Consider the following 107,984-nt stretch of genomic DNA (forward strand, 5'->3'; position numbering starts at 1 on the left):
CGGTCATGGGCTCTCCAGATTTTTGGTTTAATCGCTCCCTAGCCGAAGAAAGGTCTCAACTGATACCAATTATCGCGATCTGCCGGCCGTAATCGGGTTCGCCGCGATGGGTGGCGCGACGGAAGCTGTAGAAACGGCTCTCGTCCGAATAAGTGTCGAGCCCCAGCGTCTCGATCGTCCGCACGCCCGCGGCGGCGAGCCGGTGCGCGACATAGGCTTCGAGGTCGAACTGGTGATGCCCGGGCTTGCCGTCGGCGAAGAAGCGCTCGTTCGCCGGATCGACTTCGACGAAGCCGCGGAAGAAGCCGTCATCGACTTCGTAGCTGGCGCGGGCGATGCAGGGGCCGACCGCGGCGACGATGCGCGCGCGCTGCGCGCCGAGGCTCTCCATCAGCGCGATCGTCGAATCGGTGACTCCGGCCACCGCGCCCTTCCACCCGGCATGCGCTGCGCCGACCACGCCCGCCGCGCGATCGGCGAGCAGCACCGGCGCGCAATCGGCGGTGAGAATGCCCAGCGCGAGTCCGGGCCGATCGGTGACCAGCGCGTCGGCGCGCGGGCGGAGCCGCTCCTCGAACGGCGCGATCACCGCCACCGCATCGGGCGAATGGACCTGATAGGGCGTGACCAGCCGTGCGCCCGGGATCACCGCTTCGCCGGCGCGGCGGCGATTCTCGGCGATCGCCTCGGGATCGTCGGCCGAGCCGGTGCCGACATTGAGCCCCGCGACCATGCCGGTCGATACGCCGCCGCGGCGCCCGAGAAAGCCGTGCGCCACGCCGTCGAGCGCACGGGCGCGGATCACTTCGACTTCACTCACAGGTCGAGGCTCATCAAGCGGTCTTCATCCTCATGCTCGCCGACCATGAACGCATAGCGGCCGCGATCGACGAAGCCGTAGCGCTCGTAGAAGCGCCGGGCGCGGTGGTTGTCGATATAGACCGAGAGCCAAAGCGTCGCGGCGCCGCGGCTGCGCGCCGTGTCGAGCGCCCAGTCCATCAGCGCCTGCGCCGCGCCGCTGCCCTTGCCGCGTTCGCGCAGATAGAGCTGGCGCAGCTCGATCGGCGCGGGCCTTGGCGCGACGGGAAGAGTGACCGGGCCGAGCTTGCAATAGCCCACCGGCCCCGCGTCGTCCTCGGCGAGACGAAGCGCGACGCCGGGTGTCGCCAGTTCCTCCGCCCATGCTTCGGGCGTGAATTTGGCGAGGAAGATCGCGAGGTTCTCCGGGCTGTAGAGATGACCGAAGGTCGCGATGAAGCTCTCGCGGAACAGCGCGTCGATCGCGGGCAGATCGGCGGACGCGGCGTCGCGATAGCGGATCATGCGAAACCCGCCGGCACCGGCCAGCCCGGCGCGGTGAGCGCGATCACCTTGAACAGCTCGCCCATCTGCTCGGGATCGATCAGCCGGTCGCGGTCGCCGGCAAGCGCTTCGGCGCGATCGGGCGCAGCCTTGGCCAGCGCCTCGGTCCGCGCGCCGATCCCCAGCGCCGCGAGGAACGCGCCCTGCGTCACCGGGCCGTGGACGACCAGCCCCTCGGCCTCGGCGGCTTCCTTGAGCGTGGCGAAGTCGACATGCGCAGTGAGATCGGCCTCGCCCGGATCCTCGAACGGATTGGCGAAGGCGTGCCCGCGCACCGCCTGCAGCGTGTCGCCCACCGCCGGGCCCTCATAGCCATAGTCGATGATCAGCGCCGCGCCGCCCTGTTCGAGCAGCCGTCCGGCGAGCCCGCGCAGCACCGCGACGCTTGCGGGCGAGGTCTCGAGGATCGATCCGGGCGTCGCGCCGCGCAGATCGCGCGGGATGATCATGTCGAAGCTGCGATCGCCGGCGATCGGCAGGAACAGCGTGTCCTGACAGGCGACCAGTCTTTCGCGCCAGCCTTCGCCGGTCGCGACCAGCTGGCGGATCGGCAGCGCGTCGAAGAACTCGTTGGCGACGATCAGCAGCGGGTGGTCATCCTCGACGCTGGTCAGCTCGAGATGCCATTCGGCACCCGGCACGCGCTCGGCCTGCGCGGCGCGCAAGGTCGGGCTGTTCTCGACGAAATGAACCGGCGGGGCGAGCCCGGCCTTGCCCATCGCGCGCAGCGCATCGGCGGCCAGCGTGCCGCGCCCCGGCCCGAGCTCGACATAGCGCGCCTCGGGCCGCCCGGCGCGATCCCAGAGGTCGGCGAGCCACAGCCCGATCAGCTCGCCGAACATCTGGCTGATCTCGGGCGCGGTGGTGAAGTCGCCGCGCGCGCCGAGCGGGTCGCGCGTGCCGTAATAATGCGCGTTGGCGGCCGCCATGAATTGCGACAGCGGAATCGGCCCGGCGAGCGTGATCGCGCGCGAGAGGCGCTCGGCGAGCGCCGGCGCGGCGGCGTTCTCGCTGCGCTGCCCGGGCGTGGCGGCAAGGGGATTGTCGGGATCGGTCACGCCGCGTCCCTAACGTCTTCGGCCCCTGCCGTCATCCCGGCAGGGATCAGGCGACGCTTTCCGATCCCGCGATCGGCTCGACGCGTTGGCGACGGCGCTTCGCCGTGGCGACCAGCCAGCCGCCGCCGATGATCATCGGGATGCACAGCCACTGGCCCATGTGCAGGCCGGTCGCATCGACCAGCCAGACCAGCTGGGCATCGGGCTCGCGGAAGAACTCGACGAAGAAGCGGCACAGACCGTAGCCGAGCACGAAGATGCCGACGAGCTTGCCGGGCTGGTAGCGCGAATCGGTGCGCCAGAAGAAGAACCACAGCACGACGAAGAGCAGGATACCCTCAAGCCCCGCCTCGTAGAGCTGGCTCGGATGGCGCGCGGGCTCCGGCAGCCCGGTCTGAACCGTGTTGCGGAAGACGATCGCCCAGGGGACGTTCGCCGGCTTTCCCCACAGCTCGCCGTTCACGAAATTGGCGAGGCGCCCGAAGAAAAGCCCGAACGGCGCGACGCAGGCGACATAATCATGGATGCGCAGCCAATCGAGCTTGTGCCGGCGCGCGAGCAGGATGATCGCGATCGTCGTGCCGATCACGCCGCCATGGAACGACATGCCGCCGTCCCACAGCCGCACGATCTGCAGCGGCGATTCCCAGATCATGTTGGGCGCGTAGAACAGCACATAGCCGAGCCGCCCGCCGAGGATGATGCCGAGCGTGGCGTAGAAGACGAGGTCGTCGGCATGGCGCCGCGCCATCGGCGCGCCGGGCTGGGCGAGCAGCTTGAGCAGATACCACCAGCCGATCAGGATGCCGGCGATATAGGCCAGCGAATACCATTTGATCTGGAAGAAGCCGAGGTTGATCGCCACCGGATCGAGCCCGAGATCGGCGAAATGGAGATGGTCGCCGGCGGCGGCGAGCAGTTGGAGCAGCACGGTCTTGTCGTTCCCCGGCAATCGTTCGTGGCCCCGCGATAGAACAGCCGCGTTGCAAACCCAAGGCCGCAATGGCTGGCGCTGCGCGAAGTGGCGCGATAGAGCGATGCGATGGCGGTGAAACTCGGCGCACGCACCCAGATCGATCGGCGGACGCTGCTGATCGGCGGCGGCGTCGGCGTGGGGCTGATCGTCGCCTGGGCCGCTTGGCCGCGAACCTATCTTCCCAATCTCACCCCGGCTCCCGGCGAGCAGCTGTTCGGGGCGTGGCTCAAGATCGGCAGCGACGGCCATGTCACCGTCGCGGTGCCGCAATGCGAGGAAGGGCAGGGCGTCTACACCGCGATGCCGCAGATCGTCGCCGACGAGCTCGGCGCCGACTGGAAGATGGTCGGCGTCGAGCCCGCACCGCTCAATCCGCTCTATGCCAACCAGCTCGCCGCCGAGGAGCTGTTCGAGGCCGCGCTCGGCCCGGTACCGGCGACGCTGCGCCGCAGCTTCGTCCGGCGCGGCGGGCTTATGCTCACCGGCGGCTCGACCTCGATCCGCAATTTCGAGGACGAACTGCGCCATGCCGGCGGCGCGGCGCGGGTGCTGCTGCAAAAGGCGGCGGCGCGGCGCTGGGGCGTGAACTGGCAGGATTGCGGCACCTTCAACGGCATCGTCTATCAGGGCAGCAACAAGCTCGGCTTCGGCGCGCTAGCCGAGGACGCCGCGGGCCAGTCGCTGCCCGATGCGGTGCCGCCGCGCGTCAGCGATGCGCCGCGCTTGCATGGCCAACCGCTGCCGCGGCTCGACGCGCCGTCGAAGGTCGATGGCAGCGCCAATTTCGCCGCCGACATTCGCCTGCCCAATATGGTTTATGCGTCGATCCGGCAGGGGCCGATCGGCGAGACCAGCCTTGTCCGCGTCGATCGCGCCGCGGCGGATCGCATCCCGGGCATGCTCGCGGTGGTCACCACCGAGGATTGGGTCGCCGCGGTCGCGAACAACTGGTGGGCCGCCGATCGCGCGATCGACGCAATGCGGCCGCGCTTCAAGACGCCCGAGGCGGTCGTCAACAGCGATACGATCGATGACGCGCTGAACGCCGCGTTCGGCGGCTCGGGCACGCGCATGGCGTCGGCGGGCGATCTTTCGGCGCAGTTCCGCGGCGCCGAAGTCGTCGCGGCCGAATATCGCGTCGGGCTCGCGCTCCATGCCGCGCTCGAGCCGATGACCGCAACCGCGGTCCACCGCGATGGCCGGCTGACTCTGTGGCTGCCCACCCAGGCGCCGGGGCTGGCACGCGCCGCCGCCGCGCGCGCCGCGGGGCTCGCCGAAAGCGACGTGATCCTCCATCCGACGATGGCCGGCGGGTCGTTCGGCGCGAAGCTCGAGAGCGACGTCGCGGCGCAGGCGGCCTTGCTCGCGATGCGGATCGGGCGGCCGGTGCAGCTCAGCTGGCCGCGCGGCGAGGATTTCCGGCGCGATCGATTCCGCCCCGCCGCCGCAGGGCGGATGACCGCGCGGCTTGACGCACAGCATCGGCTCACCGGTTGGCTCGCCAAGATCGCCGCGCCCGAAAGCGGCCGCGAGCTCGCGGCCCGGCTGCTCCCCGGCGCGATGCTGCCGGCGGCGGGGCGCGCGCTGGGCCGCGGCGATCCCGGCGCGGTGGCGGGCGCGGTGCCGCCCTATGCCATCCCCAATTTCGCAGTCGATCACCACCCCGCCGAGATCGGCGTGCCGAGCGGCTATTGGCGCTCGGGCGCGCACAGCTACACTTGCTTCTTCACCGAGAGCTTTCTCGACGAACTTGCGCATGTCGCCGGGCAGGATGCGCTGTCGTTCCGCATGGCAATGCTCGGTGCGCAGCCGCGGCTGGCGCGCTGCCTGCAGACCGCGGCGCAATTGGGCGGCTGGCAGGGAGGCCAGCCCGGAAGCGGGCAGGGCATCGCGTGCCACAGCTTCCGCGGCGCGCATATCGCGGTGCTCGCCGAGGCGCAGCTCACCAGCGATCGCCGGGTCAAGGTCGAGCGATTGGTGGCGGCGGTCGATTGCGGGCGCGTGGTGAACCCCGATCTGGTGATGCAGCAGATCGAGGGCGGGCTGATCTTCGGGCTCGCCGGCGCGGTGGGCAGCGCGACCGGAATCACCGAGAATGTCGCCGATGTGCGCGCCATTTCGGAGCTTCGCCTGCCTACTCTCGCCGACTCTCCTGACATCACCGTCGAGCTGATCCGCAACGATCTCGAGCCCGGCGGCGCCAGCGAGCTCGCCGTGCCGCCGGTCGCGCCGGCGATCGCCAATGCGCTGCAGGCCGCCACCGGCGTGCGCTTCCGCCGCCTGCCGCTGCTTTCGGATATCGAATGACCCCAGCCGATCACCCTGCGATCCCGCCTGCCAAGGTGGGGGTGCTGCTCGTCAATCTCGGCACGCCCGACGCGCCCGATGCCGCCGCGGTGCGCCGTTACCTCGCCGAGTTCCTGTCGGATCCGCGCGTGGTCGAGATCCCGCGGCTGGTGTGGAAACCGATCCTGCACGGCATCATCCTGCGCACCCGGCCGGCCAAATCGGCGCACGCCTATCACCAGGTCTGGCGCGAGGACGGGTCACCGCTCGCCGCGATCACCCGCGAACAGGCCGCGGCGCTGCAGGGCGCATTCGGGCCGGACGTCGTTATCGATTATGCGATGCGCTATGGCCGGCCGGCGCTCGGCGAGCGGCTGCGTGCGCTCAAGGACGGCGGCTGCGAGCGTATCCTCGTCGCGCCGCTTTATCCGCAATATTGCGCAGCGACGACTGCGACCGCCAACGACGTCGCCTTTGCCGAACTGGCGCGGATGCGCTGGCAGCCGGCGCTGCGGACGCTGCCGCCTTATTTCGACGACCCCGCCTATATCGCGGCGCTCGCGACCTCGGTCGAGGCGTCGCTCGCCGCGCTCGATTTCGCGCCGCAGGCGGTGCTCGCCAGCTTTCACGGCATGCCCGAGCGCACGCTGCAGCTCGGCGATCCCTATCACTGCCATTGCCAAAAGACCGCGCGGCTGCTCGGCGAGGCGCTGGGGCGTGAACTGACGGTGACCTTCCAGTCGCGCTTCGGCCGCGCAAAATGGCTCGAGCCGGCGACCGACACCGTGCTCGCGGGACTTCCCGCCAAGGGAATCACCCGCATCGCGATCGTCGCGCCGGGCTTTTCCGCCGATTGCCTCGAAACGCTCGAGGAACTGGCGATCCGCGGCCGCGACGCCTTTATCGCCGCTGGCGGCACCCATTTCGCCTATCTGCCCTGCCTCAATGCGAGCGATGCGGGGATCGCGATGCTTCGTAAGATATTGTGGCGGGAACTTGCGGGCTGGGCAGACGCTCCCTAGCCTTACGTAACGACAACGGAGAGGATGGCGACAAATGGCACGCGTAGCGATCGTGACGGGTGGAACGCGCGGTATCGGCGAGGCGATCAGTCTCGCGCTCAAGGACGCGGGCATGACGGTCGCCGCCAATTATGCCGGCAACGAAGAGAAGGCGAAGGCCTTCACCGAACGGACCGGCATCAAGGCCTATAAATGGGACGTCGGCGATTTCGATGCCTGCGCCGCCGGCGTCGCGCAAGTCGAGGCCGAGCTCGGGCCGGTCGATGTGGTGGTCAACAATGCCGGCGTCACCCGTGACGGGACGATCCTCAAGATGAGCCGGGAGATGTGGGAGGACGTGATCCGCATCAATCTCGGCGGCTGCTTCAACATGGCGCACGCCACCTTCCCCGGCATGCGCAGCCGCAAATGGGGCCGCATCGTCAATATCGGCTCGATCAACGGCCAGGCCGGTCAGTACGGCCAGGTCAACTACGCCGCGGCCAAATCGGGCATCCACGGCTTCACCAAGGCGCTGGCGCAGGAAGGCGCGCGCGCCGGGGTGACGGTCAATGCGATCGCGCCGGGCTATATCGACACCGACATGGTCGCCGCGGTGCCGGCGGACGTGCTCGAGAAGATCGTCGCGAAGATCCCGGTCGGCCGCCTCGGCCAGGCGAGCGAGATCGCGCGCGGCGTGGCGTTCCTGTGCTCGGATGAAGCGGGCTTCGTCACCGGGTCGACGCTGTCGATCAACGGCGGGCAGCACATGTACTGAACGAAAACGGGCCGGCCCCTTTCGGAGCCGGCCCTGGTCCTCAGATACGCAACGCGAGGACGTCGATACGCAAACTGTGAGCGCCGTTGTAGCGGCGTTGCCTTTGCGCTTCCTGAACGCGTCGGTTATCTGAGGTTCATCTTCGCGAACGAGCCGCTATGACCGCGGCGATGCGTTTCGCGATGCCGTTTTCCGTCCTGCTGATGTTGACCCCCACCGCCTCGGGAATCGAGCCGCGGGGCGTGCTCGGCGAGCGCGCGGAGATGCGGGCCACGCCGGTGACGCTCGACGCCACCGATCCCGCGCGGCGCCAGGTTGGCGCGCTCACCTGGCTCGGCGGAGTCGCGCTGACGAGCAGCGACCCCGCCTTCGGTGGCTTCTCGGCGATGCGCGTGATCGGCGATCGCTTCACGCTGCTCAGCGATGGCGGCAACATCGTCGAGTTCCGCATGGGCGCGGACCTGCGCCCGCACGATCTGCGCTTCGCCGATCTTCCGGGCCCGGGCACCGGCGCGATCAAGCGCCACCGCGATTCGGAATCGCTGGCCTGGGATCCCGTCACCGGGCGCGCCTGGGTGGGCTTCGAGAACCGCAATGCGATCTGGCGCTATGATGCCGGCCTCGCCCGCGCCGAGCGCCGCATTCAGCCCGCAGCGATGGCCGATTGGTCGATCGCCGGCGGTGCCGAGGCGATGGTGCGGCTGCGCGACGGCCAGTTCATCGTGTTCAGCGAGACCGCGCGCCCCAAGGGGCAGCCAGCGGCGCGGATCGTGCTGCGCTTCGCCGGCGATCCGACCGAGACCAGGCTAGCGCCCGCCGCTTTCGCCTATGTGCCGCCTGCCGGCTACGACCCGACCGATGCCGCCGAGCTTCCCGACGGCCGGCTGCTGGTGCTCAATCGCCGGCTGTCGCTGCCGGGGCTGTTCACCGCGAGGCTCTGCGTGATCGACGTGCGCGGGATCCCGGACGGCGGGAGCGTGCGCTGCGCCGAGCTCGCCAGCTTCGAGCGCCCGCTGCTGCACGATAATTTCGAGGCGCTGGCGGTCACCCGCGAAGGCGCGGACACGATCGTGTGGATCGCGTCGGACGACAATGGCGAGTTCTGGGAGCAGTCGCTGCTGCTCAAATTCCGGCTGGACGCCGGGCAAGCGAAAAGCCCGCCCCCCGCGAAGGGAACGGGCTGACGCTGGTCTGCCGGCGGGCTGTTAGGCCGCGGTCTTCTCGGCAGAGGCCTTGCGCACTTCGCGCTTCAGGCGCCGGGCGCGCAGCGACAGATCGTCGTCGCTGGCCTTGAGCAGCCAATTGTCGAGGCCGCCATTGTGCTCGACCGAACGCAGGCCGTGCGTCGAGACGCGCAGGCGCACGCTGCGGCCCAGCGAGTCCGAGATCAGCGTGACGTTCTGCAGGTTCGGCAGGAACGTGCGCTTGGTCTTGTTGTTGGCGTGGGAAACATTGTGACCCACCTGCCGGCCCTTGCCGGTCAGCTCGCAAATGCGCGACATCGCTTTAATCCTGGTTTCTTGGCATAAGCCGGAAAGGCCGCGCCGATAGCGGGAATGGCGGGGTGCGTCAACCGATTCGCCGATCAATCACCCGCGGCACGCAACCCGGATGACGGTTTCTGCGTTATTACGCAAACGATTCGACTCCGGAGACAAAGGCAATGCGTGCAATCCTCGTGCTGATCGGAATCATTGCGTTGGGCGTCGTCGCGGCGATGGCGACGGGGATGCTGCGGATCAACCAGCAACAGGGCGCGAGCCTGCCGACGGTCACCTTGCAGAGCGAAGGCGGCCAGCTCCCCAAATACAGCGCCGAGACGGGCAGCGTCGGGATCGGCAACACCGCCAAGTCGGTCGAGGTGCCGACGGTGGAGATGAAGAACGCCACCGTGGTCTTGCCGACGATCGAGGTGAAGCAGGCTCCGGGCGCGTCGCCCACGCCTGCCGCCAAATAATGCACGCCGGGCGCATCGTCGCCGCGGTGCTGCTGCCGCCGCTCGGCGTCTATCTGGCGCGCGGCGCGGGCCGCGACTTCCTGATCGCGTGCGGGCTGACGCTGCTGTGCTTTCTGCCCGGCGTGGCGTTCGCGCTGTGGACCGTGCTGCAGCGCGAATCGCCGCCGGCCGCCGCACCCGCCTGACGGGTGACGCCGCCGGGGCGAGCCGCTAAGCGGTTCGCGATGTTTCCCCTTCCGCCTCCGATGCGCGCGGCGCTCGATGCGGCCGGCGCCGCCGCCGCTGTGGGCGAGGTGCCGGTCGGCGCCGCTGTCGTGCGCGATGGCGCGATCGTCGCGGTCGCCGCCAATGCGCCGCGCACGCTCCACGATCCCACCGCGCATGCCGAGATGCTCGCGATCCGCGAGGCCGCCCGGATCCTCGGCCGCGAACGCCTCGAGGATTGCGATCTCTGGGTGACGCTCGAGCCCTGCGCGATGTGCGCCGGCGCGATCGCCCATGCCCGCATCGCGCGGCTCTATTACGGCGCCGGCGATCCCAAGGGCGGGGCGGTCGAGCACGGCCCGCGCTTCTTCGCCCAGCCGACCTGCCATCATCGCCCGGAGATCTATGCCGGCATCGGTGAAGCCGAGGCAGGAACGCTGCTCCGCGACTTTTTCCGCGAGCGGCGCGGCTGAGACGGTTGCCACGGCCGTGATTGCGGCGGGTTTTCCTGTCTGTTGAGGCGTTTGCGAACAGGCGGTTGTGAAGCGCCGCTGAGTGCGGATATGGAGGGGGCGCATCATGCCCGCACCCTTTCCCTGGATCGACGTCGCGATCATCCTCGTGCTGATCGCCGTGAATGGCCTCTTCTCGATGTCCGAGCTGGCGATCGTATCGGCGCGCACGGCGCGGCTCGAGGCGATGGCGCGGACCAATCGCGGCGCCGCGACGGCGATTCGGCTCGCTGCCGATCCCGGCAAGTTCCTCTCGACCGTGCAGATCGGCATCACGCTGATCGGCATCGTCGCCGGCGCCTATTCGGGCGCCAGCCTCGGCACCCCTGTGGCCGAGCGGCTGCAGGGGCTCGGGCTCGCCGCGGAGACGGCGCACACCGCCGGCATCGCGCTGGTGATCGCGCTCACCACCTATGCCTCGTTGGTCGTCGGCGAGCTGGTCCCCAAGCAGTTCGCGCTGCGCTCGCCCGAGCCGATCGCCGCGGCGATGGCGATCCCGATGTTCTGGCTCAGCAAGGCGACCGCGCCGGTGGTGTGGTTGCTCGACAAATCGAGCGCGCTGATCTTCCGGCTGATCGGGCTCAACCGCGAATCGGAGAATCGCGTCACCGCCGAGGAGCTGCACCTGATCGTCGCCGAGGCTTCCAAATCGGGAGTGATCGAGGAGCATGAGCGCTCGATCATCTCGGGCGTGGTCCGGCTCGCCGATCGGCCGGTGCGCGAAGTCATGACGCCACGCACCGATGTCGACTGGCTCGATGTCGATCTCGACGCTGCCGGCATCCGCGAGGCGCTGCTCGCGACGCCGCACACCCGCCTGCCGGTGGCCGAGGGATCGGTCGATTCGGTGATCGGCGTCGTCCAGGCGCGCGATATCGCCGCGGCCTTGTTCCGCGGCGAGCCGCTCGAGCTGCGCCGGCTGATGCGTTCCGCCCCCGTGCTGCCCGATCAGGTCGATGCGATGGACGCGCTCGGGGCGCTCCGCCGTGCCGAAGTGCCGATGGGGCTGGTCCATGACGAATATGGCCATTTCGAAGGGATCGTGACCCCGGCCAATCTGCTCGCCGCGATCGCCGGCGATTTCGCTTCGGACGCCGAGCCAGGCGATTCGCCCAGCCTCGTGTTGCGCGAGGACGGCTCGCTGCTCGTCTCGGGCCAGATGCCCGCCGACGCGCTCGCCGAGCGGCTCGGCATCGATCTGCCCGAGGACCGCGACTATGCGACCGTCGCGGGGCTCGCGCTCGCGGTGCTCAAGCATCTTCCCGAGGAAGGCGAGATCTTCACCGAACAGGGCTGGCGCTTCGAGATCGTCGACATGGACGGCCGCAAGATCGACAAGCTGCTGGTGCGGCAGGAGGCCTGAGGCTCCGCCAAATCCTCCCGCTGCGCGCGGGAGGATTTGGAGGCTAGAGTTTCCCGAACACCGCCTCGTAACCCGCCTGATCGCCGCGGGCGAGGAAACCCGCCTGCTCGATCCAGCGGTCGCGCTGCATCCGCCCCTGGAACGTGCCGAGCTGGGCGTCGAGCGCCTCCGCCTCGGCGGGCGAGAGCGCGGCGATCTGGGCGAAGCTGGTGACGCCGAGCGCGTTGAGCTTTTCGGCGAGCTTGGGGCCGACCCCCTTCATCCTGGTGAGTTGGTCCTCGCCTGCGGCTGCGGGCGCGGGCCCGGATGCGGCGAGCGAGGCCGGCGCGGCATCGAGCGGCGCTGCGGCGGCGATCGGCTCGTCGGCCAGCGGCGCAGGCTCCGCTTCGGGTTCGGGCTCGGGTGCGGCGGGCGGCGCCATCACCGGGACATCGGCGATCGGCGGCGGCGCGACGGGCGGAGCCGGGGCGACTGGCGGCGGGGTGGGCGCGACCGGCGGCGGTGCGCTCTCGACGACGCGCTGCTCGGGCGCGGTGCCATGGGCGAGCTCGCCGCGCTCGTCGAGCGCCTCGCGGGCCTGCTGGCGGCGCTTCGCCAGCCGGGTGCCCCAGGCGAGGATGAACAGCGCGAACAGGATGCCGAGGCCGATCAGCACGAAGGAGGCCGTCAGCCATACCGGGCCGCCATCGATGATCGGCCCTCCGGTTTGCCAAGCCGTGTCGTTCATATCGCTACCCTCCGACGCCATGCAGTCACGCGCATGGGATATTGCATAGCGCCGGATTCGGCACCGTCCAGCGCGGTCAGTCGCTCGACGGCCGGCTTGCCCGCCCCGCGTCGGCGAGCCGCACCAGCTTGGCGAACTCGCTCCGCCAGTAATTGTCGGAGCTCCCCGCCAGCGCGGCGATTTCGGAATAGCCGAAGCCGTTCAGATATTTGTCGCCGCGCAGCCGCTGGCCGAACGCCGCCACCGCGGTGACGAACGCCATGTCGCCGCGCGGCAGTTCTGCGCTGCGGACGAGCGCGGCGGGAACGGCGCGCTCGATCAGCTTCGATCCGTCCTGACCCGGCAGCTTGTAGCGCAGCTTGACAAAGGCGAGCTCGTTGCCGGTCGCGGGCGCCCCGGCCGGCCGGTTGCCTTCGTAGCGCCGCTCGGGCAGCCAGCCGCGCGCCCCGGCGGGGACCAGCTCGTAGAGCGCGGTCACCTGATGCCCCGCGCCGATATCGCCGGCATCGACGGCGTCATTGGCGAAATCCTCCTCGGCGAGCGCGCGGTTCTCATAGCCGATCAGGCGATATTCGCTGACCTGTGCCGGATTGAACTCGACCTGGACCTTGACGTCCTTCGCGATCGTGAACAGCGTCGCGCCGAGCTCGTCGTCGAGCACTTTCTGCGCTTCCATCGCGCTGTCGATATAGGCGTAGTTGCCGTTGCCGACATCGGCGATGCGCTCCATCATCGCTTCGTTGTAATTGCCCGTGCCGAAGCCGAGCGTGGTCAGTGTGATGCCGTCGTCGCGGTTCTTTTTGACGAGATCCTCGAGCACCTTGTTGTCGCTGATTCCGACGTTGAAGTCGCCGTCGGTGGCGAGGAAGATGCGGTTGATCCCGTCCTTCAGATAATGGGCGCGCGCCACCGAATAAGCGAGCTTGATGCCGTCGCCGCCAGCGGTCGAGCCGCCCGCGTTGAGGCATTCGAGCGCCGCCTTCACATATTCCTTCCTGTGCGTCGGCTCGAGCACCACGCCGGCCGCGCCGGCATAGACCACGATCGAAACGCGATCCTTCGCGGTCAGCCGCTCGGCGAGCATCGTCAGCGCGCGCTTGACCAGCGGCAGCTTGTCCTCGCTCGACATCGATCCCGAGACGTCGACGAGGAAGACGAGGTTGGCGGGCGGTCGCCCCTTCGCCGCCACGTCATAGCCGCGCAGGCCGATGCGGAGCAGGCGCGTATCGGGATTCCACGGCGTCTTCGCCACGTCGGTGGTGACGCTGAACGGCGCCTCGCGCGAGTCCGGGCGCGGGTAATCATAGCGGAAATAGTTGATCATCTCCTCGGTGCGGACCGCTGCGGTCGGCACGTCCTGCCCCTGCGTCAGGAAGCGGCGGACATTGGCATAGGCGCCGGTGTCGACATCGACCGAGAAGGTCGAGACCGGGTTGGCCAGCACCTGCTGGATCGCGGCGACTTCCCTGCCTTCGTAGCGTTCGGTGTTGCCGGGCGTGCCAAAGGGAGCAGCGGTCACCGATACGCCGGGGATGCGCTGCAGTGACTCGGCCACGGCCTTCATCTCCGTCGATCGTGGTGGAGCGCTCGGCGCCGGCACAGGCTCGGGCGGGGGCGGTGGCGCCATCACCGGCGGTGGCGGCGCGGGCGGCGGCATGGGGGCGGGGGGCGGTGCATAGGCCATATGGCCGTTGCGGTAGCCGGCGGGCCCCGTCTCGCCGCGCACGCAGCGCACCGGCGAGTGTCTGTCTTGCGCTGCACCGATGACAGGGTGCGCGGGCAGCGGTTGCGGGGCGGCGGAGGTGAGCAGGACGGCGGAACAACCGAGCAGCAACGCGAAACGCGACATGTGATTCTCCCCCTATGGTTGTCGGCCGCTGGCGGGCCGTTCGACGCTTGTCGTTCCCGCGCGATGACCCGCGGATGAATGATATTCTATAACATGACCCCGTCGGCGGAGGCGGGCAAGCAAAAGGCCGGAGGATCGCTCCCCCGGCCCCTGCCATTGTCTGTAGCCGCTGGCCTCAGTGCGTCGCGGGCACGTCCGGCTTGAGCTCCTCATAGGCTTCATGCTCGGGCACATCGATGATGCCGCGCCCGACATGGCTCTTGCGATAGCCATAGGCGAAATAGATCACGAGGCCGAGGCCGCCCCAGATCGGCAGCACCATCTTCGCGTCGAAGGGCAGCAGGAAATAGAGGCCGACGCAGCCGACGATCGAGAGCGGCGCGACGATCCACACCAGCGGAGTCCGGAACGGACGGCGGCGGCCGGGATCGGTCCGGCGCAGGATCAGGACGGCGAGCGAGACCATGAAGAAGGCGAAGAGCGTGCCCGAATTGGACACGTCGGCGAGCTTGCCGACCGGCAGGAACGCGGCGGCGATCGCCACGAACACGCCGGTGATGAAGGTCACGATGTGCGGCGTCTTCCACTTCGGATGGATCGTCGCGAGCTTCTCGGGAAGCAGCCCGTCGCGCGCCATGACGAAGAAGATGCGGGTCTGGCCGAACAGCATCATCAGGATGACCGACGGCAGCGCGAGGCCGGCGGCGAGGCCCATGAAATAGCCGGCCCAGTCATAGCCGCCGATCTTGAGCACGTGCGCCAGCGCTTCCTTCGAGCAGGCGAGCGGCAGGGTCGCGCCCGAGCTGACGATCTCGGCGCAGCGTGCGGCGAGTTCGGACGAGCCCGGCGAGAGCACCTCGCCGTTGAGCCCGGTGACCGGCTGGGCGCCGATCATGCCGATCGCGCCTCCGGCGACGAGCAGGTAGAAGATGGTGCAGATCAGCAGCGATCCGATCAGCCCGATCGGCACGTTGCGCTGCGGGTTCTTGGTTTCCTCGGCAGCGGTCGAGACCGCGTCGAAGCCGACATAGGCGAAGAAGATCGACGCCGCGGCGCCGCCGACGCCGATGATGCCCCAGCCGTTCGGCGTGAAGGGCGTGAACTGGTCGCCCTTGATGAGCGGAAGCGTGATGATGCAGAACAGGCTCAGCGCCGCGACCTTGACCGCGACGAGCACGGCATTGACGCGAGCGCTCTCGGTGGTGCCGATCATCAGCAGCCAGGTCACCAGCATCGCGATGATCATCGCGGGCAGATTGACGATGCCGCCGGCATAGGGCCCGTTCGCGAGCGCCACGGGGACGTTGACGTGCACCGTGTCTCTGAGCAGCCCGACGATATAGCCGGACCAGCCGACCGACACCGCCGAGGCGGCGACGGCATATTCGAGGACCAGCGCCCAGCCGACCATCCAGGCGAGCAGCTCGCCCATCACGGCATAGGTGTAGGTGTAGGCCGAGCCCGAGACCGGAACCATCGATGCGAGCTCGGAATAGCAGAGCGCCGCGACGGCGCAGACGAAGCCGGCGATGATGAAGCTGATCATCATGCCCGGCCCGGCCTTTTGTGCGGCCTCGGCGGTCAGCACGAAGATGCCGGTGCCGATGATCGCGCCGACGCCGAGCAGGGTCAGCTGGACCGGACCTAGCGATCGATGGAGCGATTTTTTCTCGGCGGTTGCGAGAATGGCGTCGAGTGGTTTTACGCGCCCGAATATCATTGAGTGGTCCCCTTCGCGGCGCCCGTTCGCGCCGCCCCTATTTCGAAAGGCGCGAGCCTAGCCGCAAAAGCAGCGCGCGCAATCCCTTAGTGCAGCGGCTCAGCGCGCCAGCATCGGCCCGAGTGGCCGCCCGGCGAAGATATGAACATGAAGATGCGGCACCTCCTGGTGCGCATCCTGGCCGATATTGGCGAGCAGCCGATAGCCGGTTGCGACCATCCCCGCCGCACGCGCGACATGGCCGACCGCGCGGACGAATCCGGCGATCTCGGCATCGCCGGCCCGGGCCGCGAAATCGTCCCACGAGACATAGGGGCCCTTGGGAATCACGAGGATGTGCTGCGGCGCCTGCGGATTGATGTCGTGGAAAGCGAGGGCGTGATCGTCCTCGTAGACCTTGTTCGCCGGGATCTCGCCGCGCAGGATCTTCGCGAAGATGTTCTGGTCGTCATAGGGCAGGGTGGCGTCAATCGGCATGGCGGCTGGCCTTCTCGTCGATGCCCGACACGCCTTCGCGCCGGGCGAGTTCGGCGCGCACGTCGTCGAGGCCGAGCCCCGCATCGGCGAGCAGCACCGCAAGGTGGAAGAGCAGATCGGCCGCCTCGCTGACGATCCCGGCCCTGTCGTCCTGGATCGCGGCGATCACCGTCTCGGTGGCCTCCTCGCCGAGCTTCTGCGCGATCTTGGCGCGGCCCTTCGCGGTCAGCTTTGCGACATAGGAGCTTGCCGGATCGCCGGTGCGGCGTTCGCGGATCACGGCTTCGAGCGCGTCGAGGGTATCTGCCATGCCGCCCCGGCTGCGGGAGCGACGCGCGGCTGTCAATCCTTGGGCGTGTCGCGGCGGAACCGCGCGCGCAGCCGGCTGCGCACGAACCAGATGGCGAAGGCGGCGCAGGCGAAGAGCGCAAGATCGGACAATTCGGGCATGGCGCGCGCGCCGGCGACGCCGCTGTGCGGCGCGGCGGCGAGCGCGGGGCTGGCGATCAGCAGGGCGAGTGCGATGCGGAGCATGGGTTGGATGTAGCTTCAGCGGGTTTGAGAAGCGTTAAGTGCTCCTGCGAAAGCAGGAGCCCCGGGGCCCCATGCGATACCCTTCGAGTCTCTGGGCTCCTGCTTTCGCAGGAGCACGAGTCAGGACCGCACCGGAATCCCCGCCGCCGCCAGCGCGGCATGCGCGTCGGCGATGCTCGCCTCGCCGAAATGGAAGATCGACGCGGCCAGCACCGCGCTGGCATGGCCGTCGCGGATGCCAGCGACGAGGTCGTCGAGCTTGCCGACGCCGCCCGACGCCACCACCGGCACGGTCACCCGGTCGGCGATCGTGCGGATCAGGTCGAGGTCGTAGCCGTCGCGGGTGCCGTCGCGGTCCATCGAGGTGACGAGCAGCTCGCCCGCGCCGAGCGCGGCGAGCCGCAGCGCATGTTCCACCGCGTCGATCCCGGTCTCGCGGCGTCCGCCATGGGTGAAGACTTCCCAGCGCCCCTCGGCCACCCGGCGCGCGTCGACCGAGGCGACGACGCACTGGCTACCCATCCGCTCGGCGATCTCGCTGACGACCTCGGGCCGCGACACCGCGGCGGAATTGACCGCGACCTTGTCCGCCCCGGCGAGCAGCAACGCGCGCGCGTCGTCGACGCCGCGTACCCCGCCGCCGACGGTGAGCGGCATGAAGCACACCTCGGCGGTGCGGCGCACCACGTCGAGGATCGTGCCGCGCGCCTCGTGGCTGGCGGTGATGTCGAGGAAGCAGAGCTCGTCGGCGCCCGCGGCGTCATAGGCGCGTGCCTGCTCGACCGGATCGCCGGCGTCGATAAGATCGACGAAGTTGACGCCCTTGACGACGCGGCCGTTCGCCACGTCGAGACAGGGGATCACGCGTGCGCGAACGCTCATAGATCCTCCCCGGTACGGGGAGGGGGACCAAGACGCGCAGCGGCTTGGTGGAGGGGGCTATACGCGAGCGAGTCCGTCGTGGCGAACCCCCTCCACCATGCCTGCGGCATGGTCCCCCTCCCCGTACCGGGGAGGATCTTCATCGCGCCACCCCGATCGCCTCGGCCAGATCGAGCCGCCCGTCGTATAGCGCGCGGCCGGTGATCACGCCCTCGACGCCATCGGCCACATGGCTCTTCAGTGCATGGATGTCGCCGATATCGGTAACGCCGCCGCTGGCGATCACCGGGATCGACACCGCGCGCGCCAGCGCCACGGTCGCCTCGACGTTGCAGCCCTTGAGCAGCCCGTCGCGGCCGACATCGGTGAACAGCAGCGCCGCGACGCCGGCATCCTCGAACCGCCGCGCGAGATCGACCATCGACACGTCCGAGACATCGGCCCAGCCATGCGTCGCGACCATGCCGTCGCGCGCGTCGACCGCGACGACGATCCGCCCGGGATTGCTGCGCGCCGCCTCGCGGACGAGTTCGGGATTCTCGAGCGCCGCGGTGCCGATCACCACGCGCTCGACGCCGAGATCGAGCCAGCGCTCGACCGACTCGCGCTTGCGAATCCCGCCGCCCAGCTGGACCTTGCCGCCGAACCGCCCGAGGATCCCGGCTACCGCGGCGCCGTTGACCGACTCGCCCGCGAACGCACCGTCGAGATCGACGACGTGGAGCCATTCGGCGCCGGCGTGCGCGAACGTCTCGGCCTGCGCGGCGGGATCGTCGCCATAGACGGTGGCGCGGTCCATGTCGCCCTCGGCAAGCCGCACGACCTGCCCGGCCTTCAAATCGATGGCGGGGAAGACGATCAGGGCCGCCATGTCAAAAACCTCTCCAGCAGCGCGATGCCGTAGCGCTGGCTCTTCTCGGGGTGGAACTGGACGCCGGCCAGATTGTCGCGGCCGATCGCCGCGGTGACCGGGCCGCCATGTTCGGTGGTCGCCAGCAGCGCATCGCCCTCGAAGGCGAAGCTGTGCAGGAAATAAGCCTCGCCGGCTTCGATCAGCGGATGGTCGACCGCGGGAATCACGTCGTTCCAGCCCATGTGCGGCACGCGGACGCCGGGGGAGGGCGGCAGCTGCCGCACCGTGCCCGCAATCCAGCCGAGCCCCGCATGCGTGCCCAGCTCCTCGCCGGCATCGGCCATCAGCTGCATGCCGACGCACACGCCCAGAAACGGCGCGCCGTCTCCGAGCACGCGCTGGCCGAGCGCCTCGACCATCCCGTCGATCGCGCGCAATCCGCTGGCGCAGGCGGCGAAGGCGCCGACGCCGGGCAGCACGATGCGATCGGCTTTGGCGACCGCGTCGGGATCGGCGGTGATCGCAAGGCCCTCGGCGCCCGCCGCCTTGAGCGCGTTATGGACCGAATGGAGATTGCCCGCACCATAATCGATCAGCGCGACGCTCATCCTGCCAGCGCTTCCAGCCCCGGTGCGGTCATCGTCGGAGTGAATTCGGACAGTGCATAATCGGCGACGCCGTGCACTGCGAACGGATCGGCGGCGAGCAGCGCCTCGACCTCGGCGCGCGCGCCGCGCAGCAGCAGCACCCCGCCGGTCGGCGGGGTCTGCCGGCCCGAGGCGAGCATGCTCCCGTCGGCATAGCGTTCGCGCAGCCATTCGATATGCGCCGGGCGGTGGAGGTCCACCGTCTCGAGCGGCGCCTTGTAGGTCAGGATCGCGACGATCATCAGAGCACGCCCTTGGTGCTGGGGATGGCGTCCGCCTTGCGCGGATCGATCTCGATCGCCTCGCGCAGCGCCCGGGCGAGGCCCTTGAACGCGGCTTCGGCGATATGGTGGTTGTTGCCGCCGTACAGCGTCTCGACGTGCAGCGTCACGCCCGCGGTCTGGGCGAAGCTGTGGAACCAGTGCTCGAACATCTCGGTGTCCATCTCGCCGAGCCGCTTCTGGCTGAACTCGGTCTTCCAGACGAGGAAGGGCCGACCCGAAATGTCGATCGCGACGCGCGCCAGTGTCTCGTCCATCGGCGACAGCGCGTCGGCATAACGGCGGATGCCCTTCTTGTCGCCGAGCGCCTTTGCGATCGCCTCGCCGATCGCGAGCCCGGTATCCTCGACAGTGTGGTGCTGGTCGATGTGCAGGTCGCCGACGGTCTTCACCTCCATGTCGATCAGCGAATGCCGGCTCAATTGCTCGAGCATGTGATCGAAGAAGCCGATCCCGGTCGAGACGGTGTAGCTGCCGGTCCCGTCGAGGTTGACGGTGACGTCGACCGAGGTTTCGCTGGTCTTGCGGCTGATCGTGGCGGTGCGCATGCCGCCCCCATAGCGCCCGCGCGCGTTCAGGCAAAATAGGCTTGCTTGGCCCCAAGCAGCATACGCTTGACCCGGCGGCGTGAAGCGCTACCCAAGGCCTATGACCGGTCAAGTGCCCGATAGCCTGATTCCCTATGACGAGATCGTGCAGGAAGCGCTGCGCGCCGTGGTCGGGCGCGTGCTGGGCTCGGTCGCCGCGACTCAGGCGCTGCCCGGCGCGCACCATTTCTACATCACCTTCAAGACGCACGCGCCCGGCGTCGAGATTCCCCAGCGGCTGATCGAGCGTTTCCCGGACGAGATGACGATCGTCCTCCAGCACCGCTTCTGGGATCTGAAGGTCGACGACGAGAAATTCTCGGTCGGCCTCAGCTTCAATCAGGTCCCTGCGATCCTCAACATCCCCTTCTCGGCGATCACCGGCTTCCACGATCCGGCGGTCAATTTCGAGCTGCGCTTCCAGGCGCAGGACGTGCCCGAGGGCCCCGAGCCGCACGAGGAGGCCGAGAATGACGGCCCCACGATCAAGCCGGCCGACGACGGCTCGAACGTCGTCTCGGTGGACTTCAAGCGGAAGAAATAGTCCGCACGCACAGTAAAGCGTCATCCCGGCCGAAGTGCCGGGATCCACTGTGCCGATAACGAAACCCTCGAACCGCTTTCTTCTCGTGAGCCGACCGGTGGACCCCGGCACAAGGCCGGGGTGACGGATGGGGTTGGCGAACTGCCGCACTTCCCTCTAGAGCGCCCGCAAAACGCTCCCCGGAGGATCCCGTGACCAACACCCGCACCGAAACCGATTCGATCGGCGCCATCGAAGTCCCCGCCGATGCCTATTGGGGGGCGCAGACGCAGCGCTCGATCGAGAATTTCCCGTTCGGCGCGATGGAGCGGATGCCGCTCGGCATCGTCCACGCCCAGGCGATCGTGAAGCAGGCCGCGGCGCGGGTGAACCGCAAGCACGGGCTCGACGCCAGGGTGGTCGATGCGATCGAGGCGGCGGCGCAGGAGATCGTCGCGGGCAAGCTCGACGATCAGTTCCCGCTGGTGATCTGGCAGACCGGCAGCGGCACCCAGACCAATATGAACGTCAACGAAGTGATCGCCGGGCGCGCCAACGAAGTGCTGACCGGCAACAAGGGCGGCAAGGCGCCGGTCCACCCCAACGACCATGTCAACATGAGCCAGTCGTCGAACGACAGCTTCCCGACCGCGCTCCACGTCGCCACCGCGATCGCCACCCGTGACGCGCTGATCCCGGCGCTCGAGCAGCTGACCGCCTCGCTCGCCGCCAAGGCCGAAGCCTGGGATCACATCGTCAAGATCGGCCGCACCCATACCCAGGATGCGACGCCGCTGACGCTCGGCCAAGAATTCTCCGGCTATGCCGCGCAGCTCGTCAGCTGCAAGGCGCGGATCGAAGGTGCGCTCGACGGCAATATCCGCAAGCTCGCGATCGGCGGCACTGCCGTCGGCACCGGTCTCAACGCGCCGGCAGGCTGGGCCGAGGACATGACCGCGGCGATCAGCGACATCGCCGGCACCCGGTTCGAGAGCGCGCCGAACAAGTTCGAGCAGCTCGCCGCCAAGGACGGCCTCGTCTTCTTTTCGGGCGCGCTCAACACGCTGGCGGTGGCGCTCAACAAGATCGCCAACGACATCCGCTTCCTCGGCTCGGGCCCGCGCTCGGGTCTCGGCGAGCTGTCGCTGCCGGCCAACGAGCCGGGCAGCTCGATCATGCCGGGCAAGGTCAACCCCACCCAGTGCGAATCGCTGACGATGGTCGCGGCGCAGGTGATCGGCAACCACCAGGCGGTCACCGTCGGCGGCATGCAGGGGCATTTCGAGCTCAACGTGTTCATGCCGCTGATCGGCGCCAACGTGCTGCGCTCGATCAACCTGCTCAGCGTCGGCATGGTGAGCTTCGCCGAGCGCTGCGTCGACGGCACCGAGGCCAACGAGAAGCAGATCGCCGACCTGGTCGGCCGCTCGCTGATGCTGGTGACTGCGCTCGCGCCGGTGATCGGCTATGACAATTCGGCCAAGATCGCCAAATACGCCCATGAGAAGGGGCTGACGCTCAAGCAGGCCGGGCTCGAGCTCGGCCTCGTCGACGAGGCGACCTTCGATCAGTATGTGAAGCCCGAGACGATGATCGGGCGGTAAAAGTTCCTCCCCGGAACGGGGAGGGGGACCATGCGAAGCATGGTGGAGGGGGCTCGCCGCCTGGCGGGCCCTTTTCGTTTGACCGACGCACGCGCGGCCCGCCCCCTCCACCACGCCGCTGCGCGACGCGGTCCCTCTCCCTTGCAGGGAGGGGAACAAGTTTTGGATTCAACCGCTTACCCCCCGAATCACCAACGACGAAGGGACTCCCATGATCGGCGACGCAATCGCAGGCTGGATCGGCAACCGCATCGATCGGCGCGACGGCGAGGGCGGCACGCTCGGCGCGCTCGCCGGGGTGCTGGCGTGGAAGGCGACCAAGCGCGTCGTCCCCACCGCGATCGCGCTCGGCGTCGTCGCTTATGGCGTCCACAAGCTCCAGCAGCGCCGTAGCGCCCCGGCCTGACCCGATCCCTGACTCGACCGCTCTGACTTGACGGGGGGCGGGTCGGCACGCCAGTAGCGCCCATGCCCCATCGTACCGAGAACGACCCGCACAAGTTCCGCCGCCGCGGCGTCCTCTATGTCCTGTCCTCGCCTTCGGGCGCGGGCAAGTCGACGATCGCGCGCAAATTGCTCGCCGCGGATCCGTTCCTCGAGATGTCGGTGTCGTACACGACGCGCCCGATTCGCCCGGGCGAGGTCGACGGCGTCGACTATCATTTCGTCGATCTCGAGAAATTCCGCGAGATGGTGTCGAACAACGAGTTCCTCGAATGGGCGCACGTGTTCGATCATCGCTACGGCACCCCGCGCGAGGGCGTGAACAAGATCCTCGCCTCGGGCCGCGACGTGCTGTTCGACATCGACTGGCAGGGCGCGCAGCAGCTGTTCCAGCTCGCCGGCGGCGACGTCGTCCGCGTCTTCATCCTGCCGCCGTCGTTCAAGGAACTGCACGAGCGCCTGCTCAAGCGCGCCACCGATTCGGTCGAAGTGATCGACGCCCGCATGGCCCGCTCGGCGGCCGAGGTCAGCCACTGGGACGGCTATGACTATGTGCTGGTCAACGACGATGTCGAACGCTGCTTTGAGTCGGTCCACACCGTGCTCAAGGCGGAGCGGTTGCGGCGTTCACGGCAGACGGGGCTGATCGGCTTCATCCGGGGGCTGAACAAGTAGCGCGATCGACGGCGCGGCCGCGCCGAAGATTACTTCAGAAGCGGTAGAATCTCCGCGTCGAGAAACTTCAGCCGACTGTCGAGCAAGGCCGCATTGGCAGGTGTCGCCGGTACGTTGACCGGGATCAGATCGGCAACCGACGCGCCCTCGCGCGCCGCCTGAACCCATTCCTCCATTGCGCCGATATAGCCATCGAGCGCCTCATAGGGATTCCTCGCGTCTTTGCAGGTAATATATGCGGGCAGGATGTCTCCGACGATGTCCCATGCCCAGTGATCGACATCGTCGCGGCCGGGCTCGATTTCGAACAGAAAGATCGAGAATATCCCGTCGAAGTGGGCGCCTAAAACTCCGATCTGATACTCCCCCATTCGGAAGAGCGAATGAAAGACCTCGCTTCGTGTAGCGATTTCTCAAGATGGCTGCTCAAGCCAAGGTCGATTTCACGCACAGAAGTGACTGTGCCTGAATCGGGAAAAATGTGAGCGCGCCCGTCCATGCCGTTCGCTATAGTGCGCTAAATTCAGCACGTTCAAATATCGAAGACATCGTCGTCCTCGTCAGGCGGATATATGATCGGCTTATCGCCGAAATGTTTGACTACGATCCGCCGTCGACGGTCGAGAGGTTCCTCCGTCGGATCAATTTCCTCCGGATAGACGAAAGTCGCGTCGAAGCGGCCGTTGCGGACGATATATTCTATTTCGGCCCAACGATTTGGGCCTTGCTGCGCATCCCACAGGTCCAGCAACGCGTCGCCTAACCGATTGAGATCGGGGTCGCGATAGAGGATGTGATTTCCGCGGTCCTTGAAGATTGACGGGGCGACTGATGCTCGTTCCACTTCGGCATGAAGAAGCGTGTCATCAAGAGGATATTCGGTATCCTCTGCCAGCAATTGCCCAATCAGATTAAGTAATTCGGCTGTTCTATCCTCTTGCATCTTCGGCACCCTCCGACCCGTTAGGGAATTTTCGGCTCTTTCGCTCACCGTTAATCCAGAACCAGATGTTGAGCGCGGATGGCCGGTGCGACGACCCCTCATAGACAGGTACAATCTTGACCCGCACACTCTTGCCGGCGCGTTTTGCCCGTGCCCACTCCTCTTCCAGCCTGGAATAGCCGCTACGATTGAAGTTGCGGTCCTGCGCGAAGTGATTGAAGGCTTCGGTAGGACCGTTGAACCGGCGGGCGATATAGTGCCCACCTTCGTCACTGGCGCGCCTGTCAGCCCCTCCCGCGGCGCGTTGCGCCTTTTTCGACCGGCGCTGATCGAGCTTGAAAGTGATTTCGCCTGATACTCGTCGAGTTCGGCTTTGCTCGTCGATCTCATAGAGATATCCATTGCGTGTAGCCTGCCGCCATCGACCCGGCGACTGCGCGCCGTGCGCTTTAGCCGGTTTCGCCGGCGTCTGGTCGGCTTGCGTTGCCGGCCACACTTCGGAGCTGCTCGCGCCCCCGCCGCCGCCACTGAACCCGCCGTCACCGCCAGAACGGCCATCCTGTCTCTGCGGACGGGTAGCGGCAGGCGGGTTTGCCCAGCTCCCGGTCGCACCACCGCCACCGAAGCCGCCCCCTCCACCGGGAAAGCCGGCTCCTGCTCCTCGGCCGGTATCTTCGGCCGAAGCCGGGGTGGCCAGACGATCGGGCTGGTCTGCGACTTTCGCACTGTCGCGCAGCGGGTTGGCGAGTTCGCGCAGATAACGGCGGTACTGCTCTTCAATGGCGCGCCGATAGCCGGGTTTTCGGCCATGCTTGGCCAGCTCCGCGGCCTTCCAGCGCTCCACATCATCCGGAGTCGATACGGGTGGAAGGCGAGAATCTGGAACATATTCAATTTTGCGGGTGCTTTGCGACGGGGCATTGCGCCGTCCCGTGTCGCCCGGACCATAAGATTGGCCAGCACCGCGGAACGTGAATCGGCCATCCTGCGGATCGTGCCATGGATTGAACTTGACCTCGCGCCCACCGCAACCGTCCGGCGACGGCCATCGTCCCGTGCGCATCCAGACGCTGAAATCGCGCCGACGCTGCCCTGCCGACATGTCCATGAATCACCCCCGCTTCGCCGAGGGTGAGAACATTTGAGCAACATTTTCCGACAAGTCAACGGCCGGCGGGCCGGATTCTCACGAGATCATGGAAGTTGCATCGAGAATGGAGCGGTTTAGTCGACCCTAAACCAACCCCAAAAACCGCACCCCCGCATCGAACTCCGCCCGCCGCGCCTCGCGCGCCTGCGTCGCCAGCGAATCCTCGCCCCACAACTCCGCCTGCCAGTCCTCGTCGACATGCGCGGCCTGCCATACGGCGTCCGCCGTCGCGGCGCCCTCGACCAGCGCCAGCGCGGCGACCAGCGAGCCGCTGATCGTTACCACCGGCGAGAGCCCGGCGAGGCGGAACGCGTCGAGCGCGGCGACCGCTTCGCCCAGCCGCGCGAGCGTCGCCTCGGGCTGGGCGCGGTGCATCACCCCGGTCACCGGCTCGAAATGGACGTCATAGCGCTGGCGGGCCCAATCGAGCAGCGGATCCCAGGAAGCGGCCTGGCGCGCGACCAAAGGCGCGGGATCGTCGGCGCGATAATAGAGCAAGTCGCTCTCGCCATAGGCGGCCAGCCCCGCGGCGAAGCCGGCGGGATCGGGCGCGATCCGGTCGATCGCGGCATTGGCGAGCCCGGTCAGCGGCATCGCGCGCGGATCGAGCGACTCGCCCACCGCGCGCCATTCGTCGGCGACCGCCTCGGCCAGCGCAGCGGTCGGCAGCACCAGCGGCGCGCGGCCGGGGGTGCGCACCGGCTTGCCGTCGAGCGCGATGCCGCCCTCCGGCGTGACCGTCACTTGCTTCCAGAATCGCTTCACGATTGCTTCGGCGTCCGCCAGCGGCGCGCCATCGCGCGCGGCACCACCGCCATGAAATACAGCGCCGAGAGCAGGATTGCGCCGCCCAGCACGCTGCCTTCCCAGCTGTTCGATCGTCCGGCGATGAGCAGCCCGAGCACCGCCCCGGCGGTGGCGAGCATGTTGACTCCGACGATCAGGAAATAGCGCTTCTGCGCAAGGCGATCGGCGTCGGTCATAAGGCCTCCAGCTGCGCGGGCAGCGCAGTGGCATGCGCCACGACATGGTGCGCGCCCGCATCGCGCAATTCATGCATGGTGTGGTAGCCCCATGCAACACCTATGGCGTGTACGCCCGCCGCGCGCGCCATCGCCATGTCGAAGCTGGTGTCGCCGATCATCGCGGTGGTCCCGGGCGCGGCGCCGGCCTCGGCCATCGCGGTCTCGATCATCGAGGGGTGCGGCTTGGAGGGGTGGCGGTCGGCGGTCTGCAGCGTGACGAAGCGGTGCGTCAGCCCGTGATGCGCGAGGATCAGCCCGAGCCCGCGATCGGATTTGCCGGTGGCGACGCCGAGCATCCAGCCATTCGCGGCGAGCGTCTCGATCGCCTCGGCGACGCCGTCGAACAGGGGTTCGGGATCGAGCCCGCCGCTGTGGCGCATCGCATGGAAGGCGCGCTTGTAATCCTCGGCCATCGTCTCGTGCTGGCGCGCCTCGGCCTCGGGCAGCAATTGCGCGATCGCGGGGACGAGGCTCAGCCCGACGATCCGCCGGATCGCCTCGCGCGGCGGCGGATCGAGCTTCGAGATCGCGAAGCATTCCTCCATCGCGCGACAGATATTGGCCTGGCTGTCGACGAGCGTCCCGTCGCAATCGAAGAGCGCGAGGCGGTTCATCGCATCCCGTCCTTCTGCGGGTGGCGGCAATAGGGGGTGCGATTCCCGGCGCTGGGGCGCAGTCGGGACAGCTCCTCATAGAGCGCCTCGATCGCCGCGCGGCTGGCGACCCCGCCATTGGTTTCGATATCGGCGAGGGCGCCATCGCGGAATTTCAGCGTCGAGGGGTCGATCACGCTGCCGTTGGAAGCGATGATCACCAGCGTCTTTTTGTCGGGCGGGCTCCCGCGCAACAGCAGCGCGCGTTCGCCATTGGCGTAGCGGCATTGCACATAGCGGGCATCGGGGTCGAAATGACCGCCATAGACGGCCTGAACCAGCGCGAGGATGGGTAACGGGTTCATTCGGGATTGCGCATCCAGTGCGCGATCGCGCGGCGGCCCTGCGCCTCGAGCGCGTCGGCGGCGGCGAGGCGCGCGGACTCGGGCTTGTTCTGGCCGAGCTTGCGCGTGCCGCGCCATGCCTGCACCTCGAGCCGGAAGCCGATGATCGCGCCGAGCATCTTCTCGACCTTGGCCGGGTCGGTCTTGGCGCGGGTCCATTCGGGCTTGGGCGCGAGCCGGCGCTCCTGCTCGTGGCTGAGCGCGTCGACCTGCGCGACGAGCGCGTCGCGTTCCATCCGCACCATCCGGCCTTCGAGCTCGACCGCGACGTAATTCCACGTCGGCACTTCGTCGGGGCCCATGCCGTACCAGTCGGGGCTGACATAGGCGTCGGGGCCGTGCGCGGTGAACAGCGCGGTCGCCCCGTCGAGATGGCGCGCGATGCCGTTGCCGCGCGCGACGTGCAGCCCGAGCGTCGATTCGTCGAGCCACACCACGGGGATATGCGCGACGCGCGGGCCGTCGGGCGTCGCAGCGAACAGCGCGCCGAAGCCGAGCTGGCCGACAAAGGCGCGCATCGCCTCCCGGTCTTCCCAGCGGAACGTCGGATTGGGATGCATCTCAGTCCCTCTGGCCGCGGCCGCGCCGCTCACCCCGCCGTTCCTTGCGCACGCTCTTGGCGTGCGCGCGCGCCTGCGACTTTTTCTGCTCGCGAGTCATCGGGGGGCGATCGTCGAGTGCGTCGGTGTTGCCGAGCGCCAAGTCGAAGCCGAGCGTGTGCATCGATTCGGAAAAATGCTTCGGCAGCTCGGCGGTGACGTCGATCTTGCCGCCATCGGGATGATCGATGCGGATGCGCCGGGCGTGGAGGTGCATCTTGCGCGAGATCCCGCCGGTCAGGAACGCTTCCTGCAGGCCATATTTGCCGTCGCCGACGATCGGATGGCCGATCGCCGCCATATGGACGCGCAGCTGGTGGGTGCGCCCGGTGAGGGGCTGGAGCTCGACCCAGGCGGTGCGGTTGCCGGCCTGCTCGATCACCCGGTATCGCGTGCGGCTCGGCGAGCCCTCCTTCATGTCGACCTGCATCTTCTCGCCGCCGGTCCCCGGCTGCTTGCCGATCGGCAACTCGATCAGCCCGTCCTCGATCTCGGGCACGCCCATGACGAGCGCCCAATAGAGCTTGCGCGCGCTGCGCCCCGAGAAATGCTTCGCGAAATAGGCCGCGGCACGCGCGGTGCGCGCAAGCAGCAGCGCGCCCGACGTGTCCTTGTCGAGCCGGTGGACCAGCTTGGGGCGCGCTTCGGCCTCGAACTGGAGCGCGTCGAGCAGCCCGTCGACGTGCTCGTGCGTCTTGGTGCCGCCCTGCGTCGCGAGGCCGGGCGGCTTGTTGATCACGATCGCCTGCGCGTCCTTGTGGATCACCAGCTCCTGCGCGAACGCGATCTGGTCCTCGCTCAGCTTCGGCCGGACGATCCTGGGCTTGGCCGCGCCCGGCTTCACCGGCTCGGCCGGGGGCACGCGGATCACCTGGCCCGTAGCGACGCGGTCGCCCGGATCGGCGCGTGCGCCGTCGACGCGCAGCTGGCCGGTGCGCGCCCAGCGCGAGACGATGTTGAAGCTGGTGTCGGGCAGATGCCGCTTGAACCAGCGATCGAGCCGGATGCCGTCGTCATCGGCGCCGACGGTGAACTGACGGACGTCGCTGCCGCTCATGCCACGGCCCTCGCAACGTTCAGCCCCAGCGCCAGCGCGACCACCGCGCCGACCACCGAGGCGAGGACATAGCCGAGCGCGATCGCCCAGTCGCCGCGCTCGAGCATCAGCATGACGTCGAGCGAGAAGGCCGAGAAGGTGGTGAAGCCGCCGAGCACGCCGACGCCGAGCAGCAGCCGCCACGGCTCGCCCTGTTCACCGAAGCGCAGGAGCCCGCCGGCGAGCAGGCCCATCAGCAGTCCGCCGATCAGGTTCACGGCGAGCGTGCCCCAGGGGAAGTTCGGGCCGAGCAGGGCGAGCGTCGCCCTTCCGACGAGATGCCGGCCGCCGGCGCCGAACGCACCGCCGAGCATGACGAGAAGAAGATTGGGCATGGAGCGCCGGTAGCGCGGATTCGGAGCGAGGGGAACCGTGGAGGCGTTCGAGCTCTCAGTGCCAGCCGCTCAAGGACGTCAATGCGCGGTACAACAGGGCGGGGATCGCCGCGAAGGAGATCGCCCACGACCAGGCCGACCAGGCGTCCGCCTTGCCCTGGATCGCGCGCACCGTCCCCGAAACGACATTGTACAACGCCGGCCCCGCGAACAGCGCGATGAACACGAACCCGAAAAGCTCCGCCGGAAAGCGCAGGGCGGCGAGCAGCAACCCGAGCGGCGCGGCGGCGAGCAGCACCAGAACGGTCCCGACGGGGGTTGCCGCGAGCGAGATCGCGCCGATCCAGAACAGGCACAGCAACAGGAAGACGAAGAGGCGCATGATGCGCGTCAGATGCCGTTGTTGGCGATCAGGTCGATATCGGTACCGCCGTCGCGGCGCGCGGTGAGGAACAGCACATAGGCGCCGTCGTCGCGGTTGCGGGTGCCGCCGAGGATGTGCTGCGCGCCGTCGCGCTGATGCTCGGCGCTGTACCCGGCGCGCACCGCCCTGGTGTAATACCAGTCGAGCAGCGCATCGAGCGGCTGCGCGGCCGAGAAGCTCACCACGCGCAGCGCGCATTTGCCGCTCTCTGCGCCTGCCGCCTCGTTGACCCGCGCCTGCGGATAGAGCGGCAGGTCGGCGGGCAGCCGCTGCGCCCAGCGCGCCGAATATTGCAGCGCCCCGGCGCAGCCCTTGATCCGCGCATTGGGCTGGCGCGCGGCGATCCCGCCGAGCGTCACGGCGTCGCGCGCCACCGCGCATTGCGGGCAATCCTTGCCGCTGGTCGGCGCAGGCGCCTTCAACAGGCCCGTGGTGTCGACCTTGGCGCCATTGGTGGCGACGGCGTCATCGGGGATGCCGCCCGAACCCGGCTGGGCGGGCGGGCGGATCGCGTCGCCATTGGCCTGACGGCCGAGCTGCGGATCGACCATGATCTCGTCCTGCAGCGCCCCGGTCACCGCCGGATCGGCGGCGTTGCCGAGCTCGGCGTCGCTCATCACGTTGTTGCCGGTGTCCGCGCCGCCGCAGCCGGCGAGCGCCAGCGGCAGGAAGACGAACAGAATGAAACCGATGGTGCGGACCATTGCCCGAGACGCTCCTATGGACGTTCCGGTCATGCCCGAGCAAGGTTAAGGAAGCCTTGGGAAAGCTGCACCATGCGTTTTAGCTTGCCAACACACCTGGCGACCCCCATCTCTGCGTCATGCTGAACCTGGTCTCGATCCTGATCGGCCTGATCGCGGTGCCTTTCGCGCTGGTCGGCGTGATTCCGTTTCCGTTGGTTCCGATGCTCAACTGGGTGGCGTTTCCGATCGCGCTGTTCGGAGCGGTGATCGGCATGCTGTCGGGCAGCAACACCGGGCGGAACCTCAATTTCCTCGTCCTGCTGGTCAGCGGCGTCAGGCTCTTCCTCACCGGCGGGCTGATCTAGGCCGGCTGCCCGCCGCGCGGGCTGATCGCCCATGCGAAAAGGCCCGACGCCGAAGCGCCGGGCCCCTCTCGCCTGCGTGGCAGAGATCTTAGCGGCAGCGCACGTTGCCGCGATCGACCGACGAACCGATCGCCGCGCCGGCTGCTGCGCCGAGCAGCGTGCCGAGGGTGGCGTTGCGGCCATTCGACAGCGCGTTGCCGAACAGGCCACCGGCGACGCCACCGACGATCAGGCCGGTCGTGCCGTCGTTGCGACGGCAATAATAGCGGCCGTCATTGCCGCGATAGACGCGGTCGTTGCGGCTCAGGCGGCGCTCGCGATAATAGCGGCCGTCGCGATAATATTGATCGGCATAATAGCTGCGCTCGCCCGGGGGCAGGCGGTTATAGTCGTAGTTGCGATAGCGGCGCCAGTCGCGACGCCATTCGCGATTGTCCTGACGCTGGGCGTTGGCGATGTCGCGGCGGCAATCGCGCAGCTCGCGGCGATATTCGCGGCGACTGTCGGAATTGCGCAGGTCGTGTCGGCAATCGGCACGCGCCTCGCGGGTATTGCTATTGTAGCTCTGGGCGGCGGCGGGCATTGCCGAGAAGGCGATGACGGCAGCGGCCGTGGCGAACATGATCCGCATGGGACAGCTCCTGATTGTTGCGGGTGCAGTCAGAACGTCGCACTCCCCTAGGGGTTGCGTGAACCTAAAACTACAAGCCGTTCATCTTGCTGGAAAAGCGCTTTCCCGCTTCAGATCCGTCGATCGCCCGGATAGGCGAAGAGCAAATCGCTGCCCGCCTCGGCATGGAGTTCGCCGGTGCCCTCCAGCGTCACGCATTCGCCGGCATGGAACGCCACGCCGTCGACCACGCCTTCGCCCGCCAGCGGGATCAGCCAGCCGGTCACGCCATCGGGCAGCGTGAAGGCCCGGCGTCCGCCTTCCCAGCGCTCGAGCACGAATTTGGGGCCTTCGACGAGGATCGTGCGGTCGTCGGCCACCTTGCCGGGCATCGGATGCGGCACATAGGGCACCGGGTCGGACACCGCGACGCCGTCGTCGAGATGCAGCTCGCGCGGCCGGCCATAATCATAGAGCCGATAGGTGGTCTCGCTGTTCTGCTGGACCTCGACCAGCGTGATGCCGGCGCCGATCGCGTGCACCGTGCCCGACGCCGAATAATAGAAATCGCCCGCCTTCACCGGCTTCCAGTCGAGCAGTTCCTCGATCGATCCGTCGAGCGCCGCGGCGCGCAGCGTCTCGCGATCCACCGGGCGCCTGGTGCCCAGCGCGATCGTCGAATCGGGCTCGGCGGCAAGGATCACCCAGCATTCGTCCTTGCCGCGCGGCAGGCCCTTGGCCTGGGCCTGGGCGTCGTCGGGATGGACCTGCACCGACAATTTCTCGCTGGTGAACAGATATTTGATCAGCAGGTCGGGCGCGGCGTTGCCCGGCGTCTGAAACCAGATCTCGCCCACCGGCTCCTGATCGGGCGCGGGATCGGCAAAGCCGGGCCACAGGCTGTGGCGTCCCCAGGGTTTTTCGACCCGGTGCGTGGCGAGAAGCGTCGCAGTCACTCAATTCCCTCCCGATGCGGATGCGCGAGACCTGCGCAACGCGCGCGCGTGCACAAAAGGTCCCGTACGGACGCGCCGCTAATGGTCGGGTTCGGCGCCGGACACAATCGCGCCGCGAAAAGGATTGTTTGACGCCACTACGCTCGGCTAAGACCCCCGTCCATGCGTACTCCCTTTGCTCGCGCGCTCGCGCTCGCCCTTGTTCCGGTGCTCGCCTTCTCGGTCGCAGGCTGCGCCAAGCGTGGCGCGAAAACCGACCTGCCTTATGTCGCGCGCGACGTCGGCACGCTCTATTCGGCGGCCCGGCAGCGACTCGACCAGCATCAGTACAAGCTCGCCGCCGCGCTGTTCGACGAGGTCGAGCGCCAGCATCCCTATTCGGTCTGGGCGCGCCGCGCACAGCTGATGGGCGCGTTCAGCTATTATCTGAACCAGGATTATTCGGAGGCAATCGCCTCGGCGCAGCGCTTCCTCGCGGTGCACCCGGGCAATCGCGACGCGCCCTATGCCTATTATCTGATCGGCCTCAGCTATTACGAGCAGATCGCCGACGTCACCCGCGATCAGAAGATCACTCAGCAGGCGCTCGATTCGCTCGGCGAGCTGACCCGCCGCTATCCCAACACCCGCTACGCCGCCGATGCGCGCCTCAAGATCGATCTCGTCCGCGATCACCTCGCCGGCAAGGAGATGGAGATCGGCCGCTTCTACGAAGGGCGCGGCCAGTGGCTCGCGGCGATGAACCGCTTCCGCAACGTCGTCGACAACTATCAGATGACCACGCACGTGCCCGAGGCGCTGCTGCGCCTCACCGAGAGCTATCTCGCGCTCGGCGTTCCCGGCGAGGCGCAGAAGGCCGCGGCGGTGCTCGGCGCCAATTATCCGGGCACCGACTGGTACAAGCGCGCCTATGATCTGATGCAGAAGAATCAGGACAAGCTCGCCAAGGCGCAGACCCCCGCCGCGAGCTGATGCTCGCGCCGGCTTCCGTTCCTCGTCCGTTCCTGCAATAGGGAAGGCGCATGCTGACGGCGCTTTCCATCCGCGATGTGGTGCTGATCGAGGCGCTCGACCTCGAATTCGGCACGGGCCTCGGCGTGCTGACCGGCGAGACCGGGGCGGGCAAGTCGATCCTGCTCGATGCGCTCGGGCTCGCGCTCGGCGCGCGCGGCGAGAGCGGGCTGGTGCGGCAGGGAGCGGCGCAGGCGGTGGTCACCGCCAGCTTCGAGACGCCGTCGCCCGATGGCGCGATCGCCAGCCTGATGGCGCAGAACGGGCTCGACCTTGAGCCCGGCGAGCCCTTGCTCGTCCGCCGCATCGTCAAGTCCGACGGTGGCAGCCGCGCCTTTGTCAACGACCAGCCGGCCTCGGCGGGGCTGCTTCGCGAGCTCGCGCCGCATCTCGTCGAGATCCACGGCCAGCACGATGATCGCGGGCTGCTCAATCCGCGCGGCCACCGCGCGCTGCTCGATAGCTTCGGGCGGCTCGATGCCGGGCCCGTCGCCGTGGCGCACCGCGCGTGGCGTCAGGCCGAGGATGCGCTCGCCGTCGCCCGCGCCGAGCAGGACGTCGCCGAGCGCGATCGCGAATGGCTGGAGCACGCCGTCGCCGAGCTCCGCGCGCTCGCACCCGAAGCCGGGGAGGAGGAGCGCCTCGCCGAACGGCGCGCGACGATGCAGCGTGGCGAGAAGGTCGCCGGCGAGCTCCAGTCGGTGGCGCAGCTGCTCGAAGGCTCGGAAGGCGGGCTCAGCCAGCTGCGCCAGGCCGCGCGCGTGCTCGAACGCATCGCCGACAGCCATGAAGCGCTCGCCGAGGCGCTGGCGGCGATCGATCGCGCGATCACCGAAGGCGCCGAGGCGCAGGACCGGATCGATTCGGCGGCCGACGCGCTCGCCTTCGATCCCGCCGCGCTCGAAGCCGACGAGGCGCGGCTGTTCGAGCTGCGCGGCGTCGCGCGCAAGCACCGCATCCAGCCCGACGAATTGTCCGCGCTGCTCGACGAGCTCGCCGGCCGGCTCGAACGCGTCGAGAGCGGCGGTGCCGGGATCGCCCGGCTCGCGCTCGCGGTCGAGGAGACTCATCGCCACTATCGCGAGGCGGCGCGTGCCCTGTCGGCGGCGCGGACCGAGGCGGCGGCGCGACTCGACGCCGTGGTCGAGACCGAGCTCAAGCCGCTCAAGCTCGACGCCGCGCGCTTCCGCACCGTGGTCGAGCCGCTCGATGCGGGCCAATGGTCGGTCTCAGGGATGGACCGGGTCGAGTTCGCGGTCTCGACCAACCCGGGCGCACCGTTCGCGCCGCTGATCAAGATCGCCAGCGGCGGCGAGCTCTCGCGCTTCATCCTCGCGCTCAAGGTCGCGCTTGCCGAGGAAGGCGGCGCGCGCACATTGATCTTCGACGAGATCGATCGCGGCGTCGGCGGCGCGGTGGCGAGCGCGATCGGTGAGCGGCTCGCCCGCCTGTCGTCAAGCGCGCAGGTGCTCGTCGTCACGCACAGCCCGCAGGTCGCCGCGCGCGGGGCCCAGCATCTGCTCATCGCCAAGAGCCATGACGGCATCGTCACGCGCACCGGCGTCACCCCGCTCGACGCCGGCCAGCGCCGCGAGGAGATCGCGCGGATGCTCTCGGGCGCCGAAATCACCCCCGAGGCACGCGCCCAGGCCGAGCGCCTGCTCGCCGCCTGAACGCCCGTTCAGGATCGTTTCGATCCTGCGACAAATCGCGACACAAAAGGACGAGCCGTGGGACACTCCCGCGACACGGGCGTTTCATAACGCCCTTCGACCGCAGCCGCGGTCCTGTTGCAAAAGGAGAGTAACATGAAGAAGTTCTCGCTCGTTCTTGCCGGCCTCGGCATTGCCGCCGCGGCTGTTCCGGCCAGCGCCTTCGCCGCGCCGGCGCCGCTCGCCGCCAGCTACCAGGCCGGCTGGCAGAACATCAACGCGCGTCAGGCGCGGCTCGAGGCCCGGATCAATCAGGGCATCCGCTCGGGTGCGCTCAGCCGCGCGGAAGCGACCCGGCTGCGGGCGCAGTTCCGCGACCTCAATCGTCTCGAGGCCCGCTATCGCGCCAGCCGTCCGGGTCTGACCCTCGCCGAGCGTCGCGACCTCGATCGCCGCTTCGATGCGCTCTCGGCGCGGATCCAGGTCGAGAAGCATGATCGCAACGGTCGCCGTGGCCGATAAGCGTTCTCAATCCTAAGATGATGACGGGCTCCGCCAGCGATGGCGGGGCCCGTTGCCGGTGCGCCATGCCGCTGCTGCATTTGGCCCCAAAGAAAAATTAGGGCAGCAATTCAGACACATTTCCTGTATCAGGACCTCCATGTACGCTGCATCGCAACCCCAGACCGATTCCGCCACGCTCCTCGTCGTCGACGACGATCGCGATATTCGCCACCTGCTCGCCAACAGCCTCGGCGCGCGCGGGTTCAAGGTCGAGACCGCCGCAGACACGCGCGGCATGGACGAAGTGCTGTCGCGCACCGCGGTCGATTGCGTGATCCTCGACGTGATGATGCCCGGCGAGGACGGTCTTTCCGCCTGCCGCCGACTCGCGCGTAGCGACGGGCCCGAAGTCATCCTGCTCAGCGCGCTCGGCGAGGAGCAGGATCGGATCCTCGGACTCGAGGTCGGCGCCAGCCATTATCTGCCCAAGCCATGCAGCCCGCGCGAGATCCTCGCCACGGTGCGCGCCGCGCTGCGCAAGCGCGGCAGCCATGTCGCGCCCGCGAGCGAGGTCTACGCGTTCGACGGATGGCGCATCGATCTCGGCAGCCACGAGCTGTTCGATCCCGAGGGCGTGCTGGTCGGGCTCACCGATGGCGAGTTCGCGGTGCTGCGCGTGTTCATCGAGCGTCCGCGGCGCGTGCTCTCGCGCGAGGCGCTGCTCCAGGCCGCCCGCGGCCCCGACAGCGACGCCTATGATCGCGCGATCGACGTCCAGGTCAGCCGTCTGCGTCGCAAGCTGCGCGCCGGCGGCGACGAGATCATCCGCACCGTGCGCAACGAAGGCTATCTGTTCGTGCCCCGAGTCGTTCGCGCATGAAGGCAATCAGGGGCGCGGCGCGTTCGCCGCTGTTCCTGCGCATCTTCCTGCTCATGCTGGTCTGCGTCGCGGTGGTCCAGCTGATGAACCTCACGCTGCTCGTCGCGGTCCAGACGCCCTCGGCCAAGCTCTACACCATCGGCCAGATCGCCCATGCGATGGAGCAGGGCCGCGATCCCATGGGCGATCTCGCGGTCGAGCGAGTCGCGGCGGTGCGCCCGGCCGGGTGGAATCCGCGCGGGGAGCGGATCGAGGCGGCGCTCGCCACCGCGCTCGGCACCTCGGCCGATGCGGTGCGGGTCAGCTTTCCGCCGCCCTTCCTCCAGCGCGAGCGCGTCTTCCAGCGCTCGGCGGTGCCGCGGCCGCCGGCGATCACGCCGGCGGTGGCGCGCGACGTCATCGTCATCGGCGATTTCTCGGCGGCGTGGCGCCAGCCCGATGGGCGATGGCTGCGCGTCGAGCCGATTGCCGGGTTCGAGCCTTGGCGCTGGTTCGTGCTGCTCTGGCTGATCATCTCGGCGATCGCGGTGGCGCCCTTCGCCTGGGCGCTGGCGCATCGCTTCGCCAAGCCGATCCGCGCCTTCGCCGGCGCCGCCGAGCGGCTCGGCCGCGATCCGCGCGCGCCGCCGCTCGAGCTCGAGGGGCCGGCCGAGATCGCCGAGGCGGCGGCCGCGTTCAACACGATGCAGGCCCGGCTCAATCGCTATGTCGATGATCGCACCACGGTGATCAGCGCCGTCGCGCATGATCTGCGCACGCCGCTGATGCGGCTGGCGCTGCGGCTCGAGGCGGCCCCCGATTCGCTCCGCCAGGCATGCGAAGGCGATATCCGCGACATGCAGGGGCTGGTCTCGACCGCGCTCGCCTATGTCCGCGAGACCAACCAGAAGCCGGTGCGGCGGCCGCTCGACCTGCGCTCGCTCACCGAGACGGTGGTCGACGATCTCGCCGATCGCGGCGAGGCGGTGACCTTCGCGCCGGGCGATCCGGTGGTGTTCGACGGCAATCCCGCGGCGATCAAGGCGCTCGTCACCAATCTGATCACCAACGCCGTCAAATATGCCGGCAGCGCCGATCTGTCGCTCGAGCGGATCGACGGGCACGCGGTGCTCGAGGTGCGCGACCGTGGCCCCGGGATCCCGCCCGAGGACCTCGAGCATGTCTTCGAGCCCTTTTTCCGCGGCGAACGCTCGCGCAATCGCGATACCGGGGGCGTCGGGCTCGGGCTGCCGAGCGCCCGCGCGGTGGCGCGCGCGCATGGCGGCGATGTCGAGCTCGCCAATCGTGCCGGCGGCGGGCTGGTCGCGACGGTGAGCCTGCCGGTCTAGGGTCCGTACTCGCTACCCGCAATGATCCCGGCCGTTGTGGCTAGCGAGTACGGACCCTGGCGCGCCGATGCCGCGGCGATCGCGGCGTGGATGGCATTCTGCATCGGCTTGGGCTGGAGCGCCGCGTCATAGGGGCAGGCGCGGCGCAGCTGGCCGTCGGCGCGCGGCTCGAAGCTCTGCAGCCAGCTATATTTGTCGCTCATCCCCCAGACGAGCACGTCGCGGAGCTGCGGATAGCCCAGCATCAGGTCGAGATAGCCGCGCGCATACTCGGCCACGGCCTGGTCGCGCGTCGCGACGTCCGCCGGCAGGCCGGTGTCGCGCACGTCGAGCTCGCTGATCACCAATTTGTAGCCGAGACCGGTCACCTCATCGAGGAACGCGCGCCATGCCGGGCTCTGGTTCGCCACCAGCGTCGCGATCGGAGTGGCCGAATAGATGCCGATATGGCTCTGGATGCCGAGCGCGTCGACCGGCACGCCGCGGTCGCGAAACCCGCGCAGCAGCGCGAGCACGCCCGCGCGGTGCGTCGCGCCGCCCTCCCAGCCCATATAGTCGTTGTAGACGAGCTGCGCGCCCGGCGCCTCGGCGCGCGCGGTGCGGAAAGCGAGGTCGAGCGTCGCCTGCGCACCGCCCAGCGCCTGGCTGAGCGCGGTCTCGTAGAGAGCGCCGCTCGCCGGATCGACGGCCTCGTTGACCACGTCGTAGCTCGTGATCCGCGCGCCATAGCGGCGGCACACCGTCTGGATATGCTCGGTCAGGATGCGCGTCGCCTCGGCGGTGCCGGCGCCATAGTCGTGGCTCTCGGCCCAGCCGGGCATCCAGCGCCGCTGGTGCCAGAGCAGAGTGTGCCCGCGCATCGCCATGCCCTTGGCCTCGGCATAGGCGAGGATCGCGTCGAACCGGGTGAAGTCGAAGCGCGCCGCGTCCGGCCGGATCGACTGCCATTTGAGCTCGTTCTCGGGAACGAGGATCGCGCAATCGTGCTCGAGCAGCGCGGCATAGGCCGGATTGGCGAACGATCCCGCATCGGCGCCCGCCGCCGCCCACGCCACCGCCGATCCGAAGCGGATGCCTTTGGTGGCGGCCGCGCCCCGGATGTCGGCGGCGCTCACCGGCGGCGGCGTTGGCGTAGGCGTGGGCGTGGGTGCCGGGCTCTGCGGCGGGGTCACGATCGAGCCGCCACCGTCGCCACCCCCGCTGCATGCGCCGGTGGCGAGCGCCAGCATCAGGCCCAGGCTCTCGCGGCGGCTGAGACGGTCTGCCAAACTTCCTCTCCCGATATACGACTACGAGAGTCTTTCGCCCCCCTCGACCGGCATGATAGCGCTAACGCCTGCGCGGCGGCAGGGCGATTCCCACACGAGACGTGGGCGAACGATCGGGCTAGCCTTGCGTGAGAGGAGAGGATGATGGGGAACAGGCAAAGCCGCCGCGAGGTGCTGACCGGTTCGGGCGTCGCGCTGCTGGCGGCGACGCTGCCGGCGTGTGGCTGGGCGCAGGAGCCGCCGAAGCGCAAGCTCGGCTATGCGATCGTCGGGCTCGGCAGTTACGCGACACGCCAGATCATGCCGCGGCTCAAGGATTGCGAGTTCGCGAAGCTCGCCGCTTTGGTCAGCGGCACGCCCGAGAAGCTCGAGCGCTACGGCGCCGAATATGGCATCCCGAAAACCCATCGCTACAGCTACGCCAATTACGACAGCATCCGCGACAATCCCGATATCGACCTCGTCTATGTCGTGCTGCCCAATTCGATGCATGCCGAATATTCGATCCGCGCCAGCCAGGCGGGCAAGCATGTGCTGTGCGAGAAGCCGATGGCCGTCTCCGCGGCCGAATGCGAGGTGATGATCGCCGCGGCGAAAAAGGCCGGCAAGAAGCTGATGATCGGCTATCGCTGCCATTTCGAGCCGTACAATCTGCGCGGCATCGAGCTGGTGAAGAGCGGCTTTGTCGGCCGCCCCCGAGTGATCACTTCCGAACACGGCTTCAATGCCCAGCCCAATCAGTGGCGGCTCGATCGCCCGCTGTCGGGCGGCGGCTCGATGATGGACATCGGTATCTACAGCCTCAATGCCGCGCGCTATCTCGCGGGCGAAGAGCCGATCGAAGTCAGCGCGATGGAATCGACCGACCGCAAGGATCCGCGCTTCCGCAATGTCGAGGACCAGATCGACTGGCAGATGCGCTTCCCGTCCGGCGCGCTGGCCAGCTGCGTGTCGAGCTACAGCTCGAATCACAATGCCTGGCGGGTGGTCGGCACCGATGGCTGGGTCGGGATGGAGCCCGCCACCGGCTATGACGGCCATCAGATGTGGACGCGCAAGGGCGGCAAGACCGAGCAGGTCACGCTGCCGGCTCCGCCCAAAAACCAGTTCGTGGCGCAGCTCGATCACCTCGCGGAATGCGCCATGAACGGCCGCGAGCCGATCGTCTCGGGCGAGGAGGGCTTGCGCGACATGCGGCTGATCGAGGCGATTTATCGCTCCGCGCGCGAAGGCAAGGCAGTGCGGATGACCGCCGCGTGATGGTCGAACCCTGGCACACGCTGGCGATCGTCGCCGCGAGCATCGCCGCCGTCATCGTCCTCGTGCTCCGCTTCAAGCTGCAGCCCTTTCTCGTGCTGCTCTTGGTCGCTCTGGTCACGGGTCTCGCCTTTGGCGGTGAGCCCCAGTCGGTGATCGCCGCGATCCGCAAGGGCACCGGCGAGGCGCTCGGCTTCGTCGCGGTGGTGATCGGCCTCGGCGCGGTGCTCGGCGGGCTGCTCGAGGCAAGCGGCGGCGTCAATGCGATCGCGCACCGCCTGCTCGACTGGTTCGGCGAGAAGCGCGTCCCCTGGGCGCTCACCGCAGTCGGTATCGTCGTCGGCGTGCCGCTGTTCTTCGACGTCGCCTTCATCATCCTCGCACCCTTGCTCGCCACCCTGGCGATCCGCGCCGAGCGTCGCGTGACCTATTTCGCGCTGCCGTTGCTCGCGGGTCTGATGACGATGCACGCGCTGCTCCCGCCGCATCCGGGGCCGGTCGCGGTCGCCGAGCTGATCCACACCGATTACGGGCTGCTCGCCTTTTACGGGCTGATCTGCGGCATTCCTTCGGCGCTGCTCGCCGGGCCGATCTTCGCCAAGGCCTTCCACGGCGCACCCGGCTTCGGCGATCAGGCGCCGCCGCCGATGCTCGACGAAGGCGCGCCGCAGACGAGGCCGATCGGCTTCCTTCCCGCCTTGCTCGCGATGCTCTTCCCGCTCGCGCTGATCCTGATCGCCGCGGTGGCGGGGCAGGCGATGGCGGCGGGGCCGGCGAAGACCTTCCTGCTCTTCCTCGGCCACCCCTTCACCGCGCTGATGCTCGCTGCCTTGTCGGTCACCTTCTGGCTGCGGGTGCGCGAAGGCGCGTCCTGGCCGGTGTTGTCGAGCATCATGACCCGCGCGCTCGAACCCGCCGGCCTGATGGTGCTGATCATCGGCGCGGGCGCGGCCTATAAGGAAGTGCTCATCGAATCGGGCGCGGGCCAGCAGATCACCGCTTTGGTCACCGCCGCGCAGGTCTCGGTGCCGGTCTTCGCCTTCCTGCTCGCCGCGTTCGTCCGCATCGCACAGGGTTCGGCCACCGTCGCGATGGTCACCGCCGCGGGGCTTGCCGGGCCGCTGATCACCGCGGCGGGGCTCAGCCCCAGCCGGATCGCATTGGTCACCATCGCGATCGGCGGCGGCGCGACGATCGCATCCCATGTCAACGACACCGGCTTCTGGCTGGTGAAGCAATATCTCGGCCTCACCGAAGCCCAGACCTTTCGCAGCTGGACGATCGGCGCCACCATTGCCGGCCTCACCAGCTTCGGCATAGCACTGTTGATCTGGCCGTTCGTATAGGGAGCAGCATGACTCACGCGATCACCCGCCGCGCCGCGCTCGCCGGCATGGCAGCCCTTCCCCTCGTTCCCACGCTCGCCCGGGCCGAGACCGTCGGCGGCATCACCCGCTTCGATCCCGCGCTCGACGCGGTAGTCGACGTCGGCACGCCGATCGAGGTGCTCGGCACCGGCTTCAAATGGGCCGAAGGCCCGGTCTGGGTGAAGAAGGGCGGCTTCCTGCTCTTCTCCGACGTCCCCGCCAACATCGCCCATCGCTGGAAGCAGGGCGCGCCGATCGCGCCGTTCCTCGATCCGTCGGGGCTGGTCGGGCCGATCCCGGCCGGGATTCGCGAGGCGGGATCGAACGGCATGGCGGTCGACGCCGCCGGCCGGCTGATCATCGCCGATTCGGGCACCCGCGCGATCACCGCGGTCGATCTCGCGACGCGGCGGCGGACGATCCTCGCCGATCGCTATCAGGGCAAGCGCTTCAACAGCTGCAACGACGTGGTCGTCGGCAAGGGTGGGGCGCTCTATTTCACCGATCCGCCTTATGGCCTCGCCGAGGGCGACGCCTCGCCGCTCAAGGAGCTTCCTTTCAACGGCGTGTTCCTGCGCACCGCCGACGGCACGATCCGGGTGATCGACGATACGCTCAAGCGCCCCAACGGCATCGGCCTCTGCCCGAAAAAGACCACGCTCTACGTCGCGATGTCGGACGAGGCACGGCCGCACATCCTCGCCTATCCGCTCGACGACGCCGGCATGCCGCGCGCCAAGCCCACGGTCTTCCACGATTTCAGCGAGCCCCTGTCGCGCAAGCTCCCCGGCCTCCCCGATGGGCTCAAGGTCGACAAGGCCGGCCGCCTCTTCGCCAGCGGCCCGGGCGGCATCTACGTCCTCTCGCCCGAAGGCAAGGCGCTCGGCCTGATCGCCACCGGCAAGGCGGCCGCCAATTGCGCGTTCGGCGAGGACGGCAAGACGCTGTTCGTCACCTCGAGCGACATGCTCGTCCGCGTCCGGCTGAAGACCCCGGGCTGGTAATTTTCCAAATCCTCCCTCGCGAAGCGGGGGAGGTGGCGCCGAAGGCGACGGAGGGGGCCTCTCCACGAGCGACCCGCGTGCGGAAATGCCCCCTCCGTCACGCTGCGCATGCCACCTCCCCCGCTGACGCGAGGGAGGAGCTTTCATTGGCATCGCGCCGCCCCTAGATCGGGTCCATGTCCGAACCCGAGGCCATTCCCGCGGCGACCGTGATCGTGATGCGCGAGGCCGCCGATGGCCCGCCCGAATTGCTGATGGTCGAGCGCGCGCGGGCGATGTCGTTCGCGGGCGGCGCGTTGGTCTTTCCCGGCGGCCGGGTCGATCCCGGCGATCATGCGCTGGCGGCGACGCTGCAAGGCGATCCCGAGGATCTCGCCGCGCGGATCGCCGCGGTGCGCGAGACGCTCGAAGAGGCGGGGGTGGCGGTCGGCGTGACGCTGCCCGCCGATGCGATCCCGGACCTCCGCGCCAGGCTCTATGCCGGTGAGGCGATGGCCGCGCTGCTCGACGAAGCGGGCGGCGCGCTGGCGCTGGAAGCGCTGCACCCCTTCGCACGCTGGCTGCCCGCCGGTGTGCATCACAAGGTGTTCGACACGCGCTTCTATCTCGCTCGCGCGCCGCACGATGCCGAGCCGGTGGTCGACGGCAACGAGAATGTCCGGGTGTTCTGGGCCTCGGCGCGCGCGGTGCTCGATTCGGCCGATCGCGGCGAGGTGACGATCATCTTCCCGACCCGCCGCAACCTCGAGCGGCTCGCCTTGTTCGCCGGCTTCGCCGATGCCGTGTCCGACGCCCGCGCGCATCCGGTGCGCACGATCACGCCGTGGATCGAGACGCGCGACGACGGCCAGCATCTCTGCATCCCCGACGATCTTGGCTATCCGGTCACTTCGGAGCCGCTCGCGCGGGCGATCCGCGCATGAGAACGCTCCGCCAGGCGCTCCTCGCCATCATCGTCTTCGCAGTGCTGCTGCTGATCTTCTTCGTGATCTACGCAGCGGTGCGCAATCGGCCGCAGGACCTGCCCTGGACCCGGCTCGATCTCGGCCAGCCGATCGGCGCCTTCACCGGGCGCAAGCTCGCCGGGCTCACCGACAATTTCGCCGAATGCCGCGCGCTGCTCCAGCAGGCCGGGGTGCGCTACACGATGCTGCCGACGGTCAAATCGGGCGAGAAATGCGGCTATGCCGACGGGCTGCGCTTCGCCCCCGGCGGCACCCAGCAGATCGAGTTCAGCCCCGGCCGGCTCGGCGTGTCGTGCCCGGTCGCGGCGGGGCTGGCGATGTGGGAGTGGAACATCCTCCAGCCCGCCGCGCAGAAACATTTCGGCGCCAGGGTCGAGCGGATCGAGCATCTCGGCAGCTATTCGTGCCGCCGCCTCTACGGCCGCAGCGCCGGCGACTGGAGCGAGCACGCCACCGCCGACGCGATCGACGTGGCCGGCTTCCGGCTGTCGGACGGGACGCACGTCACGGTGCTGGGCGATTGGGCGGGCGGGGGGCCGAAAGCGGCGTTCCTGCGCGAGGTGCGCACCGGGGCGTGCAAGCTGTTCTCGACGGTGCTGTCGCCCGATTACAACGCGGCGCACCGCGATCATCTGCACCTCGATCAGGCCGGGCGCGGGGAGATGGGGTGGCGGGCCTGCCGGTGAGACAGGCCCGCGCGAAGCTCAGTGCGGCAGCGCCGCGGCGTCGACCTTTTCCACCCATTGCGGGAAGAAGGCCGGCTGGCGGGCCGACCAGCCCGAGGCGGTCGCCGCCGCTTCGCTGATCGACTGGAGCAGCTTGCGCCGCAGATCGGGATGCAGATGCGGCAGCGCCGCCGCCGCGCAGAAGGCGGCGGGCAGCCACGGCCGCACCTCGGCGCCGATCAGCCGCTCGTAGAGGAAGCGATAGGCCGAGAAGCTGGTCAGCCGGCCCTGGCCGAGATCGAACGCCGAGACGGTGATCAGCGGCGCCATGAACGGCTCGATCGAATCGAAGTCGCTGTCGTCGGGCATCAGCGCGCGCAGCTCGGGGATGCGCTCGTACATGCGGGCCTGGGCGCGGATGCTCGCCGCCTCGACCACGTCGCGCGACCAGCGCTCGAGCGCGTCCTCGCGCTCCAGCCCGATGTCGAGCGCGCGGCGGACATAGCGCTGCGTCGATGCGCTGAACCCCGCGAATTCCTTCATCTCGGCCAGCGTCATCGCGCCCTCGGCCGGCTTCATTCTCGATGCCATCACCTTGACTCCCACCCCACTCAATCCCCGACGGAGATCATGCGGCAGAATGGTTAACGCGCCGCTTAATCAGCCGTTGGCTCCCGTTCATTATAGGAATCCAAAAGGTGTTGCGGCGCAACAATGCTGCGATGAATCGAATCTTCCCTTGTGGAAAACTTCAGCGCTGATGCGTCTGCGCAACAATGCAGGGCGCCCGCGGGTCCCAGCCCCCCGATTCAGCGCGGCCGGCTTCGGATTTTAACAAAGCGTAAACCTTTGGCGCGCCGCAAAAGCGCTGTTTTCCGAGCTTTTTGCCCTTGTTCCATCAACCCATCGGCTCGTCGCAACGGTTCGTCGGATCGACCGGTCGCAGGGCTGTACCCCCGTCCTATGTTGAGGTTAGCAACTCTCAACCGATTGATTCCTGACCGGGGGGTCCATGAAGTTTCGTGTATTCGCAGCGCGTTTCGCGCTGATGGCGGTCTGCGCCCTGATGACTGCGGTGCCCGCGCAAGCGAAGAGCGCCTATCTGCAGTGCGCGCCCTATGCCCGTCAGATCTCGGCGGTGAAGATCCATGGCGACGCCTGGACCTGGTGGAACCAGGCCGCCGGCCGCTATCAGCGCGGCGAGACCCCGAAGGTCGGCGCGGTGATGTCGTTCAAGAAGACCGCCCGCAACCCGTTCGGCCATGTCGCGATGGTCTCGCAGATCGTCAGCGATCGCGAGGTCCTGCTCACCCATGCCAATTGGTCGCGCCGCGGCGGCATCGAGCACGATGTCCGCGCGATCGACGTGTCGGCGGCGGGCGACTGGAGCGAGGTTCGCGTGTGGTTCGCCCCGATCGGCGGCCTCGGTACCTCGAGCTATCCGGTCAACGGCTTCATCTATGCCGATGGCGCGCCCGAGGAAGATATGCTCCCCGCGCTGCAGATCGCGAAGAAGACCGACAAGGTGCTGGTCGCCTCGCTCGATCTCGACCTCAGCGACCTGCGGGTGCAGCCGCTCGCCAACTAAGCCTCGACGCTAGGCCTTCGGCGTGAACTTCAGCGCCACGCCGTTCATGCAATAGCGCTTGCCGGTGGGCCGCGGCCCGTCGTCGAAGACATGGCCGAGATGACCGCCGCAACGCCGGCACAGCACTTCGGTGCGCGCCATCCCCAGCGAACGATCGCTCTTGGTCACCACCGCATCGGGCAGCGGCTGCCAGAAGCTCGGCCAGCCGGTACCGCTGTCGAACTTGGTCGACGACGCGAACAGCGGCAGCGCACATCCCGCGCAGGCGAAGGTTCCCGCGCGATGCTCGCGGTTGAGCGGGCTCGTCCCCGGAAACTCGGTCGCGCCCTGGCGCAATGTGCGATAGGCGGCCGGGTTCAACCGCTTCTTCCATTCGGCATCGCTCAGCGTGAACGGAAAGCGTTGCGCTGCCTCGGCCGGGGCGCCGCCACAGGCGGCGGTGACGGCGCTGAGCGCGGCGACGGTGAGGAGCGTGCGGCGATCGGTCTGCATCTCCGCTAGGTGGGGGGCGTGCCGCGCGCCTGCAATATCACGCGATCGCGGTCAGATGCTCATAGAGGATCACCAGGCCGATCGCGATCAGCACGGTGCCGCCGACGATCTCGACGGCGCGCCCCAGCCGCGCCCCGGCCATGCGCCCCACGCTGAGCCCGATCGTCGTCATCACGAAGGTAGCGAAGCCGATCGCTGCCGCGATCAACAGGATGTTCTCGCCGATCAGCGCGAGCGAGATCCCCACCGCGGCGGCATCGATGCTCGTCCCGATCGCGGTTGCGACGAGCGCCAGCCCGGCGCGCCATCCGATCGTCGCGATGCCGGGCGCGTCCTCTTCCTCCTCGCGGCGCAACGCTTCCCAGATCATCCGCCCGCCGACCACGCCGAGCAGGAGGAAGGCGATCCAGTGATCCACTGCGCCGACGAAGCTCGACGTCACCAGCCCGACGGCAAAGCCCAGCAATGGCGTGATCGCCTCGACCACGCCGAATACCAGGGCGCCCTTCACTGCGCCGGCGAAATTGGGTCGCGTCGCGGCGCCGCGCGCGATCGACGCGGCAAAGGCGTCCGCGGACATGCTGAGCGAAAGGGCGACGATACCGAAAGGAGACATTGCGAACCTTCACCGGGCGAGCGACAGCGTCATCGATCCCGGCCGGTTGCGGGTTCGATGCACGCTGGTCTCGCAAGGCGAACTAGGTCGCTGATCGCGCCATGCGCCGGGGCGCAAGTGTGTTGACGCGATCTCGGCCTCAGGGCCGAAAGCTACTCCCCAACAAGGGCGCGTCTAGCATCCGTGAGTTTTCCCGCAAGCGCGAAAGGCGCTCAATAGAGGCTGAGCTCCACCGGCATCTTCTTGTAGCCATGGACGAAGCACGCCGCGACGCGCTCGGGCTCGCGCAGCACGTTCACCCGCAGCCGCCGCCTGGCCATTTCCTCGAGCAATATGCCGATCTGCAGCTCGGCCAGCCGCGCGCCGACGCAGCGATGGATGCCGTGCCCGAACGCCAGATGCCGCCGGGCATTCTCGCGATCGACGATGATCCTGTCGGCATCGGGGAAGATGCTCTCGTCGCGATTGGCCGAGAGATACCAGAGCGCCAGCTTGTCGCCCGCCCTGATCTGCTGGCCCTCCAGCTCGCTGTCCTGCGTCGCGGTCCGGCGCATGTGCGCGAGCGGCGTCTGCCAGCGGATGATCTCCTGCACGGCATTGGGGATCAGCCCGGGATCTGCCTCGAGCTTGGCGCGCTCGTCGGGGAATTGCTCGAGCCCCCAGGCATAGGCGCTCATCGAGTTGCGCGTGGTGTCGTTGCCGCCGACGATCAGCAGGATCAGATTCCCGAGGAACTCCATCTGGTCCATGTGGCTCATCGCGTCCGAATGGATCATCATCGAGATCAGGTCGGGGGTCGGCGCCTTGCCGATCTTGCCCTGCCACAGATTGCCGAAATAGGCGGCGCATTCGAACAGGATGTTGCGGCGCTCCTCCTTGCGCACCGGATCCTTGGCGATCTCGATGTCGCCCGCCCAGTCGGACCAATAGGTCAGCAGCCGCCGCTCCTCCCATGGGAAGTCGAACAGGATCGCGAGCATCTGCGTGGTCAGCTCGATCGAGACGGTGTCGACCCAGTCGAATTCCTTCCCCACCGGCAGCGAATCGAGGATCTCGGCGCTGCGGGCGCGGATATTGTCGTTCATCCGCACCATCTCGGAAGGGGTGAACGCCGGCGCCACCGTGCGCCGCTGGCCGGTATGCTTGGGCCGGTCCATCGCGATGAACATCGGCATCTTGATGTCGCCTTCCTTCAGGTCGGCGATGGTGATGCCCCCGGCTTCGGACGAATAGAGATCGGGCAGCGATTCGACCTGGACGATCGGCTTGTATGCCGAGACCGACCAATAGGGGCCGAACGCGCTGTTCTCGCAGCGATAGACCGGGGCCTTTTCACGCAGCTCGCGGAATGGCGCCTGCCACACATCGTCGCGATAGAGTTCGGGCCGGCTCACATCGAACGGATCGATGGTGCTTTCGGGAACCGGGTCGGTCGCCAGCGTCGCCATAGTGCCTCTCCTGCTTTGCGGAGAGGAGAACCCTAACTGACAGCTGTGTCAATAGCGTGACGTTCAGCCGGCCGCTCGGATGGGCGCTTGCTTCGCTTGGGACTGCCCGACTTGAGCACCCCGCGGCGGAACAGCCGCGCCGCCACCGTCACGGTGATCGCCACCCACAAGGCCTGCCAGGCGAGCGCCAGCGCATGCGGCCACAGCTCGGGCGCGTTCGCCGCGCGCGCGGCCATCGCCAGCGGCGAGCTGAATGGGAAGATTTCGGCGGCGAGCGTCAGCCAGCTGCCGGGATGGCCCGCCGCGAACGAGGCCCAGCCGAGCATCGCAAACTGGAAGATCGTGATCGGCAGCGACAGCATCTGGATCTCGCGCTGCGATCCCATTTGCGAGCCGAGCCCGAGATAGACGGCGCTCTGCAGCAGATAGGCCGTGGCGAAATAGAGGACGAACAGCGGCGCGAATGCCGGCCCCACCGCCGCGCTGAGCGATCCGATCGCGTTGCCCAGATCCCCGGAGACGAACTTGGGCAATTGCGCGAACAGCGTGCCCCAGAAGATGATGAAGATCAGCGCCGATCCGAAGGTGCCGAGCAGCTTGCCGAAGAACACGCTCTCGAGCGGCACCGCCGCGGCGAGCACTTCGATCACCTTGTTCGAACGCTCCTCGGCCATCGCGCCCACCGCCTGGCCCGAGAGCATCAGCGTGAGGAAGAAGATGCCGAGCGCGGCGAAATAGGCGGCCTGGCCGCGTCCGCTCGCGCTGGCGTCGCCGGCGGCGATCACTTCGATGTCGGGCGCGGCGGCGGGGATCGCTACCCCGGCCTTTTCGGCGCGATGGGCCTGCCGCGCCACCGCGGCGAGGAAATTCGCCTCGGGGGCGGTGCCCGGCGCGCGCAGGACATGCGGCTTGTCGAGCGGCCCATAGAGCACCGCGACGGCCTCGGTTTGGTCGCCGCCGAACAGCGCCCGAGCCTGAGTCTCGACATCGCCGCGCGGCGTCTCGATCACCAGCGGCGGGCGCGGCTGCGTGAACAGCTTGCGCAGCTCGCCATCGGCCGCCTTGATCGCGCCGGCATGTTCGGGCGGTACGATCGCGATCATCCGCTGGCGGTCCTCGCCGCCCTGCATCGCGCTGGTCGCGCTGATGCTGCCGACCGCGCCAAAGCCGATCATCAGCAACGGGCTCAGCAGGAAGAGCAGGAAAGTGGGAGTCATCACCATCGCCTTGAGGTCGCGACGGGCGATGGTGAGCGCCTGGCGCATGCCCTTGGTGAACCGGCTCATGCCGCCTGCTCCAGCGCTTCGGCGCCGACGATCTTGACGAACGCGTCGTGCAGCCCGGGCCGCTCGATCGACAGCCCCGAAATGCCATAGCCCGCGTCGATCAGCCGGACGAGCAGCGATTCGATGCCCTCGGGCGGCACGGTGAAGCGCCAGCTGCCATTCTCGCGCTCGGCGTCGGCGGGGAGCAGCGCGCCGGCGGTGTCGGCATGATGATGCGGGGTGTAGTGCGCCTTGAGCGGCAGCAGCGATCGCGCCTCGTTCACCGTGCCCTCGAACTTCACCACGCCGCCGGCGATGATCGACAGCCGGTCGCACAGCCGCTCGGCATGCGCCATGACGTGCGTCGAGAACAGGATCGTCGCGCCGCGGTCGCGCTCGGCGCGAATCAGCTTCTCGAGCCGCTCCTGATTGACCGGATCGAGCCCGGAGAAAGGCTCGTCGAGCACCAGCAATTCGGGTTCGTGGACCACCGAGCCGAGCAGCTGGACGAGCTGCGCCATGCCCTTGGAGAGCTTGCGGATCTTGTCGTCAGCGGCATGGCCGAGCCCGGCCGCCTCGAGCAATTCGCCCGCGCGCTTGCGTCCGGTGCTCCACGGCAGCCCGCGCAGCGCGCCCATGAAGGCGATCGCCTCGCGGCACTTCATGTTGGGATAGAGCCCGCGCTCCTCGGGCAGATAGCCCACCTGGTCGCTGGCGTCGCGCGGCGCGTCATGGCCGAGCAGCATCCGCTCGCCCTCGTCGGGCTCGATGATGCCCAGCAGCATCCGCAGCGTCGTGGTCTTGCCCGCGCCGTTCGGTCCCAGCACGCCGTAGATCAGCCCCTTGGGGACCGCGATGCCGACACCGTCCACTGCGCGCCGATCGCCGAAGCGCTTGACGAGCCCCTTGGCGCTCACGGCCAAATTGCTGCTCAAATTGGTGCCCTCCATCGCCCGTCGGCTGTGCCGAAGCGGTACCAGCCCGCTCCCCCACCCGGCCTCCCACAAGATGCTGCCGATGGGAGGCCGGGTGGGGGAGCGGGCTGGTACCGCCAAGTTCAGCGTGCTGAACTTCTCACGGGAACGTGGTAGCGGGTCCGCGTGCGCGAAGACAAGCCATTGGAAGAGTTGATCAAGCAGAAGGCGGCCGAGATCGGCTTCGCCGATTGCGGGGTCGCGCGCGCCGATGCCGCCCCGGCTGCGGGCGCGCGGCTGCGCGAGTGGCTGGCCGAAGGTGCCCACGGCTCGATGATCTGGATGGAGGAGCGCGCGAATCACCGCGAGAGCCCCGCCGGGCTCTGGCCCGAGGTGCGCAGCGTGATCGCGCTCGGCATGAGCTATGCGCCGGGCGTCGATCCGATGGCGCTGGCCGGGGCGGGGGAGACCGGGCGCATCTCGGTCTATGCCCAAGGCGCCGATTATCACGATCTGATCAAGCGCAAGCTCAAGGAACTCGCGCGCTGGCTGGTCGGCGCGGCGCCCGGCGCCGACGTCAAGGTCTTCGTCGACACCGCGCCGGTGATGGAGAAGCCCCTGTCCGAAGCCGCGGGGCTCGGCTGGCAGGGCAAGCACACCAATCTGGTCAGCCGGACGCATGGCAGCTGGCTGTTCCTCGGCGCGATCTACACCACGCTAGATCTCGCTCCGGACGGCCCCGGGCGGAGCACCTGCGGCAGCTGTGACGCCTGTCAGACCGCGTGCCCTACCGACGCCTTCCCTGCGCCCTATCGGCTCGATGCGCGGCGCTGCATCTCCTATCTGACGATCGAGCACAAAGGCCCGATCCCGCACGAGCTCCGCGAAGCGATCGGCAACCACATCTATGGCTGCGACGATTGCCTTTCGGTGTGCCCGTGGAACAAGTTCGCCGCCGCCGCGCAGGCCAATCTCGCTTTCGCCCCCCGCGCCGAGCTCACCGCGCCCGCGCTCGCCGATCTGCTCGCGCTCGACGATGCGGACTTCCGCGAGGTGTTCGCCGGCTCGCCGATCAAGCGGATCGGACGCAATCGGATGGTGCGCAATTGCCTGATCGCCGCGGGCAACAGCGGCAGCGCCGCGCTGGCCGCGCCGGTGCGCGCGCTGCTCGACGATCCCGACGAAGTGGTCCGCGAGGCGGCCGGGTGGGCGCTGGAACGAATCGGTGCTCCTGCGAAAGCAGGAGCCCAGGGTGAGGAAGCGACGGGCATGTGACCCCGGGCGCCTGCTTTCGCAGGAGCCCCCGGCCTACCGCCCTGCCGGCGATCGTGCCGCTAGCGCGGCGAGGCAGCTCGCCTGGTCGATCGGCCCGCCGTCGCGCTGGCGCGTGTCGAGCCAGGTCACCACCGGCTCGCCGCGGCCATTGCCCGCCGGATAGAGATAGGTGTCGAGCACGCAGATCGGTCCCGCGAACTGGAGCTTGCGCGCCGGGCCCTCGGTCGCGTCGAGCGCGGGCTGGCCGAACTGGGCGATCAGCCGCGGCGCGGTCTGCCCTTTGACCGCGACCACGCTCGCAGGCGCGCTCGTCGGCGCGGCGGCGGGGACGGGGACATAGGCGGCGGGGCGCGCCTCGGGGATCATCTCGCCCCCGCAGCCGCCCAGCGCCACCGCGCCCGCCAGAATCCAGAATCTCATGCGCCTCTCCCGCGATGGAATGTGTGCGTCGCCATCGCCGCGCCGAGCACCGGCGCCGCGAGGTTGAGCATGGGGACGAGGAACAGCCCGGTGCCGATCGCGCCGAGCGCGAAGCGGTTCCAGCGCGTGCCCCGCCGCCATGCGCCGAGCGCTCCATAGGGGATGTGCCGCGCCGCGACCATATCGCCGAGATCGCGCCCGAGCAGCCACGCATTGACCGCGAAGAACAGCAATGCGGTCCCCACTCCGGTGATCAGCAGCATCAGATAGATCGGCGAGAGCAGCAGGTTGATCACGATCGTCCGCGCCGCCGAGCCGACGCCCATCGCCAGCGCGCGTCCGAACGGCACGGCGCGCGCCGCGGCGTGCGCCTGCGGATAATGCCTCGCCTCGACCGCGGCGACGATTTCGTCGGCGAAGATCCCGACCACCGCCACCGCCACCGCGCGGAACAGCAGCCACCAGGCGAGGACGAACAGCAACAGGGTGGCGACGTCGGCGAAGACGTTGCTCTCGTCGCTGAGCCCCGCCCATTCGCCCGCGACGTCGCCCAGCGCGTCGAGCGCGAACCACATGCCGACCCCCAGCAAAACGAAGATCACCAGCGTCAGCAGCAAGGATTTGACGAACACGCGCAGCACCGGCCGGTCGAACAGCTGGCCGAGCGACAGAAGGAATGCATGTATCATTGCGCTATTCCTTGCCCGCCACTAGGGCGTCCGCGCAACCCTGTCGGAGCCCAAACTTGACCAGCCCCACCTATGACGTCGTCGCCATCGGCAACGCGATCGTCGACATTCTCGCCCAGGCCGAGGACAGCTTCATCGAGGAGATCGGCGTCGCCAAGGGCTCGATGCAGCTGATGTTCTCGCCCGAGGAAGCCGATGCGCTCTACGGCAAGATGGGTCCGGGCCGCGAGATCTCGGGCGGCTCCGCGGCGAACACCGTCGCCGGCATCGCCGCGCTCGGCGGCAAGACCGCGTTCATCGGCCAGGTCGCCGACGATCAGCTCGGCACGGTGTTCGCGCACGACATCCGCGCCGCCGGCGTCGATTTCGCCACCGCGGTCCGTCCGGGCCAGCCGACCACCGCGCGCTGCCTGATCTTCGTCACCCCCGACGGCCAGCGCACGATGAACACCTTTCTCGGCGCCTCGCAGTTCCTGCCCGCCGCGGCGCTCGACGAGACGCTGATCGCCAATGGCGCGATTCTCTATCTCGAAGGCTATCTCTGGGATCCCGAAGAGCCGCGTGCGGCGATGCGCAAGGCGATCGAGATCGCCCGCGCCCATGGCCGCAAGGTCGCCTTCACGCTCTCCGACGTGTTCTGCATCTCGCGCCACGGCGACGATTTCCGCCAGCTGATCGCCGACGGGCTGATCGACATCCTCTTCGCCAACGAGAGCGAGCTGCTCGCCTTGTGCGCGCACGAGGATTTCGAATCGGCGGTGGCGTACATTCACGGCAAGGTGCCGCTGCTCGTCGTCACGCGCAGCGAGAAGGGCGCGATGGCGCTGCAGGGCACCGAGCGCGTCGAGGTGCCCGCCGAGCCGATCGCGAAGCTGGTCGACACCACCGGCGCCGGCGACATGTTCGCCGCGGGCTTCCTGTTCGGCCAGGCGCAGGGCCGCGGCCTGCGCGAGTCGCTCCGTCTCGGCGCGATCTGCGCGGCCGAGATCATCCAGCATTATGGCGCGCGCGCCGAGGCCGATCTCAAGAAGCTGGCGGCCGAATCGGTGTCGCGCGAGACGCTCTGAACCCTCGGGTTCGTTTCGCGTTTACAACGACTTTCTACGCATTTTTCCGATATTTGGGACGAGCATCTTAAGCTCTGCGAAACTTCGCATAGGTTAAGTTGGCCAAACGGCTATCTCTTCCCAAGGGCAGGAAGTTGCTTCGAAAGATCGCGCCCGGCCAAGCCAGGATGGGCATGTACATCCATGGATTCGAAGGCTCGTGGTTCAGCCACCCCTTCTGGCGCACGCGATTCCTGCTCGAGCGCCCCGAGGATCTCGAAGCGCTGCTGGCCAGCGACGTCGCCGGGGTGCTGATCGATGTCGAGCGCGGCGTCGGTCCGCTGCCGCAGGCGCCGCACGCCGGCGTGACGCCCGCCCGCAAGCCGCCCGTCGCGGCGCCGGTCGCGCTGACGCCGGTCGACACCGCGAAGACCGATCGCGAGCACGCCAAAAAGACGATCGCCCGCTCGAAGCGCGCGGTGAAGGGCGTGTTCGACGGCGCGCGCCTCGGCCAGCCGGTGAACGCCGAGGCGGTGGTCTCGGTCGTCGAGGACATCTCCTCGGCGGTCGATCGCAATCCCGCGATGTTCATCGACATGGCCCGGCTCAAGTCGAAGGACGAATATACCTATCTCCATTCGGTCTCGGTCTGCGCGCTGATGGTCAATCTCGCGCGGCAGCTCGGGCTCGACGATCCCACGGTGCGGTCGATGGGGCTCGCCGGCTTGCTCCACGATGTCGGCAAGATGGCGGTGCCCGACGAAGTCCTCAACAAGCCCGGCCGGCTCGACGACGACGAGTTCGCGCTGATCCGCGCGCATCCCGAACAAGGCCACGCGATGCTCGAAAAGGGCGAGGGGGTCACGCAGGAAGTGCTCGATGTCAGCCTGCTCCACCACGAGAAGGTCGATGGCAGCGGCTATCCCTATGGCTTCAAGGGCGATGCGATCAGCCTCGCCGCGCGGATGGGCGCGATCTGCGACGTCTATGACGCGCTGACCTCGGACCGCGCCTATAAGGAAGGCTGGTCGCCGCTCCGCGCCGCGACCGAGATGCACGGCTGGGAAGGCCATTTCGACCGCGAGTTGCTGTTCAAATTCTTCCGTAGCGTCGGCATCGTGCCCCCCGGGCTGCTCGTGCGGATGCGCTCGAACCGGCTCGGCATCACCCTGCCCGACGGGGCGAAGGAGAGCCGCAGCAAGGTCCGCATCTTCCATTGCGCGCTCGAGCGCACGCCGCTCACGCTCGAGGATATCTTCCTGTGCGGCTCGGGCGGCAGCGATCAGATCGTTAGCGAGGAAGATCCCGCGCGTTGGGGCTTCCCGGACTGGCAGGCATTGTCGGAGAAGCTGACCGCCGGACGCGCCGCGCGGGCCTAACCCCGTCGCGCTGGCCGACCAGCGTCGCCCGGGTCAGCGCGCAGAGCGTGCGCAGCGCCGCGAAACGCCCGCTTTCCCCCGTCGCCACCCGCGCCGCGAGATATTCGCGCCAGATCCGGCCCGCGGCCGAATGGAATTCGCGGCGATCGGGCGCGCGCCCTTCGCCCATGCAGGCGAGGATCACCGGATAGCGCCACGTCGCGCCCTGCGGCAGGCCGTCGTCAGCCATGGTGCACCGATCCGCGCCTGCCCTCGATCCAGAGCGGAATGGCGAACAGCAGCGTGAAGATCACCGCCATGTCGACGAACGGCATGCCGGGAAGCACGAAGGCGAGCGGGATCAGCAGCAGCGTGAACGGGCCCGCCCAGCCCGGATGGCCGATCAGCCGGAAGCTCCACCACAGCAGCCCGCAGAGCAGCAGCGCCGCCGCGAGCGAGCCGAGAATGAGCCCCACTGATTCGAGAATCGCACCCGCCATCCGCACGGCCTCCTTCGCTGGAAGGGCGCCCCGGCGGTCATCGCCTTGCGGCGCTCGGCGCATTTATATCGTAATACGATATAAAGTGCAAGGCATGGCCTAGGGTCCGTACTCAATACCCACAACGGTCCGGATCGCCCGGAGACGTGCGCTGGCAAGGAAGCTCGCGCAGCGCGGGCTGGCGGCCCGGGCAAGCGGGCTGACGCAGTCCAGCGTGCGTCTCCGGGCGACCGCGCAGCGGCGGGTCGCTTTTGGCGCACAGCCACGTCACGAGCCAAGTCCTTGGGGTCGCGATGACACCGCATCGCTCCCTCCTCGTTCCTCCCCGTGCGCCAAAATCGGCTCCGTCACGACCATTGCGGGTATTGAGTACGGACCCTAGTCGAGCCGGGTGAGCAGCGCCGTGAACATCGGGCGCAGGCGCCGCAGCTCTTCCTGATGCGTCGCGGAAAGGCGCGCGAGCAGCGCGCGCGAAAGCGGCGTCAGCGCGATCAGCGCCTGGCGCCGGTCCTGCGCCGCGGTCACCCGTGTTACCAGCCCCAGCGCGCGCAGCCGGTCGACCAGCCCCGAGGCGCTGTGCGGCTTGATCACCAGACGCTCGGCGATGAATCCGATCGTCACTTGCGCGTCCGGTGCGCCGCGAATCGCGAGCAGCGCCTGGTGCTGCTGCGGAGTCAGCCCGTGCTCCGCGGCATGTTCCTCGCTGAACAGCAGGAAGCAGCGCAGCGCGTGGCGAAAGTCCGAAAGCGCGGCGTAGTCGACTGCAAGACTGGCATCCTCGGCCATCAAAGTCCTCATTGATTATATCGTGATACGATATAATGGGCGTGCCTCCCAAGGAGCGTTCCATGTCCAGACCCGTTTCGCAAGCCGCCGCTGCCCGCCTGGCGGATCACAGCGCCGATGCGCGCATGGCGGTGCTCGCCGCCGCCGCCATCGTCGTCGGCACCGGCGGCGCGCTCGGGGCGTGGCTGCTGCTCAAGCTGATCGCGCTCGCCACCAACCTGTTCTGGTTCGGCCGGATTTCGGCGGCGTCGGCGGAGATCGTCGACGCCGATGTCGGGCTCGCGGTGGTCGCGATTCCGGTGATCGGCAGCCTGATCATCGGGCTGATGGCGCGTTTCGGGTCGGAGAAGATCCGCGGCCACGGCATCCCCGAGGCGATCGAGGCGATCCTCTACGGCGAGAGCCGGCTGTCGCTCAGGGTGGCGGTGCTCAAGCCGATCTCCTCGGCGATCTCGATCGGCAGCGGTGGTCCGTTCGGCGCCGAGGGGCCGATCATCATGACCGGCGGCGCGATCGGCTCGCTGTTCGCGCAATGCTTCCGGCTGAGCGCGGCCGAGCGCAAGACCCTGCTCGTCGCCGGCGCGGCGGCGGGGATGACCGGCATCTTCGGCACGCCGGTCGCCGCCTTGCTGCTCGCGATCGAGGTGCTGCTGTTCGAGTGGAAGCCGCGCAGCTTCGTGCCGGTGGTGGTCGCGGCGCTGGTCGCGTTCGGCTGGCGGCCATGGCTGCTCGGCGCCGGTCCGCTGTTCCCGGTCGCTGCCGCGGCGATGCCGCCGCTCGGCACGGTCCTCGCTCTCGGGCTGGTGCTCGGCATGGTCGTCGGGCTCGAGGCCGCGCTGCTTTCGGCCTTGCTCTACCGGATCGAGGATTTCTTTCACCGCCTGCCGATCCACTGGATGTGGTGGCCGGCGATCGGCGCGGTGGCGGTGGGGCTGGGCGGGCTGGTCGACGCGCATGTGCTCGGCGCGGGCTATGCCAATATCGACAGCCTGTTGCAGGGATCGCTGACGCTCCGGGTGGTGCTGGCGCTGCTCGTGGTCAAGGCGGTGGTATGGCTGATCGCGCTCGGTTCGGGCACCTCGGGCGGCGTGCTCGCGCCGTTGCTCATCCTCGGCGGCGCGCTCGGCTATATGTTCGGGAGCTTCCTGCCGGGCAGTCCGGGCTTCTGGGCGATGATCGGCATGGCGGCGATCATGAGCGGGGCGATGCGCGCGCCGCTCACCGGCGCGCTGTTCGCCGCCGAGCTCACCGGCCGCTTCGACGCGCTGCCGGTCACCATCGCCGCGGCGACCGGCGCCTATGCGGTCAGCGTGCTGGTGATGCGCCGGTCGATCCTCACCGAGAAGATCGCCCGGCGGGGCCGGCACATCCTGCAGGAATATACCGTCGATCCGCTCGATTTCCTCCAGGCCGGCGACGTGATGACGGCCGCGCCGGAGACGCTCGACGCGGCGATGCCCGCGGGCGACGCGATCGCCTTCTTCACCGAACGCGCGACGCATCGCAGCTATCCGGTGGTCGATGCCGAGGGGCGGCTGTGCGGCCTGATGTCGCGTAGCGACGCGCTGCGCTGGCAGACCGACGGAGTCGATTATCGGCTGCCGCTCGGCGAGCTGCTGTCGGACGCGTCGCAGCCCGCCGCGTTCGCCGACACGCCGATCGGCAGCGTCGCCGATCTGATGATCGAGACCGGCATCGGCCGGATCCCGATCGTCGAGAGCGGCGGCGGCCGCGTGGTCGGCATCCTTTCGCGCCACGACTTGCTCAAGGCGCGCAGCATGCGCCGGCGCGAGGAGCTGCTCCGTCTGCGCAAGCCGTCGACCACCGTCTAGCGTCCCCGCACCCTGTCCTTCGACTAGGGATATATGCCGCGCGTCTCTCAGGGAGACGCTGATGCCGCCTTGGGGTTGCGCCTGATGGGGCTGGTTCGCCGCCTCCGATAGACCTGCTCGGGCTGTGTCGCCGTGGCCTGCCTCCGACAAAGCGCTTTTCCGTTCGCCTCTCGTGGAAGGATAGGAAAATGAACCTGAGTCGTGTCGCAATTGCTTGTGCCGCCCCGATCCTGTTGAGCTTCTCGGTGTCGTCCGCCCCGGCCTTCGCCCAGGCCTCGACACCCACTGCGTTCGAGCGCGCGATGCTCGCCGAGCTCGACGACGCCACCCGCGCCGATGTCGAACGCCGCGCCACCGCCGGCAACACCGTCAAGGGCGTCATCGGGACGATCCTGATGAACAATTACTACAAGGCCGGCGCCCGGCGTCCGGGCCATCCGGTGACCGTCGTCGCGATCGACTTCTCGCTCGGCGCGGTCGTCTTCCAGCGCGCGCCGAACGTGTTCGAGCTGCGCCGCTTCGATCCGCGCACGCTTCGCATGCGCTGATCCGCGCGTCGGGCGCGCCTGCGGCCGGAGGGTCCTAGGGCGCGCCCGGCCCTTCGCGTTCGATCTCGCGCCAGCCGATGTCGCGGCGGCAGAAGCCGGTCGGGAAATCGATCGCGTCGACCGCGCGATAGGCCGCCGCCTGCGCGACGCGCACCGAATGGCCGCGCGCGGTCACGTTGAGCACGCGCCCGCCGCTCGCCACCAGCGTGTCGCCGTCCCGCCGCGTGCCGGCGTGGAAGACCTTCGCGCCCTTGGCCTCCGCCGCGGCGATTCCGCCGATCGCGCCGCCGGTCTCGGGCGTGTCGGGATAGTTTTTCGCCGCCATCACCACGGTCAGCGCGGTGTCGGCGGAGAAGTCCGGGTCGGGCCGGCCCGCCAGCTCGCCCTTCGCCGTCGCGAGCATCAGCTCGAGCAGATCGTCCTCGAAGCGCAGCATCAGCACCTGGCATTCGGGATCGCCGAAGCGCGCATTGTACTCGATCAGCTTGGGGCCCTGCCGGGTCAGCATCAGCCCGGCATAGAGCACCCCCGAATAAGGCGATCCCATCCGCGCCAGCGCCTCGATCGTCGGACGGACGATCTCGTCGATCGCGCGCCGCTCGAGCGCGGGGGTGAGCACCGGCGCCGGGCTGTACGCGCCCATCCCGCCGGTATTGGGGCCGGTATCGCCGTCGCCGACGCGCTTGTGATCCTGCGCCGATCCGAACGGCAGCAGGCTGGTGCCGTCGGTCAGCACGAACAGGCTGGCTTCCTCGCCTTCGAGGAATTCCTCGATCACTGCGCTGCCGCCTTGCACCGCGAAGATCGCGCGGATCGCCGCCTCGGCCTCCTCGCGGGTCATCGCCACGGTCACGCCCTTGCCCGCGGCGAGCCCGTCGGCCTTGACCACCACCGGCAGTGCGAAATCCTGCAGCGCGGCGAGCGCGCCGTCGCGGCTCTCGACCCGGACATAGCCGGCGGTCGGGATGTTCGCGCGCGCGCAGAGATCCTTGGTGAAGCCCTTCGAGCCCTCAAGCTGCGCGGCGGCCTTGTTGGGGCCGAACACGCCGATCCCCATCGTCCGCAGATTGTCGCCCAGCCCCGCGACCAGAGGCGCCTCGGGCCCGATCACGACGAACTGGATCGAGTGGCGCAGGCAGAAGTCGATCACCGCGCGATGGTCCGAGAGCGCGATATCGGCGAGCTCGGCATGCTCGGCTATTCCCGGATTGCCCGGCGCGGCGTAGAGCCGCGTCAGCAGCGGCGATTGCGCCAGTTTCCACGCGAGCGCATGTTCGCGGCCTCCCGACCCGAGTAGCAGGACGTTCATGGCCGACCCCTTTTTCGATACGTCATCCGGCCGGCTCGTAGCCGAGCAAATGCCGGGGGACAACGCACCGGCGATGAGCGTCAGCGAACTCTCGCAATCGCTCAAGCGCATGGTCGAGGGCGAGTTCGGCCATGTCCGGCTGCGCGGCGAGATCTCGGGCTGGAAGCGCGCCGCCTCGGGCCATGCCTATCTCGGGCTCAAGGATGCCGATGCGGTGATCGACGGGGTGATCTGGCGCGGTGCCGCCAGCGCGATCCCGTTCCAGCCGCAGGACGGCATCGAGGTGATCGTCACCGGCAAGCTCACCACCTATCCCGGCCGCTCGAAATACCAGATCGTCATCGATCGGATGGAGCTCGCCGGCGAAGGCGCGCTGATGGCGCTGTTCGAGAAGTTGAAGGCCCGGCTGGCCGGCGAGGGGCTGTTCGATCCGTCGCGCAAGAAGCCGCTCCCCTATATGCCGCGCACGATCGGGGTGGTGACCTCGCCCACCGGCGCGGTGATCCGCGACATCCTCCACCGGCTCGGCGATCGCTTCCCCAGCCATGTCCTCGTCTGGCCGGTCAAGGTGCAGGGGGAGGGTGCCGCCGCCGAGGTCGCCGCGGCGGTGCAGGGCTTCAACGCGCTCCCCGCCGACGGGCCGATCCGCCGCCCCGATCTGCTGATCGTCGCGCGCGGCGGCGGCTCGATCGAGGATCTCTGGGCGTTCAACGAGGAAGTCGCCGTCCGCGCGGTCGCGGCGAGCGCGATCCCGGTGATCTCGGCGGTCGGCCACGAGACCGATACCAGCCTGTGCGATTTCGCCGCCGATCTGCGCGCGCCGACGCCCACCGCGGCGGCCGAGATCGCGGTGCCGGTGCTCGCCGATGTCCGCCACACCGTCGCCACGCTCGCGCACCGCACCGAACGCTGCGTCCGCCGCTATCACGAACGCGCCGGCGAGCGGCTGGCGGCGCTGGTCCGGGTGCTGCCGCGCCGCGATGCGCTGCTCGGCCCGCAGCGGCAGAAGATGGACGATCTCGCCGGCCGGCTCGATCGCGCGCTCGAGCGCCGCGTCACGCTGGCGCGCGCGCAGCTCGATCGCGACGGCGCGGCGCTGCGCCCGGCGATGCTCGATCAGCGCCTCGCCGCGGCGCGGCAGCAGCTCGATGCGCTCGGCCGGCATCTCGATCTCGTCCACCCCAATCGCCCGCTCGAGAAAGGCTATGCCTGGGTCGAGGCCCGCGGCACGCGCAAGGTCGTCGCCACCGCTGCCGATGCCCGCGCCGCGCAGGCCGTGACGCTCCACTTCATCGACGGTTCGGTCGACGCGCGGGTTGAGCGGCCCGGCGGCAAATCCTACACTGGTGCCGCACCCGAGCAGCCGAGCCTGTTGTGAACGCCGTAATTTGCGAGACGATTTGATGTTGATGTCCAGCCCCGCCCGCGCCGCCAGGCTTCACTATATGGCCAATGGCTTCCGCGTCCTCGCGCCGGGCGATCATGTCGTCTGCGCGGTCAGCGGCGATCGCATCGCGCTCGACATGCTGCGCTACTGGAGCGTCGCGCGGCAGGAGCCCTATGCCAGCGCGGCGAGCGCCGCCGAGGCGCTGCTGCGCAAATGATGCGCGCGCGGCGCGTCGCGGCGCTGGTGCTGGCGCTGGCTTTTTGCGGGCCGGCGCAGTCGCGCGATCCGCGGCCCGACGACGTCCAGGCCGCGGCCAATCCCCTCGCGCTCGTCGGGCAGACGGTGCAGGGTGGGCTCGTCATCGGCACCGCCCCGCGCGGCGCCACCCTGCTGACCCTTGACGGCGTCGCGGTTCCGCTCGCGCCCGATCGGCGCTTCCTGATCGCCTTCGATCGCGACGCCGCGCCGTCGGCGCTGCTCGTCGCGCGGATGGCGAACGGCGCCGAGACCCGCCAGCGCATCGCCGTCGCGCCGCGGGCGTGGAACATCTCGCGGCTCGATCGGCTCGCCAAATATCCGGTGCCGCTGCCGGAGTTCGAGCGGGTGCGCCCCGGCGAGCTCGCCCAGATCAATGCCGCGCGGGCGCTGCGCAGCGAGTCCGGGGGGTGGCGCCAGCGCTTCCTGTGGCCGGTGACCGGCCGCATCTCGACCCTGTTCGGATCCCAGCGAATCTATGCCGGCGAGCCGGGTGCCTATCATTCGGGGATCGACATCGTCCGGTCGACCGGAACGGTGGTGCTCGCCCCCGCCGACGGCGTCGTGACCCTCGCCACGCCGAGGCCGTTCACGCTCGAGGGCAATCTGCTGCTCGTCGATCACGGCATGGGGCTCAACAGCGCCTTCGCCCACCTCTCGCGAATCGACGTCAAGCCGGGCGAGCGCGTCTATCGCGGCCAGCCGATCGGACTTGTCGGGCGGAGCGGCCGGGTAACCGGGGCGCACCTTCATTGGGGGCTGCGCTGGCGCGATGCCCGGCTCGATCCGCTGCTCCTCGCCGGTCCCATGCCTGTTGCAGTCGAATAAAACGCCTTCCGCGTTGCAACATTATTTTTCAAGCCGCGCGGCGCCGACGCAACATTCAAACACGGTATGTGGCATTTTGGATACAGTCCCGTCAAAAGGCGGGCCGCAATCCTGAATGTACGCTTTACAGACCCCGGACCCCTCTTCATCCATCGTGCCAAGCTTTGCCCAAGGTATGCCGGGAGCATGCCGGGTGAAGCGGGGAGACACTCCGGCCTCTGCCTGACGGCGCGGCCGGATCAAGCGAGGGAAATTCATGAAGAAGACCCAGATCACACGCGGTCTGCGCGGCAGCACGGCTTTGTCCGCGCTCGTTCTCGCGGGCACGCTGATGGCTGCGCCTGCGTTCGCGCAGGAAACGCCGGCGCCTGCGCCGTCGACCGCACAGACGGCCGAGCCGGTTTCGGAAGAGGGCGACGTCGTCGTCACCGGTACGCTGTTCCGCACCACCACCGCCGCCGCGCCGTCGCCGGTCACCACCGTCAACGTCGAATCGCTCGAGCAGCGCGGTATCTCGACCATCCAGGACGCGATCCAGCAGCTCGCCTCGAACAACGGCCCGGCGCTGACCAACAGCTTCACCGCCAACGGCGCGTTCGCCGCGGGTGCGTCGGCCGTGTCGCTGCGCGGTCTGTCGACCAACTCGACGCTGGTGCTGTTCGACGGCCTGCGCGCCGCCTACTATCCGCTCGCCGACGACGGTTCGCGTAACTTCGTCGACCTCAACACCATCCCCGACGACATCATCGATCGTATCGAAGTGCTGCGCGACGGCGCCTCGTCGACCTACGGCGCAGACGCGATCGCGGGCGTGGTGAACATCATCACCAAGAAGGAAGTGAAGGGCGTCAATGCCCGCATGGAAGCCGGCATCTCCGAGCGCGGCGATGCGGCCCAGAAGCGCCTGAGCCTGACCGTCGGTCACGGCGATCTCGATGAGGACGGCTTCAACGCCTATCTCAGCGGCTTCTACTACAAGAGCGACATCCTCTATAACCGCGACCGTCCGTATCCGTACAATTCGGACGATCTGCGCAACGTCTGCTTCGAAGGCGAGTGCGGCCCGAACAACACGGTCGGCGGCGTGAGCCCCGACGGTCTCTACCGTGGCGGTACGCCGGTCTCGTCGGCGCTCTATGTCCGTCCGGCCAACGGCACCACTGCGGTCACCGGCTCGACCTATCAGCCGCTCGGCAACCTTGCCGACACTTGCGTCGGCGGCACGCTGTACAATCTGACCGCAGCCGATCGCCTGCTCAACCCGACCGCGCCGAACACGATCTGCAACGTCGACTACACCAACCGCTACGGCGTCATTCAGCCGAACATCGAGCGTTTCGGCGTCTCGGGCCGCTTCACTGCGAACCTGAACGACACCACCGAAGGCTATTTCGAAGCCAACTTCATCCAGAGCCGCGTCAACTACACGGGCGCTCCGGGTGTCATCCGCAGCACGGCGAACGCGGGCATCCTGTTCCCGCAGTTCTCGACCGCGACTGCGGCGGGTGCAGTCGCACCGGGCTCGGGCGTGCTCGCGCTCCCGGTCTATGTCTGCCCGACTGGCGTCGGCTCAGCCAACGGCCTCAACACCGGCTGTAACGCCGGCAACGGCACGCTGAACCCGAACAACCCGTTCGCGTCGGCAGGCCAGGTCGCGCTGCTCGTCGGCCGCTTCCTCGATCGTCCGAACTTCAACGAGACGCGCACCCGCGCCTATCGTGCGGCGATGGGCATCGATGGCAGCCTGACCGACAAGATCAGCTACAGCATCGGCGCGACGGCGATGCACGTCGATCTGCAGCGCACCCAGCGCGGCTATGTCTATATCGACAACCTGCTGACCTCGATCGCTCGCGGCTCGTTCAACTTCGTCAACCCGAACGCGAACTCGCAGCAGGCGTGGGACTTCCTGATGCCGGAAAACCGGAATCAGGCGAGCTCGGACCAGTATCAATTCCAGGCGAGCCTCGCGGCTGAGCTGTTCGAACTGCCCGGCGGTCCGCTCAAGCTCGGCGGTGGTGCCTCGATCCGTTACGAGTCGGTCGATGCGCCCAGCGGCAATCCGGACTATTTCGGCCCGACGCAGCGCTACTTCACGCTCAATGCGTTCGGCACCAGCGGCAACCGTACGATCAAGTCGGTCTTCGCCGAGCTCGATGCGCCGATCACCAACTTCCTGAGCGTCAATGGTTCGGGTCGTTACGACAGCTATTCGAGCGGCCAGGACGCCTTCTCGCCGAAGGTCGGCGTGAAGATCACCCCGATGAAGTCGCTGGTGCTTCGCGGCACCTACTCGCGCGGCTTCCGCATTCCGAGCTTCGGCGAGTCGAATGCACTGCCGACGACGGGCTTCGTGTCCAACACCTCGGGTATCTTCAACGATACCTTCCTCGCGCAATATGGCTGCACCACTGCCACCTTCAGCAGCTGCCCGACCTATATCCGCAGCGGTTCCTACGGCCAGACCACGCTGGCCAGCCCGGACCTCAAGCCGGAGAAGTCGCGTAGCTTCACTGCCGGTGCGGTGTTCGAGCCGGTTCGCGGCATCTCGTTCACGGTCGACTATTACAACATCAAGAAGACCGGAGCGATCACGCAGCCCAGCAACGCGCCTGCGCTGGCCGCTTACTATTCGGGTCAGCCGATCCCGGCCGGCTACACCGTGATCGCGGACGCGCCGGATCCGAACTGCGCCACCGTCAACGCGGCGTGCCCGGCTGGTCCGGCCGCTCGTCCGCGTGTCGCGTTCGTGCAGTCGCAGCTGATCAACGCCAACACGATCCAGGCCGAAGGCCTCGATTTCAGCGCCAGCGTTGATATCCCGGTCACCGACGGCTTCCGGATCCAGAGCTCGGTCGAAGCCAGCTACATCATCAATCTGTCGACGGAATTCCCCGACGGTTCGGTGGAGAGCTACGAAGGCACGATCGGCAACTACAACCTGACTGCCGGTTCGGGCACGCCCGAATGGCACGGCAGCTGGCAGACCACGCTGGACTTCGGTGATTTCGACGTGACGGGTACCGCCAACTATTTCGGTGGTTACAACCTGTCGGCCGAAGACCAGAACGGCGCGGGCACCTCGGGTGACTGCGGTCTGGGTGACGTCTATGGTCCTTGCGACGTGTCGGAGTACATCACCTTCGATCTCAACGCCCGCATCAAGATCAACGATCAGTTCACCTTCTACGGCACGATCAACAACGTGTTCGACAAGCTGCCGCCGCTGGATATCGCCACCTATGGTGCGCATCTGTACAACCCTGTGCAGGGCGGTAACGGCATCCTCGGTCGCTACTTCCGTGCGGGTGTCCGCATCGGCTTCTAAGCCGGTACGACAGCCAAAAAATTGGGGCGGCTCCTCCGGGAGCCGCCCCTTTTTTGTGTCCGCAGCGGCGGGGGCTCAGGCGACGCTGAGCCTGAGCGCGCCGTCGCCTTCGTCGATCGCCACGGTCGCCCCGTCCTTGACGTCGCCGCGCAGGATCAGGTCGGCGAGCGGATCCTGCAGATAGCGCTGTACCGCCCTTTTCAGCGGGCGCGCGCCATAGACCGGGTCATAGCCGACCCGGCCGAGCCACGCCCGCGCCGCGTCGCTCAGCTCGATCCGGATCTTGCGGTCGGCGAGCAGCTTGCTCACCCGGCCGACCTGGATGTCGACGATCGGCGCCATGTGATCCGCCGCGAGCCGGTGGAACAGGATGATCTCGTCGGGCCGGTTGAGGAATTCGGGCCGGAAATGCGCGCGGACGATCTCCATCACCTGCGGCTCGACATCCTCGACCTTCTGCCCGTCGGCGAGGTTGGTGAGGAACTGGCTGCCGAGGTTCGAGGTCAGGATCACGATCGTGTTCGAGAAATCGACCGTGCGGCCCTGCCCGTCGGTCAGCCGCCCGTCGTCGAGCACCTGCAGCAGCACGTTGAACACGTCGCCATGCGCCTTCTCGACCTCGTCGAACAGCACGACCTGATAGGGCCGCCGGCGAACCGCTTCGGTTAGCACGCCGCCCTCCTCATAACCGACATAGCCGGGAGGGGCACCGAGCAGTCGCGCCACCGAATGCTTCTCCATGAACTCGCTCATGTCGATGCGGACCATCGCGTTGGCGTCGTCGAACAGGAATTCGGCGAGTGCCTTGGTCAACTCGGTCTTGCCGACGCCGGTCGGGCCGAGGAACAGGAACGAGCCGAGCGGGCGGTTCGGATCCTGCAGCCCCGCGCGCGAGCGGCGCACTGCGGTCGACACCGCCTTCACCGCATCGGCCTGGCCGATCACCCGCTTGCCGAGCTGCGCCTCCATGTTGAGCAGCTTCTCGCGCTCGCCTTCCATCATCTTGTCGACGGGGATGCCGGTCCAGCGCGCGACCACCGATGCGATGTCCTCGGCGGTCACTTCCTCGCGCAGCATCGCGCCCTTGCTGGTGTTCCGCGCTTCGTCCAGCCGCTTCTCCAGCGCCGGGATCGCGCCGTAGCTGAGCTCCGCCATCCTGGCGAGGTCGCCGGCGCGCTGCGCCTGGTCCAGCTCGCCGCGGGCCGCGTCGAGCTGCGCCTTGATCTGCGCCTCGGCGTTGATCTTGTCCTTCTCGCTTTGCCAGCGCGCGGTCAGCTCGGCGGACTGCTGCTCGAGATTGGCCAGCTCGGCCTCGAGGCTGGCGAGGCGGTCCTTCGATGCGGCGTCGCTTTCCTTGCGCAGCGCCTCGCGCTCGATCTTGAGCTGGATGATCCGCCGGTCGAGCGTCTCGATCTCCTCGGGCTTGCTCTCCACTTCCATGCGGATGCGGCTGGCCGCCTCGTCCATCAGGTCGATCGCCTTGTCGGGCAGGAAGCGGTCGGTGATGTAGCGGTTCGACAGCGTCGCCGCGGCGACGATCGCGCCGTCGCTGATCCGCACCCCGTGGTGCAGATCATATTTCTCCTTGATCCCGCGCAGGATCGAGATGGTATCCTCGACGGTGGGCTCGCCGACGAACACCGGCTGGAACCGCCGCTGCAGCGCGGGGTCCTTCTCGACATATTTGCGATATTCGTCGAGCGTCGTCGCGCCGATGCAGTGGAGCTCGCCGCGCGCCAGCGCGGGCTTGAGCAGATTGCCCGCGTCCATCGCGCCCTCGGTCTTCCCGGCGCCGATCAGCTGGTGCATTTCGTCGATGAACAGGATGATGTCGCCTTCGCCGGCCTTCACTTCGTCGAGCACCCCCTTCAGCCGCTCCTCGAACTCGCCGCGATATTTGGCGCCGGCGATCAGGCTGCCCATGTCGAGCGACATCAGCGTGCGGTTCTTGAGCCCGTCGGGCACGTCGCCATTGACGATGCGCAGCGCGAGGCCCTCGGCGATCGCGGTCTTGCCGACCCCGGGCTCCCCGATCAGCACCGGATTGTTCTTGGTGCGGCGGGCGAGGATCTGGATCGTCCGGCGGATCTCCTCGTCGCGGCCGATCACCGGATCGAGCTTGCCGTCGCGCGCCGCCTCGGTCAGGTCGCGGGCGAATTTCCTGAGCGCGTCATAACGGTCCTCGGCGCCGGCGGTGTCGGCGGTCTTGCCCTTGCGCAGATGGTTGATCGCGCCGTTGAGCGCCTCGGGCTTCACCCCAGCGGCGGCGAGCGCCTTGCCCGCCGCGGTGGTCGAGGCCAGCGTCAGCGCGAGCAGCAGCCGTTCGACCGTGACGAAGCTGTCGCCCGCCTTGGCCGCGACCTGCTCGGCCTGGTCGAGCACCCGGACGATGTCGTTGTCGAGCCCAGGCGTCTGCTGCGCGCCGCCCCCGCTCACCGCGGGGATCTTCGTCAATGCCGCGTCGGTCTCGCCCAGCGCGCGCTTCGCGTCGCCGCCCGCTGCGGCGATCAGCCCGCTCGCCATGCCCTGCTCGTCCTCGAGCAGCGCCTTGAGCAGATGCTCGGGGGCGATCCGCTGGTGGCTCATGCGGATCGCGACGGTCTGCGCGGATTGCAGGAAGCCCTTGGCGCGGTCGGTGAATTTCTCGAGGTTCATATTGGCCCCTTTATGGTTACGGCGCCGATGTAGTGTTGCCATTGTGCAACACAAGGGGCGGCGGCGCGGCGGGCCCGCGCGTCAGCGCCCCGCCTGCACCGGCCGTTTCGCGCGCGGTGCGCCTTTGGCGAAGCGGTCGCCATAGCGATTGCCCTCGTACCAGCGCGGCGCCTCGGGCGCGTCGGCCACCTCGCGCGCGATCAGATAGTTGAGCCGCGCGAACTTGGCGCCCGCCTCCCAGTCGAACGGCAGGTCGGTCTGGTCCGAGGGCTGGTGGTAGTTCTTCGCGAGGAAGCTCTTGAACGCCTTCTCGCCGCCATTCTTGAACCCGGTCATCAGGAAGATCGACGGCACCCCGACCTTGACGAAGCTATAGTGATCCGAGCGCTCGAAGAAATCCTCCTCGGGCATCGGATCGGGCGACACCGAGACGCCCATGCTCGCGCCGGCGCGCGCGGTGACCTCGCCCATCGTCGAATGCTCGCCGCCGAACGCGATCACGTCCTCGAAGTCGTAGAGCAGGATCGGCATGTCGAGATTGACGTCGGCGACGATCTTGCCGCTGCCCACCACCGGGTGGCGCGCGAGCCAGCTCGAGCCGAGCAGCCCGCTCTCCTCGCCCGCCAGCGCGACGAACAGGATCGAGCGCTTCGGCCGCTGCTTGCCCGTCGCGAAGGCGCGCGCGGTCTCGAGCATCGTCGCGACGCCCGAGGCATTGTCCATCGCGCCGTTGTAGATCTTGTCGCCGGCGCGCAGCGGATCGACTCCGACATGGTCGAGATGCGCGCTCAGCACGACGAACTCGTCCTTGAGCACCGGGTCCGAGCCCGGCAGCATGCCGATCACATTGGGGGCCTTGTAGACGCGCTTGCGCGGCGGATCGCCCATCGTGATCGGCAGCTCGGCGATCTGGAACCAGCCGGCATCGGTGTCCGGGGCGGGGACGAGGCCGAGCGCGGCGAAACGCTCGGCGACATAGGCGGCGGCGGTCAGATAGCCCTTGGACAGCGTGTAGCGCCCCTCGAGCGCGTCGCTGGCGAGGAACTCGACATGCTTGCGCATCTCGGCCGCGCTGAAAGTCGGTTCCTCGGGCGCCGCCTGCGCCTGCGCGGCGATCGGCGTGAGGACGAGCGAAAGTCCGGCGAGAAGGATCGAGGCGCGCATGCAGGAAGTCTCTCGGAAAAGGCGTTAAATCTTGTTCAGGCTAGCCGAAATGCGGCCGGCTGCAAGCGGCAACGGATTCGGTTGCAGCGGATACCGCCCGCGCTATGTTCGGCGTCAGCCACCTCCTTTCCCGGGAAGCCCGACACCCATGAAATCGTTCCTGATGTACTGCAGCGCAGCCACGGTCGCGCTGGCCGCCGCTTCGCTCCCCGCCGCCGCGCAGCAGGTCGCTGCAACGGCGACCGCGAAACCCGTGCCGGTCGCCGAGCTCGTCAAGCGCGTCGACATCCCCTACGAGGAGTTCACCCTGAAGAACGGCCTGCGGGTGATCGTCCACACCGATCGCAAAGCGCCGATCGTCGCGGTGTCGACCTGGTACGATGTCGGCTCGAAGCACGAGCCGACCGGCAAGACCGGCTTCGCGCATCTGTTCGAGCATCTGATGTTCAACGGCTCCGAGAACGCCCCCGGCGATTTCTTCGAGCCATTGAAGCAGGTCGGCGCGACCGATTTCAACGGCACCACCAGCTTCGACCGCACCAATTATTTCGAGACCGTGCCGCGCCCGGCGCTCGATCGCGCGCTGTTCCTCGAGAGCGATCGCATGGGCTATCTGCTCGGCGCGATCACCCAGGACGTGCTCGACGAGCAGCGCGGCGTCGTCCAGAACGAGAAGCGTCAGGGCGACAACCAGCCCTATGGCCTCGTCTATTACAAGCTGCTCGAGGAGCTGCTCGCCGGCAACGCCTATGGCCATAACGTGATCGGCTCGATGGCCGATCTCGACGCCGCCAGCCTCGACGACGTCAAGAACTGGTTCCGCTCGCATTACGGCCCCAACAACGCCGTGCTGGTCCTCGCCGGAGACGTCGACGCGAAGGAGGCGCGCCCGCTCGTCGAGAAATATTTCGGCGCGATCCCCGCGGGCCCGAAGAGCGTGCTGCCCCAGGTCGCGATCCCCACTCTGCCGCAGTCGAAGACCGTCAAGATGCAGGACCGCGTCGCTGCGACGCTGATCCTGCGCAGCTGGGCGGTGCCGGGGATGAACGATGCCGATGCCGTGCCGCTCGACGTGTTCGGCGAGGTGCTCGGCGGGCTCGCCAGCTCGCGGCTCGACAACGCGCTGGTCCGTAAGGAGAAGGTCGCGGTGCAGGTCTCGGCCGGCATCCAGTCGCTCTCGCAGCTCGGCATCTTCCAGATCCAGGCAGTGGTGAAGCCCGGTGTCGACGCCAATCTGGTGGCGAAGCGGCTCGACGAGATCGTCGCCGATCTGATCGCCAACGGCCCGACCGCCGACGAGGTCCAGCGCGTCGCCACCACCAGCGTGTCGAGCCGCATCTCGGGGCTCGAATCGGTCGGCGGCTTCGGCGGCAAGGCCGTCGCGCTCGCCTCGGGCGAGCTCTATTCGGACGATCCCGCCTTCTACAAGAAGCAGCTCGTCGAGACCGCGAAGGTCACCCCTGCGCAGGTCCAGGCCGCGGGCAGGAAGTGGCTCGGCCGTCCGTCGCTGACGATCCTCGTCGAGCCCGGCCAGCGCGAGGCCTATCAGGAAGCGCAGGCGGTCCCCGCCGCCGCCAAGCCGGTCGAAGGTCCCAAGGCCGAGCCGGTCAAGGGCACGCGCGGCGCGCTGCCCGACGTCGCGCAGATCGGCGATCTCGATTTCCCGAATGTCGAGCGCACCAAACTCTCGAACGGCGTCGAGATCGTCTATGCGCATCGCACCGCGGTGCCGGTGACGCAGGTGGTGATGAGCTTCGACGCCGGCGTCGCGGCGGATCCGGCCAACAAGCTCGGCACGCAGAACCTCGTCCTGTCGCTGCTCGACGAAGGCACCACCAGCCTCGATTCGACCGCGATTGCCGAGGCGCGCGAGCGGCTGGGCGCCACGATCGGCACCGGCGGCTCGCCCGATCGCACCTATTTGTCGGTCACCACGCCGAGCCCCAATCTCGCCGGCTCGCTCGATCTGTTCGCCGATGTCGTGCGCAATCCCGCCTTCGCCCCCGACGAGATCGAGCGGCTCCGCGCGACCCAGCTCACCGGCATCGCGCAGGAGCTCACCAGCCCGCAGGGCCTCGCCGCCCGCGCGTTGCCGCCGCTCCTCTACGGCGCGGGCAATCCCTATGCGAAGATGGCCGCCGGCGGCGGCGATCCCGCCGCGGTGAAGGCGCTGACCCGCGACGATCTGCTCGCCTTCTACCGGGCGTGGATCCGGCCGGACAAGGCGAAGGTCTTCGTGGTCAGCGATCGCCCGCTCGCCGAGGTCAAGGCCGCGCTCGAGGCGCGCTTCGGCAATTGGCAGGGGCAGGGTCCTGCCGGCATCAAGGCGTTCGACGTCGCGCCGAAGCAGGCCGCGCCGAAGATCCTGCTGGTCGATCGTCCCGATTCGCCGCAGTCGCTGATCATCGCCGCGCAGATGACGTCGCTCGATCCGTCGAGCGAGCTGCTCACCCAGGTCACTGCCAATCAGGTGCTCGGCTCGGGCTTCCTGTCGCGAATCAACATGGATCTGCGCGAGGCCAAGCATTGGTCGTACGGCGCCGGCGGCGGCTATAACTGGCTCGAAAAGGCGGTGCCCTACACGATCAGCGCGCCGGTCCAGGCCGACAAGACCGGCGAGTCGATCAAGGCGATCCAGCAGCAGGTCGGCGATTTCCTGACGACCAAAGGCGTCACCGATGCCGAGCTGACCCGCGAGATCAACGGCACCACGCGTGAGCTCGCCGGCCGATTCGAAACCTCGGGCGCGGTGCTCTCGGCGATGCAGCAGAACGACCTGCGGCACCGTCCGGACAATTTCTACGACACGGTAACGCAAAAATATCGGGGCATGACGGTGGCGCAGCTTGACGCTGCGGCACGCGGCTCTTTGGACCCGAAGAAGTTCGTCTGGGTGGTCGTGGGCGATGCCGCGAAGGTCAAGCCGCAGCTTGACAGCCTCGGCCTCGCTGTCGAGGTGGTCCCCGCAGCGTCGGTGGCGGGCTCCTCCGCGGCCGCCGCATCGAAGTAATTCCGAACGGGAGAGACGAGATGGCGAATGTCGACGGCAGCTGGAACACGGTGACCAAGTCGCCGATGGGCGACCAGCAGGCGGTGCTGACCGTGCAGAGCGCGGGCGACAGCTTCACCGGCAATTTCTCGGGCGGCCTCGGCACGACCGACATCAAGGACGGCAAGGTCAACGGCGACACGCTGACCTTCTCGCTCGACATCACCATCCCGATGCCGATGACGCTCACCGTCGAGGCGACCGTCGATGGCGACAACCTCAACGGCACCGTCACCGCAGGCGCGTTCGGCAGCTTCCCGATCACGGGCACGCGCGGCTGAGCTATCGCTTCGGTTGAGAAAAAGGGGCCCGCTTCCGGAAGGAGGCGGGCCTTTTTCGTCGCGTGGAGGCAATGCCGGAACGACGCCCCTTTCGGGCGGTTAGGCACCCGTTCGAAGGAAAGGGGCCGATGCATGCTGTCGGAAGCCAGGGCGACGCTGCTCGCGCGATGGGGGTTCGCGGCGCGCGGGCTGGTTTATCTGCTCGTCGCCTGGTTCGCCGTCGATGCGGCGTTTCGCGGCGGCAGGACCGCGGACAATCAGGGCGCGATCGCCTCGCTCGCCGACAAGGCGTTCGGGCCGTTGCTCCTCGCGGTGATCGCCGCGGGACTGGCCGGCTATGCGCTGTGGCGCCTCGCCGAGGCGGTGGCCGGTCCCGGGCACGGCAAATCCGCCGCGAAGACCCTGCTCGAGCGCGCCGGCTTCCTGATGAGCGCCGGCGCGCATCTCGTCCTCGCCTGGGTCGCCACGCGCTTCGCCCTCCATCCGCGCTCGGGCAGCGATACCTCGCCCAATGACGAGCGCGCGCGCGACTGGACGGCATGGCTGCTCGATCAGCCTTTCGGCCCGGTGCTGGTCGGCGCGGTGGCGATCGGCTTCTTCTGCGGCGCCGGCCTCCAGCTCCGCAAGGCGTGGAAGGGCGAATTCGTCGCTGAGTTGCACAGCGACACGCCGGTTCCCGGCTATGTCTGCACCGCGGGCCGGATCGGCTATGGCGCGCGCGCCTTGGTGTTCGCGGTCACCGGGCTGTTCTTCGCCGCCGCCGCGTGGCGCTCGCGGGCGAGCGAGGCGGGCGGCATGGCCGATGCGCTCGGCGCGTTGCAGGATCAGCCCGGCGGCACCTGGCTGCTCGCCGCCACCGGCATCGGGCTCGGCCTGTTCGGCATCTTCAGCCTGATCGAGGCCCGCTACCGGCGGATCCGGGTGCGGGTGTAGCGGGCGCGCGCCGGCGTTCGGCGGGTATCGCCCATTTGCGGACATTCTTCTTAGCCCTCTCCCGCGAAAGCGGGAGAGGGCTAGACCTGGCGCCGACTGCTTCCCACCCAATTCCCGACAGCCCCTTGCAAAATAGGATTGCGCCTGCTGCCCTGCGCGCCGGTCCGGCGCCGCCGGCCGCGCTCTTTGACACCGTCGATTTTCCCTACAGCTCCGCGCAACAATATTTCCTGCCCGCGCAACGCGAGAGTCGTTCTACCGCGACTCTTGCGACTCTAGGCCGCCGAAACCCTACAAAATGGCCGCCCGGGCGTCCTACAGCGCGCTAGCGCTTCACCCGCGTCACATGCCCCATCTTGCGCCCCGGCCGGACATTGCCCTTGCCGTAAAGGTGCAGATGCGCGCCCGGCTCGGCGAGCAGATCGGGCCAGCGGTGCGCCGCGTCGCCGATCAGATTCTCCATCTCGACATGGCTGCCGGTCAGCGCGGTGCTGCCCAGGGGCAGCCCGCAAATCGCGCGGATGTGATTCTCGAACTGCGACGTCTCGGCGCCCTCGATCGTCCAGTGCCCCGAATTGTGCACGCGCGGCGCCATCTCGTTGAACACCGGGCCGTCGTCGGTCGCGAAGAATTCGAGCGTCAGCACCCCGACATGGCCGAGCGCCTCGGCGACGCGCCCGGCGAGCGTCGCCGCCTCGGCCCAGTGGCGCGCGATCTCGGGCGGCGCGGGGAGCGACGAACGCGCGAGGATGCCCTCCTCATGCTCGTTCCACGGCGGCGGATAGCTGGTCAGCGCGCCGTCCACGCCGCGCACGGTGATGATCGAGAATTCGTGGCTGAAATTGACGAAGCCCTCGAGGATCGCCGGCCGCTCGCCGATCTCGGCCCAGGCCGCTTCGGCGTCGCCGGCGTCGCGGATGCGCACCTGGCCCTTGCCGTCATAGCCCAGCCGCAGCGTCTTGAGGATCGCCGGGGTGCCGATCGTGTCGATCGCCGCCTTCAATTCGTCGAGCGTCGACACCGGCGCCCACGGCGCGGTCCGCCCGCCGATCCCCTGAACGAACGCCTTCTCCCGCGCCCGGTCCTGCGCGATCGACAGGCTCTGCGGGCCGGGGCGCACCGGCACCTTGCCCGCGAGATATTCGACCGGGCCGATCGCGATGTTCTCGAACTCGTAGGTCACCACATCAGTCTGCCCGGCGACTTCGTCGAGGACGATGCGACTGTGATAATCGGCGCGGGTGTAGCTGGAGGCGGTCTGTGCGGCGACGCTCTCGGCGTCGGGCGCGAGGACATGGGTGCGGTAGCCGAGCTGCGCCGCGGCGACCGCGAGCATCCGGCCGAGCTGGCCGCCGCCCAAAATGCCGATGATCGATCCGGGAGGCAGCGCGGTCATTCGGGGTCGGTCGCCACGCTGTCGGTCTGCGCCGTGCGCCACGCCTTGAGCCGCCCGGCGAGCGCCTCGTCAGAAGTCGCGAGGATCGCGGCGGCGAGCAGCCCCGCGTTGATCGCGCCGGGCTTGCCGATCGCCAGCGTGCCGACGGGGATCCCGCCGGGCATCTGGACGATCGAATAGAGGCTGTCGACGCCCTTCAATGCCTTGGACTCGACCGGCACGCCGAGCACCGGCAGATGCGTCATCGATGCCGCCATGCCCGGCAGATGCGCCGCGCCGCCCGCACCGGCGATCACCACCTTGAGCCCGCGATCCGCCGCGCCGGTGGCATAGTCGTAGAGCCGCTGCGGCGTGCGATGCGCCGAGACGACCCTGGTCTCGTGCGGCACGTCCAGCTCGTCGAGCACCCGCGCGGCATGGCGCATCGTCTCCCAATCGGAAGTGCTGCCCATGATGATGCCGACCAGAGGTGCCACGAAATGCCCCGTCAGATGTGGAAGCGCGCTTGTTAGTGGGGGAGGGGGGAGAGGGCAACTTCGATTCACGCGGAGACGCGGAGACGCGGAGAAGAAGTGAAGGCGGTTCGCGCAGAGGCGCAGAGGACGCGGAGGGGCCTGGCGTGCGGCTCCCGCCGGGAGACGGGCACGCGTAGAGAGGAAGGCCGCTGGCGCGGCGGGCCATTCCTCTCTGCGTCCTCAGCGCCTCTGCGCGAACAAAACTCCGCGTCTCCGCGCCTCCGCGTGAACCTCTTATCGCTCGCTCAAATAATAGCGATCCGTTGCCACCAGCGCTTCGTCGAGCTCGTAGACGATCGGCTGCCCGGTCGGGATCTCCAAATTGACGATCTCTTCGTCCGGGATCCCCGACAGATGCTTGACCAGCGCCCGCAGCGAATTGCCGTGCGCCGAGATCAGCACGCGCTTGCCCGCCTTGATCTGCGGCGCGATGCTCTCTTCCCAATAGGGCAGTACGCGCGCGATCGTGTCCTTCAGGCTCTCGGTCTGCGGGATCGGCACGCCCTTGTAGCGCTCGTCCTTCGCCAGATCCCAGGCCGAGCCCTCCTCGGGCAGCGGCGGCGGAATGTCGAAGCTGCGGCGCCAGATCTTGACCTGCTCGTCGCCGTGCAGCGCCGCGGTCTCGGCCTTGTTGAGCCCGGTGAGCCCGCCATAATGGCGCTCGTTGAGCTTCCAGCTCTTCTCGGTCGGCAGCCACAGCCGGCCCATCGCCTCGAGCGAGAGGTTGAGCGTCTTGATCGCCCGGCTCTGGAAGCTGGTGAAGGTCAGGTCGAAATCGAGCCCTTTTGCCTTCATCAGCTCGCCCGCCGCCCAGGCTTCCTTGACTCCCAGCTCTGTCAGGTCGACGTCCCACCAGCCGGTGAAGCGGTTCTCGAGGTTCCACGCCGACTGGCCGTGGCGGATCAGGACGAGCTTGGGCATGGGACCTCCTTGAGACGTTTGCCGAGGTCCTTAGCGGCTGGCGCGGCAGGGACAAGGAGACAGGCGATGGCAATCGTTCGGCAGACTCTGGTCTATGACGGCCCCGGCGGCCCGTTCGAGGGCGTCGCGGCATGGGACGATGCAGTGCAGGGACCGCGCCCCTGCATCCTCCTGCTCCCCAATGTGCTCGGCCAGAAGGAAGCCGATAATCGCAAGGCCGAGGCGCTCGCCGGGCTCGGCTATGTCGCGCTCGCCGGCGATGTGTTCGGGCAGGGCCGGCGCACCACGCTGCACGAGGACAATCGCGGCCGCTACATGGACGAACTCAATGCCGACCGCGGCTTGCTGCGCGATCGGCTCGCCGCTTCACTGGCGGCATTGACCAACCTTCCCCAGGCCGATCCGGAGAAGGCCGCCGCGATCGGCTTCTGCTTCGGCGGCAAATGCGTGCTCGACATGGCGCGCGCCGGGCTCGGCATTCTTGGCGGGGTCAGCTTCCACGGGGTCTATGATCGGCCGGACTATGAAAGCGTCGCGCCGATCGCCGCGAAGCTGCTGATCTGCCATGGCTGGGACGATCCGATCTCGCCGCCCGAGGCCACCGTCGCGCTGGCCGGCGAGCTGACCGCGAGCGGCGCCGACTGGCAGCTCCACGCCTATGGCCATGCCGGCCACGCCTTCACCGATGTCGGCCGCACCGCGCCGGGCAATGTCGCGTACGAACCGCGCGCCGATCGGCGCAGCTGGGCGGCGATGATCGACTTCTTCGAAGAGTTGTTCGCCTGAATCGCATTTGATGCGTTAGCGTGGCGGAATGACTTTCTTCGAAAGCCTCGTCGCGCTGCTGCTGCTCGCCGTCGTGCTGCTGCAGGTCGCGCGGCGGACTTCGATCCCCTATCCGACGATGCTCGCGACGGCGGGGGTGATCGTCGCATTGGTGCCGGGCAGCCCGGCGATCGCGCTCGAAGGCCATACCGCGCTGGCGCTGTTCATCGCGCCGGTGTTGCTCGACGCGGCGTTCGACTTTCCCCTCGCGGCGATCCGCCGGTTGTGGCGCCCGCTGGTCGCGCTGGCAGTGGTCGCGGTGCTGCTGACCACCGCGGTGGTCGCCTGGATCGGCTGGGCGTTCGCCGGATTGCCGATTGCGGCGGCGATCACGCTCGGCGCGATCGTCGCCCCGCCCGATGCCGCTGCGGCGACAACGGTGCTGCGCTCGGCGTCGCTGCCGCGCCGGGCGGTGCAGGAATTGACCGGCGAGAGCCTGCTCAACGACGCGACCGCATTGCTGCTGTTCAGCGCCGCGGTGGCGATCCAGAGCCATGGCGGAATCGACGGCGGCGTTGCGCTCCGGCTCGGCTTCGCGGTGCCCGGCGGGATCGCGCTGGGGCTCTTCTGCGCCTGGGCGTTCCGCTACATCATTCCCTATACGCGTGGCTCGTTCGGCGGAAATCTCCTCGAGTTCGTCAATACCTTCGTCGCGTGGCTGGTCGCCGAACGGCTCGGCCTGTCGGCGGTGCTCTGCGTGGTGACGATGGCGATGTTCATCGCCAACGATCCCAAGATGGGGATCGACGCGCGCAACCGCGTCCAGTCGTTCGCGGTGTGGGGCGTCGCGGTGTTCGTGCTCAACGTCGTCGCCTTTCTGCTGATGGGGATGCAGGTGCGCGCGATCGTCGGCGGGATGGATCCCGATCGGCTGCGCGAGGCGGCGGGCGTCGCCGGGATGATCGTCGCGGGCGTGGTGGTGACGCGGATCGTCTGGGTGCTGACCTATAATCGCCTCGCCGCGCATTTCCGCTGGCTGCGCGGCGACGAGAAACCCGCGAGCTTCGCGCAGGGCGTGGTGGTCGGCTGGTGCGGGATGCGCGGGCTGGTCACGCTGGCGACGTCGTTCGCGCTTCCCGCCGATTTCCCGCAGCGCGACCTGATCGTCCTGTCGGCCTTCGCCGTGGTCCTGGCGACGCTGGTGGTGCAGGGGCTCACGCTCACCCCGCTGATCCGACTGCTCGGGCTAGGCGAGGGTGACGACGATCACGAGCGCATCGCGGCGCAGCGCGCGCTCGCCGAGGCCGCGCTCGCCGCGATCGGCGACACTCCCGGCCAGGTCGCCGCCGACATGCGGCGCCATTTCGAGATCGACCGCGACGCGCTCGACGGCCGCGGCGCCGCCTGCGCCGACTATAACGAGCGCCAGCGACTCAAGCTCAAGGCGATCGCAGCGGAGCGCGCGCGGCTGGGGGCATTGCGCGATTCGGACGCGATCGGCGCGGACGAGTTCGAGCGCCAGCAGGAAGCGCTAGACTGGCACGAGCTCGCGATCGGCCCCGCCGCGCGGCAGACGATCGAGGAAGGCTAGGGCGAAGACTGCGAATGGCGGGGATTGGGTGGTTAGCGGGCTTTCGCCAACTTCGTGCGTTCGGCCAGGCTATTCCATGCCGTAAGGCACAGCATGGAAGTCCAAGTTCCGTAGCCAGCGTGCCCATCTGACCAGAGTAGCAGGACGAAGTAAGCGGCAAGCCCGATGCTTAGCGCGATGCGGATCAGCCGCATGGCAGGATGAAGAAGGAGCAGCTGCAAGGTCATTCCGAGCTTTCTCGTCGCTTTCCACCATCCTACGGGTGATCATCAACCTCCGCAATTGAGGCGAAAGCCGCCATTCCGTTACGGTCTCCCCGCCTAGAGCACCCGCGACAGGAAGCGGCTGAACGGGTCTTCCTTATAGTCGCCGAACGGGCCGGTCTCGGTGAAGCCGAACTGGCGGTACAGCGCATGCGCGGGCTCGAACGCTTCGCCCGATCCGGTTTCGAGGCTGAGCCTTTTGTAGCCGCGCGCCCGCGCCACGCCGAGAATGTGCGAGACCAATGCGGCCCCGGTGCCGCGCCGCAGATGCTCGGCCGAAGTCCGCATCGACTTGATCTCGCCATGCTCCGCGTCGAGCTGCTTGAGCGCGCCGCAGCCGAGCAGGTCCTCGCCGTCCCAAGCGGTCCACAAGGTCACCCCCGGCGCGCGCAGCCCCGACAGGTCGAGGAAATGGCAGCTGCCCTCGGGCGAGTTCGCGAGCATCCCCGCGAAATGCACGTTGAGCAGCGCGACGACGCGCGGGTCGTCGAGTCCCCCCTCGCGGATCTCCATCAGATTTCGTCGATCATGCCGGCGAGCGTATCGAGACAGGCATGCGCCAGCACCTTGCAGCGCGCCGGCGACCAGCCGAACTCGGCATCGGCATTCGCGTCATGGTCCTTGAACGGCATTTCGAGCGTCATCGAGACCGCGCCGAAGCGTTCCGCCAGCTGGTTGGTCGACATCGCCAGATTGGCCTTGCCCGGCGCCGACTTCTCATAGCCGAGATCGAGCTGGAATTCGGGCGTGGTCTTGGCCAGCCGGCGGGCGAAATCGTAGAATTTCTCGCCGAGCGCGTCGGTCCAGCTCGGAATGCCTTCGAAGCCGGCGAGGAAATTGGCGGGAATCGCCTCGTCGCCATGGACGTCCATCGCGAAATCGACGCCGGTCTCGTCCATGCGGTTGCGCACCGCGAGGACCTCGGGGCTCTTTTCGGCCGTGGGCGAATGCCATTCGCGGTTGAGGTTGATGCCCGCGGCGTTGGTGCGCAGATGCCCGCGGCGCGAGCCGTCGGGGTTCATGTTGGGGACGATGTGGAACGTCGCCTTTTCGCGCAGCGCATGCGTGGTGCGATCGTCGAGGTCGGTCAGCTTCTCGAGCGCGCCTTCCATCCACCATTCGGCCATGGTCTCGCCGGGATGCTGGCGGGCATAGAGCCAGACCTGCTTGGGCCCTTCGCCCAGCGTCAGGCAGTCGATCGGCTGGCCGTCGAGGGTAACGCCCAGCTCGCGGTGCGAGACCCCCGGCTGCGCGGCCATCCGCGTGACCAGATCGTGATGCCGTTCCATCGAATAGGGCGCGAAATAGGCGAACCAGACGATGTCGCTGTCGATCGCCCGGGTGAAGCTGAGCACGCCATCGGCGTACTCGCTGTCGCTGGTGCGCCAATGCGCGCGGTCGGTGCTCCAGCGCGTCTTGTAGCCCGGCCAGCCGAACGGATAGGCGGCGCCCGCGGCATTGAGGATGCGGAAGGTGAGCGTGCGCCCCTTCGCCCCTGCCAGCCGGAAATGGAACCACTGGTAGAAATCGGACAGGTGGTCGGTGACGATCTCGAGATCGACCCGGTCGCCGTCGATCGCCACCACGCGGATGTTGCCGCCGTCGAACGCGGCGTTGATCTGGATGCTCATTTGACCGTGGTAGTGATGCCTGACTCGCCTGGGAAGTCCCTGAACAGCGCATAGGCGAGCCGCGCCGCCTCGTCGCGCGGATCGCTCCCCGGCTTGCCGCTCACCGATTCGGTCACCGCGCGGCCTTCCCACAAGGTGGTGTTGTCGCTGCGCCGGCGCAGCTGGACGGTCAGCTCCGAGCCGTAGATCTCGCGGGTCTTGCCGCCGATCCCGAATGAAAGCCCGCCGCCGACGCCGACCGCGCTGCGCCGGCCGCCGCTGATGCTGCCGCCGCCCAGCCCGATCGAGACCGGAGGCGGCTCGCGATAGGCGCCGCGCGAGGCGCGGGTGAACGAGACCGCGGCGATATAGCCCGATTGCATGTCGCCGTTCGACTGGACGAAGCCCAGCCGCGCGAGCTCGGCGCCGACCGCATCGGCATAGAGCTGGAACTCGGGGCTGATCTGCGCCGCGCCGCTCGCGGGCTCGATCGAGATGCTGGTGCGCTCGGTCAGCGCGCCGATATGATAGCGCGTGACGTCGACGGGCGCGTGGCGCGGCGTGGTCGCGCAACCGCCGGCGCAAAACGCCGCGCCCAGGGCTGCAACGCTGAGAATCCTGTTCACCGGCCACTGCCTCCTGTCTCTCGGGGAGCACGCCCCGCCGCACCTCAACCCTGCCCACCGCGAGTCGGTTCCGCAAGGGCGGTAGCGCCTTGACTTGGCGACCCTCCCCCTATAGGCGGGCGCCTCTTTTCCAGACACACATTCAGTTGAGAAGCGAATCGGTCATGAAGATCGTGAATTCATTGAAGTCGCTCAAGGGGCGCCACCGCGACAACCGCGTGATCCGCCGCCGTGGCCGGATCTACGTGATCAACAAGACGAATCGCCGGTTCAAGGCCCGCCAGGGCTAATTCCGGACGTGGGGACCCCGTCGGCCGTCATCTTCGATGTCGGCAAGGTCCTCTTCGAATGGGATCCGCGTTATCTCTACGAGCGCCTGATCGACGACGATCAGGCGCTCGAAGCGTTTCTGGCGAACGTGGTCACGAGGGAATGGCATTTTCAGCACGATGCCGGGCGTCCGTTCGCGGAGACCTCGGCCGAGCTGAGCGCGCAATATCCTGAGCATGCCGGGCTGATCGCCGCCTGGGGCCCGCGCTTCAACGAGACCATCCCGCACGCCGTGCCCGGCATGGTCGAGATCGTCCGCGAGCTCGATGCCGCGGGCGTACCGCTGTTCGCGATCACCAATTTCTCGGGCGAGTTCTGGCGCGCCTGGGTGCCGCAATATGCCGAGCTGTTCGATCGTTTCCGCGACGTCGTCGTGTCGGGCGACGAGAAGCTGGTGAAGCCCGATCCCGCGATCTACGCGCTCGCGCTGAAGCGATTCGGGCTCGATGGCCCCGACGCGGTGTTCGTCGACGACAGCCCCGCCAATGTCGCGAGCGCGCGCGACGCCGGCATCCATGCGGTGCTGTTCACCACCGCCGCCGATTTCCGCGCCGAGCTGGTGCGACTCGGGCTGCTTTCCTGATTTAAAATCCTCCCCCGCTTTCGCGAGGGAGGATCGATAAGCCTCAGCTATCGCTGGGGCCGGTGTAATTCTTCAGCTCGTCGCCGAGGATGGTGACGACGTGGAGCACGTTGGTCGATCCCGGCGTCTTGAACGGCACGCCCGCGCAGACCACGATTCGCTCGCCTGCGCCGGCCAGCTTGTGGCGCAGCGCCATCCGCTTGGCCTTGGCGACCATCTCCTCGAACGAATCGACGTCGCGGGTATGGACCGCATGGCTTCCCCAGAGCAGGCCGGTGCGCCGCGCGGTGTCGATCTTGGGCGTGAGCACGACGATCGGCACGGTCGGGCGCTCGCGGGCGATTCGCCGCGCGGTCGAGCCCGAGCTGGTGAAGCAGACGATCGCCGAGGCCGACACCGTCCGCGCGATGTTCTTCGCTGCCTCGGCCAGCGCATCCGCAGTCGTCGGGTCGGGGCGGGTGACGGTGAAGTGGACGCGGTCGCCATGCGCGGGGTCGCGCTCCACGGCATCGGCGATCGAGTTCATCATCGCCACCGATTCGCACGGCCATTTGCCCGCGGCGCTCTCGGCCGAGAGCATGATCGCGTCGGCGCCGTCATAGACCGCGGTGGCGACGTCGGAGACCTCGGCGCGAGTCGGCGAAGGCGAATCGATCATCGATTCGAGCATCTGCGTCGCGACGATCACCGGGCGGCCCATCCGCCGCGCGGTCTCGACGATGCGCTTCTGCAACGGCGGGACCGACTGCGGCGGCAACTCGACGCCGAGATCGCCGCGCGCGACCATCACGCCGTCGCATTGCTCCATGATCTCGTCGAGCCGCGCGATCGCGCTCGGCTTCTCGATCTTGGCGAGCAAGGCCGCCTTGCCGCCGATCAGCCGGCGCGCCTCCATCAGATCCTCGGGCCGCTGGACGAAGCTCAGCGCGATCCAGTCGACGCCCTGCTCGACCGCGAAGGCGAGGTCGCTGCGGTCCTTCTCGGTCAGCGCGGCGAGCGGCAGCACCATGTCGGGGACGTTGAGCCCCTTCGAATTGGACAGCGTGCCGCCGACCTCGACTCGCGTCACCAGCCGATCCTTCTCGACCGCGGTGACCCGCAGCACCATCTTGCCGTCGTCGAGCAGCAGCCGCGCATCGGGATGCGCCGCCTCGAAGATCTCGCGGTGCGGCAGCTGGACCCGGGTCGAGTCGCCCGGAGCCGAATCGCGATCGAGCACGAAGGCGTCGCCGGTGTTGAGCACGACCTTGCCCTCGGCGAACTTGCCGACGCGCAGCTTGGGGCCCTGCAGATCGGCGAGGATCGTGGTCGGCCGGCCGAACTTCTTCTCGAGCCCGCGGATCGCCTCGATCACCGGCACCTTCGACGCCTGGTCGCCATGGCTCATATTGACCCGGAAGGCATCGGCCCCCGCCTCGAACAGCTTCGCGATCATCTCGGGCGTGTTGCTCGCCGGCCCGAGGGTCGCGAGAACGCGGACTTTACGGCTGCGGGGGCTGATTGCCTTGGTCATATGTTCTGGTTCCTTGTGCGGGCCCGCCTCTAACCACTAAATTGCGTCGATCAACCATGGAGGTGCATGTGCCGACACTCGATACCCTGGATGACGCAGTGGCGGCCAAGGCGTTCCGGCGGCTCGTCCGGCATCTGCGGCATCGCAGCGATGCCCAGAACATCGATCTGATGGGCCTTGCCGGCTTTTGCCGCAATTGCCTCAGCGATTGGGTCGCCGAGGCGGGCGGGATGCGCAAGGAGGAGGGGCGCGAGATCGTCTATGGCATGCCCTATGCCGAGTGGAGGATGCGCCACCATCTCGAGGCGACGCCCGAGCAGCTCGCGCGGATGGAGGAGAGCATGAAGCGCAACCATGTCGAGGCGGCGCTCGACGACGCGCTCGACGACAGCTTCCCGGCGAGCGATCCGCCCGCGATGACCGATCCGAGCCGCTGACCACGACGAAGCGACCAAGGCCGCTTCCGGCGCTGCGAACGCCGCCCTGACGTGATTGCTGCCAAGTGACTACAGATGTAGTCGTTTGGCATGAAATTGCTCGCTTTGCTCCTCGCTTCCGCGATCGTCCCCGCGGCCCAGGCGCGTCCCACCGACCCGCCGACCGCCGCGGTCGATGCCATCTTCCAGCAATGGAGCACCCCGACGAGCCCGGGCTGCGCGGTCGCCGTCTCGCGTGACGGCAGGCTGTTGCTCGAACGCGCTTACGGGCGCGCTTCGGTCGAGGCGGGCATCGCCAACACGCCGCAGACGGCGTTCCATCTCGCCTCGCTCTCGAAGCAATTCACGGCCTTCGCGGTCCTGTTGCTCGAGGGCGAGGGCAAGCTTTCGACGCAGGACGATGTTCGCAAATATGTGCCCGAGCTGCACGCGTTCGCCCGCCCGATCACGATCGCGCATCTGCTCCACCATAGCAGCGGGCTCCGCGACCAGTTGTCGCTGTTCTGGCTGCAGGGCCGTCGCGGCGAGGATACGATCGGGCAGGACGATGCGCTGCGGGTGATCTCGGGCCAGCGCGAGCTCAATTTCCCGACCGGGACCGCTTTCGGCTATTCCAACTCCAACTACGATCTGCTCGCGCTGATCGTCGAGCGCGCCTCGGGCAGGAAATTCGCCGATTTCCTCTCCGAACGCATCTTCCAGCCGCTCGGCATGACGCGGACCTATGTCGTCACCGATCATCACCGGATCCATGCCGGCCAGGCCTCGGGCTACGGCATCGGCGACGACAAGCAATATGAGCGGCGCACGCTCGCTTATTCGAACTACGGGTCGACCGACATCCGCTCGACGGCCGAGGATCTGTCGCTCTGGGCGGCGAATTTCGATCGCCCCAAGGTCGGGTCGCCAGCGGTTCTCGCCGCGATGCTCCGCGGCGACGCGGTGACGCATTATGGCGGCGGGCTAGCGATCGGGAAGTATCGCGGCGTTTCGGTGGCGACGCATAGCGGGCTCGATCCGGGCTATGTCAGCCATTTCATGCTGGTGCCCGCGCAGCGTTTCGCGGTTTCGGTGCTGTGCAATGTCGAGCTCGACGATCCGGTGATCTTCGCGCGCAAGATCGCCGATCTCTACCTCGCCGATGTGTTGAAGGACGAGGCGAAGCCGCCGCAGGTCGCCGTGCCCGCGGCCGAGCTCGCGCGGATCGCCGGCAGCTATCGCGATTCCGGCGGGATGGGCTTCCTCGTCCAGCTCCGCGACGGCAAGCTGATGATGCAGGGCGGCGATCCGATGATCCCGCACGGCAAGGGGCTGTTCTCCTCGACCTACGCGCCGGTGACCTTCGCCTTTTCAGGCGAGGCGCCGGCGCGCACGCTGACGATCGTGGAGCCCGGCGGCGAGCATGTCGCGACGCGCTATGCGCGCCGGCCGGCCGAGCCGCTCACCACCGAGCGTATGACCGACTATCTCGGTGACTATTACAGCCCCGAACTCGCCACGATCGTCACGGTCGAGCGGCGCAAGGACGAGCTGTGGATCAAGGGTCCGGGCTGGGCCGCGCGCATCGAGCAGCCGCCGCCCGATTTCCGCGAGGCCGATTCGTTCGACACCCGATCGGTCGCCGGCATGATTCGCTTCCGCCGCGACGCCGCGGGCAAGGTGACCGAGCTCACCAGCACCAACGGCCGCGTCGTCGACGTGCGATTCCTGCGCGTGGAGGGGTTGCCGAAGCTCGGGGCTTGAGCGGGGCGGCGCGGTCCGATAATCGCGCCGCTTTACCCGATCTTCTTCAGGAGCTTTCCCCTTGTCCGATTCGATTTCCGCCGAACAGCTGCGCCTTTTCATCGAGCGGATCGAGCGCCTCGAAGAGGAGAAGAAGGGCATCGCCGACGACATCAAGGACGTCTACGCAGAAGCCAAGTCGACCGGCTTCGACGTCAAGACGATGCGCTCGATCGTCCGCCTGCGGCGGATGGAGAAGCATCACCGCGACGAAGCTGAGATGCTGCTCGAGACCTACAAGCAGGCGCTGGGGATCTGAGGATGTTCGTGCTCCTGCGAAAGCAGGAGCCCAGGGCCGCAAGCGACGCGCCCTGTCACTCTGGGCTCCTGCTTTCGCCGGAGCACTTTGCTTTGCTGGTTTGATCCAATCCTTTATGGGGTCCCCGCAAAGTGCACTTTGCGGGGTTTTCCATGGCAGGCCATTCCAAATTCAAGAACATCATGCACCGCAAGGGCGCGCAGGATAAGAAGCGCTCGAGCATGTTTTCTAAGCTCAGCCGCGAAATCACCGTCGCGGCGAAGATGGGCTTGCCCGATCCCGACATGAACCCGCGCCTGCGCGCCGCGATCGCCGCGGCCAAGGCGCAGTCGATGCCCAAGGACAATATCCAGCGCTCGATCGACAAGGCGTCGAAGGGCGAGGGCGATAATTACGAAGAGATCCGCTACGAGGGCTTCGGCCCGGGCGGGGTCAGCCTGATCATCGAGGCGCTGACCGACAACCGCAACCGCACCGCGACCAACGTCCGCACCGCGGTCTCCAAGAATGGCGGCAATCTCGGCGCATCGGGCTCGGTGAGCCACGGCTTCGATCGCATGGGGCTGATCACCTATCCGGCCAGTGCCGGCGATGCCGACAAGGTGTTCGAGGCCGCGCTCGAGGCCGGCGCCGAGGACGTCACCAGCTCGGAGGACGGCCACGAGATCTGGACCGCGCAGGCCGATCTCCACGAAGTCGCCAGGGCGCTCGAGCCGGTGCTCGGCGAGAGCGAAGGCGCCAAGCTCGCCTGGCGCCCGCAGACCATGGTCGCGGTCGACGGCGACGATGCCGCGACTCTGTTCAAGCTGATCGACGCGCTCGACGATGACGACGATGTCCAGACCGTCTGGGGCAATTACGAAGTCTCCGACGAGGTGATGGAGAAGCTCGGCTGATTTTTGCTCACGCGAAGGCGCGAAGGCGCGAAGGCGATTTGGGACCGCTGCGCGGCCGAGGCGCGGAGGCGCGGAGACTGGTTCTCCGCCGCGAAAGCGGCCCTCATCTCCGATCCGTCGCCAAGCCTCTCGCGTTTCGTAGAGCGTCTGACGCCGCAGAAGAATACGACCTCTCTGCGTCTCCGCGCCTCGGCCGCGCAGCGGCCCCAAAAACTCTTCTCTTCGCGCCTTCGCGCCTTCGCGTGAACCGACCATGCTGATCCTCGGTCTCGATCCCGGGCTCGGGACTACCGGCTGGGGGATCGTCCGCGCCGAAGGCAACCGGCTGCGCCATGTCGCCAACGGCAAGCTCGTCACCGATACCAAGGCCCCGCTGCCGCGCCGGCTCGCGCATCTCGACGCCATGCTCGCCGCGCTGATCGCCGATCATGCGCCCGATGCCGCGGCGGTCGAGGAGGTCTTCGTCAATTCGAACGCGCAATCGACGCTCAAGCTCGGCCAGGCGCGCGGCGTGGTGCTCTGCGCCGCCGCGCGGAGCGGGATCGATGTCGGCGAGTACAAGCCGAGCACGATCAAGAAGGCGGTGGTCGGCACCGGTGCTGCCGAAAAGGCGCAGGTCCATGCCATGGTCGCGCGGCTGCTGCCCGGCGTGAAGATCGACGGGCCCGATGCCGGCGACGCGCTCGCCGTGGCGATCTGCCATGCGCACCATCTGGCGTCGGCGCGGCGGATGTTCTAGTCCCGTTCCATGATCGCGCATCTCAAGGGGCGGCTGGCGGCGACCGGCATGGATCACGCGGTGATCGACGTGAACGGCGTCGGCTATCTGGTCGGCGCCTCGGGCAAGACGCTCGAGAAGCTCGGCGCGGTCGACAATATCGTCACGATCCACACCGAGATGCTCGTCGCCGAGGATTTCATCCGGCTGATGGGCTTCGCCACCGCCGACGAGCGCGACTGGTTCAAGCTGCTCACCCATGTCCAGGGCGTCGGTTCGAAGGTCGCGCTGGCGATCCTCTCGATCCTCACCCCCGACGAGCTGCGCACCGCGGTCGCCCGCGCCGACGCCGCGATGATCGCGCGCGCCAACGGCGTCGGCCCCAAGCTGGCCCAGCGCATCGTCAACGAACTCAAGGACAAGGCCGGCGGCATCGCATTGGGCGGCGCGGCGGGCGCTCCGGCGCCGGCGGGCAGCGCGGCGGGCGACGCGGTGTCGGCACTGCTCAATCTCGGCTTCAAGCCCGCCGAGGCCTCGAGCGCAGTCAGCGCCGCCAATGACGAACTCGGCGCTGGGGCCACGCTCGATGCGCTGGTCCGGCTGGCGCTCAGGAAGGCGGCGAAGTGAAGCACGTCCTGGCTCTTGTGTTCGCTCTGATCGGAATCGTGCCGCGCGCCGATGCCTGTACCGATGGGGCCGCGATGACGTACTATTTCTTTGATCGGCAGCCCGACGGACGCGCGGAGCGGGACGTGTTGCCGATTCAAATCCTCGCGATTGAGGGTGATCGCGTGCGGGCACAGGTGGGCGCGTCGGTCGCCAAGGCGCTTGGCGGGGACATCGTGACTATCGACCTGCCTGCGTATCCCCAAGGCACGAACTGTATCGACTATGGCCTCACCAGCGGGCCGGCGTTCGTGGTCGTCGAGCATCTGTATCAGCTGAAATCCGGCGAGGTGCACATTGTCGCTGCGCATCTGAGGGAAGGATACGACACGCGTCGTCGAAGAAGTCGGGCCGAGCTGGATCGCTATATCGTCGATCCGGCTGTTAAAGAGGCCGCGGCCCGGGACGGTCGCGCCCAATGACTGACTCCGATCGCATCCTCACTGCCTCGCGTCGCGCCGAGGATGTCGACGCCGCGCTGCGCCCCAAGACCCTCGACGAGTTCGTCGGGCAGAAGGCCGCGCGCGAGAATCTGCGCGTGTTCATCCAGGCGGCGAAGCAGCGCGGCGACGCGCTCGATCATGTCCTGTTCTTCGGCCCACCCGGGCTCGGCAAGACCACGCTCGCCCAGATCATCGCGCGCGAGATGGGCGTCGGCTTCCGCTCGACCTCGGGCCCGGTGATCGCCAAGTCGGGCGATCTCGCCGCTTTGCTCACCAATCTCGAGGACGGCGACGTGCTGTTCATCGACGAGATCCACCGGTTGAATCCCGCGGTCGAGGAAGTCCTCTATCCCGCGATGGAGGACCGCGCGCTGGACCTGATGATCGGCGAGGGGCCCTCGGCCCGTTCGGTCCGCATCGACTTGCCGCGCTTCACCCTCGTCGGCGCGACCACCAGGCAGGGCCTGCTCACCACCCCGCTGCGCGATCGCTTCGGCATCCCGGTGCGGCTGCAATTCTACACCGTCGACGAGCTCGAACGCGTCGTCACCCGCGCCGCGACCTTGCTCGACCTCCATGTCGCGCAGGACGGCGCGCACGAGATCGCCCGCCGCGCGCGCGGCACTCCGCGCATCGCCGGGCGGCTGCTGCGCCGGGTGCGCGACTTCGCCAATGTCGCGGGCGAGGAGACCGTCCACGCCAGGGTCGCCGATGCCGCGCTGACCCGGCTCGAAGTCGATGCGCTCGGGCTCGACAATATGGACCGGCGCTATCTGATGATGATCGCCGACATCTACAAAGGCGGTCCGGTCGGCGTCGAGACGCTCGCCGCGGGGCTCAGCGAGCCGCGCGACACGATCGAGGAAGTGATCGAGCCCTATCTGATCCAGATCGGCATGATCGCCCGCACGGCGCGTGGCCGCTGCCTCAATGCCGCGGGCTGGAAGCATCTCGGGCTCAATCCACCGCCCACCGCGCAGGAAGGGCTGTTCGACTGACCTCGGGGGTTCCCCGGAGTCTTTAGCTTGGTTAAGGCCGGCGCATGCACGCGCTCTCCGCCCTCGGCCGTTTCGACGGCCTCGAGCATCATTTCGCGCTGCGCGTCTATTTCGAGGACACCGATCTCACCGGGGTCGTCTATCACGCCAATTATCTCCGCTATCTCGAGCGCGCCCGCTCGGACATGCTGCTCGCCGCCGGGGTCGACCAGCGCACCACGTTCGAGAGCGGAGAGGGCGCCTATGCGCTGCGCAGCGTGAAGCTCGACTATCGCGCGCCCGCCCGGCTCGGCGAGGAACTGAACATCGTCAGCCGGCTTGTGTCGCTGCGGGCGGCGGCCGTCGTCATTCAGCAAAGAGTCATGCGGGGCGAAACCATAGTGGCCACCGGAGAAGTCGAGGCGGCGTTCGTCTCCCCGACCGGTCGGCCCCGGCGCCAGCCTGCAGCGTGGATTGCCGCGTTCGAACCGTTGTTGTGGAAGGGAAACTGAGCTCGACATGTTGTTTCTGAATACTGCCGCCGCGACCATGTCGCCCGTCGCCCTGTTCCTGCAGGCGGACTGGGTGGTCCGTGGCGTGATGATCGGCCTGTTGCTCGCCAGCCTGTGGACCTGGGCGATCATCCTCAGCTTCGGCTTCCGCGTCGGCGCCGTGAAGAAGGGCATCGCCAGCTTCGAGACCGAATATCGCGAGGCCGACGACATCGACGAGTTTCACCGCCGCGCCGCCGGCCGCGACCAGCCGATCGCGCGGGTCTTCTCGGCGGGCGTCACCGAGTGGCGCCGCTCGACCACCGGCAAGTCGATCGATCGCGGCGGCACGCGCGACCGGCTGGCAACCGCGATGGGCGCCGCGGTGGCGCAGGAGATCGATCGTCTCGCCGATCGCCTGAACTTCCTCGCCACGGTCGGCGCCGTCGCCCCGTTCGTCGGGCTGTTCGGCACCGTGTGGGGCATCATGCGCAGCTTCACCAGCATCGCTGCCGAGCAGAATTCGTCGCTCGCGGTGGTCGCGCCGGGCATCGCCGAGGCGCTGTTCGCCACTGCGATCGGCCTGTTCGCCGCGATCCCGGCGGTGATCGCCTACAACCGCTACAGCCACGGCATCAATCGCGTCGAGCAGCGGCTCAACCGCTTCGCCGACGGTTTCCACGCGACGCTCAGCCGCCGCCTGGAGATGGAGGCGTGAGCCTGGCCGGCAAATTCCTCCCCGGAACGGGGAGGTGGCAGCGCGCAGCGCTGACGGAGGGGGGGCGCCACAAGCGGTTCCCCGTGCGGCACGCCCCCTCCACCATGCTGCGCATGGTCCCCCTCCCCGTGCCGGGGAGGAGCTGATGGCCATGCATCTCCCCTCCAACCGGGGCCGCGGCCGCCGGTCGCCGATGGCCGAAATCAACGTCACCCCGCTGGTCGACGTGATGCTGGTGTTGCTGATCATCTTCATGGTCACGGCGCCGCTGCTCACCGCCGGCGTGCCGGTGAACCTGCCCGAGAGCCGCGCCAAGGCACTCGATCAGGAGCAGAAGCCGGTCCAGATTGCGATCGACGACAAGGGCCAGGTGTTCGTCGACGACGAGCCGGTCGACGATGCCGGCCTCCCGGCGATGCTCGAGCAGGTCGCGAGCCGGAAGGGCGCCGACGGCAAGCCCCCGCAAATCTATCTGCGTGCCGACCAGGGACTCGGTTACGGCAAGGTCATGCGCGTGATGGGCGAGCTCAACCGTGCCGGGCTCAACAGCGTCTCGCTGCTGACCAACGCCGCGAGCAAGTGACGCGATGGCGCTGACTCGTTCCGAGGCCATAGGGCTGGCGGTCGCGGCGATCGGCCATATCGGGTTGTTCGTCTTCCTGTCGCCGGCGATGGCGCCTGCACCCGAGAAGCTGGTCAGCACGCCGATAGCCGTGTCGTTCGCCGACGATGTCGCGCTCGAAAGCAGCGCGCCGGTGATCAGCAGCGAAGAGGAAGCCGCCAAGAAATCGCCGGTCGAGGCGCCGGTCGAGCCCGACAGCGCGCCGCCCGAACCGGTGTCCGAGCCCGAACCCGCCGCCAGGCCGCAGCCGGCACCGCCCAAGCCCGCGCCGGCGCCGGCGGAAAAGCCCAAGCCTGCGCCCCCGTCCAAGCCGGCTCCGGCCACCAAGCCCGCACCACCGGCCAAGACCGCCGCCGCCGCGCCGCCGTCCAACCCGCGCTCGCAGCCGCGCCGCGACGTCCGGCCGACCGGCAATCTGGAAGGGCTCGATCTCGGGCGGACCAACAATCGCAACAACGGCACCGCCTCTACGCCGCCCGCCGCGATGACGGGGCAGGCGGCGGCGGATATCGGCTCGGCGATCCAGCGGCAGGTCCAGCCCTGCGCCGATCGTCAGGTCAATCCGGGGCCCGGCGCCGACCAGATCCGCGTCGTCGTCAATCTGCGGATCAATCGCGACGGCTCGCTCGCCGGCGCGCCGCGAATCGTCGGCCATACCGGCGTCGACGATACCAACCAGCGCTACGTCACCCGCGTCGACGATGCGGTGCGCGCGATCTTCGCGGGCTGCTCGCCGCTGCGCGGGCTGCCGGCCGATCTCTACGACGTGCCCAATGGCTGGAAGAGCTTCACCCTTCGATACCGACTCAAGAGCTGAGGATGACAGAGATGCGAACCTTGAAGATCGCGCTGGCCGCATTGATGGCCAGCTCCGCGGGTATCGCGCAGGCGCAGGTCGCGCCGCCGCCGATCGGCGCCGCGCCGGTGCAGGATGATCAGTCGGGCGGGCTCGTCGTCGATGTCGAGGGCGGCATGTCGGCGCCGCTGCCGATCCTGATCCCGGCGATGCCCACCTCGGCGGTCACTTCGACCGCGGCGGGCTCGACCGACGATCTCGGCCGCCGCCTCGCCCAGATCGTCGACGACGATCTGCGCAACACCGGGCTGTTCAAGACCGTCGGCCCCGGTGCCGCCCGCGCGATCGCCTATTCCGAAGTCACCCAGCCCAATTATGCCGGCTGGAGCGGCGGGCAGGCGCTGGTCCAGGGCTATGTCCGCGCCAATGGCAACGGCACGCTGACGATCGGCTGCTATCTCTACGATCTCGCCGCGCAGACCGAGCTGGTCCGCCAGGGCTTCGTCGTCGCGCCCGGCGACTGGCGCCGCGCCGCGCACAAATGCGCCGATTCGATCTATACCCGGCTCACCGGCGAGGGCCCCTATTTCGACAGCCAGATCGTCTATGTCGCCGAGCAGGGGCCCAAGGGGAAGCGCCGCAAGCAGATCGCGATCATGGACCAGGACGGTGCCAACCATCGCTTCCTGACCAACGGCCAGAACATCGTGCTCACCCCGCGCATGTCGCCGAAGCAGAACGCGATCGTCTATATGAGCTACGAGAATCGCCGCCCGTCGATCTGGATCTACGACATGTCGGCGCGCACCAACCGCCGGCTGGTCGACAATGTCAGCCAGAATTTCGCGCCGCATTTCTCGCCCGACGGCCGCTCCATCCTGTTCTCGATGTCGGTGGCGGGGAATAGCGACCTCTACCGGATCGGCACCGGCGGCGGCCAGCCGCAGCGGCTGACCAACGCGCCCGGCATCGATACCGGCGGCAGCTATTCGCCCGACGGCTCGAAGATCGTCTTCGAGAGCGATCGCGGCGGCACCCAGCAGCTCTACGTGATGAACGCCGACGGCTCGAACCAGAAGCGGATCAGCTTCGGCGGCGGGCGCTACGCCACGCCGGTGTGGAGCCCGCGCGGCGATCTGATCGCCTTCACCCGCACCGGCGGCGGCGCCTTCCGCATCGGCGTGATGAACGCCGGCGGCGGCGGCGAGAAGCTGCTCACCAATGCCTGGGGCGACGAAGGGCCGACCTGGTCGCCCAACGGCCGCGTGCTGATGTTCTTCCGCGCCGCGCAGGGCTCGGGCCGGCCGGACCTGTGGTCGGTCGATCTCACCGGCGTCAATGCGCGCAAGATCCCGACGCCGCTCGACGGCTCGGATCCGAGCTGGGGACCCATCCGCCCCTGAAACGTTACGCAAACGGGTTGCTTTAGATGAACGAGAATAGAGGAGGAATGACGATGGCCAAGATGACGACCAGCCTGGTCCTGGGCCTGGCGCTTGTCGCCACTGCCGGCTGCGCCAAGAAGCGGCCCGCCGAACTGCCGCCCGCACCCACCGAGAACACCACTCCGGTCACCGACGGCGGCGAGAGCAGCGATACGCTCGCCGGCCGCCTGAACGAGCAGTTCAAGCGCGAGGTCACCAGCGACACGATCCATTTCGCGCTCGACCAGTACGACATCGATTCGGAAGCGCGCGGCATTCTCGACAGCCAGGCGGCGTGGCTCGTCGCGCATGCCGAGGCGCGGATCACGATCGAGGGCCATGCCGACGAGCGCGGCACCCGCGAGTATAATCTCGGCCTCGGCGATCGCCGCGCCAACGCCGCGAAGAACTATCTCGCCGCGCGCGGTGTCTCGCCGACCCGGATCACCACGATCAGCTACGGCAAGGAGCGCCCGATCGCGCTGGGCTCGGACGAGGCCAGCTGGGCGCAGAACCGCCGCGCGGTGACCATCGTCATCAACTGAGGCCTCCCGCAATCCGTCATCCCGGAAGCCGATTTTCTTCAAATCTTTGATTTGATCAGAAAATCGAGCTGTCCGGGATCCACCGTGAGGCAAGCCTCCAGCGGAGAGGTGGATCCCGGACTGCAAGGCTTTCCAGCCGAAAACCTCGCGGTTTTCGGGGAAAGCCTGACATCCGGGATGACGATAGAGATTTTTCGGACAGCAGGAACTGGACGTACGCCGTCGGTCCCCGGGATCGGCGGCGTTCGCATGTCCGCCGATTGCGCTTGCGCCCCGGTAAAGTTCGATATAAAAGTGATATCACATTAACGGGAGGTTGGAATGACGGACATTCGTGGTGCCGCACCGGCTCTGCGGCAGAGCAGCGAGCGCACGGCGCACACCATGAGCGGCTATGGCATGCTCATCGTGCTGCTGCTGCCGGTCGCAGGCGTGGTGCTGGCGATCAGCCAGATCGATCGCATGGCGGACGCCTTCGTGGTCCTGCTGCTGTTCGCCTCGGCGATCCTGTTCCTGTTCGTGATCGTCGGCTTCTATCTGCTCCAGCCCAATCAGGCCGCGGCGATCCTGTTGTTCGGCGATTATCGCGGCACCGATCGCACCACCGGGCTGCGCTGGACGTGGCCGTGGATGCTCAAGAAGAAGGTCTCGGTCCGCGCCAACAACATCATCTCCGAGCGGATCAAGGTGAACGATCTGCGCGGCAATCCGATCGAGATGGCGGCGCAGGTGGTGTGGCGGGTAACCGATACCGCGCAGGCGCTGTTCGACGTCGACGATTACCGCGCTTTCGTGAACGTCCAGATCGAGGCGGCGGTGCGCACGATCGGCTCGCGCTATCCCTATGACGATTTCGAGCATCAGGAAGTCACGCTGCGCGGCAATCACGATCAGGTCGGCAGCGAGCTGCGCACCGAGCTGATCGCACGGCTCGCGGTCGCCGGGATCACCGTCGACGAATGCGGCTTCACCCATCTCGCCTATGCGCAGGAGATCGCCGGGGCGATGCTGCGGCGCCAGCAGGCGCAGGCGGTGGTCGCGGCGCGCCAGACGCTGGTCGAGGGCGCGGTCGGCATGGTCGAGATGGCGCTCGACCAGTTGAGCGCCAAGAATGTCGTCGAATTGGACGACGAGCGCCGCGCGGCGATGGTCTCGAATCTGATGGTGGTGCTGTGCGGCGAGCGCGACACCCAGCCGATCGTCAATGCAGGCTCGCTCTACCAATAGGACGGGCGCGTGTCGGTACCCCCCAAGAAAGCCTTCCCGCTCCGTCTCGATCCCGCGCTCTACGCGGCGATCGAGCGGAGCGCGGCGAGCGACCTGCGCAGCGTCAACGCGCAGGTCGAATGCCTGCTGCGCGAGGCGCTGGGACGGCGCGGGGTCAAGCTGGCGGAGCCGGTCCGCGCGCGGCGCGGGCGTCCGCCGAAGGAGGATCAATGATGCGATCGAACAGCTGCCCGCGATGCCAGGGCACGATGGAAGAGGGCTTCGTCCTCACCGGCCGCGACACCTATCGCCGCGCCGCGAGCTGGGTGAAGGGGCAGCCGAAGAAGAACTGGCTGCTCGGCCTCAAATTCGCGCAAGACCCGATCGACATCCAGACATGGCGCTGCGGTCGATGCGGGTTCCTCGAGAGCTACGCCAAGGGTTGAAGGCAACGGGAGAAACGAGATGTTGATGGCATTTCACAGCAGTGCGAAGCGGCTTCCCTGGCTCGTCGGCGCGGCACTGATGCTGCTCGCCGGCGGGATCGCGATGGCGCTGGCATGATGCCGCGGTCGATCCGCGACGGGTATCGCGTCCGCCCCGGCTATTGGTTCGCGCAGAAGCGCTATGGCTGGGGCGTGGTCCCTGCGACCTGGCAGGGCTGGGCGCTGACGCTCGGAACGCTGCTGATCGCCGTCGGTATCGCCAAGCTCGCCGAGCGCAGCGCGCTCTACCAGCTGCTGTTCCTGCCGCTGTTCGGCGGCTTCCTCTGGATCTGCTGGCTCAAGACCGACGGCGGCTGGCGCTGGCGCTGGGGGGATAGCGACAAGGACGCGGGCCATGGCTAACGGTGAGTGGTTCGCCCCCAAACGTTACGGCTATGGTTCCGGCCTGCCGATCGCGTGGCAGGGCTGGGTGGTGCTCGCCGTTTATCTGATAGTGACCGTGGGCACAGTGACGCTGTTTCCACGCCTCTGGTATCTATGGACACCACTGACCGCCGTCCTGACATGGGGCCTGATCGTCATCGCCGCGCGGCGCACGCGCGGTGGCTGGCGCTGGCGTTGGGGAGACAAGGACTAGGTCGTGAACTCATAAATTATTAAAGTAGCCGGCGGTGGGTCGACAGCTAAGGTCGACCTCTGCCTTTGACGTGATAGGCATATTCGCCTTCGACATAGGCGCCCCATCCTTTCGCAGCCACTTCGGCGCGCGTCGCATCGCGGCCGCCCGCGATGGAGACGTTGAGTGCTTCGACCCGATATTCTGGGGCGTCGCTTAACCGCGTGGGGTTTCCTCGATTTTTGTCCAGCGGAGACGAATATACAGTGTCACACTCGTCGCAGAGGAGGACGATGGTCTCCTGATCACCGCATAGGTAGAAGCCAAGCCAGCCCTGATGGTCGCAGAAGTCGCAAGCGCCAGCGTGGATCATTAATCCGTCCATCGGGTGGTGGTAACGATGGATAGCCATGGCCCGCAAGGTTTGATTTTTCGCCCCTTTCGTAGACCGTCGATTTCTGATTCAGCACCGGCATGAGCCGATATGACCTGACCGACTTCGAGTGGCGCGTGATCGAGCCGATACTGCCCAACAAACCACGAGGCGTGGCGCGCGTTGACGATCGCCGCGTGCTGAATGGCATCTTCTGGGTGTTGCGATCAGGTGCGCCATGGCGCGACCTGCCTGAACGCTACGGACCGCGAACCACATGCTACAACCGCTTCGTGCGATGGCGGAAGGTGGGTGTCTGGGATCGCATGATGGATGCGATCACCGCTGCACACGACCGCGACATCCAGATGATCGATAGCACTTCCGTTCGCGCCCATCAGCAGGCCGCGACGGCAAAAAGGGGGATCGAGATCATTGTCTCGGTCGTTCCCGAGGCGGGCTCACTACCAAAATCCACGCGGTCGTCGATGGGCAAGGCCTCCCGATCCGGCTGAGCCTGACCGCTGGGCAAAGCCACGACGGCCAAGCTGCCGACGACCTCCTCGACCATGTAAGCGCGGGAACAATCGTGCTCGCAGATAAAGCCTACGATGCCGATCGCATCCGAGCATCCCTCCGCGAGAAAGGTGCATTCGCCAATATCCCGCCCAAGGCCAATCGGCGTTCCAAGCCCTATTTCAGCACGTGGCTCTACCGTGAGCGAAACCTGATTGAGCGCTTCTTCTCCAAGCTGAAGCACTTTCGCCGCGTCGCAACGCGCTATGACAAGCTGGCTGAGAACTTCCTCGCGATGGTCCAACTCGCTTCAATGCGGCTGTGGCTTCGCGTTTATGAGTCTACGGCCTAGCTCTCTTTAGCCCCTCCCCTTCAGGGGAGGGGATGGGATGTCTCACCGAGACCATCCCGCCTGGCGCACTGCCCCACCCCAACCCCTCCCCTGAAGGGGAGGGGCTCCTTTGAATCTACCCCAAAGCTTCATCCAGCAGCCGAGCGAGCCTCAGCCCACCCTTGACGATCTGCTGCCGCGCCGGCTCGACCAGCTTCTCGATCGTCGCCTCGTCGAGCTTCGCGCGCTCGGGCACCGGCCCGCACGGATCGCCATAGGCGCTGGCATAGGCAACGTCGCGGGCGATCTGCCAGCTGTCGCGGCTCCAGTCCTCGACGCTGCCGCCATTCACTGCGGCGCGCTCCTCGGCCGAATAGACGCGCACCAGCGAGGGCGGCGTCGAGATCGCGCGCTCGGCGAGCAGCCCGTCCCAGATGCTGTGGAGGTTGAGCCGGTCGGTCGCGTAGATGCCGTAGCTCGATTTGGCGCGGTTGCCGCCGAGATCGCCGCGGTCGCCGGCATGGAGCGGCTGGTGCAGGTCGCCGACGAAATGGACGAGGAACGCCAGCGCCATCACCCGCTCGCGCACCGGCACCTTGCGGTCCTTGAGCAGCTTGCTGGCGCGCTCGATCTGCGCCGAGACGCAATTGCCGTCGGGGCAATTGCCCTTGAGCGTGAAGTCCTTGCAGACGTTCACATTCTGATAGTGCCAGTTATAGGCATAGCTGAAGCGCGGCCCGAGCTCCTTGATGCAATCGGGCCAGACGCTCGCCTCCTCGATCGTCCGCGCCGGGCAGGTCGGCGTCTCGAGCAGATATTGGTGCTTGAGCAGCTTGCCGATCTCGGCGCGCACCGCCGGCGTGACGTTGCGATAGGCGATCGCCGCCACGGTCTCATGGCCATATTCCCAATAGGCGGCGGCAGGGGTGGCGAAGCCGAGCAGCGCGGCGAGGAGCAGCAGGATGCGAGTCATGCTGCCGGACTAGGCGAGCATGCGGCACGCATCAACGGATCAGTTGGCCGGGCAGGGCCCGAAGCTGGCGTCCAACGAGGCCAGATACTCCGCCAACGGGCCAAGCCCCGCCCATGCCCGACGCGCGTCGACCGCGTCGTGCTTCTCCAGCAGCTGCGGCAGGCGCTTGCCGCCCTCGCAATGCGCCTGGGTCGCGTACCGCTGCTTGCCGCTGAGCTTGAGCATCGTCCGGTCGTAGAGATAGGCGTAGTCGCTGCGCGAGACCTCGCCCCTGGCGCTCAGCGGCTCCATCAGTCGCAGCACCTTGAGCTGGAACGCCGGATCGAGGTCCGCATGCTGGGCGAGCAGCCATGCCGCGTTGCTGGCCGGCGCGCCGACCCGGGGAATCGAAGGCCAGCCCTTTTCGGCGATCAGCGCCTTGAGCATTTCGGTGTTCCTGTGGTCCTCGCGCCCGACCGCGACGCTGATATAGGCTTCGAGCAGCGCCCATTCCGGATCGGTCTGCACAGGTCCCTGACCGGGCATTCGCCAGCTGAACGCGCGGCGATATGCTTGCTCGCGCACTACTGCGCGGAGCAGCTTCATTGCTTCGGCATTGCCGTTCACCCAGCCAGGTTCGAACGGCACGCTCTCCGCACCCAGCCTCACCCCGTGGGCGAAGATCTCCCATCGGGTCCGCGCGGCGCGCGCGGCGGCATCGAAGCTCGCCCAATCGGCGAATGCCCTGGCGCGCAATGCGAAGACGCCGAAAGTGAAGCAGCGATCGTCGTTATCGCCGGCGTGCGGGAGCGCGACTGACTCGACGCCCATTGCCCGAAGTTCGGCCCGGACCTCGCGCTCGCGCGCGGCGCTGCATGCGTCGGCCCAGCGGAGCGCAGCGATCCAGTCCGCTTTCTCGGCCGTGGTCGCCCGGCTGAACGCGCCCTTCAGCCACGAGAGGTCGGTGGTGTCGAGCAAGCCGTCGCGCACATGCACGGCGATCGCCGACGGCGGATCGAGAGGCTGCGCCGCCGCGGGGACCGCGATCGACGCCGCCAGCGCGCCGAGCAGCAGGAGGCGCCTCATTCCTCGCCGTAAAAGGCCACCAGGCGATCGCCGCTCGACGAGGCCTTGCCGCGGTACATGCCCGGCGTGTTGAAGGTCCACGCCATCTCGCCATTCGGCCCGGTGAGGATCACGCCGCCGGTGCCGCCCAGCGCCTTGACCTCGGCCATCACCGTCTCGGCCGCCGCCTGCAAGGTCTCGCCCCTGAAGCGCACCCGCGCGCAGATCTCGTGGGTCACGCCCTCGCGGATGAAGAATTCGCCCGCCCCGGTCGCCGAGACGGCGCAGGCGCGATCGTCGGCATAGGTGCCCGCGCCGATGATCGGGGCGTCGCCGATTCGGCCCCAGCGCTTGCCGGTGAGCCCGCCGGTCGAGGTCGCGGCGGCGACATGGCCGTCCTGGTCCATCGCCACCGCGCCGACCGTGCCGTATTTCAAGTCGACGTCGAACCAGCCGAGCTTGTCGTTGGCCTTCATCTTGTCGAGCTGTTTGCGGCGCTCGGGGGTGGCGAACCAGCTGTTCTCGACCTGCTCGAGCCCCTGCTCACGCGCGAACTGATCGGCGCCCGCGCCCGAGAGCATGACGTGCGGGCTCTTCTCCATCACCGCGCGCGCGGCGGCAACCGGGTGCCGCGTGGTGGTGATGCCGGCGACCGACCCCGCGGCGCGGTTGCGTCCGTCCATGATCGCCGCGTCGAGCTCGTTGCGGCCGTCCCAGGTGAACACCGCGCCGCGCCCGGCATTGAAGTGCGGATCGTCCTCGAGCACCTGCACCGCCGCCTGCACCGCGTCGAGCGAGGAGCCGCCGCCGGCCAGCACCTTCGATCCGGCATCGAGCGCGGCGTTGAGCCCCGCGGCGATGCCCTTTTCCTGCTCGGGGGTGACCCGGCCCTTCTCGATGATCCCGGCGCCGCCATGGATGACGAGCGTCCATTTCGGCTTTTGCGCGGATTGCGCCTGGGCCTGGGCGGAAAGCGGCATGAGAAGGGCTCCGAGCAACAAGGGCAAGAGGCGCATCAAGGCACTCCCTGAAGGGGTGCCGCCTCCCTAGCAGATCGCGGCTGCGGTGCCAGCCGGCGAAGGCCGATCAGCGGCCGCAGCCAGCCGGCCTCGCGGCCGCCGAGATAGAACAGCCAGCACCCGGCCACGGTTGCGGCGAGCAGCGCGACGAACTCGATCGCCGGCGGCAGCGCGAAGCGGAGCAGATACCAGCCGGTGACGACGATGATCGTCTGGTGGATGATGTAGAAGGGGAACACCGCCTCGGTCAGCGTCCGCCGCCACGCATGGTCGCGGTTCCAGAAGCGGTCGGCGAGCCCGATCAGCGCGACGATCGCGCACCAGCCCATCACCAGCCGCGCCGCCGCGAAGGGCAGGCGGAGCGCCGTGTCGGGCGCCAGTCCGGTCATCCACGCCGCGAGGATCCCGGCGATCACGGCATAGCCGAGCAGCGCGAGCGCGCCGGCGAGCCGCCATTGGCGCCGGATCGCGGCCCAGGCCCGCGGCGCATCGGCGAGGAAGAAGCCGAAGGCGAAGGCGGGGAAATACATTCGGTGCGCGGTCCAGTCGCCGATCAGCGCATGCGTCGGCTCGGCGCCGCGCGCGCTCACTGCCATGTGCACCGCCAGCCAGGCGAGCGGCACGAGCAGCAGCCCCGGCCCGCTCAGCAGATCGTCGGCGAAGCGCGCGAAGCTCGACCGCGCCGCGCCCGGCGTCAGCGCGAGGATCGCGGCGAGCGCGAGCGTATAGACCCATAGATAGACGACGAACCAGAGATGCTGCCACGTCGGCAGCACGATCCCGTCGAGCGTTCCGAAGCGGAAATAGTCATGCGCCCAGAATTGCGCGAAGCTGCCGGCATAGCCGTGCTGGGTCACCAGCTCGATCCACGGCTGGGGCGGGATGATCAGCACCGCCGCGAACAAGGTCGGGACGATCAGCCGCGCGGTGCGGTCGCGCAGGAAACGCCCCATGCCCGCCGACTTGCCGAGCACCGCGGCGGTCGCGAAGCCCGATACGGTGAACAGCAGCGGCAGCCGCCACGCGTTGCTGGCGAGCATCGGAAATTCCACCCAGTCGAGCGGCTGCGCGGTCTTCACGTGCCAGCCCCACGGCACGAAGAACATGCCGATATGGTAGAGGATCAGCAGCGCGAACGCCCCGATCCGCAGCCAGTCCATCCCGTAATGCCGTTCCATTGCGCTACCTCCCGTTGGTCGATGCGCAATCGGCTAGCGAGGCGCGATCGGGCCCGGTATCGAGATGGGAGAAGCGGCGGACGGGCTGGGATGGGCGAAGACGGGGCAGGGACGAACGGCGGCGAAGGCGGGACGAGCGGCGAGGACCTCCGCCGCCGCCGGATCCTGTGGCTCGCGCTCGGGCTCGCCGCCTTTCTCGTCGTCCAGTCGATCGCCAATGTCGAATCGACCGTCGAGGATATGGCCAAGCTCGGCGTGATCGAAAGCCGCACGCATGTCTGGACGTGGCAGCTCACCAGCGTGGTGGTCTGGCTGGCGCTGATGCCGCTGCTCGGCTGGCTGGTCGCGCGGGTGCGCCCGCCGCGCTTCTCGTGGCCGGTCACGATCCTGCTCCACGCGCTCGCCACGGTGCCGGTGTCGCTGGTCCATGTCGTCGCGATGGTCGCGCTGCGCAAGCTCGCCTATGCGGCGGGGGGCGAAGGCTATGATTTCGGGCCGTGGCCGATGACCCTGCTCTACGAATATCGCAAGGACGTCGCGTCCTATCTGCTCGCGGTGCTGTTCCTCGCCTTCGCCCAGTGGCTGCTCGCGCGGCCGGCACCGGCCGCGGCCCCGCAGCGCGACATGTTGCTCGTCGCCGACGGCAGCGTCACCCATCACGTGCCCCCCGATACGATCGAATCGGCCTCGGCGGCGGGCAATTATGTCGAGATCGTGTGGAGCGGGCGCGCCTTGCTCCACCGCGCCACGCTCGCGGCGCTGGCCGAACGGCTAGGCCCGGACTTCGTGCGCATCCATCGCGGGCGGATCGTCCGCCGCGCCGCGGTGCGCAGCATCGAGACCGACAAGAGCGGCGATTTCACCGTCACGCTCGAAAGCGGCGCCACGCTGCGCGGCAGCCGGCGCTATCGCGGCGGGCTTTGAGGCGAGCCCGATCAGCGGCCTGAGCCAGCCGATCCGCCGCCCCGCCGCATAGACCGCGAAGCACACCAGCGCGGTGCCCGAGAGCAGCAGCGTGAACTCGGCGAACGGCCCGAGCGCGAGCGGCAGCGTGTACCAGGCGATCAGCACGATCGCCGGATGATGGACGATGTAGAAGGGGAACACCGCCTCGGCGAGCGGCTTGCGCCAGCGATGGTCGCGGTTCCACCAGCGCTCGGCGACATGGAACAGCGCGACGATCATGCTCCACGCCATCGCCACGCGCGCCGCGCGGTCGAGCGCCATCCATGCGTGCGGCGGGATCGCGGTCCCCGGCCAGGCCAGCTCGACCGTGACGAGCACCGCGCCGGCGATCGCCGCCACGCCGAGCGCCGCCTTCCACAGCCGCGCGATCGCCGGCCAGAGCTGCGGCGCCCCGGCCAGCGCGAAGCCGAACAGGAAGATCGGGACATATTGGCTGTGCCCGCTCCAGTCGCTTGCCAGCCCCTGCCGTTCGGGGACGACGAACAGCAGCGCGAGCCGCAGCGTCGCCAGCCCGGCGATCGGCACCCAGAGCAGCCGCGGCCCTTGCGCCAGCCAGGCCGCGGCGCGGTCCAGCCACGCGGCCACCGCAGCGCCGCGCCAGCCGATCAGCGCGGCGAGCAGCAGCGTGTAGGTCGCGAGATAGGCGACGAACCAGAGATGCTCCCAGCTCGGGAACTCGCGCCCGTAGAAACTGCCCGCGCGCCAATAGTCGATTGCCCAGAAATGGAGGTAATTGTGCGGGTAGCCGGTCTCGAGCACGCGCACCCACATCTCGAGCGGCACCACCGCCGCCATCCCGAAGCCGAGCGGCACCAGCAGCCGCAGCGCACGCGAGCGGGCAAAGGCCCGCGCGCCGCCCGATCGGTCGAACAGCTTGCGCGAGGCATAGCCCGATACCGCGAACAGCAACGGCAGTCGCCACGGCGTCAGCAGCGCCATCGGGGCGATCAGCGCGGGATAGCTATGGGGGGTCTTGATCACCCACGCCCAGGGCGCGAACACCATCGCGACGTGATAGACGATCAGCAGGGCGAACGCGGCGATGCGCAGCCAATCCATGCCGTAATGGCGCTGACCCTGTATCATCGGCGATGCCGCGCTCATCGTTTCGGACCCGTTTCGCCTTTGCCGGCGGGCAAGCGCGCGCTATAATCCCGACTCTCTAATCAAAACATTAGTGGCCACCCGTCGCATGGCCGAATTCGCGTCTGTCGATTTCGCAGCATGGGGGGACGTCCGATGGCCTCGATCGAGAATTCGCCAATCGCAATGCGGCCTGCGGTCGTCGAGGACGAAGCGGTCATTGCGGAAATCGCGCAGGCCGCCGCCCGGGCGCGTGCCGGCAGTCCGGCGGCCCGGCGCCGCGCCCGCGTCGTGCGCGCGAAGACCGACAAGGATTTCGCCACGCGGCTCGGCTTCGTCGAACAGACGCAGAGCGACCCGAACGGCTTCGAGCGGATCATCGGCACCAGCAATCTGCTCGCGATCAACTTTCTCGATCGCGGCAGGCGCTCGGCCGATGCGGTGTGCCGGATCAAGCTGCCGATGGAGGGCGGTCATGCCTATGGCACCGGCTTCCTGATCTCGCCGCGGCTGCTGATGACCAACAACCACGTCCTCGCCAGCGCTGCCGAGGCCGCGCAGGCCGAGGCCGAATTCGGCTATGAGCATGATCTCGACGGCGTGCTCGCGGATCCGGTCGGCTTCAACCTCGATCCGCATACGCTGTTCATCACCAGCGCCGAACTGGATGTGACGCTGGTGGCGGTGGCGGCGCTCGCCGAGAGCGGCAGGCCGCTCGATCGCTATGGCTGGCTCCCGCTGATCCCGATGACCGGCAAGGTCGTCGACGGCGAATGGGTATCGATCATCCAGCACCCCAATGGCGATCCGAAGCAGATCGCGATCCATGCCAGCCAGGTGCTCAAGACCGCCGCCTCAGGCCCCGGCGGCGATCGGTCCAATTTCCTGCATTACTCGACCGATACCGAGCCGGGCTCGTCGGGCTCTCCGGTGTTCAACGATCAGTGGCAGGTCGTCGCGCTCCATCACAAGGCGGTCCCGGCGCCGCAACGATCGGCCAATGCGCCGGTCGAATGGATCGCCAATGAAGGCGTGCGGATCAGCGCGATCTCGCGCTGGCTCGAGCGCAGCCGGTTCGAGGACGAGAACGCCCGGCGCGCGCTCGATCAGATCGGTCGCGCGATGGGCTTTCCGCCGCTGGTCGAGCCGGCGGTATCGGCATCCTCGCTCTGGCCGACCGAGCAATATGCCCCCTTCAGGCAAACGCGCTGGAAGGACCCCGAAATCGGCTATCGCCCCGATTTTCTGAGCAAGGCGATCGACCTCGAGCCGATCTACCGGGCGCGTGCCAAAGCGGGCGACGTCGCGCCGCTGCGCGAAGGGGCGGGGCACGAGCTGCGCTATTTCCATTTCTCGGCATTGCTCCACGCCCGGCGGCATTTTCCGCTGATGACCGCGGTCAATATCGACGGCGCCAATCTGGTCCGCCCCGCCGAGCGCAAGGACACCTGGCGGCAGGATGCCCGCATCGACCCCGAATATCAGCCCGACGACAATTTCTACGTGCGCACCAGGGCCGAGGAGAAAGTCTATTTCAGCCGCGGGCATCTGGTGCGGCTGCTCGATCCCTGCTGGAGCCACGCCACCGATTCCGAGCAGCGCAAGGCCGACGGCATTCGCGGCATGGAGGACAGCTTCCATTTCACCAACGCCGCGCCGCAGGTGCAGAGCTACAATGACGAGGACTGGGGCAACCTCGAGGATTATATCCTCGAAAAGGCCCAGAGCAGCACGCGCCGGCTGAGCGTCTTCACCGGCCCGATCTTCCGCGATCGGGATCCCTGGTACGGGCGGCAGCGCACCGGCGGGCCGTGGCAGATTCCGCTATCCTTCTGGAAGATCGCCGTGCTCCAGAAGACCGATACCCAGATCGTCGCCGCCGCCTTCATCGTCGGGCAGGTCGAGTATGTCCGGGCGCTCTACGAGGCCAAGATATATAGCGGGCTCAAGCCCTACTCGATCGAGGAGATCCGATCGCGCAAGCTGCAGACGACGATCGAGACCGTCGAAAAGCAGACCGGGCTGGATTTCGGCGCGCTCAAGCGCTTCGACGCGGCCAATGCGCTCGAATCGACGCGTCGGACGCGCTGGATCGCACGGCTCGACGACATCTCGATCTAAGGCTCGCAACCGGCTGCCGCTGACGCTATATGGGCGCTGTCCACCGAGAGTAGCCATGTCCGTACGCCCCTGGCGCGATATCGTCCGCCGTCCCAGCCGCCAGATCATGGTGGGCAATGTTCCCGTCGGCGGCGATGCGCCGGTCACCGTCCAGACGATGACCAATACCGCCACGTCCGACGCGAAGGCGACGATCGACCAGATCCGCCGCTGCGAGGAGGCGGGCGCCGACATCATCCGCGTCTCGTGCCCCGATGTGGAGAGCACCGCCGCGTTGAAGCAGATCGTCCGCGCCAGTCGCGTGCCGCTCGTTGCCGACATCCATTTCCACTACAAGCGCGCGCTCGAAGCCGCCGATGCCGGCGCCGCCTGCCTGCGGATCAATCCGGGCAACATCGGCTCGGCCGATCGCGTCAACGAAGTCGTCAACGCCGCCAAGGCCAATGGCTGCGCGATCCGCATCGGCGTCAATGCCGGCAGCCTCGAGAAGGATCTGCTCGAGAAGTACGGCGAGCCCTGCCCCGAGGCGCTGGTCGAGTCGGCGCTCGATCACATCAAGCTGCTTCAGGACCGCGACTTCCACGAATTCAAGGTCGCGGTGAAGGCAAGCGACGTATTCCTCGCCGTCGCCGCCTATCAGCAGCTCGCCGACGCGGTCGATTGCCCGCTCCATCTCGGCATCACCGAAGCCGGCGGGTTCGTCGGCGGCACGGTCAAGAGCGCGATCGGGATCGGCTCGCTGCTCTGGTTCGGGATCGGCGACACGATCCGCGTCAGCCTCTCGGCCGAGCCCGAGGAGGAAGTCCGCGTCGGCTTCGAGATCCTGAAGGCGCTCGGCATCCGCAATCGCGGCGTTCGGGTGGTGAGTTGCC

At 68.0% G+C, this 107,984-nt stretch carries 121 protein-coding genes, 1 pseudogene and 1 riboswitch (2 of these 123 cut by a window edge); of the genes and pseudogenes, 63 read left to right on the top strand and 59 right to left on the bottom strand.

The window, feature by feature from the left end:
* From E5A74_RS15565 to lgt, 5 genes are all read right to left on the bottom strand, one after another.
* Positions 1-7: the beginning of a cystathionine gamma-synthase family protein gene (locus tag E5A74_RS15565; protein WP_135986549.1), read on the bottom strand. Its footprint begins 1,304 nt before the window's first position; the window shows 7 of its 1,311 coding nt (coding positions 1-7); its start codon is at positions 5-7; its stop codon lies beyond the left edge, outside the window.
* A 48-nt stretch (positions 8-55) separates the two neighbouring features.
* Complete coding sequence (gene pgeF / locus E5A74_RS15570) at positions 56-820, bottom strand: peptidoglycan editing factor PgeF (RefSeq protein ID WP_135986550.1); 765 nt, start codon at positions 818-820, stop codon at positions 56-58.
* Complete coding sequence (locus E5A74_RS15575; RefSeq protein WP_135986551.1) at positions 817-1,323, bottom strand: GNAT family N-acetyltransferase; 507 nt, start codon at positions 1,321-1,323, stop codon at positions 817-819. The genes pgeF and E5A74_RS15575 overlap by 4 nt, the downstream gene beginning before the upstream one ends.
* Entirely contained in the window at positions 1,320-2,291 is a 972-nt protein-coding gene (locus tag E5A74_RS15580; RefSeq protein ID WP_208411759.1) for a class I SAM-dependent methyltransferase, read from the bottom strand. The genes E5A74_RS15575 and E5A74_RS15580 overlap by 4 nt, the downstream gene beginning before the upstream one ends.
* Before the next feature lie 175 nt (positions 2,292-2,466).
* Entirely contained in the window at positions 2,467-3,351 is an 885-nt protein-coding gene (gene lgt / locus E5A74_RS15585; protein ID WP_135986553.1) for a prolipoprotein diacylglyceryl transferase, read from the bottom strand.
* Positions 3,352-3,462: 111 nt separating this feature from the next.
* Between lgt and E5A74_RS15590 the strand changes: the two genes are divergently transcribed.
* The 4 genes from E5A74_RS15590 (at position 3,463) to E5A74_RS15605 (ending at position 8,645) form a co-directional block, all read left to right on the top strand.
* Positions 3,463-5,703, top strand: coding sequence for a xanthine dehydrogenase family protein molybdopterin-binding subunit (locus tag E5A74_RS15590; protein WP_135986554.1), 2,241 nt, complete (start codon positions 3,463-3,465; stop codon positions 5,701-5,703).
* On the top strand, positions 5,700-6,704 hold the full coding sequence (gene hemH, locus E5A74_RS15595) for a ferrochelatase (protein WP_135986555.1): 1,005 nt from the start codon (positions 5,700-5,702) through the stop codon (positions 6,702-6,704). The genes E5A74_RS15590 and hemH overlap by 4 nt, the downstream gene beginning before the upstream one ends.
* A 34-nt stretch (positions 6,705-6,738) precedes the next feature.
* On the top strand, positions 6,739-7,461 hold the full coding sequence (phbB, locus tag E5A74_RS15600) for an acetoacetyl-CoA reductase (protein ID WP_135986556.1): 723 nt from the start codon (positions 6,739-6,741) through the stop codon (positions 7,459-7,461).
* Positions 7,462-7,643: 182 nt separating this feature from the next.
* Positions 7,644-8,645, top strand: a complete 1,002-nt coding sequence (locus E5A74_RS15605; RefSeq protein WP_240699840.1) for an esterase-like activity of phytase family protein — start codon at positions 7,644-7,646, stop codon at positions 8,643-8,645.
* A 21-nt stretch (positions 8,646-8,666) separates the two neighbouring features.
* Here E5A74_RS15605 and rpmB read toward each other — a convergent pair whose 3' ends face one another.
* Positions 8,667-8,963 (bottom strand): 50S ribosomal protein L28, encoded by a 297-nt coding sequence (rpmB, locus tag E5A74_RS15610; protein ID WP_135986558.1) that lies wholly within the window; start codon positions 8,961-8,963, stop codon positions 8,667-8,669.
* A gap of 161 nt (positions 8,964-9,124) precedes the next feature.
* Here rpmB and E5A74_RS15615 point away from each other — a divergent pair, with 161 nt between their 5' ends.
* The 4 genes from E5A74_RS15615 (at position 9,125) to E5A74_RS15630 (ending at position 11,497) form a co-directional block, all read left to right on the top strand.
* Entirely contained in the window at positions 9,125-9,418 is a 294-nt protein-coding gene (locus tag E5A74_RS15615; protein ID WP_206365889.1) for a hypothetical protein, read from the top strand.
* Positions 9,418-9,603 (top strand): YqaE/Pmp3 family membrane protein, encoded by a 186-nt coding sequence (locus E5A74_RS15620; protein ID WP_135986559.1) that lies wholly within the window; start codon positions 9,418-9,420, stop codon positions 9,601-9,603. The genes E5A74_RS15615 and E5A74_RS15620 overlap by 1 nt, the downstream gene beginning before the upstream one ends.
* Positions 9,604-9,642: 39 nt before the next feature.
* Positions 9,643-10,095 (top strand): nucleoside deaminase, encoded by a 453-nt coding sequence (locus E5A74_RS15625; RefSeq protein ID WP_240699841.1) that lies wholly within the window; start codon positions 9,643-9,645, stop codon positions 10,093-10,095.
* 106 nt (positions 10,096-10,201) lie between these two features.
* On the top strand, positions 10,202-11,497 hold the full coding sequence (locus tag E5A74_RS15630; protein WP_135986560.1) for a hemolysin family protein: 1,296 nt from the start codon (positions 10,202-10,204) through the stop codon (positions 11,495-11,497).
* A 43-nt stretch (positions 11,498-11,540) separates the two neighbouring features.
* Here E5A74_RS15630 and E5A74_RS15635 read toward each other — a convergent pair whose 3' ends face one another.
* From E5A74_RS15635 to hisB, 11 genes are all read right to left on the bottom strand, one after another.
* Positions 11,541-12,224: a hypothetical protein gene (locus E5A74_RS15635; RefSeq protein WP_135986561.1), complete on the bottom strand. Its 684-nt coding sequence runs from the start codon at positions 12,222-12,224 to the stop codon at positions 11,541-11,543.
* A 76-nt stretch (positions 12,225-12,300) separates the two neighbouring features.
* Positions 12,301-13,788, bottom strand: a complete 1,488-nt coding sequence (locus E5A74_RS15640) for a vWA domain-containing protein (protein ID WP_240699842.1) — start codon at positions 13,786-13,788, stop codon at positions 12,301-12,303.
* A 460-nt stretch (positions 13,789-14,248) separates the two neighbouring features.
* Positions 14,249-15,793, bottom strand: coding sequence for an amino acid permease (locus tag E5A74_RS15645; RefSeq protein ID WP_135986563.1), 1,545 nt, complete (start codon positions 15,791-15,793; stop codon positions 14,249-14,251).
* A gap of 99 nt (positions 15,794-15,892) precedes the next feature.
* On the bottom strand, positions 15,893-16,270 hold the full coding sequence (locus E5A74_RS15650) for a histidine triad nucleotide-binding protein (protein WP_135986564.1): 378 nt from the start codon (positions 16,268-16,270) through the stop codon (positions 15,893-15,895).
* On the bottom strand, positions 16,260-16,580 hold the full coding sequence (locus E5A74_RS15655; protein WP_135986565.1) for a phosphoribosyl-ATP diphosphatase: 321 nt from the start codon (positions 16,578-16,580) through the stop codon (positions 16,260-16,262). The genes E5A74_RS15650 and E5A74_RS15655 overlap by 11 nt, the downstream gene beginning before the upstream one ends.
* Positions 16,581-16,612: 32 nt before the next feature.
* Positions 16,613-16,804, bottom strand: a complete 192-nt coding sequence (locus E5A74_RS15660; RefSeq protein WP_135986566.1) for a hypothetical protein — start codon at positions 16,802-16,804, stop codon at positions 16,613-16,615.
* A gap of 120 nt (positions 16,805-16,924) precedes the next feature.
* Entirely contained in the window at positions 16,925-17,686 is a 762-nt protein-coding gene (gene hisF / locus E5A74_RS15665) for an imidazole glycerol phosphate synthase subunit HisF (RefSeq protein WP_135986567.1), read from the bottom strand.
* A 139-nt stretch (positions 17,687-17,825) separates the two neighbouring features.
* A complete protein-coding gene (gene hisA, locus E5A74_RS15670) occupies positions 17,826-18,557 on the bottom strand; it encodes a 1-(5-phosphoribosyl)-5-[(5-phosphoribosylamino)methylideneamino]imidazole-4-carboxamide isomerase (protein WP_135986568.1) in 732 nt (243 codons plus the stop codon).
* A complete protein-coding gene (hisH, locus tag E5A74_RS15675) occupies positions 18,545-19,147 on the bottom strand; it encodes an imidazole glycerol phosphate synthase subunit HisH (RefSeq protein ID WP_135986569.1) in 603 nt (200 codons plus the stop codon). The genes hisA and hisH overlap by 13 nt, the downstream gene beginning before the upstream one ends.
* The gene (locus E5A74_RS15680; RefSeq protein WP_135986570.1) at positions 19,144-19,428 is read right to left on the bottom strand and encodes a YciI family protein; all 285 of its coding nucleotides are present in this window, start codon (positions 19,426-19,428) and stop codon (positions 19,144-19,146) included. The genes hisH and E5A74_RS15680 overlap by 4 nt, the downstream gene beginning before the upstream one ends.
* On the bottom strand, positions 19,428-20,015 hold the full coding sequence (hisB, locus tag E5A74_RS15685) for an imidazoleglycerol-phosphate dehydratase HisB (RefSeq protein ID WP_135986571.1): 588 nt from the start codon (positions 20,013-20,015) through the stop codon (positions 19,428-19,430). The genes E5A74_RS15680 and hisB overlap by 1 nt, the downstream gene beginning before the upstream one ends.
* 100 nt (positions 20,016-20,115) lie before the next feature.
* Between hisB and E5A74_RS15690 the strand changes: the two genes are divergently transcribed.
* The 4 genes from E5A74_RS15690 to gmk all read left to right on the top strand — a co-directional run bounded on the left by E5A74_RS15690 (position 20,116) and on the right by gmk (position 23,300).
* On the top strand, positions 20,116-20,598 hold the full coding sequence (locus tag E5A74_RS15690) for an SspB family protein (protein ID WP_135986572.1): 483 nt from the start codon (positions 20,116-20,118) through the stop codon (positions 20,596-20,598).
* A gap of 191 nt (positions 20,599-20,789) precedes the next feature.
* Complete coding sequence (gene fumC, locus E5A74_RS15695) at positions 20,790-22,181, top strand: class II fumarate hydratase (protein ID WP_135986573.1); 1,392 nt, start codon at positions 20,790-20,792, stop codon at positions 22,179-22,181.
* 211 nt (positions 22,182-22,392) lie between these two features.
* The gene (locus E5A74_RS15705; RefSeq protein WP_166745633.1) at positions 22,393-22,587 is read left to right on the top strand and encodes a hypothetical protein; all 195 of its coding nucleotides are present in this window, start codon (positions 22,393-22,395) and stop codon (positions 22,585-22,587) included.
* Positions 22,588-22,649: 62 nt separating this feature from the next.
* Positions 22,650-23,300: a guanylate kinase gene (gmk, locus tag E5A74_RS15710; protein WP_135986575.1), complete on the top strand. Its 651-nt coding sequence runs from the start codon at positions 22,650-22,652 to the stop codon at positions 23,298-23,300.
* A gap of 29 nt (positions 23,301-23,329) precedes the next feature.
* Here gmk and E5A74_RS15715 read toward each other — a convergent pair whose 3' ends face one another.
* The 12 genes from E5A74_RS15715 to E5A74_RS15770 form a co-directional block, all read right to left on the bottom strand.
* Positions 23,330-23,671 (bottom strand): hypothetical protein, encoded by a 342-nt coding sequence (locus tag E5A74_RS15715; RefSeq protein WP_135986576.1) that lies wholly within the window; start codon positions 23,669-23,671, stop codon positions 23,330-23,332.
* A 161-nt stretch (positions 23,672-23,832) separates the two neighbouring features.
* The gene (locus E5A74_RS15720) at positions 23,833-24,243 is read right to left on the bottom strand and encodes a hypothetical protein (protein WP_135986714.1); all 411 of its coding nucleotides are present in this window, start codon (positions 24,241-24,243) and stop codon (positions 23,833-23,835) included.
* Positions 24,230-25,351 carry a DNA/RNA non-specific endonuclease gene (locus tag E5A74_RS21270; RefSeq protein ID WP_240699843.1) on the bottom strand — a complete coding sequence of 374 codons (1,122 nt, stop codon included), beginning with the start codon at positions 25,349-25,351 and terminating at the stop codon, positions 24,230-24,232. The genes E5A74_RS15720 and E5A74_RS21270 overlap by 14 nt, the downstream gene beginning before the upstream one ends.
* A gap of 126 nt (positions 25,352-25,477) precedes the next feature.
* Complete coding sequence (locus tag E5A74_RS15730; RefSeq protein WP_135986577.1) at positions 25,478-26,158, bottom strand: ATP12 family chaperone protein; 681 nt, start codon at positions 26,156-26,158, stop codon at positions 25,478-25,480.
* The gene (locus E5A74_RS15735) at positions 26,155-26,376 is read right to left on the bottom strand and encodes a hypothetical protein (RefSeq protein WP_135986578.1); all 222 of its coding nucleotides are present in this window, start codon (positions 26,374-26,376) and stop codon (positions 26,155-26,157) included. The genes E5A74_RS15730 and E5A74_RS15735 overlap by 4 nt, the downstream gene beginning before the upstream one ends.
* Positions 26,373-27,032 (bottom strand): HAD-IA family hydrolase, encoded by a 660-nt coding sequence (locus E5A74_RS15740; RefSeq protein WP_135986579.1) that lies wholly within the window; start codon positions 27,030-27,032, stop codon positions 26,373-26,375. The genes E5A74_RS15735 and E5A74_RS15740 overlap by 4 nt, the downstream gene beginning before the upstream one ends.
* Positions 27,029-27,376: a hypothetical protein gene (locus E5A74_RS15745; RefSeq protein WP_135986580.1), complete on the bottom strand. Its 348-nt coding sequence runs from the start codon at positions 27,374-27,376 to the stop codon at positions 27,029-27,031. Before E5A74_RS15745 ends, E5A74_RS15740 begins: the two co-directional genes overlap by 4 nt.
* The gene (locus E5A74_RS15750; RefSeq protein ID WP_135986581.1) at positions 27,373-27,975 is read right to left on the bottom strand and encodes an FMN-binding negative transcriptional regulator; all 603 of its coding nucleotides are present in this window, start codon (positions 27,973-27,975) and stop codon (positions 27,373-27,375) included. The genes E5A74_RS15745 and E5A74_RS15750 overlap by 4 nt, the downstream gene beginning before the upstream one ends.
* Position 27,976: 1 nt before the next feature.
* Entirely contained in the window at positions 27,977-29,071 is a 1,095-nt protein-coding gene (locus E5A74_RS15755) for an RluA family pseudouridine synthase (RefSeq protein WP_135986582.1), read from the bottom strand.
* Positions 29,068-29,445 (bottom strand): fluoride efflux transporter CrcB, encoded by a 378-nt coding sequence (gene crcB, locus E5A74_RS15760; RefSeq protein ID WP_135986583.1) that lies wholly within the window; start codon positions 29,443-29,445, stop codon positions 29,068-29,070. Before crcB ends, E5A74_RS15755 begins: the two co-directional genes overlap by 4 nt.
* 55 nt (positions 29,446-29,500) lie before the next feature.
* Positions 29,501-29,827: a hypothetical protein gene (locus E5A74_RS15765; RefSeq protein ID WP_135986584.1), complete on the bottom strand. Its 327-nt coding sequence runs from the start codon at positions 29,825-29,827 to the stop codon at positions 29,501-29,503.
* Positions 29,828-29,835: 8 nt separating this feature from the next.
* Positions 29,836-30,573 carry a hypothetical protein gene (locus E5A74_RS15770; protein WP_135986585.1) on the bottom strand — a complete coding sequence of 246 codons (738 nt, stop codon included), beginning with the start codon at positions 30,571-30,573 and terminating at the stop codon, positions 29,836-29,838.
* 119 nt (positions 30,574-30,692) lie between these two features.
* On the opposite strand from E5A74_RS15770, the gene E5A74_RS15775 reads away from it, so the two are divergent.
* On the top strand, positions 30,693-30,920 hold the full coding sequence (locus E5A74_RS15775; RefSeq protein WP_135986586.1) for a hypothetical protein: 228 nt from the start codon (positions 30,693-30,695) through the stop codon (positions 30,918-30,920).
* Between the two features lie 88 nt (positions 30,921-31,008).
* On the opposite strand, the gene E5A74_RS15780 is transcribed toward E5A74_RS15775, so the two are convergent.
* Together E5A74_RS15780 and E5A74_RS15785 are read right to left on the bottom strand one after the other, a co-directional pair.
* On the bottom strand, positions 31,009-31,551 hold the full coding sequence (locus tag E5A74_RS15780; RefSeq protein WP_240699844.1) for a glycine zipper 2TM domain-containing protein: 543 nt from the start codon (positions 31,549-31,551) through the stop codon (positions 31,009-31,011).
* Positions 31,552-31,661: 110 nt separating this feature from the next.
* Positions 31,662-32,486, bottom strand: a complete 825-nt coding sequence (locus tag E5A74_RS15785) for a class I mannose-6-phosphate isomerase (protein ID WP_135986587.1) — start codon at positions 32,484-32,486, stop codon at positions 31,662-31,664.
* A gap of 162 nt (positions 32,487-32,648) precedes the next feature.
* Between E5A74_RS15785 and E5A74_RS15790 the strand changes: the two genes are divergently transcribed.
* The 5 genes from E5A74_RS15790 (at position 32,649) to E5A74_RS15810 (ending at position 37,861) form a co-directional block, all read left to right on the top strand.
* Positions 32,649-33,458, top strand: a complete 810-nt coding sequence (locus E5A74_RS15790; RefSeq protein ID WP_135986588.1) for an outer membrane protein assembly factor BamD — start codon at positions 32,649-32,651, stop codon at positions 33,456-33,458.
* Between the two features lie 50 nt (positions 33,459-33,508).
* A complete protein-coding gene (gene recN, locus E5A74_RS15795) occupies positions 33,509-35,170 on the top strand; it encodes a DNA repair protein RecN (RefSeq protein WP_135986589.1) in 1,662 nt (553 codons plus the stop codon).
* A 135-nt stretch (positions 35,171-35,305) separates the two neighbouring features.
* Entirely contained in the window at positions 35,306-35,671 is a 366-nt protein-coding gene (locus tag E5A74_RS15800; RefSeq protein WP_135986590.1) for a hypothetical protein, read from the top strand.
* A 139-nt stretch (positions 35,672-35,810) separates the two neighbouring features.
* A complete protein-coding gene (locus tag E5A74_RS15805) occupies positions 35,811-36,533 on the top strand; it encodes a response regulator (protein ID WP_135986591.1) in 723 nt (240 codons plus the stop codon).
* Positions 36,530-37,861 (top strand): sensor histidine kinase, encoded by a 1,332-nt coding sequence (locus E5A74_RS15810; protein ID WP_135986592.1) that lies wholly within the window; start codon positions 36,530-36,532, stop codon positions 37,859-37,861. The genes E5A74_RS15805 and E5A74_RS15810 overlap by 4 nt, the downstream gene beginning before the upstream one ends.
* Here the strand turns inward: E5A74_RS15810 and E5A74_RS15815 are convergent.
* Positions 37,858-39,129, bottom strand: coding sequence for an endo-1,4-beta-xylanase (locus E5A74_RS15815; RefSeq protein WP_240699845.1), 1,272 nt, complete (start codon positions 39,127-39,129; stop codon positions 37,858-37,860). The genes E5A74_RS15810 and E5A74_RS15815 overlap by 4 nt on opposite strands.
* Before the next feature lie 144 nt (positions 39,130-39,273).
* Between E5A74_RS15815 and E5A74_RS15820 the strand changes: the two genes are divergently transcribed.
* From E5A74_RS15820 to E5A74_RS15840, 5 genes are all read left to right on the top strand, one after another.
* Positions 39,274-40,389 (top strand): Gfo/Idh/MocA family protein, encoded by a 1,116-nt coding sequence (locus tag E5A74_RS15820; RefSeq protein WP_135986593.1) that lies wholly within the window; start codon positions 39,274-39,276, stop codon positions 40,387-40,389.
* Entirely contained in the window at positions 40,389-41,732 is a 1,344-nt protein-coding gene (locus E5A74_RS15825) for a GntP family permease (protein WP_135986718.1), read from the top strand. Before E5A74_RS15820 ends, E5A74_RS15825 begins: the two co-directional genes overlap by 1 nt.
* 8 nt (positions 41,733-41,740) lie before the next feature.
* A complete protein-coding gene (locus E5A74_RS15830; RefSeq protein ID WP_135986594.1) occupies positions 41,741-42,757 on the top strand; it encodes an SMP-30/gluconolactonase/LRE family protein in 1,017 nt (338 codons plus the stop codon).
* 176 nt (positions 42,758-42,933) lie between these two features.
* Positions 42,934-43,680 (top strand): NUDIX hydrolase, encoded by a 747-nt coding sequence (locus tag E5A74_RS15835; protein ID WP_135986595.1) that lies wholly within the window; start codon positions 42,934-42,936, stop codon positions 43,678-43,680.
* Positions 43,677-44,408 (top strand): extensin-like domain-containing protein, encoded by a 732-nt coding sequence (locus E5A74_RS15840; protein ID WP_135986596.1) that lies wholly within the window; start codon positions 43,677-43,679, stop codon positions 44,406-44,408. Before E5A74_RS15835 ends, E5A74_RS15840 begins: the two co-directional genes overlap by 4 nt.
* An 18-nt stretch (positions 44,409-44,426) precedes the next feature.
* On the opposite strand, the gene E5A74_RS15845 is transcribed toward E5A74_RS15840, so the two are convergent.
* On the bottom strand, positions 44,427-44,978 hold the full coding sequence (locus E5A74_RS15845; RefSeq protein ID WP_135986597.1) for a hypothetical protein: 552 nt from the start codon (positions 44,976-44,978) through the stop codon (positions 44,427-44,429).
* Between the two features lie 421 nt (positions 44,979-45,399).
* Between E5A74_RS15845 and E5A74_RS15850 the strand changes: the two genes are divergently transcribed.
* Positions 45,400-45,975 (top strand): CHAP domain-containing protein, encoded by a 576-nt coding sequence (locus E5A74_RS15850; protein WP_135986598.1) that lies wholly within the window; start codon positions 45,400-45,402, stop codon positions 45,973-45,975.
* A gap of 9 nt (positions 45,976-45,984) precedes the next feature.
* Here the strand turns inward: E5A74_RS15850 and msrB are convergent, their stop codons facing one another.
* The 5 genes from msrB to E5A74_RS15875 form a co-directional block, all read right to left on the bottom strand.
* On the bottom strand, positions 45,985-46,467 hold the full coding sequence (gene msrB, locus E5A74_RS15855; RefSeq protein WP_135986599.1) for a peptide-methionine (R)-S-oxide reductase MsrB: 483 nt from the start codon (positions 46,465-46,467) through the stop codon (positions 45,985-45,987).
* 37 nt (positions 46,468-46,504) lie between these two features.
* Positions 46,505-47,047 (bottom strand): manganese efflux pump MntP, encoded by a 543-nt coding sequence (locus E5A74_RS15860; protein WP_240699846.1) that lies wholly within the window; start codon positions 47,045-47,047, stop codon positions 46,505-46,507.
* 54 nt (positions 47,048-47,101) lie between these two features.
* Positions 47,102-47,251, bottom strand: a riboswitch (yybP-ykoY riboswitch).
* Positions 47,252-47,295: 44 nt separating this feature from the next.
* Positions 47,296-48,531: a cytochrome P450 gene (locus E5A74_RS15865; protein ID WP_135986601.1), complete on the bottom strand. Its 1,236-nt coding sequence runs from the start codon at positions 48,529-48,531 to the stop codon at positions 47,296-47,298.
* A 32-nt stretch (positions 48,532-48,563) separates the two neighbouring features.
* Positions 48,564-49,817 carry an ABC transporter permease gene (locus E5A74_RS15870; protein ID WP_135986602.1) on the bottom strand — a complete coding sequence of 418 codons (1,254 nt, stop codon included), beginning with the start codon at positions 49,815-49,817 and terminating at the stop codon, positions 48,564-48,566.
* On the bottom strand, positions 49,814-50,746 hold the full coding sequence (locus E5A74_RS15875) for an ABC transporter ATP-binding protein (protein WP_135986603.1): 933 nt from the start codon (positions 50,744-50,746) through the stop codon (positions 49,814-49,816). The genes E5A74_RS15870 and E5A74_RS15875 overlap by 4 nt, the downstream gene beginning before the upstream one ends.
* 150 nt (positions 50,747-50,896) lie before the next feature.
* Between E5A74_RS15875 and queG the strand changes: the two genes are divergently transcribed.
* The gene (queG, locus tag E5A74_RS15880) at positions 50,897-51,985 is read left to right on the top strand and encodes a tRNA epoxyqueuosine(34) reductase QueG (protein WP_166745632.1); all 1,089 of its coding nucleotides are present in this window, start codon (positions 50,897-50,899) and stop codon (positions 51,983-51,985) included.
* Between the two features lie 33 nt (positions 51,986-52,018).
* Here queG and E5A74_RS15885 read toward each other — a convergent pair whose 3' ends face one another.
* On the bottom strand, positions 52,019-52,405 hold the full coding sequence (locus E5A74_RS15885) for a hypothetical protein (protein ID WP_135986605.1): 387 nt from the start codon (positions 52,403-52,405) through the stop codon (positions 52,019-52,021).
* The gene (locus tag E5A74_RS15890) at positions 52,402-53,094 is read right to left on the bottom strand and encodes an EI24 domain-containing protein (RefSeq protein WP_135986606.1); all 693 of its coding nucleotides are present in this window, start codon (positions 53,092-53,094) and stop codon (positions 52,402-52,404) included. Before E5A74_RS15890 ends, E5A74_RS15885 begins: the two co-directional genes overlap by 4 nt.
* A gap of 56 nt (positions 53,095-53,150) precedes the next feature.
* Between E5A74_RS15890 and E5A74_RS15895 the strand changes: the two genes are divergently transcribed.
* Both E5A74_RS15895 and E5A74_RS15900 read left to right on the top strand, forming a co-directional pair.
* Complete coding sequence (locus E5A74_RS15895) at positions 53,151-54,161, top strand: adenosine kinase (protein WP_135986607.1); 1,011 nt, start codon at positions 53,151-53,153, stop codon at positions 54,159-54,161.
* A gap of 134 nt (positions 54,162-54,295) precedes the next feature.
* On the top strand, positions 54,296-55,519 hold the full coding sequence (locus tag E5A74_RS15900; RefSeq protein WP_135986608.1) for an HD-GYP domain-containing protein: 1,224 nt from the start codon (positions 54,296-54,298) through the stop codon (positions 55,517-55,519).
* Here the strand turns inward: E5A74_RS15900 and E5A74_RS15905 are convergent.
* From E5A74_RS15905 to E5A74_RS15915, 3 genes are all read right to left on the bottom strand, one after another.
* Positions 55,431-55,748, bottom strand: coding sequence for a hypothetical protein (locus E5A74_RS15905; protein WP_135986609.1), 318 nt, complete (start codon positions 55,746-55,748; stop codon positions 55,431-55,433). The genes E5A74_RS15900 and E5A74_RS15905 overlap by 89 nt on opposite strands.
* Entirely contained in the window at positions 55,741-55,998 is a 258-nt protein-coding gene (locus tag E5A74_RS15910; protein ID WP_135986610.1) for a hypothetical protein, read from the bottom strand. The genes E5A74_RS15905 and E5A74_RS15910 overlap by 8 nt, the downstream gene beginning before the upstream one ends.
* Positions 55,999-56,376: 378 nt before the next feature.
* Positions 56,377-56,796 carry a MarR family winged helix-turn-helix transcriptional regulator gene (locus E5A74_RS15915; protein WP_240699847.1) on the bottom strand — a complete coding sequence of 140 codons (420 nt, stop codon included), beginning with the start codon at positions 56,794-56,796 and terminating at the stop codon, positions 56,377-56,379.
* Positions 56,797-56,846: 50 nt separating this feature from the next.
* Between E5A74_RS15915 and E5A74_RS15920 the strand changes: the two genes are divergently transcribed.
* The gene (locus tag E5A74_RS15920; protein WP_135986611.1) at positions 56,847-58,616 is read left to right on the top strand and encodes a chloride channel protein; all 1,770 of its coding nucleotides are present in this window, start codon (positions 56,847-56,849) and stop codon (positions 58,614-58,616) included.
* 188 nt (positions 58,617-58,804) lie between these two features.
* Complete coding sequence (locus tag E5A74_RS15925) at positions 58,805-59,164, top strand: hypothetical protein (RefSeq protein ID WP_135986612.1); 360 nt, start codon at positions 58,805-58,807, stop codon at positions 59,162-59,164.
* Positions 59,165-59,198: 34 nt separating this feature from the next.
* On the opposite strand, the gene purD is transcribed toward E5A74_RS15925, so the two are convergent.
* Positions 59,199-60,473, bottom strand: a complete 1,275-nt coding sequence (gene purD, locus E5A74_RS15930) for a phosphoribosylamine--glycine ligase (RefSeq protein ID WP_135986613.1) — start codon at positions 60,471-60,473, stop codon at positions 59,199-59,201.
* Between purD and xseA the strand changes: the two genes are divergently transcribed.
* The 4 genes from xseA to E5A74_RS15950 all read left to right on the top strand — a co-directional run bounded on the left by xseA (position 60,472) and on the right by E5A74_RS15950 (position 66,271).
* The gene (gene xseA / locus E5A74_RS15935) at positions 60,472-61,851 is read left to right on the top strand and encodes an exodeoxyribonuclease VII large subunit (protein ID WP_135986614.1); all 1,380 of its coding nucleotides are present in this window, start codon (positions 60,472-60,474) and stop codon (positions 61,849-61,851) included. The genes purD and xseA overlap by 2 nt on opposite strands.
* A gap of 25 nt (positions 61,852-61,876) precedes the next feature.
* A complete protein-coding gene (locus E5A74_RS15940; protein ID WP_135986615.1) occupies positions 61,877-62,077 on the top strand; it encodes a DUF2093 domain-containing protein in 201 nt (66 codons plus the stop codon).
* Positions 62,074-62,943: a M23 family metallopeptidase gene (locus E5A74_RS15945; RefSeq protein ID WP_135986616.1), complete on the top strand. Its 870-nt coding sequence runs from the start codon at positions 62,074-62,076 to the stop codon at positions 62,941-62,943. Before E5A74_RS15940 ends, E5A74_RS15945 begins: the two co-directional genes overlap by 4 nt.
* A gap of 256 nt (positions 62,944-63,199) precedes the next feature.
* Positions 63,200-66,271, top strand: coding sequence for a TonB-dependent receptor domain-containing protein (locus E5A74_RS15950; RefSeq protein ID WP_240699848.1), 3,072 nt, complete (start codon positions 63,200-63,202; stop codon positions 66,269-66,271).
* 75 nt (positions 66,272-66,346) lie between these two features.
* Here the strand turns inward: E5A74_RS15950 and clpB are convergent, their stop codons facing one another.
* Positions 66,347-68,926: an ATP-dependent chaperone ClpB gene (gene clpB / locus E5A74_RS15955; RefSeq protein ID WP_135986617.1), complete on the bottom strand. Its 2,580-nt coding sequence runs from the start codon at positions 68,924-68,926 to the stop codon at positions 66,347-66,349.
* Between the two features lie 81 nt (positions 68,927-69,007).
* Positions 69,008-70,090, bottom strand: a complete 1,083-nt coding sequence (locus tag E5A74_RS15960; RefSeq protein WP_135986618.1) for a M28 family metallopeptidase — start codon at positions 70,088-70,090, stop codon at positions 69,008-69,010.
* A 163-nt stretch (positions 70,091-70,253) separates the two neighbouring features.
* On the opposite strand from E5A74_RS15960, the gene E5A74_RS15965 reads away from it, so the two are divergent.
* The 3 genes from E5A74_RS15965 to E5A74_RS15975 all read left to right on the top strand — a co-directional run bounded on the left by E5A74_RS15965 (position 70,254) and on the right by E5A74_RS15975 (position 74,353).
* Complete coding sequence (locus E5A74_RS15965) at positions 70,254-73,100, top strand: M16 family metallopeptidase (protein WP_240699849.1); 2,847 nt, start codon at positions 70,254-70,256, stop codon at positions 73,098-73,100.
* 20 nt (positions 73,101-73,120) lie between these two features.
* Positions 73,121-73,420, top strand: coding sequence for a hypothetical protein (locus tag E5A74_RS15970; RefSeq protein WP_135986620.1), 300 nt, complete (start codon positions 73,121-73,123; stop codon positions 73,418-73,420).
* Positions 73,421-73,552: 132 nt separating this feature from the next.
* Complete coding sequence (locus E5A74_RS15975) at positions 73,553-74,353, top strand: DUF1206 domain-containing protein (RefSeq protein WP_135986621.1); 801 nt, start codon at positions 73,553-73,555, stop codon at positions 74,351-74,353.
* Positions 74,354-74,678: 325 nt separating this feature from the next.
* On the opposite strand, the gene E5A74_RS15980 is transcribed toward E5A74_RS15975, so the two are convergent.
* From E5A74_RS15980 to gpmA, 3 genes are all read right to left on the bottom strand, one after another.
* Positions 74,679-75,749 (bottom strand): 5-(carboxyamino)imidazole ribonucleotide synthase, encoded by a 1,071-nt coding sequence (locus E5A74_RS15980; RefSeq protein WP_135986622.1) that lies wholly within the window; start codon positions 75,747-75,749, stop codon positions 74,679-74,681.
* On the bottom strand, positions 75,746-76,201 hold the full coding sequence (purE, locus tag E5A74_RS15985; protein WP_135986721.1) for a 5-(carboxyamino)imidazole ribonucleotide mutase: 456 nt from the start codon (positions 76,199-76,201) through the stop codon (positions 75,746-75,748). The genes E5A74_RS15980 and purE overlap by 4 nt, the downstream gene beginning before the upstream one ends.
* 297 nt (positions 76,202-76,498) lie before the next feature.
* Positions 76,499-77,185, bottom strand: coding sequence for a 2,3-diphosphoglycerate-dependent phosphoglycerate mutase (gene gpmA / locus E5A74_RS15990; RefSeq protein ID WP_135986623.1), 687 nt, complete (start codon positions 77,183-77,185; stop codon positions 76,499-76,501).
* 66 nt (positions 77,186-77,251) lie between these two features.
* Here gpmA and E5A74_RS15995 point away from each other — a divergent pair, with 66 nt between their 5' ends.
* Together E5A74_RS15995 and E5A74_RS16000 are read left to right on the top strand one after the other, a co-directional pair.
* Positions 77,252-77,971, top strand: a complete 720-nt coding sequence (locus E5A74_RS15995; protein WP_135986624.1) for a dienelactone hydrolase family protein — start codon at positions 77,252-77,254, stop codon at positions 77,969-77,971.
* 28 nt (positions 77,972-77,999) lie between these two features.
* Positions 78,000-79,541 (top strand): cation:proton antiporter, encoded by a 1,542-nt coding sequence (locus E5A74_RS16000; RefSeq protein ID WP_135986625.1) that lies wholly within the window; start codon positions 78,000-78,002, stop codon positions 79,539-79,541.
* 320 nt (positions 79,542-79,861) lie between these two features.
* Here E5A74_RS16000 and E5A74_RS16005 read toward each other — a convergent pair whose 3' ends face one another.
* The 3 genes from E5A74_RS16005 to E5A74_RS16015 are packed head-to-tail and all read right to left on the bottom strand — an operon-like array spanning position 79,862 to position 82,040.
* A complete protein-coding gene (locus E5A74_RS16005; protein ID WP_135986626.1) occupies positions 79,862-80,317 on the bottom strand; it encodes a GNAT family N-acetyltransferase in 456 nt (151 codons plus the stop codon).
* A complete protein-coding gene (locus tag E5A74_RS16010; protein ID WP_135986627.1) occupies positions 80,317-81,435 on the bottom strand; it encodes a M14 family metallopeptidase in 1,119 nt (372 codons plus the stop codon). The genes E5A74_RS16005 and E5A74_RS16010 overlap by 1 nt, the downstream gene beginning before the upstream one ends.
* Entirely contained in the window at positions 81,432-82,040 is a 609-nt protein-coding gene (locus tag E5A74_RS16015) for a DUF4136 domain-containing protein (protein WP_135986628.1), read from the bottom strand. Before E5A74_RS16015 ends, E5A74_RS16010 begins: the two co-directional genes overlap by 4 nt.
* A gap of 164 nt (positions 82,041-82,204) precedes the next feature.
* Between E5A74_RS16015 and ykgO the strand changes: the two genes are divergently transcribed.
* Positions 82,205-82,330, top strand: coding sequence for a type B 50S ribosomal protein L36 (ykgO, locus tag E5A74_RS16020; protein WP_066482602.1), 126 nt, complete (start codon positions 82,205-82,207; stop codon positions 82,328-82,330).
* A gap of 8 nt (positions 82,331-82,338) precedes the next feature.
* A complete protein-coding gene (locus E5A74_RS16025; protein WP_135986629.1) occupies positions 82,339-82,953 on the top strand; it encodes an HAD family hydrolase in 615 nt (204 codons plus the stop codon).
* Positions 82,954-82,996: 43 nt separating this feature from the next.
* Here E5A74_RS16025 and pyk read toward each other — a convergent pair whose 3' ends face one another.
* Complete coding sequence (gene pyk / locus E5A74_RS16030) at positions 82,997-84,466, bottom strand: pyruvate kinase (RefSeq protein WP_135986630.1); 1,470 nt, start codon at positions 84,464-84,466, stop codon at positions 82,997-82,999.
* Positions 84,467-84,534: 68 nt separating this feature from the next.
* On the opposite strand from pyk, the gene E5A74_RS16035 reads away from it, so the two are divergent.
* The 19 genes from E5A74_RS16035 to E5A74_RS16125 all read left to right on the top strand — a co-directional run bounded on the left by E5A74_RS16035 (position 84,535) and on the right by E5A74_RS16125 (position 97,529).
* Positions 84,535-84,903, top strand: coding sequence for a DUF1244 domain-containing protein (locus tag E5A74_RS16035; RefSeq protein ID WP_135986631.1), 369 nt, complete (start codon positions 84,535-84,537; stop codon positions 84,901-84,903).
* A gap of 90 nt (positions 84,904-84,993) precedes the next feature.
* Entirely contained in the window at positions 84,994-86,646 is a 1,653-nt protein-coding gene (locus E5A74_RS16040; RefSeq protein WP_135986632.1) for a serine hydrolase, read from the top strand.
* 61 nt (positions 86,647-86,707) lie between these two features.
* Complete coding sequence (locus E5A74_RS16045) at positions 86,708-86,944, top strand: DUF2312 domain-containing protein (RefSeq protein WP_135986633.1); 237 nt, start codon at positions 86,708-86,710, stop codon at positions 86,942-86,944.
* Positions 86,945-87,096: 152 nt separating this feature from the next.
* The gene (locus E5A74_RS16050) at positions 87,097-87,840 is read left to right on the top strand and encodes a YebC/PmpR family DNA-binding transcriptional regulator (protein ID WP_135986634.1); all 744 of its coding nucleotides are present in this window, start codon (positions 87,097-87,099) and stop codon (positions 87,838-87,840) included.
* Positions 87,841-88,093: 253 nt separating this feature from the next.
* Entirely contained in the window at positions 88,094-88,579 is a 486-nt protein-coding gene (gene ruvC / locus E5A74_RS16055) for a crossover junction endodeoxyribonuclease RuvC (protein WP_135986635.1), read from the top strand.
* Positions 88,580-88,588: 9 nt separating this feature from the next.
* Positions 88,589-89,185, top strand: coding sequence for a Holliday junction branch migration protein RuvA (gene ruvA / locus E5A74_RS16060; RefSeq protein WP_135986636.1), 597 nt, complete (start codon positions 88,589-88,591; stop codon positions 89,183-89,185).
* Positions 89,182-89,646: a hypothetical protein gene (locus E5A74_RS16065; RefSeq protein WP_135986637.1), complete on the top strand. Its 465-nt coding sequence runs from the start codon at positions 89,182-89,184 to the stop codon at positions 89,644-89,646. The genes ruvA and E5A74_RS16065 overlap by 4 nt, the downstream gene beginning before the upstream one ends.
* Complete coding sequence (gene ruvB, locus E5A74_RS16070) at positions 89,643-90,665, top strand: Holliday junction branch migration DNA helicase RuvB (RefSeq protein WP_135986638.1); 1,023 nt, start codon at positions 89,643-89,645, stop codon at positions 90,663-90,665. The genes E5A74_RS16065 and ruvB overlap by 4 nt, the downstream gene beginning before the upstream one ends.
* A gap of 44 nt (positions 90,666-90,709) precedes the next feature.
* Complete coding sequence (locus E5A74_RS16075; protein WP_135986639.1) at positions 90,710-91,156, top strand: YbgC/FadM family acyl-CoA thioesterase; 447 nt, start codon at positions 90,710-90,712, stop codon at positions 91,154-91,156.
* Between the two features lie 7 nt (positions 91,157-91,163).
* The gene (gene tolQ / locus E5A74_RS16080; RefSeq protein ID WP_135986640.1) at positions 91,164-91,853 is read left to right on the top strand and encodes a protein TolQ; all 690 of its coding nucleotides are present in this window, start codon (positions 91,164-91,166) and stop codon (positions 91,851-91,853) included.
* Positions 91,854-91,998: 145 nt separating this feature from the next.
* Positions 91,999-92,436: a protein TolR gene (gene tolR, locus E5A74_RS16085; protein WP_135986641.1), complete on the top strand. Its 438-nt coding sequence runs from the start codon at positions 91,999-92,001 to the stop codon at positions 92,434-92,436.
* Between the two features lie 4 nt (positions 92,437-92,440).
* Positions 92,441-93,292, top strand: coding sequence for a cell envelope biogenesis protein TolA (locus E5A74_RS16090; RefSeq protein WP_338111791.1), 852 nt, complete (start codon positions 92,441-92,443; stop codon positions 93,290-93,292).
* Positions 93,293-93,303: 11 nt separating this feature from the next.
* Positions 93,304-94,674, top strand: coding sequence for a Tol-Pal system beta propeller repeat protein TolB (gene tolB / locus E5A74_RS16095; protein WP_420822504.1), 1,371 nt, complete (start codon positions 93,304-93,306; stop codon positions 94,672-94,674).
* A 53-nt stretch (positions 94,675-94,727) separates the two neighbouring features.
* The gene (pal, locus tag E5A74_RS16100; protein WP_135986643.1) at positions 94,728-95,240 is read left to right on the top strand and encodes a peptidoglycan-associated lipoprotein Pal; all 513 of its coding nucleotides are present in this window, start codon (positions 94,728-94,730) and stop codon (positions 95,238-95,240) included.
* Positions 95,241-95,561: 321 nt separating this feature from the next.
* Positions 95,562-96,467, top strand: a complete 906-nt coding sequence (locus E5A74_RS16105; RefSeq protein ID WP_135986644.1) for an SPFH domain-containing protein — start codon at positions 95,562-95,564, stop codon at positions 96,465-96,467.
* A 9-nt stretch (positions 96,468-96,476) separates the two neighbouring features.
* Positions 96,477-96,680 carry a type II toxin-antitoxin system antitoxin gene (locus E5A74_RS16110; RefSeq protein WP_135986645.1) on the top strand — a complete coding sequence of 68 codons (204 nt, stop codon included), beginning with the start codon at positions 96,477-96,479 and terminating at the stop codon, positions 96,678-96,680.
* Positions 96,677-96,892 (top strand): PF20097 family protein, encoded by a 216-nt coding sequence (locus tag E5A74_RS16115; protein WP_135986646.1) that lies wholly within the window; start codon positions 96,677-96,679, stop codon positions 96,890-96,892. The genes E5A74_RS16110 and E5A74_RS16115 overlap by 4 nt, the downstream gene beginning before the upstream one ends.
* Before the next feature lie 114 nt (positions 96,893-97,006).
* Positions 97,007-97,294 (top strand): hypothetical protein, encoded by a 288-nt coding sequence (locus tag E5A74_RS16120; RefSeq protein WP_206365891.1) that lies wholly within the window; start codon positions 97,007-97,009, stop codon positions 97,292-97,294.
* Positions 97,287-97,529 (top strand): hypothetical protein, encoded by a 243-nt coding sequence (locus E5A74_RS16125; protein ID WP_135986647.1) that lies wholly within the window; start codon positions 97,287-97,289, stop codon positions 97,527-97,529. Before E5A74_RS16120 ends, E5A74_RS16125 begins: the two co-directional genes overlap by 8 nt.
* 46 nt (positions 97,530-97,575) lie before the next feature.
* Here E5A74_RS16125 and E5A74_RS16130 read toward each other — a convergent pair whose 3' ends face one another.
* Positions 97,576-97,920 carry a hypothetical protein gene (locus E5A74_RS16130; protein ID WP_135986648.1) on the bottom strand — a complete coding sequence of 115 codons (345 nt, stop codon included), beginning with the start codon at positions 97,918-97,920 and terminating at the stop codon, positions 97,576-97,578.
* 62 nt (positions 97,921-97,982) lie between these two features.
* Here E5A74_RS16130 and E5A74_RS16135 point away from each other — a divergent pair.
* A protein-coding gene (locus E5A74_RS16135; protein ID WP_135986649.1) for an IS5 family transposase occupies positions 97,983-98,749 on the top strand; the annotation gives its coding sequence in 2 pieces (ribosomal slippage) (positions 97,983-98,295 and positions 98,295-98,749; 768 coding nt in all).
* A 115-nt stretch (positions 98,750-98,864) separates the two neighbouring features.
* Here E5A74_RS16135 and E5A74_RS16140 read toward each other — a convergent pair.
* From E5A74_RS16140 to E5A74_RS16155, 4 genes are read right to left on the bottom strand one after another with little or no spacing between them, the layout of a single operon-like run.
* On the bottom strand, positions 98,865-99,701 hold the full coding sequence (locus E5A74_RS16140) for a S1/P1 nuclease (protein ID WP_135986650.1): 837 nt from the start codon (positions 99,699-99,701) through the stop codon (positions 98,865-98,867).
* Between the two features lie 39 nt (positions 99,702-99,740).
* Complete coding sequence (locus E5A74_RS16145) at positions 99,741-100,766, bottom strand: DUF6624 domain-containing protein (protein ID WP_135986651.1); 1,026 nt, start codon at positions 100,764-100,766, stop codon at positions 99,741-99,743.
* Positions 100,763-101,725 (bottom strand): isoaspartyl peptidase/L-asparaginase family protein, encoded by a 963-nt coding sequence (locus E5A74_RS16150; RefSeq protein WP_240699850.1) that lies wholly within the window; start codon positions 101,723-101,725, stop codon positions 100,763-100,765. The genes E5A74_RS16145 and E5A74_RS16150 overlap by 4 nt, the downstream gene beginning before the upstream one ends.
* A gap of 35 nt (positions 101,726-101,760) precedes the next feature.
* Positions 101,761-102,942 carry an acyltransferase family protein gene (locus tag E5A74_RS16155; RefSeq protein ID WP_135986653.1) on the bottom strand — a complete coding sequence of 394 codons (1,182 nt, stop codon included), beginning with the start codon at positions 102,940-102,942 and terminating at the stop codon, positions 101,761-101,763.
* A 90-nt stretch (positions 102,943-103,032) separates the two neighbouring features.
* Between E5A74_RS16155 and E5A74_RS21275 the strand changes: the two genes are divergently transcribed.
* A complete protein-coding gene (locus E5A74_RS21275; RefSeq protein WP_240699851.1) occupies positions 103,033-103,866 on the top strand; it encodes a LytTR family DNA-binding domain-containing protein in 834 nt (277 codons plus the stop codon).
* A gap of 60 nt (positions 103,867-103,926) precedes the next feature.
* On the opposite strand, the pseudogene E5A74_RS16165 reads toward E5A74_RS21275, so the two are convergent.
* Positions 103,927-105,012 (bottom strand): annotated as a pseudogene (locus E5A74_RS16165) (acyltransferase family protein); the annotation flags it as partial.
* Positions 105,013-105,177: 165 nt separating this feature from the next.
* Between E5A74_RS16165 and E5A74_RS16170 the strand changes: the two are divergent.
* Entirely contained in the window at positions 105,178-107,112 is a 1,935-nt protein-coding gene (locus E5A74_RS16170) for a DNA/RNA non-specific endonuclease (RefSeq protein ID WP_166745631.1), read from the top strand.
* A gap of 55 nt (positions 107,113-107,167) precedes the next feature.
* Positions 107,168-107,984: the 5' portion of a flavodoxin-dependent (E)-4-hydroxy-3-methylbut-2-enyl-diphosphate synthase gene (gene ispG, locus E5A74_RS16175; protein WP_135986657.1), read on the top strand. The gene runs 308 nt beyond the window's last position; 817 of the gene's 1,125 nt are visible here — the first part of the coding sequence; its start codon is at positions 107,168-107,170; its stop codon lies off the right edge, out of view.

Source organism: Sphingomonas naasensis, assembly GCF_004792695.1.
GTDB classification, from domain to species: Bacteria; Pseudomonadota; Alphaproteobacteria; order Sphingomonadales; family Sphingomonadaceae; genus Sphingomonas; species Sphingomonas naasensis.

Excerpts from the sequence above, each read along its gene's own strand:
- E5A74_RS15575 (WP_135986551.1), bottom strand. The coding sequence starts at position 1,323 with ATGATCCGCTATCGCGACGCCGCGTCCGCCGATCTGCCCGCGATCGAC.
- E5A74_RS15580 (WP_208411759.1), bottom strand. The coding sequence starts at position 2,291 with ATGGCGGCCGCCAACGCGCATTATTACGGCACGCGCGACCCGCTCGGC.
- E5A74_RS15590 (WP_135986554.1), top strand. The coding sequence starts at position 3,463 with ATGGCGGTGAAACTCGGCGCACGCACCCAGATCGATCGGCGGACGCTG.
- hemH (WP_135986555.1), top strand. The coding sequence starts at position 5,700 with ATGACCCCAGCCGATCACCCTGCGATCCCGCCTGCCAAGGTGGGGGTG.
- phbB (WP_135986556.1), top strand. The coding sequence starts at position 6,739 with ATGGCACGCGTAGCGATCGTGACGGGTGGAACGCGCGGTATCGGCGAG.
- E5A74_RS15605 (WP_240699840.1), top strand. The coding sequence starts at position 7,644 with ATGCCGTTTTCCGTCCTGCTGATGTTGACCCCCACCGCCTCGGGAATC.
- rpmB (WP_135986558.1), bottom strand. The coding sequence starts at position 8,963 with ATGTCGCGCATTTGCGAGCTGACCGGCAAGGGCCGGCAGGTGGGTCAC.
- E5A74_RS15615 (WP_206365889.1), top strand. The coding sequence starts at position 9,125 with ATGCGTGCAATCCTCGTGCTGATCGGAATCATTGCGTTGGGCGTCGTC.
- E5A74_RS15620 (WP_135986559.1), top strand. The coding sequence starts at position 9,418 with ATGCACGCCGGGCGCATCGTCGCCGCGGTGCTGCTGCCGCCGCTCGGC.
- E5A74_RS15625 (WP_240699841.1), top strand. The coding sequence starts at position 9,643 with ATGTTTCCCCTTCCGCCTCCGATGCGCGCGGCGCTCGATGCGGCCGGC.
- E5A74_RS15630 (WP_135986560.1), top strand. The coding sequence starts at position 10,202 with ATGCCCGCACCCTTTCCCTGGATCGACGTCGCGATCATCCTCGTGCTG.
- E5A74_RS15635 (WP_135986561.1), bottom strand. The coding sequence starts at position 12,224 with ATGAACGACACGGCTTGGCAAACCGGAGGGCCGATCATCGATGGCGGC.
- E5A74_RS15640 (WP_240699842.1), bottom strand. The coding sequence starts at position 13,788 with ATGAAGGCCGTGGCCGAGTCACTGCAGCGCATCCCCGGCGTATCGGTG.
- E5A74_RS15645 (WP_135986563.1), bottom strand. The coding sequence starts at position 15,793 with ATGATATTCGGGCGCGTAAAACCACTCGACGCCATTCTCGCAACCGCC.
- E5A74_RS15650 (WP_135986564.1), bottom strand. The coding sequence starts at position 16,270 with ATGCCGATTGACGCCACCCTGCCCTATGACGACCAGAACATCTTCGCG.
- E5A74_RS15655 (WP_135986565.1), bottom strand. The coding sequence starts at position 16,580 with ATGGCAGATACCCTCGACGCGCTCGAAGCCGTGATCCGCGAACGCCGC.
- E5A74_RS15660 (WP_135986566.1), bottom strand. The coding sequence starts at position 16,804 with ATGCTCCGCATCGCACTCGCCCTGCTGATCGCCAGCCCCGCGCTCGCC.
- hisF (WP_135986567.1), bottom strand. The coding sequence starts at position 17,686 with ATGAGCGTTCGCGCACGCGTGATCCCCTGTCTCGACGTGGCGAACGGC.
- hisA (WP_135986568.1), bottom strand. The coding sequence starts at position 18,557 with ATGGCGGCCCTGATCGTCTTCCCCGCCATCGATTTGAAGGCCGGGCAG.
- hisH (WP_135986569.1), bottom strand. The coding sequence starts at position 19,147 with ATGAGCGTCGCGCTGATCGATTATGGTGCGGGCAATCTCCATTCGGTC.
- E5A74_RS15680 (WP_135986570.1), bottom strand. The coding sequence starts at position 19,428 with ATGATCGTCGCGATCCTGACCTACAAGGCGCCGCTCGAGACGGTGGAC.
- hisB (WP_135986571.1), bottom strand. The coding sequence starts at position 20,015 with ATGCGCACCGCCACGATCAGCCGCAAGACCAGCGAAACCTCGGTCGAC.
- E5A74_RS15690 (WP_135986572.1), top strand. The coding sequence starts at position 20,116 with ATGACCGGTCAAGTGCCCGATAGCCTGATTCCCTATGACGAGATCGTG.
- E5A74_RS15705 (WP_166745633.1), top strand. The coding sequence starts at position 22,393 with ATGATCGGCGACGCAATCGCAGGCTGGATCGGCAACCGCATCGATCGG.
- gmk (WP_135986575.1), top strand. The coding sequence starts at position 22,650 with ATGCCCCATCGTACCGAGAACGACCCGCACAAGTTCCGCCGCCGCGGC.
- E5A74_RS15715 (WP_135986576.1), bottom strand. The coding sequence starts at position 23,671 with ATGGGGGAGTATCAGATCGGAGTTTTAGGCGCCCACTTCGACGGGATA.
- E5A74_RS15720 (WP_135986714.1), bottom strand. The coding sequence starts at position 24,243 with ATGCAAGAGGATAGAACAGCCGAATTACTTAATCTGATTGGGCAATTG.
- E5A74_RS21270 (WP_240699843.1), bottom strand. The coding sequence starts at position 25,351 with ATGGACATGTCGGCAGGGCAGCGTCGGCGCGATTTCAGCGTCTGGATG.
- E5A74_RS15735 (WP_135986578.1), bottom strand. The coding sequence starts at position 26,376 with ATGACCGACGCCGATCGCCTTGCGCAGAAGCGCTATTTCCTGATCGTC.
- E5A74_RS15740 (WP_135986579.1), bottom strand. The coding sequence starts at position 27,032 with ATGAACCGCCTCGCGCTCTTCGATTGCGACGGGACGCTCGTCGACAGC.
- E5A74_RS15745 (WP_135986580.1), bottom strand. The coding sequence starts at position 27,376 with ATGAACCCGTTACCCATCCTCGCGCTGGTTCAGGCCGTCTATGGCGGT.
- E5A74_RS15750 (WP_135986581.1), bottom strand. The coding sequence starts at position 27,975 with ATGCATCCCAATCCGACGTTCCGCTGGGAAGACCGGGAGGCGATGCGC.
- E5A74_RS15755 (WP_135986582.1), bottom strand. The coding sequence starts at position 29,071 with ATGAGCGGCAGCGACGTCCGTCAGTTCACCGTCGGCGCCGATGACGAC.
- crcB (WP_135986583.1), bottom strand. The coding sequence starts at position 29,445 with ATGCCCAATCTTCTTCTCGTCATGCTCGGCGGTGCGTTCGGCGCCGGC.
- E5A74_RS15765 (WP_135986584.1), bottom strand. The coding sequence starts at position 29,827 with ATGCGCCTCTTCGTCTTCCTGTTGCTGTGCCTGTTCTGGATCGGCGCG.
- E5A74_RS15770 (WP_135986585.1), bottom strand. The coding sequence starts at position 30,573 with ATGGTCCGCACCATCGGTTTCATTCTGTTCGTCTTCCTGCCGCTGGCG.
- E5A74_RS15775 (WP_135986586.1), top strand. The coding sequence starts at position 30,693 with ATGCTGAACCTGGTCTCGATCCTGATCGGCCTGATCGCGGTGCCTTTC.
- E5A74_RS15780 (WP_240699844.1), bottom strand. The coding sequence starts at position 31,551 with ATGCGGATCATGTTCGCCACGGCCGCTGCCGTCATCGCCTTCTCGGCA.
- E5A74_RS15790 (WP_135986588.1), top strand. The coding sequence starts at position 32,649 with ATGCGTACTCCCTTTGCTCGCGCGCTCGCGCTCGCCCTTGTTCCGGTG.
- recN (WP_135986589.1), top strand. The coding sequence starts at position 33,509 with ATGCTGACGGCGCTTTCCATCCGCGATGTGGTGCTGATCGAGGCGCTC.
- E5A74_RS15800 (WP_135986590.1), top strand. The coding sequence starts at position 35,306 with ATGAAGAAGTTCTCGCTCGTTCTTGCCGGCCTCGGCATTGCCGCCGCG.
- E5A74_RS15805 (WP_135986591.1), top strand. The coding sequence starts at position 35,811 with ATGTACGCTGCATCGCAACCCCAGACCGATTCCGCCACGCTCCTCGTC.
- E5A74_RS15810 (WP_135986592.1), top strand. The coding sequence starts at position 36,530 with ATGAAGGCAATCAGGGGCGCGGCGCGTTCGCCGCTGTTCCTGCGCATC.
- E5A74_RS15820 (WP_135986593.1), top strand. The coding sequence starts at position 39,274 with ATGGGGAACAGGCAAAGCCGCCGCGAGGTGCTGACCGGTTCGGGCGTC.
- E5A74_RS15825 (WP_135986718.1), top strand. The coding sequence starts at position 40,389 with ATGGTCGAACCCTGGCACACGCTGGCGATCGTCGCCGCGAGCATCGCC.
- E5A74_RS15830 (WP_135986594.1), top strand. The coding sequence starts at position 41,741 with ATGACTCACGCGATCACCCGCCGCGCCGCGCTCGCCGGCATGGCAGCC.
- E5A74_RS15835 (WP_135986595.1), top strand. The coding sequence starts at position 42,934 with ATGTCCGAACCCGAGGCCATTCCCGCGGCGACCGTGATCGTGATGCGC.
- E5A74_RS15840 (WP_135986596.1), top strand. The coding sequence starts at position 43,677 with ATGAGAACGCTCCGCCAGGCGCTCCTCGCCATCATCGTCTTCGCAGTG.
- E5A74_RS15845 (WP_135986597.1), bottom strand. The coding sequence starts at position 44,978 with ATGGCATCGAGAATGAAGCCGGCCGAGGGCGCGATGACGCTGGCCGAG.
- E5A74_RS15850 (WP_135986598.1), top strand. The coding sequence starts at position 45,400 with ATGAAGTTTCGTGTATTCGCAGCGCGTTTCGCGCTGATGGCGGTCTGC.
- msrB (WP_135986599.1), bottom strand. The coding sequence starts at position 46,467 with ATGCAGACCGATCGCCGCACGCTCCTCACCGTCGCCGCGCTCAGCGCC.
- E5A74_RS15860 (WP_240699846.1), bottom strand. The coding sequence starts at position 47,047 with ATGTCCGCGGACGCCTTTGCCGCGTCGATCGCGCGCGGCGCCGCGACG.
- E5A74_RS15865 (WP_135986601.1), bottom strand. The coding sequence starts at position 48,531 with ATGGCGACGCTGGCGACCGACCCGGTTCCCGAAAGCACCATCGATCCG.
- E5A74_RS15870 (WP_135986602.1), bottom strand. The coding sequence starts at position 49,817 with ATGAGCCGGTTCACCAAGGGCATGCGCCAGGCGCTCACCATCGCCCGT.
- E5A74_RS15875 (WP_135986603.1), bottom strand. The coding sequence starts at position 50,746 with ATGGAGGGCACCAATTTGAGCAGCAATTTGGCCGTGAGCGCCAAGGGG.
- E5A74_RS15885 (WP_135986605.1), bottom strand. The coding sequence starts at position 52,405 with ATGAGATTCTGGATTCTGGCGGGCGCGGTGGCGCTGGGCGGCTGCGGG.
- E5A74_RS15890 (WP_135986606.1), bottom strand. The coding sequence starts at position 53,094 with ATGATACATGCATTCCTTCTGTCGCTCGGCCAGCTGTTCGACCGGCCG.
- E5A74_RS15905 (WP_135986609.1), bottom strand. The coding sequence starts at position 55,748 with ATGGCTGACGACGGCCTGCCGCAGGGCGCGACGTGGCGCTATCCGGTG.
- E5A74_RS15910 (WP_135986610.1), bottom strand. The coding sequence starts at position 55,998 with ATGGCGGGTGCGATTCTCGAATCAGTGGGGCTCATTCTCGGCTCGCTC.
- E5A74_RS15915 (WP_240699847.1), bottom strand. The coding sequence starts at position 56,796 with ATGAGGACTTTGATGGCCGAGGATGCCAGTCTTGCAGTCGACTACGCC.
- E5A74_RS15920 (WP_135986611.1), top strand. The coding sequence starts at position 56,847 with ATGTCCAGACCCGTTTCGCAAGCCGCCGCTGCCCGCCTGGCGGATCAC.
- E5A74_RS15925 (WP_135986612.1), top strand. The coding sequence starts at position 58,805 with ATGAACCTGAGTCGTGTCGCAATTGCTTGTGCCGCCCCGATCCTGTTG.
- xseA (WP_135986614.1), top strand. The coding sequence starts at position 60,472 with ATGGCCGACCCCTTTTTCGATACGTCATCCGGCCGGCTCGTAGCCGAG.
- purD (WP_135986613.1), bottom strand. The coding sequence starts at position 60,473 with ATGAACGTCCTGCTACTCGGGTCGGGAGGCCGCGAACATGCGCTCGCG.
- E5A74_RS15940 (WP_135986615.1), top strand. The coding sequence starts at position 61,877 with ATGTTGATGTCCAGCCCCGCCCGCGCCGCCAGGCTTCACTATATGGCC.
- E5A74_RS15945 (WP_135986616.1), top strand. The coding sequence starts at position 62,074 with ATGATGCGCGCGCGGCGCGTCGCGGCGCTGGTGCTGGCGCTGGCTTTT.
- E5A74_RS15950 (WP_240699848.1), top strand. The coding sequence starts at position 63,200 with ATGAAGAAGACCCAGATCACACGCGGTCTGCGCGGCAGCACGGCTTTG.
- clpB (WP_135986617.1), bottom strand. The coding sequence starts at position 68,926 with ATGAACCTCGAGAAATTCACCGACCGCGCCAAGGGCTTCCTGCAATCC.
- E5A74_RS15960 (WP_135986618.1), bottom strand. The coding sequence starts at position 70,090 with ATGCGCGCCTCGATCCTTCTCGCCGGACTTTCGCTCGTCCTCACGCCG.
- E5A74_RS15965 (WP_240699849.1), top strand. The coding sequence starts at position 70,254 with ATGTACTGCAGCGCAGCCACGGTCGCGCTGGCCGCCGCTTCGCTCCCC.
- E5A74_RS15970 (WP_135986620.1), top strand. The coding sequence starts at position 73,121 with ATGGCGAATGTCGACGGCAGCTGGAACACGGTGACCAAGTCGCCGATG.
- E5A74_RS15975 (WP_135986621.1), top strand. The coding sequence starts at position 73,553 with ATGCTGTCGGAAGCCAGGGCGACGCTGCTCGCGCGATGGGGGTTCGCG.
- E5A74_RS15980 (WP_135986622.1), bottom strand. The coding sequence starts at position 75,749 with ATGACCGCGCTGCCTCCCGGATCGATCATCGGCATTTTGGGCGGCGGC.
- purE (WP_135986721.1), bottom strand. The coding sequence starts at position 76,201 with ATGGGCAGCACTTCCGATTGGGAGACGATGCGCCATGCCGCGCGGGTG.
- gpmA (WP_135986623.1), bottom strand. The coding sequence starts at position 77,185 with ATGCCCAAGCTCGTCCTGATCCGCCACGGCCAGTCGGCGTGGAACCTC.
- E5A74_RS15995 (WP_135986624.1), top strand. The coding sequence starts at position 77,252 with ATGGCAATCGTTCGGCAGACTCTGGTCTATGACGGCCCCGGCGGCCCG.
- E5A74_RS16000 (WP_135986625.1), top strand. The coding sequence starts at position 78,000 with ATGACTTTCTTCGAAAGCCTCGTCGCGCTGCTGCTGCTCGCCGTCGTG.
- E5A74_RS16005 (WP_135986626.1), bottom strand. The coding sequence starts at position 80,317 with ATGGAGATCCGCGAGGGGGGACTCGACGACCCGCGCGTCGTCGCGCTG.
- E5A74_RS16010 (WP_135986627.1), bottom strand. The coding sequence starts at position 81,435 with ATGAGCATCCAGATCAACGCCGCGTTCGACGGCGGCAACATCCGCGTG.
- ykgO (WP_066482602.1), top strand. The coding sequence starts at position 82,205 with ATGAAGATCGTGAATTCATTGAAGTCGCTCAAGGGGCGCCACCGCGAC.
- pyk (WP_135986630.1), bottom strand. The coding sequence starts at position 84,466 with ATGACCAAGGCAATCAGCCCCCGCAGCCGTAAAGTCCGCGTTCTCGCG.
- E5A74_RS16040 (WP_135986632.1), top strand. The coding sequence starts at position 84,994 with ATGAAATTGCTCGCTTTGCTCCTCGCTTCCGCGATCGTCCCCGCGGCC.
- E5A74_RS16050 (WP_135986634.1), top strand. The coding sequence starts at position 87,097 with ATGGCAGGCCATTCCAAATTCAAGAACATCATGCACCGCAAGGGCGCG.
- ruvC (WP_135986635.1), top strand. The coding sequence starts at position 88,094 with ATGCTGATCCTCGGTCTCGATCCCGGGCTCGGGACTACCGGCTGGGGG.
- ruvA (WP_135986636.1), top strand. The coding sequence starts at position 88,589 with ATGATCGCGCATCTCAAGGGGCGGCTGGCGGCGACCGGCATGGATCAC.
- ruvB (WP_135986638.1), top strand. The coding sequence starts at position 89,643 with ATGACTGACTCCGATCGCATCCTCACTGCCTCGCGTCGCGCCGAGGAT.
- E5A74_RS16075 (WP_135986639.1), top strand. The coding sequence starts at position 90,710 with ATGCACGCGCTCTCCGCCCTCGGCCGTTTCGACGGCCTCGAGCATCAT.
- tolQ (WP_135986640.1), top strand. The coding sequence starts at position 91,164 with ATGTTGTTTCTGAATACTGCCGCCGCGACCATGTCGCCCGTCGCCCTG.
- tolR (WP_135986641.1), top strand. The coding sequence starts at position 91,999 with ATGGCCATGCATCTCCCCTCCAACCGGGGCCGCGGCCGCCGGTCGCCG.
- E5A74_RS16090 (WP_338111791.1), top strand. The coding sequence starts at position 92,441 with ATGGCGCTGACTCGTTCCGAGGCCATAGGGCTGGCGGTCGCGGCGATC.
- tolB (WP_420822504.1), top strand. The coding sequence starts at position 93,304 with ATGCGAACCTTGAAGATCGCGCTGGCCGCATTGATGGCCAGCTCCGCG.
- pal (WP_135986643.1), top strand. The coding sequence starts at position 94,728 with ATGGCCAAGATGACGACCAGCCTGGTCCTGGGCCTGGCGCTTGTCGCC.
- E5A74_RS16105 (WP_135986644.1), top strand. The coding sequence starts at position 95,562 with ATGACGGACATTCGTGGTGCCGCACCGGCTCTGCGGCAGAGCAGCGAG.
- E5A74_RS16115 (WP_135986646.1), top strand. The coding sequence starts at position 96,677 with ATGATGCGATCGAACAGCTGCCCGCGATGCCAGGGCACGATGGAAGAG.
- E5A74_RS16120 (WP_206365891.1), top strand. The coding sequence starts at position 97,007 with ATGATGCCGCGGTCGATCCGCGACGGGTATCGCGTCCGCCCCGGCTAT.
- E5A74_RS16125 (WP_135986647.1), top strand. The coding sequence starts at position 97,287 with ATGGCTAACGGTGAGTGGTTCGCCCCCAAACGTTACGGCTATGGTTCC.
- E5A74_RS16130 (WP_135986648.1), bottom strand. The coding sequence starts at position 97,920 with ATGGCTATCCATCGTTACCACCACCCGATGGACGGATTAATGATCCAC.
- E5A74_RS16140 (WP_135986650.1), bottom strand. The coding sequence starts at position 99,701 with ATGACTCGCATCCTGCTGCTCCTCGCCGCGCTGCTCGGCTTCGCCACC.
- E5A74_RS16145 (WP_135986651.1), bottom strand. The coding sequence starts at position 100,766 with ATGAGGCGCCTCCTGCTGCTCGGCGCGCTGGCGGCGTCGATCGCGGTC.
- E5A74_RS16150 (WP_240699850.1), bottom strand. The coding sequence starts at position 101,725 with ATGCCGCTTTCCGCCCAGGCCCAGGCGCAATCCGCGCAAAAGCCGAAA.
- E5A74_RS16155 (WP_135986653.1), bottom strand. The coding sequence starts at position 102,942 with ATGGAACGGCATTACGGGATGGACTGGCTGCGGATCGGGGCGTTCGCG.
- E5A74_RS21275 (WP_240699851.1), top strand. The coding sequence starts at position 103,033 with ATGGGCGAAGACGGGGCAGGGACGAACGGCGGCGAAGGCGGGACGAGC.
- E5A74_RS16170 (WP_166745631.1), top strand. The coding sequence starts at position 105,178 with ATGCGGCCTGCGGTCGTCGAGGACGAAGCGGTCATTGCGGAAATCGCG.